General features: G+C 37.4%; 98 protein-coding genes and 1 tRNA gene (2 of these 99 running past the window's edge). 24 read left to right on the forward strand and 75 right to left on the reverse strand.

Annotated features, from left to right (window positions below; all coding sequences use genetic code 11):
• The 10 genes from ACSSV9_RS04295 to ACSSV9_RS04340 form a co-directional block, all read right to left on the reverse strand.
• A protein-coding gene (locus ACSSV9_RS04295; protein WP_437345996.1) for a DUF1573 domain-containing protein crosses the window boundary here: on the reverse strand, positions 1 to 51 show its start. Its footprint begins 678 nt before the window's first position; the window shows 51 of its 729 coding nt (coding positions 1-51); its start codon is at positions 49 to 51; the stop codon falls past the left edge of the window.
• Positions 35 to 697, reverse strand: a complete 663-nt coding sequence (tsaB, locus tag ACSSV9_RS04300) for a tRNA (adenosine(37)-N6)-threonylcarbamoyltransferase complex dimerization subunit type 1 TsaB (RefSeq protein ID WP_437345997.1) — start codon at positions 695 to 697, stop codon at positions 35 to 37. Before tsaB ends, ACSSV9_RS04295 begins: the two co-directional genes overlap by 17 nt.
• Positions 687 to 1,130, reverse strand: a complete 444-nt coding sequence (gene tsaE / locus ACSSV9_RS04305) for a tRNA (adenosine(37)-N6)-threonylcarbamoyltransferase complex ATPase subunit type 1 TsaE (protein ID WP_437345998.1) — start codon at positions 1,128 to 1,130, stop codon at positions 687 to 689. The genes tsaB and tsaE overlap by 11 nt, the downstream gene beginning before the upstream one ends.
• A 2-nt stretch (positions 1,131 to 1,132) precedes the next feature.
• The gene (gene porX, locus ACSSV9_RS04310) at positions 1,133 to 2,692 is read right to left on the reverse strand and encodes a T9SS response regulator signal transducer PorX (protein WP_437345999.1); all 1,560 of its coding nucleotides are present in this window, start codon (positions 2,690 to 2,692) and stop codon (positions 1,133 to 1,135) included.
• A gap of 13 nt (positions 2,693 to 2,705) precedes the next feature.
• Positions 2,706 to 9,419, reverse strand: a complete 6,714-nt coding sequence (sov, locus tag ACSSV9_RS04315; protein ID WP_437346000.1) for a T9SS outer membrane translocon Sov/SprA — start codon at positions 9,417 to 9,419, stop codon at positions 2,706 to 2,708.
• 264 nt (positions 9,420 to 9,683) lie between these two features.
• A complete protein-coding gene (locus tag ACSSV9_RS04320) occupies positions 9,684 to 10,373 on the reverse strand; it encodes a metallophosphoesterase (protein WP_437346001.1) in 690 nt (229 codons plus the stop codon).
• Positions 10,370 to 11,722 (reverse strand): acetyl-CoA hydrolase/transferase family protein, encoded by a 1,353-nt coding sequence (locus ACSSV9_RS04325; protein ID WP_437346002.1) that lies wholly within the window; start codon positions 11,720 to 11,722, stop codon positions 10,370 to 10,372. Before ACSSV9_RS04325 ends, ACSSV9_RS04320 begins: the two co-directional genes overlap by 4 nt.
• A gap of 14 nt (positions 11,723 to 11,736) precedes the next feature.
• Entirely contained in the window at positions 11,737 to 12,858 is a 1,122-nt protein-coding gene (locus ACSSV9_RS04330) for an alanine dehydrogenase (protein WP_437346003.1), read from the reverse strand.
• A 55-nt stretch (positions 12,859 to 12,913) separates the two neighbouring features.
• Entirely contained in the window at positions 12,914 to 13,873 is a 960-nt protein-coding gene (locus ACSSV9_RS04335; protein WP_437346004.1) for a 2-hydroxyacid dehydrogenase, read from the reverse strand.
• Positions 13,874 to 13,876: 3 nt separating this feature from the next.
• On the reverse strand, positions 13,877 to 15,445 hold the full coding sequence (locus ACSSV9_RS04340; protein ID WP_437346005.1) for a spore maturation protein: 1,569 nt from the start codon (positions 15,443 to 15,445) through the stop codon (positions 13,877 to 13,879).
• A gap of 90 nt (positions 15,446 to 15,535) precedes the next feature.
• On the opposite strand from ACSSV9_RS04340, the gene ACSSV9_RS04345 reads away from it, so the two are divergent.
• Positions 15,536 to 16,294 (forward strand): nitrilase-related carbon-nitrogen hydrolase, encoded by a 759-nt coding sequence (locus tag ACSSV9_RS04345; protein ID WP_437346006.1) that lies wholly within the window; start codon positions 15,536 to 15,538, stop codon positions 16,292 to 16,294.
• Here the strand turns inward: ACSSV9_RS04345 and ACSSV9_RS04350 are convergent.
• The 9 genes from ACSSV9_RS04350 to ACSSV9_RS04390 all read right to left on the reverse strand — a co-directional run bounded on the left by ACSSV9_RS04350 (position 16,286) and on the right by ACSSV9_RS04390 (position 26,756).
• Positions 16,286 to 17,527: an NAD(P)/FAD-dependent oxidoreductase gene (locus tag ACSSV9_RS04350; protein WP_437346007.1), complete on the reverse strand. Its 1,242-nt coding sequence runs from the start codon at positions 17,525 to 17,527 to the stop codon at positions 16,286 to 16,288. The two genes, ACSSV9_RS04345 and ACSSV9_RS04350, sit on opposite strands and share 9 nt — an antisense overlap.
• An 81-nt stretch (positions 17,528 to 17,608) precedes the next feature.
• Positions 17,609 to 17,947, reverse strand: coding sequence for a P-II family nitrogen regulator (locus tag ACSSV9_RS04355; protein WP_437346008.1), 339 nt, complete (start codon positions 17,945 to 17,947; stop codon positions 17,609 to 17,611).
• A 15-nt stretch (positions 17,948 to 17,962) separates the two neighbouring features.
• Positions 17,963 to 18,670 (reverse strand): TorF family putative porin, encoded by a 708-nt coding sequence (locus tag ACSSV9_RS04360; protein WP_437346009.1) that lies wholly within the window; start codon positions 18,668 to 18,670, stop codon positions 17,963 to 17,965.
• 29 nt (positions 18,671 to 18,699) lie between these two features.
• Positions 18,700 to 20,025 carry an ammonium transporter gene (locus ACSSV9_RS04365; RefSeq protein WP_437346010.1) on the reverse strand — a complete coding sequence of 442 codons (1,326 nt, stop codon included), beginning with the start codon at positions 20,023 to 20,025 and terminating at the stop codon, positions 18,700 to 18,702.
• 659 nt (positions 20,026 to 20,684) lie between these two features.
• A complete protein-coding gene (locus tag ACSSV9_RS04370) occupies positions 20,685 to 23,183 on the reverse strand; it encodes a putative LPS assembly protein LptD (protein ID WP_437346011.1) in 2,499 nt (832 codons plus the stop codon).
• 19 nt (positions 23,184 to 23,202) lie between these two features.
• Positions 23,203 to 24,210: a Gfo/Idh/MocA family protein gene (locus ACSSV9_RS04375; protein WP_437346012.1), complete on the reverse strand. Its 1,008-nt coding sequence runs from the start codon at positions 24,208 to 24,210 to the stop codon at positions 23,203 to 23,205.
• The gene (locus tag ACSSV9_RS04380; RefSeq protein ID WP_437346013.1) at positions 24,203 to 25,423 is read right to left on the reverse strand and encodes a type IX secretion system plug protein; all 1,221 of its coding nucleotides are present in this window, start codon (positions 25,421 to 25,423) and stop codon (positions 24,203 to 24,205) included. The genes ACSSV9_RS04375 and ACSSV9_RS04380 overlap by 8 nt, the downstream gene beginning before the upstream one ends.
• Positions 25,405 to 25,644 carry a hypothetical protein gene (locus tag ACSSV9_RS04385; RefSeq protein ID WP_437346014.1) on the reverse strand — a complete coding sequence of 80 codons (240 nt, stop codon included), beginning with the start codon at positions 25,642 to 25,644 and terminating at the stop codon, positions 25,405 to 25,407. The genes ACSSV9_RS04380 and ACSSV9_RS04385 overlap by 19 nt, the downstream gene beginning before the upstream one ends.
• A 212-nt stretch (positions 25,645 to 25,856) precedes the next feature.
• On the reverse strand, positions 25,857 to 26,756 hold the full coding sequence (locus ACSSV9_RS04390; protein ID WP_437346015.1) for a DUF4097 family beta strand repeat-containing protein: 900 nt from the start codon (positions 26,754 to 26,756) through the stop codon (positions 25,857 to 25,859).
• A gap of 87 nt (positions 26,757 to 26,843) precedes the next feature.
• Here ACSSV9_RS04390 and crcB point away from each other — a divergent pair, with 87 nt between their 5' ends.
• From crcB to ACSSV9_RS04410, 4 genes are read left to right on the forward strand one after another with little or no spacing between them, the layout of a single operon-like run.
• On the forward strand, positions 26,844 to 27,215 hold the full coding sequence (gene crcB / locus ACSSV9_RS04395) for a fluoride efflux transporter CrcB (RefSeq protein WP_437346016.1): 372 nt from the start codon (positions 26,844 to 26,846) through the stop codon (positions 27,213 to 27,215).
• 3 nt (positions 27,216 to 27,218) lie between these two features.
• Positions 27,219 to 27,566, forward strand: coding sequence for a DUF190 domain-containing protein (locus tag ACSSV9_RS04400; RefSeq protein ID WP_437346017.1), 348 nt, complete (start codon positions 27,219 to 27,221; stop codon positions 27,564 to 27,566).
• Positions 27,563 to 28,354: a phosphatase PAP2 family protein gene (locus tag ACSSV9_RS04405; RefSeq protein WP_437346018.1), complete on the forward strand. Its 792-nt coding sequence runs from the start codon at positions 27,563 to 27,565 to the stop codon at positions 28,352 to 28,354. Before ACSSV9_RS04400 ends, ACSSV9_RS04405 begins: the two co-directional genes overlap by 4 nt.
• Positions 28,355 to 28,373: 19 nt before the next feature.
• Positions 28,374 to 30,299, forward strand: coding sequence for a sialate O-acetylesterase (locus tag ACSSV9_RS04410; protein ID WP_437346019.1), 1,926 nt, complete (start codon positions 28,374 to 28,376; stop codon positions 30,297 to 30,299).
• A gap of 95 nt (positions 30,300 to 30,394) precedes the next feature.
• On the opposite strand, the gene ACSSV9_RS04415 is transcribed toward ACSSV9_RS04410, so the two are convergent.
• The 3 genes from ACSSV9_RS04415 to ACSSV9_RS04425 are packed head-to-tail and all read right to left on the reverse strand — an operon-like array spanning position 30,395 to position 33,248.
• The gene (locus ACSSV9_RS04415; protein WP_437346020.1) at positions 30,395 to 31,789 is read right to left on the reverse strand and encodes an NAD(P)(+) transhydrogenase (Re/Si-specific) subunit beta; all 1,395 of its coding nucleotides are present in this window, start codon (positions 31,787 to 31,789) and stop codon (positions 30,395 to 30,397) included.
• A gap of 8 nt (positions 31,790 to 31,797) precedes the next feature.
• Entirely contained in the window at positions 31,798 to 32,082 is a 285-nt protein-coding gene (locus tag ACSSV9_RS04420) for an NAD(P) transhydrogenase subunit alpha part 2 (RefSeq protein WP_437346021.1), read from the reverse strand.
• A 20-nt stretch (positions 32,083 to 32,102) separates the two neighbouring features.
• Positions 32,103 to 33,248, reverse strand: coding sequence for a Re/Si-specific NAD(P)(+) transhydrogenase subunit alpha (locus tag ACSSV9_RS04425; RefSeq protein WP_437346148.1), 1,146 nt, complete (start codon positions 33,246 to 33,248; stop codon positions 32,103 to 32,105).
• Positions 33,249 to 33,420: 172 nt separating this feature from the next.
• On the opposite strand from ACSSV9_RS04425, the gene ACSSV9_RS04430 reads away from it, so the two are divergent.
• Genes ACSSV9_RS04430 through ACSSV9_RS04480 form a run of 11 tightly spaced genes read left to right on the forward strand, consistent with a single transcriptional unit; the run spans position 33,421 to position 43,699 of the window.
• Positions 33,421 to 33,831 carry an NADH-quinone oxidoreductase subunit A gene (locus ACSSV9_RS04430; RefSeq protein ID WP_437346022.1) on the forward strand — a complete coding sequence of 137 codons (411 nt, stop codon included), beginning with the start codon at positions 33,421 to 33,423 and terminating at the stop codon, positions 33,829 to 33,831.
• Between the two features lie 2 nt (positions 33,832 to 33,833).
• The gene (locus ACSSV9_RS04435; RefSeq protein WP_437346023.1) at positions 33,834 to 34,325 is read left to right on the forward strand and encodes an NADH-quinone oxidoreductase subunit B; all 492 of its coding nucleotides are present in this window, start codon (positions 33,834 to 33,836) and stop codon (positions 34,323 to 34,325) included.
• Entirely contained in the window at positions 34,322 to 34,852 is a 531-nt protein-coding gene (locus tag ACSSV9_RS04440; RefSeq protein ID WP_437346024.1) for an NADH-quinone oxidoreductase subunit C, read from the forward strand. The genes ACSSV9_RS04435 and ACSSV9_RS04440 overlap by 4 nt, the downstream gene beginning before the upstream one ends.
• A gap of 17 nt (positions 34,853 to 34,869) precedes the next feature.
• Positions 34,870 to 35,985 (forward strand): NADH-quinone oxidoreductase subunit D, encoded by a 1,116-nt coding sequence (locus tag ACSSV9_RS04445; RefSeq protein WP_437346025.1) that lies wholly within the window; start codon positions 34,870 to 34,872, stop codon positions 35,983 to 35,985.
• Positions 35,985 to 37,052, forward strand: a complete 1,068-nt coding sequence (gene nuoH, locus ACSSV9_RS04450) for an NADH-quinone oxidoreductase subunit NuoH (RefSeq protein ID WP_437346026.1) — start codon at positions 35,985 to 35,987, stop codon at positions 37,050 to 37,052. Before ACSSV9_RS04445 ends, nuoH begins: the two co-directional genes overlap by 1 nt.
• Positions 37,053 to 37,068: 16 nt before the next feature.
• The gene (locus ACSSV9_RS04455) at positions 37,069 to 37,617 is read left to right on the forward strand and encodes a NuoI/complex I 23 kDa subunit family protein (protein WP_437346027.1); all 549 of its coding nucleotides are present in this window, start codon (positions 37,069 to 37,071) and stop codon (positions 37,615 to 37,617) included.
• Between the two features lies 1 nt (position 37,618).
• Complete coding sequence (locus ACSSV9_RS04460) at positions 37,619 to 38,128, forward strand: NADH-quinone oxidoreductase subunit J family protein (RefSeq protein WP_437346028.1); 510 nt, start codon at positions 37,619 to 37,621, stop codon at positions 38,126 to 38,128.
• A 14-nt stretch (positions 38,129 to 38,142) separates the two neighbouring features.
• The gene (gene nuoK, locus ACSSV9_RS04465; protein ID WP_437346029.1) at positions 38,143 to 38,451 is read left to right on the forward strand and encodes an NADH-quinone oxidoreductase subunit NuoK; all 309 of its coding nucleotides are present in this window, start codon (positions 38,143 to 38,145) and stop codon (positions 38,449 to 38,451) included.
• Positions 38,448 to 40,541 carry an NADH-quinone oxidoreductase subunit L gene (nuoL, locus tag ACSSV9_RS04470; protein WP_437346030.1) on the forward strand — a complete coding sequence of 698 codons (2,094 nt, stop codon included), beginning with the start codon at positions 38,448 to 38,450 and terminating at the stop codon, positions 40,539 to 40,541. The genes nuoK and nuoL overlap by 4 nt, the downstream gene beginning before the upstream one ends.
• Before the next feature lie 41 nt (positions 40,542 to 40,582).
• Positions 40,583 to 42,181, forward strand: coding sequence for a complex I subunit 4 family protein (locus tag ACSSV9_RS04475; RefSeq protein ID WP_437346031.1), 1,599 nt, complete (start codon positions 40,583 to 40,585; stop codon positions 42,179 to 42,181).
• Between the two features lie 12 nt (positions 42,182 to 42,193).
• A complete protein-coding gene (locus ACSSV9_RS04480; RefSeq protein WP_437346032.1) occupies positions 42,194 to 43,699 on the forward strand; it encodes an NADH-quinone oxidoreductase subunit N in 1,506 nt (501 codons plus the stop codon).
• Between the two features lie 519 nt (positions 43,700 to 44,218).
• On the opposite strand, the gene ACSSV9_RS04485 is transcribed toward ACSSV9_RS04480, so the two are convergent.
• Positions 44,219 to 46,408 carry a sodium-translocating pyrophosphatase gene (locus tag ACSSV9_RS04485; RefSeq protein ID WP_437346033.1) on the reverse strand — a complete coding sequence of 730 codons (2,190 nt, stop codon included), beginning with the start codon at positions 46,406 to 46,408 and terminating at the stop codon, positions 44,219 to 44,221.
• A 213-nt stretch (positions 46,409 to 46,621) separates the two neighbouring features.
• Here ACSSV9_RS04485 and ACSSV9_RS04490 point away from each other — a divergent pair, with 213 nt between their 5' ends.
• The 3 genes from ACSSV9_RS04490 (at position 46,622) to ACSSV9_RS04500 (ending at position 48,012) form a co-directional block, all read left to right on the forward strand.
• Complete coding sequence (locus tag ACSSV9_RS04490; RefSeq protein ID WP_437346034.1) at positions 46,622 to 46,909, forward strand: hypothetical protein; 288 nt, start codon at positions 46,622 to 46,624, stop codon at positions 46,907 to 46,909.
• 19 nt (positions 46,910 to 46,928) lie between these two features.
• A complete protein-coding gene (locus ACSSV9_RS04495) occupies positions 46,929 to 47,282 on the forward strand; it encodes a HesB/IscA family protein (RefSeq protein WP_437346035.1) in 354 nt (117 codons plus the stop codon).
• 118 nt (positions 47,283 to 47,400) lie between these two features.
• Positions 47,401 to 48,012, forward strand: coding sequence for a superoxide dismutase (locus ACSSV9_RS04500; protein ID WP_437346036.1), 612 nt, complete (start codon positions 47,401 to 47,403; stop codon positions 48,010 to 48,012).
• 41 nt (positions 48,013 to 48,053) lie between these two features.
• Here the strand turns inward: ACSSV9_RS04500 and ACSSV9_RS04505 are convergent, their stop codons facing one another.
• The 5 genes from ACSSV9_RS04505 to ACSSV9_RS04525 all read right to left on the reverse strand — a co-directional run bounded on the left by ACSSV9_RS04505 (position 48,054) and on the right by ACSSV9_RS04525 (position 51,299).
• Positions 48,054 to 48,455, reverse strand: a complete 402-nt coding sequence (locus tag ACSSV9_RS04505) for a F0F1 ATP synthase subunit epsilon (protein WP_437346037.1) — start codon at positions 48,453 to 48,455, stop codon at positions 48,054 to 48,056.
• Entirely contained in the window at positions 48,452 to 49,864 is a 1,413-nt protein-coding gene (atpD, locus tag ACSSV9_RS04510; RefSeq protein ID WP_437346038.1) for a F0F1 ATP synthase subunit beta, read from the reverse strand. The genes ACSSV9_RS04505 and atpD overlap by 4 nt, the downstream gene beginning before the upstream one ends.
• Before the next feature lie 237 nt (positions 49,865 to 50,101).
• Complete coding sequence (locus tag ACSSV9_RS04515) at positions 50,102 to 50,401, reverse strand: GIY-YIG nuclease family protein (RefSeq protein ID WP_437346039.1); 300 nt, start codon at positions 50,399 to 50,401, stop codon at positions 50,102 to 50,104.
• Positions 50,402 to 50,423: 22 nt separating this feature from the next.
• Positions 50,424 to 50,510 (reverse strand) — tRNA-Leu (locus tag ACSSV9_RS04520).
• Between the two features lie 60 nt (positions 50,511 to 50,570).
• On the reverse strand, positions 50,571 to 51,299 hold the full coding sequence (locus ACSSV9_RS04525) for an esterase family protein (RefSeq protein ID WP_437346040.1): 729 nt from the start codon (positions 51,297 to 51,299) through the stop codon (positions 50,571 to 50,573).
• Between the two features lie 48 nt (positions 51,300 to 51,347).
• Between ACSSV9_RS04525 and ACSSV9_RS04530 the strand changes: the two genes are divergently transcribed.
• Positions 51,348 to 52,136 (forward strand): SPOR domain-containing protein, encoded by a 789-nt coding sequence (locus tag ACSSV9_RS04530; protein ID WP_437346041.1) that lies wholly within the window; start codon positions 51,348 to 51,350, stop codon positions 52,134 to 52,136.
• Here the strand turns inward: ACSSV9_RS04530 and ACSSV9_RS04535 are convergent.
• From ACSSV9_RS04535 to ACSSV9_RS04715, 37 genes are all read right to left on the reverse strand, one after another.
• Positions 52,133 to 53,848: an AMP-dependent synthetase/ligase gene (locus ACSSV9_RS04535; protein ID WP_437346042.1), complete on the reverse strand. Its 1,716-nt coding sequence runs from the start codon at positions 53,846 to 53,848 to the stop codon at positions 52,133 to 52,135. The genes ACSSV9_RS04530 and ACSSV9_RS04535 overlap by 4 nt on opposite strands.
• A complete protein-coding gene (locus ACSSV9_RS04540; protein WP_437346043.1) occupies positions 53,848 to 55,311 on the reverse strand; it encodes an aminoacyl-histidine dipeptidase in 1,464 nt (487 codons plus the stop codon). Before ACSSV9_RS04540 ends, ACSSV9_RS04535 begins: the two co-directional genes overlap by 1 nt.
• Positions 55,312 to 55,320: 9 nt before the next feature.
• The gene (gene ychF, locus ACSSV9_RS04545) at positions 55,321 to 56,400 is read right to left on the reverse strand and encodes a redox-regulated ATPase YchF (protein WP_437346044.1); all 1,080 of its coding nucleotides are present in this window, start codon (positions 56,398 to 56,400) and stop codon (positions 55,321 to 55,323) included.
• Between the two features lie 46 nt (positions 56,401 to 56,446).
• Entirely contained in the window at positions 56,447 to 56,734 is a 288-nt protein-coding gene (locus tag ACSSV9_RS04550) for an ATP-dependent Clp protease adaptor ClpS (protein ID WP_437346045.1), read from the reverse strand.
• An 84-nt stretch (positions 56,735 to 56,818) separates the two neighbouring features.
• On the reverse strand, positions 56,819 to 58,039 hold the full coding sequence (locus ACSSV9_RS04555; RefSeq protein ID WP_437346046.1) for a pectinesterase family protein: 1,221 nt from the start codon (positions 58,037 to 58,039) through the stop codon (positions 56,819 to 56,821).
• 2 nt (positions 58,040 to 58,041) lie between these two features.
• On the reverse strand, positions 58,042 to 59,661 hold the full coding sequence (locus tag ACSSV9_RS04560) for a pectate lyase (RefSeq protein ID WP_437346047.1): 1,620 nt from the start codon (positions 59,659 to 59,661) through the stop codon (positions 58,042 to 58,044).
• Between the two features lie 41 nt (positions 59,662 to 59,702).
• Positions 59,703 to 61,379, reverse strand: a complete 1,677-nt coding sequence (locus ACSSV9_RS04565; RefSeq protein WP_437346048.1) for a glycoside hydrolase family 28 protein — start codon at positions 61,377 to 61,379, stop codon at positions 59,703 to 59,705.
• A gap of 9 nt (positions 61,380 to 61,388) precedes the next feature.
• On the reverse strand, positions 61,389 to 63,332 hold the full coding sequence (locus ACSSV9_RS04570) for a glycoside hydrolase family 88 protein (RefSeq protein WP_437346049.1): 1,944 nt from the start codon (positions 63,330 to 63,332) through the stop codon (positions 61,389 to 61,391).
• Between the two features lie 11 nt (positions 63,333 to 63,343).
• The gene (locus tag ACSSV9_RS04575) at positions 63,344 to 64,357 is read right to left on the reverse strand and encodes a PorV/PorQ family protein (protein WP_437346050.1); all 1,014 of its coding nucleotides are present in this window, start codon (positions 64,355 to 64,357) and stop codon (positions 63,344 to 63,346) included.
• A 14-nt stretch (positions 64,358 to 64,371) separates the two neighbouring features.
• On the reverse strand, positions 64,372 to 66,516 hold the full coding sequence (locus ACSSV9_RS04580) for a hypothetical protein (protein ID WP_437346051.1): 2,145 nt from the start codon (positions 66,514 to 66,516) through the stop codon (positions 64,372 to 64,374).
• Between the two features lie 25 nt (positions 66,517 to 66,541).
• A complete protein-coding gene (locus ACSSV9_RS04585) occupies positions 66,542 to 69,790 on the reverse strand; it encodes a TonB-dependent receptor (protein WP_437346052.1) in 3,249 nt (1,082 codons plus the stop codon).
• A gap of 29 nt (positions 69,791 to 69,819) precedes the next feature.
• Positions 69,820 to 71,424, reverse strand: a complete 1,605-nt coding sequence (locus tag ACSSV9_RS04590; protein ID WP_437346053.1) for a glycoside hydrolase family 43 protein — start codon at positions 71,422 to 71,424, stop codon at positions 69,820 to 69,822.
• A gap of 4 nt (positions 71,425 to 71,428) precedes the next feature.
• Positions 71,429 to 73,948 carry a T9SS type A sorting domain-containing protein gene (locus ACSSV9_RS04595; protein ID WP_437346054.1) on the reverse strand — a complete coding sequence of 840 codons (2,520 nt, stop codon included), beginning with the start codon at positions 73,946 to 73,948 and terminating at the stop codon, positions 71,429 to 71,431.
• Between the two features lie 11 nt (positions 73,949 to 73,959).
• Positions 73,960 to 76,908, reverse strand: a complete 2,949-nt coding sequence (locus ACSSV9_RS04600) for a LamG-like jellyroll fold domain-containing protein (RefSeq protein WP_437346055.1) — start codon at positions 76,906 to 76,908, stop codon at positions 73,960 to 73,962.
• Positions 76,909 to 76,981: 73 nt separating this feature from the next.
• Positions 76,982 to 78,370: a DUF5123 domain-containing protein gene (locus tag ACSSV9_RS04605; RefSeq protein ID WP_437346056.1), complete on the reverse strand. Its 1,389-nt coding sequence runs from the start codon at positions 78,368 to 78,370 to the stop codon at positions 76,982 to 76,984.
• A gap of 103 nt (positions 78,371 to 78,473) precedes the next feature.
• A complete protein-coding gene (locus ACSSV9_RS04610; protein WP_437346057.1) occupies positions 78,474 to 79,187 on the reverse strand; it encodes a ThuA domain-containing protein in 714 nt (237 codons plus the stop codon).
• Positions 79,184 to 80,176 (reverse strand): 3-dehydro-L-gulonate 2-dehydrogenase, encoded by a 993-nt coding sequence (gene yiaK / locus ACSSV9_RS04615; protein WP_437346058.1) that lies wholly within the window; start codon positions 80,174 to 80,176, stop codon positions 79,184 to 79,186. The genes ACSSV9_RS04610 and yiaK overlap by 4 nt, the downstream gene beginning before the upstream one ends.
• Entirely contained in the window at positions 80,173 to 81,174 is a 1,002-nt protein-coding gene (locus ACSSV9_RS04620; protein WP_437346059.1) for an aldo/keto reductase, read from the reverse strand. The genes yiaK and ACSSV9_RS04620 overlap by 4 nt, the downstream gene beginning before the upstream one ends.
• 13 nt (positions 81,175 to 81,187) lie before the next feature.
• Entirely contained in the window at positions 81,188 to 82,204 is a 1,017-nt protein-coding gene (locus ACSSV9_RS04625) for a TonB family protein (protein WP_437346060.1), read from the reverse strand.
• Between the two features lie 27 nt (positions 82,205 to 82,231).
• Positions 82,232 to 82,993, reverse strand: coding sequence for an SDR family oxidoreductase (locus ACSSV9_RS04630; RefSeq protein WP_437346061.1), 762 nt, complete (start codon positions 82,991 to 82,993; stop codon positions 82,232 to 82,234).
• Between the two features lie 17 nt (positions 82,994 to 83,010).
• Positions 83,011 to 83,844 carry a 5-dehydro-4-deoxy-D-glucuronate isomerase gene (kduI, locus tag ACSSV9_RS04635; RefSeq protein ID WP_437346062.1) on the reverse strand — a complete coding sequence of 278 codons (834 nt, stop codon included), beginning with the start codon at positions 83,842 to 83,844 and terminating at the stop codon, positions 83,011 to 83,013.
• A gap of 183 nt (positions 83,845 to 84,027) precedes the next feature.
• Positions 84,028 to 86,025 (reverse strand): transketolase, encoded by a 1,998-nt coding sequence (gene tkt, locus ACSSV9_RS04640; RefSeq protein WP_437346063.1) that lies wholly within the window; start codon positions 86,023 to 86,025, stop codon positions 84,028 to 84,030.
• 47 nt (positions 86,026 to 86,072) lie between these two features.
• Positions 86,073 to 87,524, reverse strand: coding sequence for a decarboxylating NADP(+)-dependent phosphogluconate dehydrogenase (gene gnd / locus ACSSV9_RS04645; RefSeq protein WP_437346064.1), 1,452 nt, complete (start codon positions 87,522 to 87,524; stop codon positions 86,073 to 86,075).
• Position 87,525: 1 nt separating this feature from the next.
• Positions 87,526 to 88,812 carry a nickel-dependent putative hexonate epimerase gene (locus ACSSV9_RS04650; RefSeq protein WP_437346065.1) on the reverse strand — a complete coding sequence of 429 codons (1,287 nt, stop codon included), beginning with the start codon at positions 88,810 to 88,812 and terminating at the stop codon, positions 87,526 to 87,528.
• Between the two features lie 47 nt (positions 88,813 to 88,859).
• Entirely contained in the window at positions 88,860 to 89,942 is a 1,083-nt protein-coding gene (locus ACSSV9_RS04655) for a PfkB family carbohydrate kinase (protein ID WP_437346066.1), read from the reverse strand.
• Between the two features lie 45 nt (positions 89,943 to 89,987).
• Positions 89,988 to 90,836, reverse strand: a complete 849-nt coding sequence (locus ACSSV9_RS04660; protein ID WP_437346067.1) for an SDR family oxidoreductase — start codon at positions 90,834 to 90,836, stop codon at positions 89,988 to 89,990.
• A gap of 8 nt (positions 90,837 to 90,844) precedes the next feature.
• Positions 90,845 to 91,492, reverse strand: a complete 648-nt coding sequence (locus ACSSV9_RS04665; RefSeq protein WP_437346068.1) for a bifunctional 4-hydroxy-2-oxoglutarate aldolase/2-dehydro-3-deoxy-phosphogluconate aldolase — start codon at positions 91,490 to 91,492, stop codon at positions 90,845 to 90,847.
• A 1-nt stretch (position 91,493) separates the two neighbouring features.
• A complete protein-coding gene (locus ACSSV9_RS04670) occupies positions 91,494 to 93,047 on the reverse strand; it encodes a tagaturonate epimerase family protein (protein WP_437346069.1) in 1,554 nt (517 codons plus the stop codon).
• A gap of 20 nt (positions 93,048 to 93,067) precedes the next feature.
• Entirely contained in the window at positions 93,068 to 94,474 is a 1,407-nt protein-coding gene (gene uxaC / locus ACSSV9_RS04675) for a glucuronate isomerase (protein ID WP_437346070.1), read from the reverse strand.
• A 20-nt stretch (positions 94,475 to 94,494) separates the two neighbouring features.
• Positions 94,495 to 95,820, reverse strand: a complete 1,326-nt coding sequence (locus ACSSV9_RS04680; RefSeq protein ID WP_437346071.1) for an MFS transporter — start codon at positions 95,818 to 95,820, stop codon at positions 94,495 to 94,497.
• A 133-nt stretch (positions 95,821 to 95,953) separates the two neighbouring features.
• Entirely contained in the window at positions 95,954 to 96,811 is an 858-nt protein-coding gene (locus ACSSV9_RS04685; RefSeq protein ID WP_437346072.1) for a sensor histidine kinase, read from the reverse strand.
• A gap of 163 nt (positions 96,812 to 96,974) precedes the next feature.
• Complete coding sequence (locus ACSSV9_RS04690) at positions 96,975 to 97,673, reverse strand: response regulator transcription factor (RefSeq protein ID WP_437346073.1); 699 nt, start codon at positions 97,671 to 97,673, stop codon at positions 96,975 to 96,977.
• 1 nt (position 97,674) lies between these two features.
• Positions 97,675 to 98,673, reverse strand: a complete 999-nt coding sequence (locus tag ACSSV9_RS04695; RefSeq protein ID WP_437346074.1) for a Gfo/Idh/MocA family protein — start codon at positions 98,671 to 98,673, stop codon at positions 97,675 to 97,677.
• Positions 98,673 to 100,592 carry a 1-deoxy-D-xylulose-5-phosphate synthase gene (gene dxs, locus ACSSV9_RS04700; RefSeq protein WP_437346075.1) on the reverse strand — a complete coding sequence of 640 codons (1,920 nt, stop codon included), beginning with the start codon at positions 100,590 to 100,592 and terminating at the stop codon, positions 98,673 to 98,675. Before dxs ends, ACSSV9_RS04695 begins: the two co-directional genes overlap by 1 nt.
• Before the next feature lie 9 nt (positions 100,593 to 100,601).
• Positions 100,602 to 100,823, reverse strand: coding sequence for an exodeoxyribonuclease VII small subunit (xseB, locus tag ACSSV9_RS04705; protein ID WP_437346076.1), 222 nt, complete (start codon positions 100,821 to 100,823; stop codon positions 100,602 to 100,604).
• The gene (xseA, locus tag ACSSV9_RS04710) at positions 100,816 to 102,012 is read right to left on the reverse strand and encodes an exodeoxyribonuclease VII large subunit (RefSeq protein WP_437346077.1); all 1,197 of its coding nucleotides are present in this window, start codon (positions 102,010 to 102,012) and stop codon (positions 100,816 to 100,818) included. The genes xseB and xseA overlap by 8 nt, the downstream gene beginning before the upstream one ends.
• Positions 102,013 to 102,020: 8 nt before the next feature.
• Positions 102,021 to 102,863, reverse strand: a complete 843-nt coding sequence (locus tag ACSSV9_RS04715) for a hypothetical protein (RefSeq protein ID WP_437346078.1) — start codon at positions 102,861 to 102,863, stop codon at positions 102,021 to 102,023.
• Positions 102,864 to 102,989: 126 nt separating this feature from the next.
• On the opposite strand from ACSSV9_RS04715, the gene surE reads away from it, so the two are divergent.
• The 3 genes from surE to ACSSV9_RS04730 are packed head-to-tail and all read left to right on the forward strand — an operon-like array spanning position 102,990 to position 106,581.
• The gene (surE, locus tag ACSSV9_RS04720) at positions 102,990 to 103,763 is read left to right on the forward strand and encodes a 5'/3'-nucleotidase SurE (RefSeq protein ID WP_437346079.1); all 774 of its coding nucleotides are present in this window, start codon (positions 102,990 to 102,992) and stop codon (positions 103,761 to 103,763) included.
• A gap of 1 nt (position 103,764) precedes the next feature.
• Positions 103,765 to 105,852 (forward strand): CARDB domain-containing protein, encoded by a 2,088-nt coding sequence (locus ACSSV9_RS04725; RefSeq protein ID WP_437346080.1) that lies wholly within the window; start codon positions 103,765 to 103,767, stop codon positions 105,850 to 105,852.
• Positions 105,853 to 105,885: 33 nt separating this feature from the next.
• Entirely contained in the window at positions 105,886 to 106,581 is a 696-nt protein-coding gene (locus ACSSV9_RS04730; protein WP_437346081.1) for a ComF family protein, read from the forward strand.
• Here the strand turns inward: ACSSV9_RS04730 and argS are convergent.
• The 5 genes from argS to ACSSV9_RS04755 form a co-directional block, all read right to left on the reverse strand.
• Complete coding sequence (gene argS, locus ACSSV9_RS04735) at positions 106,549 to 108,177, reverse strand: arginine--tRNA ligase (RefSeq protein WP_437346082.1); 1,629 nt, start codon at positions 108,175 to 108,177, stop codon at positions 106,549 to 106,551. The two genes, ACSSV9_RS04730 and argS, sit on opposite strands and share 33 nt — an antisense overlap.
• Entirely contained in the window at positions 108,174 to 108,554 is a 381-nt protein-coding gene (rsfS, locus tag ACSSV9_RS04740; protein WP_437346083.1) for a ribosome silencing factor, read from the reverse strand. The genes argS and rsfS overlap by 4 nt, the downstream gene beginning before the upstream one ends.
• A gap of 2 nt (positions 108,555 to 108,556) precedes the next feature.
• A complete protein-coding gene (locus ACSSV9_RS04745; RefSeq protein WP_437346084.1) occupies positions 108,557 to 109,048 on the reverse strand; it encodes a LytR C-terminal domain-containing protein in 492 nt (163 codons plus the stop codon).
• 165 nt (positions 109,049 to 109,213) lie between these two features.
• A complete protein-coding gene (locus tag ACSSV9_RS04750) occupies positions 109,214 to 109,684 on the reverse strand; it encodes a hypothetical protein (RefSeq protein ID WP_437346085.1) in 471 nt (156 codons plus the stop codon).
• A 97-nt stretch (positions 109,685 to 109,781) separates the two neighbouring features.
• Positions 109,782 to 110,243, reverse strand: coding sequence for a RidA family protein (locus tag ACSSV9_RS04755; protein WP_437346086.1), 462 nt, complete (start codon positions 110,241 to 110,243; stop codon positions 109,782 to 109,784).
• A gap of 96 nt (positions 110,244 to 110,339) precedes the next feature.
• Here ACSSV9_RS04755 and mazG point away from each other — a divergent pair, with 96 nt between their 5' ends.
• Positions 110,340 to 111,101, forward strand: coding sequence for a nucleoside triphosphate pyrophosphohydrolase (gene mazG / locus ACSSV9_RS04760; RefSeq protein ID WP_437346087.1), 762 nt, complete (start codon positions 110,340 to 110,342; stop codon positions 111,099 to 111,101).
• A gap of 1 nt (position 111,102) precedes the next feature.
• Here mazG and ACSSV9_RS04765 read toward each other — a convergent pair whose 3' ends face one another.
• The 5 genes from ACSSV9_RS04765 to guaA all read right to left on the reverse strand — a co-directional run.
• Positions 111,103 to 112,080 (reverse strand): PhoH family protein, encoded by a 978-nt coding sequence (locus ACSSV9_RS04765; protein ID WP_437346149.1) that lies wholly within the window; start codon positions 112,078 to 112,080, stop codon positions 111,103 to 111,105.
• A 105-nt stretch (positions 112,081 to 112,185) separates the two neighbouring features.
• On the reverse strand, positions 112,186 to 112,881 hold the full coding sequence (locus tag ACSSV9_RS04770; RefSeq protein ID WP_437346088.1) for a LysM peptidoglycan-binding domain-containing protein: 696 nt from the start codon (positions 112,879 to 112,881) through the stop codon (positions 112,186 to 112,188).
• 45 nt (positions 112,882 to 112,926) lie between these two features.
• Positions 112,927 to 113,202 (reverse strand): hypothetical protein, encoded by a 276-nt coding sequence (locus ACSSV9_RS04775; RefSeq protein ID WP_437346089.1) that lies wholly within the window; start codon positions 113,200 to 113,202, stop codon positions 112,927 to 112,929.
• A 91-nt stretch (positions 113,203 to 113,293) separates the two neighbouring features.
• The gene (gene radC / locus ACSSV9_RS04780; RefSeq protein ID WP_437346090.1) at positions 113,294 to 113,977 is read right to left on the reverse strand and encodes a RadC family protein; all 684 of its coding nucleotides are present in this window, start codon (positions 113,975 to 113,977) and stop codon (positions 113,294 to 113,296) included.
• 20 nt (positions 113,978 to 113,997) lie between these two features.
• A protein-coding gene (guaA, locus tag ACSSV9_RS04785) for a glutamine-hydrolyzing GMP synthase (protein WP_437346091.1) crosses the window boundary here: on the reverse strand, positions 113,998 to 115,343 show its 3' portion. It continues 196 nt past the right edge of the window; 1,346 of the gene's 1,542 nt are visible here — the last part of the coding sequence; its start codon lies off the right edge, out of view; the stop codon is at positions 113,998 to 114,000.

The following is a 115,343-nucleotide window of genomic DNA, read 5'->3' on the forward strand; positions in this document are numbered from 1 at the left end:
TATGCCTGTAAATAAAAGTAATAGCCAAAATAGATTAATCACTCTTTTCATTTTTTTCCCTGGTTATAAATTTTTTTAAATACAAAGGTTCGAGGTAATCAAAATCCGTAACCTTTTTCCCGTACTCATTAGCCCATTTAGCAACGTAATAAGCCGTTGGAGCCACTATTTTTTTTGCAAACAATAAATTATTATTATCGGCGTACACAATATCTGCATCTGAAACTTTTTTTTCAACTTCTTCTTTCAATATTAATTGCAAGTTGTCAACAGCCTGATAAGTATTTCCATCGGATAAATATTTTGCGTAATAAAAATCGTTAATGCTTGCCTTTTTTAGAATACAGAATTTCATTTTCTCGGGTAGAGCCAGAGTTAATTGAAGCGCAGCTGCATCGAAAGTAGGTACTGGAATAATTGGCCTTTTCAATCCCATTGCAATTGATTTTGCAACTGTCATTCCAATTCTCAGCCCTGTAAAAGAACCTGGTCCATAAGATATGGCGATTGAATCGATATCGGAAAGCTGGGTTCCAAAATTTGCACGACAATATTCAATCATATTGAAAATTTTTTCTGAATGAATATTTTTTCTCAGAAAGTTTAATTCAAACGTATCGATGTCATTGTTGTAAAAAGCAACACTGCACACTTCGCCAGAGGTTTCAATGGCCAGTATCGGATTATTATTTCTCATTCTCGTAGATTTTAATTATTCTTTTTCCGTTTTCTTTTTCGTCGACATTATTAATTTCCACAACCAGATAATTTTCAGGGAGAATTTCACTCCACAGGTCAGCCCATTCGATAAAGATAATTGAGTTATCGTCATTCAGATAATCTTCGAAACCGATGTCATAAAGTTCTTCTATTTTTTTAATTCTGTAAAAATCGAAATGATAGATTCGAAATTGACCTTCATAAATATTTACTAACGAGAAACTTGGACTCGAAGTTTGGTCTATTATTCCCAAATTATTACATACGCAATTTACAAAAAATGTTTTGCCTGCGCCCAAGTTGCCTTTCATTGCTACTATTGAAGCGGGTTTAAGTAATTTAACAAACTCCGCAGCAACACTGCACGTGTCGGATTCGGAATTTACTATTTTTTCGTACGGGAGTTTCATTTTTATCTATTCTCGAGTGTTACAAGAGGCAAAATCATTTCTTCCATCGAAATACCTCCGTGTTGAAAACTATCTTTATAGTAGCTCAAATATTTATGATATTCAGTTGGATAAACGAAGTAGTAATCCTCTTTTGCAATTATATAACTGATAGTAACACCTCTTTTAGGCAAGCGGTAGTCAGACGGATCTTTAATGTAGATGGCATGTTTATCGTCCACTTTTAAATTCCTTCCGAATTTAAATCTTAAATTTGTCGAGGCTTCTCGATCACCGAGTACTTTAGCACCACGCATTGTTCTTATACTTCCGTGGTCAGTTGTTATTATTACTTTAACTTTTGGAATATTCGAAATGGCTTTCAAAGCGTTAAAAAGATACGAATATTTGAACCAGCTTTCAGTAAGCGATCTATATGCAGATTCATCGGGGGCAATTTCTTTTAGTATTTGTGAATCTGAGCGACCGTGGGCAATCATGTCGAGAAAATTTACAACCACTGCGGTTAAATGTGTATTTTTATATGAGAGTACATTTTGTTCAAATGTTCTTCCAACTTCGGGATCTATAATTTTAATGTATTGAAGGTCATTTTTTAGTTTTATTTTTTTTCTTTTAAGAAGATTTTCGAGCAACTCCTTTTCATATTTATTCATACTTCTTTCGTCGTCGTTGCCGGTACTCCAGAGTGCCGGGTAAAATTTTTCAATTTCCGATGGAAATAATCCGGCGAACAACGAATTACGAGCATAGGGAGTGGCAGTCGGTAGTATCGACAAATAATACTCTTTTTTAATACTAAAATAATCTTTCAGGTGTTTTTCCATAACAAGCCACTGATCCATTCTTAAGCAGTCGATAACGAAAAGAAAGACAGGATTGCCTTCGGCCTCGATTTGAGGTATGAGCGATTTTTCGAGGATTCGATTTGTTAAAACTGGAGCGTTTTCTTCTTCAAGCCAATGCCTGTAATTTTTTTCGATGTATCTGGAAAAGATTCGATTGCATTCTTTTTTTTGTTCGTTTAGAGTTTGACGTAGATCGACTTCAGGATGAATATCGAGTTCCATATCCCAATAAATTAGTTTATTGTTAATGTCGATCCAATCGTCGTAATTTGGTTCGTTCATCAAAATTCTCGTAATCGAATTGAAATCTTCCAGATAGTCTTTTGCGACAAACTCACCGGATATTTTTTTCTTTTCGAGCATTTTTTTGCAAACCATTAAAACCTGTGAAGGGATCACCGGCTTAATTAAATAATCCGAAATTTTGCTTCCGATGGCTTCGTTCATTAGAGATTCCTCTTCGCTTTTTGTTACCATCACAACTGGAATATCCGGATTGATTTCTTTTATTCTGGCAAGTGTTTCCAGTCCACCCATACCGGGCATCATTTCATCGAGAAAAATCAGATCGTAATTTTTCAATTTCACCTGGTTGATTGCATCATTTCCATTGGTAACTGTATCAACTTCATAACCTTTTTCATTAAGAAATATTATGTGCGATCTCAGAAGCTCAATTTCATCGTCGATCCATAAAATTCTACTGGGTCTCATTTCAAATCCTTTTTTATTGAATAGCAATTCTTACGTCCACACCTGCTTCGTTGGTTGTAGTTGGAGGCACACGTGAAGCACCCTGTGGCTCGATTGTCGACCTTCTGTAAAAGATTGACAATGTAACACGTGAACTCATTACATATTTAATCTTTGGTTCGAGAACTGTGTTTACTTTACCATCTTGAGGTGTCCCTTCTTCTTTGAAATTATCCATATTATAAACCACAGTTGAATTTTGTCCGTTAGTGTAAGTAATCGAAATTTCCAGGTCGTTTTTCAATGATATCCCGAATAATGGTAAATCGAAACCGCTCTTGGAATAACTCAAAGAAACATTAATATCACGAGAAAACGATTCGGTAATATTTCTTGTGGAAGAACCGAGAGAGTATGAATTTCTGGTGGTGTATCTTATCGTACTTTGCAACGAACCGCCCCATAAATTATCAAATTGGAATGTAATTCCCAATAACGGAGTAAATGAATAATCAACTTTCTGTGTTTGTATTTCCTGAATCCCGTCGGGATTGATTAACCACCCTTCGCTGTAATTGGAAGAATACGCATGATTTATCGTTATTCTTTTTGCAAACGACAGGAGTTCGTATTTTTCGAGGCCTGTCCACGAGAAACTCCAGTTCGGTCGCGGTATGTATTTGAATAATTTCGACAAAACTGGAATTTTTCCCAATATTGATGTGGTTTCGAATCCCCGTACAAACGCATCCGATAAACTTTGAGTAGGATTTTCGGAATTTTTATTATAGAGTTCATGAACTTTTGAAATTCCGTTTCCGAAACCGAATGGCATAAATAAAAATGAACGGTTCAAAGTACCAGTTGTATTGTAAACTTCTGCATAAGCAAAGCCATTTTCGTCGGTTTTGAAATTAATCGATTTATTAATTCCCCATCCTACTTTCCAGCTTATATCGAGTTGAGCACCTTCCCAGAGTGGTCTCGAGGTTCGCATATCAATATCATTTTTATGTGTATAATTATCTGTTAAATTGCCGAAAGGCGAGCGTGGACCAATATCATTTGAGAATCCAAGCATAAAGAGCCTCGATGGACCGTTAGTTGGAGATTGTTTGAATCCCCAGAAATTATTGAATCCTGTACCAGTTCCTTTCAAACCACCACCTGTATAGCTGCTTGATTGCGAAAAGTTAAATGAAATCTGGTCATAATCAATTAATAACCATTTAATTCCGAGCTTCAAATACTCGAGTACTACTGTAAAAGTTCCTGGAGTTTCGTTAAGTTCTGTCTCGTTCATTATATTAGAAATAAGAGAATCTTTAACTGTTGACGTATCTTTAAGTGCATTATCCTGCGCAATTTGTCTATCGACGTCAACTCCACGCTGTTCATTTGTTCTTCTTGTTCCTCGTCCCCGAGCTTCTTTCGACGGTTGATTTCGTTGCGCAGCAGCTTGATTGGAGTTGCTTTCCTGGAATAGTGGGGCAAAAATCGATTTAAGCCTTACTGTCATCCCTGCAGAAATTCTATTGGAATAACCTGCCGAACGTCCCAGTTCTTCCTGATTGAAATTATAAATCCAGCTATATGAAACTCCGTATGATGCATTTACATTAATATATCTGTTCAAATCCCAGAAAGTAGGTATTTTAGGATTGGTTCTGATATCAAAATTTTGCTTGTAATTAAAATCTCTTCCAAAAAATTCACCGTTAAAAATATCCCGCCAGATTTCACTTTCGGAACGTTCATACAGACTATCTTTTAGAAGCAAATAAGCCAGCGAAGACTGAACGTCGAAGTTGTATGCCATACTTAAATTTAGTAGACCACCTTCCGTAATTGCCCATGTAAATCCTGCATTACGCGAAGCCGTAAAATCTCGTTGAATATTTGGTTGAGTTGCAAGTGTTCTATTGACGGTATAATTTCGTTTGCGTGTAGTATTTATGCCTGCGCTGATTGTCTGCGGCAAAAAATAAACTTTCATTTCTTTGTAATCGGTCAGTAAATCAAATATACTTCCTATAATCGGGATATCGGCTGGACGGAAGAAAAGTTCACGGCTTAAATTTACGGAATATGATATACTTCCGTTCCATTGCCAGCTGTTATTGGTTAATATTGTTGGAGATGTATTTGTTGTTTTGTTGTAATTAAAACTGAATGTAAGGTTATTAATTAAATCTCGGATATACCAGATATCCGTTGGCACTTTGAATTTTACATTTGATAAAGTCCAAGATTCGGAAAAACTGTATGTCCTTGTCGAATTAATAAATTCGCTGATGGAATCATCGATTGCCTGGCTATCCCAGTTTTGTTCTATTAGTGCTTGCCTTAATTGATTCTGAGCTTCGGAAACTTTAATATCCGTTCCCGGTTTGAAAAGAGGATTCTGTCTTCTTTCGTTGCGGGAATAAACAATTCTAAAGTTACTACCTGCAAGATTTAGAGGAATAAGTTTTAATAAATCAAAATCGACTGAAACTCCCCAAGAAATGGCTTCGTTACGACTGCCAAAGCGATCAGTCAATTTGTGAAAATATGGGTTTGTTTGACTTGCATTGAAACTTACTTTCATAACATCTGCCAGGCCAAAAGTACCTGCAACACTATAAGCCCATCCGGGAGTATCGTCGGCTTCGAGCACTCTCAATTCGTTAATCCAGACACTGCCGGATATTTTCTCGCCCTGCGTCCCTCTATCTGCTGGATTTATAATCCCAATTGTAAAAAAAGAAACTCTTGTTAATGTAGGATTACCTCTGATCCCATAGGTATGTCCCTCTTTCCCCTCGACGGGAACTCTATAAACTTTATTAATATTAGAACTGTCGCGTCTTTGTTTGATAGCAGTAAGTTCCGAGAATAAAATTTTCACTTCATTCCAATTTCTGTTATCGCTGTCACTCTTCAATGGCTGGCGGTACTCGTAGAAGTTTAACGAGTCGGAGCCAAATCTGATATAAACTTCTGAGGAATAGTTTTCGGGACTTTCATAATAAGTCACACTACCCGGCATATCATTTTCATCGGCGTGCACGAATAATTTCATTTGTTTATAATTAAAGACATCGAGAGGTTTATAAAGATATTTTACAACTTCTCTTTTATCGCCGTCTTCCAGATTTTTTATTACGAGTTCCAGCGATTGTTCATTTTTGAAAATCTCATAATCGGGTTGACTTCTGTCTCTTTCACGATGAACACCCGGAGGAGAATGATATTCAGGATTGTCTTCCACATTTACTACTGAAACAGTTAAAACTGTATCGTCGTTTGTTACACGCGGTGGTTCAAGAACTTTCTGCCATTGATTACCAACGAGATTCATTTCAGCAAATCTTAAATGGACAGGACTATCGGTACCTGAGACCCAAAATCTAATGGTTTCGACAACTGAGAAACTTGGATCGCCGTATTTTTCTACGTAATCTTTTAAAGGTATACGAAAGAGATACCAGCCCGCATTATCTCCGCCTCCTTGAATGAACGGATTGGCTCTGTTTGTGTCTAACGGAATTTCATAACGGAAGTAACTGTTTACACGGTCCAAAGTGAAATTATGGTTGAGGTCCTCAGAATCCGGCAATCTTCCAATATCAATTGAAACTGCATTTCCCTGTGTTCCGTTAATTTGTGTGTATTCGGGATTTTGAGTAAGCTGGAAGAAATAGTTGTCACCGCTTGGATCGGGATTTGTCGCAGAGTCGTAATTGGGTTCCTGTGCGTCAATCCAGCCGTCAATTCCTGTGTCTTCTCCTTCATCAATAAGATCATTGAAATTTTTGTCTTCGGTATCTAACTGACCATTTGGAATAATATCTTCGCTTATTTGACCTAAATCGATATTCAACTTTAAGTTGGGCGGAGCGTTCTCAATTTTAACCCAAAATTCGATGAACTCAATATTTTCTTCGATAAGATTATTAGCCGTCGTCGATAAAAGCTTCATCATGCCAGCCCAGTTTTTCTTTTTGTCGCTTAAGTCGGGATTCCAGTTATAAGATCCGGACTTATCGGGAATATAAACAAAATCGAGAGCTGTAATTAGACTTTGATCCGGTGCTGCTTGTTTTCGATTACCATATAAATGATAAATTGTAACATCCGAAGGAGTACGATTGAACCAGTAAGCCTTAGCCTTATGATTCATCCTTTCTCTTTCTGGTAATGCATCGATAAATGGCAGACCATTTGGGACACTTATGTCTTTCCAGGCTCCATATTGCATACCGAGAGGAATTATTCTCTTTGCACCTTCGAAATCATCAATATATGCAATACTTTTGCCTTCGTCGCTTTCTATCGAACTTTTTTTCGTATTTGGGTCGGGACTCATGTAAGCATATTCGGCATTTAATGTAAGTTTGGAGATTGTACTGGTCGGGATAACATAATCAATTGCTTTTGTGAGAAATGGCATATCGAGACTCGTTTTGAAATCGAGTCCAAATATGGAATTGTTCAGCGGTTCTTCGCCTATTCTAACTTTGTCGCTAAGTGTCTGTTGATTTAAATTCAGAAATGAAAATCCCAACGAGGTATTACGGTCGATTTCATACAAGCCGCGCAATCCTACGAGAGTTTTGGAAGCCATCTGGAATAAATCGTTCTGTTCATAAGTTATTTTTAGATCGGCACCGGGCACAAGGGCTTCCGGTTTCCTAATAATAACCTGACCAATGTTATAATCGACAGTATAATCGATGCCTTCAGTCAATGCATTTCCGTTTAAGAGAACTTTTACAGAATTTTCAACAACATTGAATCCGATATTGTATGAAGATGTTACCGAAGCGGTATATTCGCCTGTAACTAAAAATTTATCTTTGGCTCTATCCTGACGAGCAAAGTTAACTGTTGTATCATAAACAGCATCGTAACGTAAATCGGAAGGCAATTCGGAAGGCAAATCGTTACCGAAAGGTTCAAGAACCGGGAAAATAATTTCGCCTGTTGATTTTATTATAGTTTTGCCCGGTATAAAATCGAAAGCGCCGTCGGGACCACCTGTACCGCTTTCGTCCGTTTTATCGAATCCAAATGCCTGTATTAACTTAATTCCGTTGTAATCGCTTTGTGCTTCGCCTCCTTCAAACTGATATTTAATATCGAGTTTAAATCCTTCCTTGTTAATCTCTCTTCCTCCGATTGCATAAATATTCTTTAACTGAAGCTTCCATGCCTTTTTAAATTGCGGCTGAAGATTTGGAGGTTTAACGAGCAAAAGGACAATATTAGCAGAACTGTCGGCAGCGACATCTTTAAGAAATTCACCGTAGTAAATATCATCGTCAGGCGAAGCGGTAGTACCTTCTCTACGAAATGCTACGGCAATTGCTTCTTGTTGTTGAATTTGAGTTTTAAAACTAATAAAACCCGTTTCGGGGTGGATTTCGTAATCAACATTTTCCTGCAATTTAATCCAACGGACACCAATTTCCTGGACACCGCTTATCGTTTGCTCTACTGTATTTCTTAAATCGTCATATTTTTCATTAGCTTTACGTGGTCGTAAATCAATAAACGCATGACCTTTTCTTTCATTCGGATTATATAAACCTGTATAAGTTTTCCAGACCTCAATTTCTTTAATTCTGAGAGAATCGATAACTTCAGGCACAAATTTGCTGAAGTATCGATTAAAAACATTTAGATTCGGATCGGTGTAAATTTCGTGGACGAAGAAATGGTTCGGCGAATAATCGTATGCATGAATTTGAAACTCCTGAGATTTTGAACCTCCACTAACGGAAACCTCCTGAGTTTCGCCCTTTTTCTGTGATGCCAGTGCAGTGAGTTTCAATGGTCCTAACTGGAAATTTGCTTTAATACCAAAGAGAGCTTCGCTGCCCCCAATCAAAGGCGATGTTTGGAGAGACACGTTTCCAGCTTCAATACTCTGAATAATTTCGTCTTCATAACCAGTGTATTTTAATTTCAACTGGTTTTCATATTGAAAAGTACGCTCTGTATTCCAATCGGCTGCGATGTTGAGTTTATCGCCAATTGTCCCACTTAAATTAATTTGTACCTGCTGCCTGAAATCCGGTTCATTCCTTGTATTACCGAGAGCAGAAGTAGTAATACCTTCGGTTGTTTCATTACGCCATGCGCCGTGAATGTCAACTGCACCCGCAATTTTAATGTTTATTTTAGGGGGTCCGAATATGCTGAATAACGATTTGCTCGGTAAAGGAATTTCAATGTTTGTTATATCGGTAATTAACTGGCTTAAATCTTTATTCTGCCCTTTAAGTTCATATTTGTATGCAAGTTTTTCCCATTCGTCTTCAGTTATAGATGCAAGCCGCAGTTTAATATAATCCTCAAGCGACATTTCTAAAAGTATTCTATATTCATCGTCGCCTATTAATTCTTTAATCAAAACTTTAGTTCCTGTAGAATCAAGTTCTACAACCCGTTTTAAAACAGAAGGAGATGGTTCAATAAATAATGGAAATTTCCTCTTGGGTCTAAACGGGACTACATAATAATCGTCCCTTTTTGCGCTGAAATATTTAATGCGTGCTGTCGAGTCGGCCGCCAATGAATCTATTCGTCTTATAGAGTCCTGTTTAGCTTTAAGAATTAAAGAATCCCTTCGTGATAATTTGGCTATTGTTGTGTCTCGCCTTAGTTCCCCTTCATCTTTTTCGGTTGAATCGGGGATGAAAAGAGTTTCGTTATTGGAGTATGACTTTAGAAAAATAGATGTATTGGATGGATTGACCAATTTGCCTTTCGGGGAGGCTAACTTGAGTCCTGCTGTTACAAATCCAATTAAGGTGATTAAGATTATTACCCGAATCAGAATATTTTTATTACTGGAATAGATTTTCAACCTGCAAATTAGTTACGAGAATAGTAGAATAATAATCTATATACCTCCCCTTTTTCCCGCTCAAAATTAGTAATTTTTTTTGACTTAACAATCTTTCTCAAAAATATTTTACCACTCCCCTCTCCCAAATCCCAAATCCCTAATCCCTAATCCCTATCAAATAATATCCTTCAATTCCGTTTTCACATCGATAGTATCGATAATATTACTCATATCGACAATTACCGCACTCAGTTTATTCCCTACGCATGCTCCAGTATCAATATAGACAGCATTAGAATCTTCTACAAAAGTAACTTCTGGTTGTTTTGTATGACCAACAATCTGGAGTTTACCGAGGTTTAGAAGCGGGTCACGAGTCCACATCACTCCTCTGTCGGTACTAATATCGGCTTTTATAAAAGGTACCAGCAATTCGAGATTGTTTCTGAAATCCTGCGGTAAGAATTTTTCGTAGTAACTTGAAATACCAGCATGAGAAATAAAACAATCATCCAGATTGAAATAGAGTGGTGCTTCTTTGATAAAATCGATATGCTCGAACATCTCTTTTTGATGATCTTCATAAGAAAGGAGTGTGGGTTCGTTACCATTGAAAAACCATGAACGAGCAAATATACTCGACGGTTCTTTGAAGAAATGATAAAACATATAGTCATGATTACCGGGGGTAACTTTAATGTTATTTTTAATTACGAATTTAATTACATCGTAACTAAAATTACCTCTGTCAACGAGATCGCCTACGGTGTAGACATCAATACCTGGATACTTTTCGGTAATCTTTTCGTAGAGCGCTTTGAGAGTAAAGAAACAGCCGTGGATATCACCGATTACTGCAATCATATATGATAAGTTTTTTTGGCAAATTCGGTTAATTCATCTCTGAAAGCAGGATGAGCAATTTCAATTAATGCGCGTGCTCTTTCTTGAATTGTCTTACCAAAAAGATTGGCTATACCGTATTCGGTAACAACGTAATGAACATCGCCTCTCGACGTTACAACTCCTGCACCCTCTTTTAAAGTGGGCACGATCTTGGAAAATTTCAAATTTGCAGTTGCAGCAGGAAGAGCTATAATTGGTTTGCCTCCTTCTGAACGAGCTGCACCGCGCACAAAATCAACCTGTCCTCCAATACCACTGTATAATTTTGTACCGATACTATCGGCACATACCTGACCTGTCAGGTCAATTTCAATGGCGGAATTGATTGCTACCATTTTATTATTCTTTGCTATCAAAAAAGGATCGTTAACGTATTCCTGAGGATGGAATTCGAATATTGGATTATTGTCAATAAAACTATACGATTTTTTTGTGCCGAGCACGAAGCCTGCAATTATTTTTCCATGATGAAGCGTTTTCTTTTCGCCGTTTACTACGCCTTCTTCAATTAATTCAATTAATCCATCAGAAAACATTTCAGTGTGAACGCCCAGGTCATTTTTATCATGAAGATATCTCAATACAGCATCTGGGATTGACCCAATTCCCATTTGAATTGTGGAACCGTCTTCAATTAGACTTGCAACATTTCGGCCAATTTTGTCATAAATTTCGAGTTCTTCTGGCGATGCGTTTGGATCTACCTGAGGTAACTCCTGCAGAGGCTCATCGACTTCAACTATATAATCGATCTTATTTATATGAATAAAACTGTTGCCAAGTCCTCGTGGCATTTGCTTGTTAACCTGGGCAATTACGATTTTCGCTTTTTCGGCGGGAGTTTTAATATTGCCGACATCAATACCGTAACTGCAAAAACCGTGTTCGTCAGGCGGTGAAACATGTATCATGGCCACATCGGCTTGTATCACTCCCCTTTTGAAGAGAAGTGTAACTTCGGAAAGAAAGATAGGAATAAATTCAGCTCGGCCTTCATTTACAGCTTTTCTTGTATTATGACCAATGAAAAACGCCTTGTGTTTAAAATGCTTTTCCATACCTGGTTCTGTATAAGGCAGATCTCCGACTACAAGGATATGATAAATTTCGACGTCGAATAATTCGTCTTTTCTTTTGACCATTGCATTAATCAGATTTAATGGTGCAGCACATCCAGGTTGGATAATAATCTTATCCCGGCTTTTTATAACTTTGACTGCATCTTCTGCACTAACTAATTTAGATGTATATTTGCTTATCCATGGAGCACCGGAAGCCCTGTTTTTACTAATTTGTTCTAAAGTCATAAAGCACCCAATTTTTAATTAGTTGGGAAAATGTGTAATCTTCTGTACTCGAGTCCATAGATATCAGCAATGTTTTCGTTCGAGCAAAAACCGTTATATGTGCAAACTCCCTTTGAAAGTCCGGCATCGCTCAACAGAGCTCTCGATAGACCATTATCAGCAATTTCGAGTATATATTCGATAGCAGCGTTAGTAAGACCATATGAAGCCGATCTCGATACAAAGGCTGGCATATTTGGAACGCAATAATGAATAACATCATGCATAACGTAGATGGGATCAGAAATTGAAGTGGGTCTGCTCGTCTCGACGCACCCGCCCTGGTCAATCGATACATCCACAATTACCGAGCCTTTCTTCATCGTTTTAACCATTTCTTCGGTAATTAAATGGGGGGCTTTTTCGGCTTTCATTTGAACTGCTCCAATCAGTAAATCTGCAAATTTCACACCCCTTGCAATTGTATATTCATTTGCAGCTACAGTAGTTATGCTTTTTGAAATCAGATCGTTAATTGCTCGAAGTCTTTTCAAATCTTTGTCCAGAACAATTACATGAGCTCCTCGGGAATAAGCAGTTCTGGCGGCATTAAAACCGACAACACCAGCACCTAAAATTACAACTGCTGCAGGTGCGACGCCGGCGATTCCACCTAAGAGGATACCTCGACCAATGGGATGATCGCTGCCAAGATATCGTTCGCCTGCTTGCACTGCCAATTGACCTGCGATTTCGCTCATCGATTGAAGTACGGGCAAATGGTCGTCCTTTTCGATTAATTCATACGCAATAGCCACAATTTTCTTTTTCAATAATTTTTCGATAATACTCTTTTTATTGACAGCCAGGTATAAGAATGAAAAAATTATCTGTTCATCTTTTAACAAATCGGCTTCTTCGTCCGTTAATGGTGCTATTTTAACAATCATATCAGCTCGTTGATAAACTTCTTCAACAGAATAAACAATATTTGCTCCTACCTGCCTGTATTCTTCATCGGTAAAATGACTTTCTAAACCGGCACCTGTTTCGATAAATACCGTATGACCGGATTTAACCAGAGTATTAACGCCCGCAGGTGCAAGAGCTACCCTCTTTTCTTCGTAATGTTTTTCTTTCGGTATTCCGATTCTCATAGGCTCTCTTTATTTATTGTAAGTAAAAATAGTTATTTACGATTCATTCCACAAATCAATTGACTGGCGTAATCGGACTTTTGCCGTTTAAAACAGCTTCAACGTTACGCGCTGCGAGCAATGCCATTTCTTCTCTTGTTTCTTTAGTTGCACTTCCAATGTGAGGTAGTAAGACTACGTTTTGCAATTTTAACAATTCAGGATTAATATTTGGCTCGTTTTCATATACATCGAAACCAGCAGCTCTAATTTTATTTTTCTTTAATAATTCTATCAAATAATTTTCTTCAATAACTTCACCCCGTGCTACATTCACAATTATTGCACTCTTTTTCATCAGTCTCAATTTATCTCGATTTATTAGATGATAAGTTTCTTCCGTCAGAGGAAGGTGAATGGAAATTATATCCGCATTTTTCATTAGATAGTCGAGGCTTACCTTTCTGCCTTTAATTTCGTTTTCAATGATTGTATTTTTCGATCTGTTGAAATAGATGATTTTAGTTTTGAAAGCTTTTATCCGTCGGGCCACTTCGGTTCCAATTTCACCTGCTCCAATTATACCGACAGTTTTACCTTTCAACTCAGTTCCCAAAAACAGATCCGGCATCCATCCTTTAAATTTTCCATCACGCATAAATTTTTCAGCTTCAATCAGGCGTCGGGAGCACGCTAAAATTAAACTTATTGTAAGCTCGGCAGTTGCATCGCTTAAAACACCTGGTGTATTTGTTACAAAAATACCTTTCATTTTAGCATATTGAACGTCGATATTATTGTATCCGACTGCATAATTTGCAATCACCTTACATTTAACCAGAGCGTCCAAGACTTCATGATCTATTTTATTAGAAAGGAGTGTTATAATACCATCGGCATTTGATGCTTTTTTTATAAGCTCGTTTTTTGTAATCGGTTCGCTGCCATTGTGAACGGATACCGAATAACCTTTCGACCTTAAATACTTATCGATTTTACCGGGGAGTACAGATGTAATGAATATTTTTTTATGCATAAGCTATCCGAACAAAAGTTTAACAATAAAGAGTGCTCCAAGAATTCCTGCAATATCGGCGATAACGCCTGCTAGGACGGCATGTCTGGCTCTTTTAATATTGACCGAGCCGAAGTAGAGCGCCAGAACGTAAAATGTAGTTTCGGTACTTCCCATAATTGTAGAGACCAATATTCCGATGAACGAATCCGGACCGTGAACAGTAATAATTTCAGACATAATACCGAGCGAGCCACTACCTGAAAGTGGACGCATTAGCGCCATAGGCAAAGCTTCAGCTGGAAAGCCAATTAAATCGGTCAAAGGCGAAAGCAACTTCACGAATAAATCGAGAGCTCCGCCTGCGCGAAAAATTCCGATTGCTACAAGCATAGCAACGAGATAAGGAATAATCTTTATTGCAATATTAAACCCTTCTTTCGCACCCTCTACGAATACTTCGTAAATTTTTACTTTCTTTATTATGCCGTAACCGATAAACACTAAAATTATTATCGGGATTGCAATAGTTGATATAATTTTTATTATATCTTTTATCATCTCCGCCGAAAGTCCATTTATTATCAGGATAAAAACGATTCCAATTAATAATAGAAACAAGGACAGAGGTTTGATAAACGACCCTGCTTCAACTTTTCCTTTCGATAAATACTCGAATATTTTTGCAGTAGTAATGCCAGCTATGGTAGCGCATAAAGCACCGAAAAATGAAGTGCCAATTATTATTGCTGGTTCACTACTTCCAGCAGCAGCCCTTACTGCAATTGCAGTTGCAGGTATCAAAGTCAGTCCGGCAGTATTGATTGCCAGAAACATGCACATGGCATTTGTAGCTGTTCCTTTATTTTTATTGAGAGTATCGAGTTCTTCCATTGCTTTCAGACCGAAAGGCGTTGCTGCATTGCCCAATCCGAGCATATTTGCCGATATGTTCATTATTATCGAACCGATTGCGGGATGCTCGGGTGGCACTTCGGGAAAAAGAAACTTTGTAAGTGGTTTTATTAATAGTGATATTTTACGAATTAATCCCGCTTCGTAAGCAATTTTCATCAAGCCAAGCCACAAAGCCATAATTCCAATCAAGCCCAGAGAGATATTCACAGCTGTCGATGCATAATCGATCGCAGCATTTGTAACGTTCTTCATTTTAAGAAAACTTACTTCCTCTAATCGAACAGATACCTCGGCTGTATCTGCAGCCTGCTTATTTTTGAATGTAAGTTTTCCTGTAATATCATTTTCATCGCCATCTGCGGCAGCAATATCTTTCCATAATTCTGGATCGCCCTCATTAACGGTAATTCTTATGTTGTATGAATTTTTCCTATCTGTCTGTTTATAAGTAATTCTATTTTTAATTTCATCCTTTATTTTTATTCTATAAAATTTTTCGTAATTCTCTTTCGGAATTATCAGTTCACCTGTTCCGTCGTTGTTTTGATTGGTGATGAAATAAGCAGGTAAATCTTTTCCGTTCATGTATTTATTGTTATGAAAATCAGACAAATCGTAAATCAGTGCAGAAGCAATTCCGATTGAAAGAAGACCAAGCCAGATATAATTGAGCATACGGTTTTATTTTATTATTTGATTTCTTTTTTGACAAAATTATAAATTAATAAACAAAAAAGGGATTTTTTTTACCCTGAGGGGAAATAAATGAAAATAGCTTTAGTTCAATATTCACCGGAATGGGAAGACGTCGAAAAAAATATTGAAAAAATCGAAGCACTTATTTCAAGTATAAATACGAATCTTGATCTGATCGTTTTTCCAGAAATGACGTTAACGGGTTTTACAATGAAACAAAAAGATTTTGGAGAGGATATAGACGGACGATCTTTTAAATACTTTATTGATTTATCGAACAGACTGAAGTCGGATATAGTTTGCGGAATTATCGAAAAGGAAAACACAAATTATTACAATTCATCGATTCATTTTAGCAATGGTTTGATTGCCGCCGTATACAGGAAAATTCATCTATTCAGTCACGCTAAAGAAAACAATTTTTATAACAGCGGCAAAGAAATAGTAGTGACAAAAGTCGGCGGAATAAGTACAGGCCTGAGTATTTGTTACGATTTAAGATTTCCCGAGTTATACAGATTACTGCGAAAGAAAGGCTCAGAAATCTGCATTGATATAGCTAATTGGCCCGTCGATAGAATAGAACACTGGCGAATTCTCTTGAGAGCCAGAGCCATTGAAAATCAATGCTATATGATTGGAGTAAATCGAACAGGAAACGACCCTTATAATAAATATAATGGTTATTCCAGCGTTTATGACCCGATGGGCAATTTAATAACCGAATTAAAAGACGAAGAGAAAATCATCGTTACAAAAATTGATACTGATTTTATAAAAAAAGTAAGAGATGAATTTAAGTTTGGAGATGATATCTGTTTAATCTGATGATTCGTTAATAATAAGTCTTACTCCGTGACGATTTGTAATATAAAGCCATATCCATTCTGTAATTACTCTAAATTTATTTCTAAAATGGATAAGATAAGCGATGTGTACAGCTCCCCATACAACCCAGGCAAGGAAGCCATCAATTTTCAATTTACCTATTCTGGCAACGGCTTTAGCCTTTCCAATTGTAGCCATAATCCCTTTATCTTTATAAACAAAAGGTCTTCTTTTATCTGGGTGAATTTCCTTTTTTATAATTTCAGAGACATATTTAGCCTGTTGAATTGCAACCGGAGCAATTGCTGGTAAGACAGTTCCCCTGTCGTTAAAATGAGCAGCGTCTCCAATAATAAAAACATTGGAATAATTTTTTAGTGTACAATCAGCTTTTACAAATACCCTACCATAGTTATCTTTTTCTGCTTCAATCTTGTTAATAAGATTATTAACCTTGTTTCCAGCAGACCAAATAATATTTTCAGATTCGATAAGTCTATCATCAATGAGGACGCCTTCTTGTGAAATATTTTTTACTTTTGTATTTAACAGAACTTCAACGCCCAATTTTTTTAATGCCAGAAGAGCTTTATGACTTAAATTAGATTCGAATGAAGGCAATAGACGGTCAGCTGCTTCAATTAAATAAATTTTTGAAATTCTTGGGTCGAAATTTCGAAAATTTTTTGATAATGTTTTAAATGCGATTTCAGCAATTGCACCAGCAAGTTCTACTCCAGTTGGACCTCCGCCAATTATGACAAAAGTGGTTAATCTCTTTCTCAAGCGTTGATCGTTAATGGTTTCTGCTTTTTCAAAAGAGCGAAGAATTCCTTCCCTTATTTTAATTGCGTCTTTGATTGTTTTTAAACCTGGTGCCAGATGCTCCCATTCTTTATGTCCATAATAATTATTAACTGAGCCAGGCGAAAGAATTAAATAATCATATTGATAGGAATCATTTTTCGTAATAACCATCTGTTTATCAAAATTAATATCAACGACTTCAGAAAGTAAAACTCTTGTATTTTTATAATCCCGGACAATTTCTCTTATGGGCACTGCAATATCTGCTGCAGATAGAGCAGATGTTGCTACTTGATATAAAAGAGGTTGAAATAGATGGTGATTATTCTTATCGATTATTAAAATTTCATGATCCGAATTCTTGAGTGATTTTGCAGCAGTAATTCCGGCAAAGCCTGCGCCCACAATAATAATTTTTTTATCCATATCCCACATGATGTTTACAACAATTAACATCATGGTTCAACAAAAAATTCAAAAGCTGCCACGGAGGGCAGCTTTTGTGGATTAGAGTGAGCTTTCGCCCGATTCTCCTGTTCTTATCCTAATACCGTCTTTCACGTCGTAGATAAATATTTTTCCATCGCCTACCTGACCGGTCCTGGCAATTTTAATAATAATATCGATCGCTGTTTCGAGACGGTCATCAGCACAAATCAATTCAATTTTTACTTTCGGAACGAAGTTAAGATTATATTCGGTGCCGCGATAAACTTCTTTATGCCCCTTTTGTCTGCCGTAACCTCTGACTTCAGAGACAGTTAAACCTGCAAAACCGGCTTCACTCAAGGCTTCTTGAACCTCGTCTAATTTATGCGGACGTATTATTGCTTCAATTTTTTTCATATTCACCTCTCTCTCTTATAAACTAATTCCAATTACGTAATACAGATTTTCGGTAGCAGGATTGAGAATTAAGGATCCAAATACCGGCAGTTCAAAGCTATCGGTTATTTTAATCGATTTACCTGCAGTTATGCCAAGATTTATAACATTAAAACTGTCGGTTCCATAATACATTGCATCGTCTCCAGGCGTAGCTCCTAAAAACAAATCGAGACTTACATCTTTAATCGAAGTGGAGTAACCAAGTTCAATATAAATTGGATTATTTTTCACATTATGCAAAAAGTAGTTGAAACTGATTGCAAGCGGAAAACTCTCTGAACCTCCGTAAGCGATATTTAATTCGATAAAATGAACTCCAGGGCCTTCAGGATCATCGTAGTTGTTGAAATTACCGATTTTTGTACCACTATTGGGATTCATATAATCGGTAAAACCGATGCTAAAATCGCCCGCATTTCCCAGAGAAACAGAATAAGAAATATAGAAATCAATTTCGTTAAGTGCAGCTGGATCGGATAACGGATAAGCTCCCCAAAATCCCGCTCCAAATCCACCGGCTGACAATTCTATTGTCGGTTGAATACTCGGATTGTTATTGCCCAAATCGCTTCCTCTCCAGATATAACGACTTACTATATCGGTGCCGACAGATAATTCCTGTGGTGTAATAAGACTGTAAGATAAAATCAGAATTGCAATAATTTTATATATCGATTTCATTTTATACCTCCGTAAAATTAATATTAGTTTTATTTAGAAACTTTTTCAAATTCAGGATAGCATTCCAGACCGTGTTCACCGACGTCGAGACCTTCGATTTCTTCTTCTGGTGATACACGCAAACCAACTGTTTTCTGGATGATCTTAAAGAGAATAAATGCAACAGTAAATGTCCATACGAAAGCAGATACAATACCCAAAAGTTGAACGCCCACTACAGAGAATGAAAATCCATTTATATCAAAAACACCTGCCATTAAAGTTCCCCATGCACCACAAACACCATGAACCGAAATTGCACCGACCGGATCATCAATTTTCAAAGTTCTTTCGATAAAAATTACACTTAAGACTACAATTACACCTGCAGTCAAACCAATTATTACAGAACTGAGGGCACTAACATTTGCACAGCCTGCAGTTATAGCAACCAATCCTGCTAGTGCGCCATTAAATGTCATCGTGGCCTCTGGCTTTTTAAAGATTAACCACGCAGTGATCATGGCAGCTAATGCACCTGCGGCACCAGATAGATTTGTATTTACTGCAATTGAAGCGATATTTGTAGTGGCTGCGGTCGTACTTCCTGGATTAAATCCGAACCATCCAAACCATAATATAAATGTACCTAAAGCTGCTAGTGTGATATTATGACCAGGAATAGCCTTTGCCCTTCCATTTCTATCGTATTTGCCAATTCTTGGTCCCAGTATTATTGCTCCAGCCAGCGCTGCCCAACCTCCAATGGAATGGACTACAGTAGAACCTGCAAAATCAATAAAGCCCAATCTTTCCAGCCAGCCGCCTCCATGGTATAGACCTCCCCATGCCCAGGAGCCGAAGACAGGATAGATTATTAATGAAACTATAGCAGAATAGATTAAGTATGCAATAAATTTTGTTCTTTCTGCCATAGCACCCGAAACTATTGTAGCTGCTGTAGCTGCAAAAACAACTTGAAACATCCAGAATGCAAAAACCCAGTTATCAGAGTCTTTCGCAAAATCTGAAAAGAAAAATCCAGATGTTCCAAACCATCCTGTTGGATTATCACCAAACATAATACCGAAACCAATTGCCCAGTAAATTAAAGAACCAATACAGAAATCCAATAAATTTTTCATTAAAATGTTCACTGTATTTTTTGTTCGGGTCAAACCGGCTTCGACCATCGCAAATCCAGCCTGCATAAAAAAGACAAGAAAAGCCGCCATCAACGTCCAGACATAATCTGCATGAGTTTGAACTTCAGCTATCTTTTTTGCAGTGCTTTCCACCGTTGGCTCTGAACTTTGCGCCATCAACAATACGGGCAAGAAAAAGAGAAACAAGATTATTTTCTTGGAGTTTTTCATAACCCCTCCTTGTTTTGTTTTGAGTAAAATGAGTTTAGTGAATTTATTTATTTAGTTAAATAGATTAATTCTTATTATTAATTAATGTTATTTATGCAATTTACCTAACTTTCTAATTTCTGCTTGCAAATATAATCATACCTTAATAAAAGTCAAGCACAATTTCTTATTTTTTAATACAATTTATATTTATTGCCTTATTTATTAAGGTTTGCTATAAATCTATACGTAATTGTTAACATATAATAATTCATTCTTAGCTTCTTCTGTTTAAGCCGTAAAATTTGTCAGTACATTTTTTTGCTTAGAAATTCATCCCTATTTTTCCAAATAAATTTTAAATGATATCGTTCGCTGCAAACTCTATCACTTAATCAAACTGGAATGTTAAAATTGTGTATGTAGCTGCAATTCATACAAACATTTCATTAACGTATCCAACCAGGAAACTACTTGATACGTTATTAATTCAACTCGGTAGGAATCTGTTGGAGAGGTCAAAAACTTAACAGTTTCATGGTACGTACAAAAATAAAATTTCAGTTACTCTTCACCTGGTCAAATTTTGTGGAAGTTTAATAGATATTGAAATGACTAATCAGATTAATCAGGCGTTATACTAAAAAATATGACGGGATAATAGGTAACGAATCTATCGTCTAATAACCTCTACCTGAAAATACACCATGAGCACGTGTAACCTTGATATCCCTGAATTCCGGGGCTTTCATTCTCAGCTCGAAGCGAAATCCACGGTAGGTTCCTAACGGATTCCAGATTAGATTAAATTCCCAGCAATGCAAATCTCTATAAATTGAAATTTGAGGTGCGGTGAACTGTTTGCGGTCAAAATCATAACTGCCTCTGACGATAAATCGCCACTTTTCTGTCAAACTGAAAGATAAGTTGACACTTAAATTAGAATATTTATTTACGACCGAAGGTGTCGTCTTACTAAGATTATAATTATAACCTAAACTGAGTTCCCAGGGTATTGTGTAAACTGATTTTTTTAGTTGTGCCTCACTAAGGCTATCGCTATCTGTCCCTTCATTTTTTTTATCATAAAATTTATCTGAGCTTAAATTTGTTGTTATAGAAAATGAAAAATTCGTCAAACGGAAAAGCCCCTTTCCAGCAGAAAGGAGAAATCTGTTAACTTTTGTGTTGCCTTCATAGTCATAAAAAGTATAAGCCGACGAGCCGTTGAAACTAAGATATTGTCCAATTTGCGTTCGATATGAAAGTCGTAAATCCGATAATTTATATTCTTCAGAGGCGAAATTATAGCCAACAGAAGCATCGATATTCAACAACTGAATTTTATTGTCAGTTGATTCTGAAGTATCCGATGGATCTTTTTGCATCTTCATTTCGAAGACATTGCCAATCGAAAGATTAATCGATTGCCTTTTACCCGAACCCGAACCGCCGTAAACTTCATTACTGAATTTATCGTATTTAATTATGTTTCCATTTGAATCTGTATAATAATCGTAATAGCCCCATGTATCGTCCGAAAAGTCGGGCTGATAAGTGTAGGATATCGATGGTCGAAGCGTATGTCTAAAAGCTTCGATTCCGAGTATATTCGGTTGAATTATACCATATAATTTTGTTGATGCCGTTAGACTCATATCGAACGTTCTCACAAAATTGTATTCGTTAATATCTTTCGTAATAAGCGTATCTATTTCATATTCTGTGTTTGTAGCAGGGTCGTATTTCTTGATTTTTACATTTTCAATCTTGATTCTTTTGTTATACCATTTTTCATTGTAATTGATTGATGGTGATATATTGAAATATCCAATTTTGGGAGAAGCATTAATTTGAAGTCTATGTTGAACCCCTGCTCTTTTATCTGTTTTGTCGTTCACTTTGCTCCTTTTATTCAGTAGGCTAGCATTATACGACACTCCGACTTGTTCGTACCACTTTTGGGTTCTCGGGTCTGAACTTTCACCTTTGAATGGATAGAATAAATTTTTTGAAAATGTTATAGAAGGAAGCGACTCGTAGATATCGCCGGACTGTAATTTTTGTGTACGGTTATAATTTATCGAGAGACTTGCGCCCGATTCATCCCAGCGTTTTGTAAATGTTGCATTTGAAATTAAGTTCTGTGATAATATGTCGTTATAGTTTATGCTGTTATTTTGTAAATAAGATGAAGAAGAAAATTGTAAATTGGCGTTCAGTTGAGTAGTTGGATTAATATTCTGGCTGTGAGTCCACGATAATCTCCAGTCGTCAACTTCGCTTCTCTTCGAAAGAGGGTCGGTCGATTCACCAATACTTATTTTCGAATAATCGGCATTAAATGAACCGTCAAAGGAATATCTTTTTGAATATCGAAAACGGCTATGAAGTCCATACCCGCCTTTCGTATAATAATCGCCTGTTAAAGATAAATCCATATAATCGCTCATTGCCCAGAAGTAACCGAAATTATTAAAATATTGACCGCGTCTAACGTCCTGTCCGTAGGTCGGTACAATCAATCCCGATTTTCTTCCCGCTTCAGAAGGGAAAATACCAAAAGGCAGAGGCAATGGGAAAGGCACTCCTGCAATATTCATAAAAATCCAGCGCGCAATAATCCTCTCTTTTTGTATTACTTTCATTTGACTGGCTGTGAAGTAGGTATGCGGAGTGTCGAGTTCACACGTGGTAAACATACCATGCTCAATAAAATAGATATTCTTCTCGACCTTCTTGACTTTTTCGCCTTCGTATCGAGAGTCACTTTCTCTGTTTTTTGCCATTGAAATAAAACCGCGCTGAGTTTTAAAGTTATACTTCAAAGAAGACCCTTCGTATACTTCGAGTCCTTCTTTGAGGATGGGTGTATCTTTCCAGCTTTGAATTGTAGTATCTGATGTATCTTTAATACCGAAAGCTTCGAGGTCATTAGTATTGTAATCGAGATTTATCAAAGCGCTTTGTAGTTCGATATCTTTATATCTAAGGTCGGCTTTTCCGTAAAGAAACATTTTTTTCGAAGAAATATTGAAAATAAGTGAATCCGTTGCTGAAGCATAAACCACGTCGTCAATTTCATTACCTGCATTTTGGGGAATAGTATCTCTGGGTGTTTCCGTTTGAGCATGCAGTGTTGAAAGAAATAATAGTATAGTTAGAAGAAAATATTTCATTTCGTTCTTCAAGTAAGTATCACAGATTATTAAATCTTGCTCTTTTAATCGATTCTTCAATTTTATTAATAATTTGTTCAGCCACACGCAATGCTTTTAGTCCATCGTAACCTGTAACAGGTGGAACGGTATCGTTCAGTACAGATTCTGCAAACAATTGAAGTTCATACTGCAATGGATTAATATTCACACTTTCAGGGCGTTCAATAATAACAGTTCTTTTTTTATCTTCAATTCCAATTTGACCTATTGGAATAGCTCCCGGTTCAGGAATAATTCCCTGAGGCATTAATCGTATAATTTCCGTTGAGCCTTCTATGAAATCTACCGAAAAATAAGTATCCTGCTGAAACATGCGCATCTTACGCATTCTTTTTTGAGAAATTCGGCTTGCTGTAACATTTGCAACAGCGAAGTTCTCAAATTCAATTCTGGCATTGGCAATATCGATATTATTCGATACGACAGAAATACCGCTAGCACGTATTTCTTTAATTTCGCTTTTGATTAAACTCAGTATTATGTCGATATCATGAATCATCAGATCGAGGATAACTGCAACGTCGGTACCTCGAGGATTGAATTGAGCCAAACGATCAGACTGAATGAACATCGGATTTAATTCGTATTTTTCGAGTGATACAAGTGCGGGATTAAAACGTTCGATATGCCCGACCTGAAACTTGAGTTTCTTTTCGTCGGCAATTGCCACTAATTCTTCTGCTTCCGAAATACGCGCCGTTATTGGTTTTTCCACGAAAACGTGTTTGCCATAGCCGAAAGCTTTCTTTACCAGTTCATAATGTGCACTTGTTGTTGCTACAATTACGACCGCTTCCGATTCGTTTATTAATTCATCCATATCCTGGTATTGTTTTACACCGAACTCTTCCGATACATTTTTCGATTTTTCGAAGTCTTTGTCGTAGACACCACACAATTCAACGTTATCGAGTTCTTTCAGTAATTTAACGTGAATTCTTCCGAGATGTCCCGTACCAATTACACCTATTTTTAGTTTATTCATAATTCACCGAGATTATTTTATTATAACCAATTATTTTGTGATATGCCCCGTAATCCGGGCTTTTATAATAAATGAAAATATGATATTCATTTACCGTTTCCCAAAAATTTCCTTCGAGAGAATACCAGTCGGGTTGTGTAATATCGTAGGCAGTTACATATTGATAATCGTAAATCCCGCGTTTAAGTTCTACTGTTAAAAAGAGTAACCCGTTATCGTCGTACATTTCGTACTCAGGTAGAATACGCCAGTTGTTAAAAGCACCCGTAAGATAAACAGGAGCTTTTATCTCTTCGTGTGGTCGAATTCTAAAGGTAACATCAAGATATTCTGCGTAATCGCTTTTGTAATTTGTAAGAATCGATCCCCCATTTAAATCTTCTTTTCTTTTATGAAAGAAATCGGAAGTCTCAATTCCTTCGTACTGTGCATAGACTTCTTTCCTGTTATAAATATCATAATTCCTCAAATCCGTTTGACGGTACTCATTACCGGGACGAATATTCCTTGCTACATATTTAAATTCGTTATTGCCATTCCATTCAAAAAAACACTCGTCATTTACATGTGACGGATCGATTATAATGGGATAGTCGATTTTCCTATTCTCAATTATTTCGACTCCCAGTATTTCCGATGCATAAAGTGTGTCAGGAATTGTGAATTCAGTATTAATCGATATAGTTCTGGCAAGTGATGGAATATCAGGTTCATCACCTTGAAAGCGTTCTTTGTGTAAAATTGTTTTCGGTTTTATCTCTGAATAGACCACATAAAAATTTCCTTCTGCATAAATAAACGATGGATCGTGTGAATCCGTAATATAGAACTTCCATTTACCGGAAAAAGGGAATGTGACATTTTTATTCGGGAAAATTCCGTAGTAATGATATTGTGCTCCTTCAATGTGAAGCGGAAGTCTTTGAAAATTTAGATAATATTCCGTGTTATATCTTTGATTTAATAAGAAGACATTTTCATAAGGTTTCCAATCTTTGTCGCAGAAGCGGAAAACAATATTCAAACTGGGAACTTCCTTGGCATTAATGTCGAATTCGATTGTAATAGTCTGAATCGGTCTGGCGTATGCATCGATTAAAGGAAAAGAAGTTTCGTCCCCGGTAGAATAAACTTTCAAGCTTTTAATCTCGAAATCGGCAGCGTCAATTACTCTATAAAACAGGAGTAAAAATATCAGAAAATTTCTACGCATTTTATCGAGCTAAATGGTACGAATATATTGAATGTTTTATCTTCTCTTTTGGCCTCGAGTAAAAGTCCATCGTCAAAGGCACCGACTAATTTTCCGGTCTTAAATACTATTTCGTAAAATGCCGGATGTTCAGAATCTTCCTTGCCGTAGACTACACCGTAGTTTTCATTCATTGTAATGTTGAGAATTTTGCCTGTAAAGTCAGACCAGTTGAGTTTCATATTAATTATTCCCAAATATTTTTTACACGAAGTTAAAACTATATAAAAAAGCAAACTTTTACAATTAAATGGCAACTAACTGGATTCAATAAATCTTTAGAATTGAGAAATGCGTTATGAGATAATAACATGTTTTTGGTCTTTGAATAAAAAATCCCGCCGATGGCGGGATCCTTAATAAAGGGTGAATATTCCTCCCGTTAAAATCAAGATTACCTCTCTTTTACGATGATATCTCCTCCCGAAGTTGTAGCATACAATTTATTGCCTCCTTTATTAAAACGTGCTTCATATTTATCTCTTTTAACTGAAATTACTTTAGCATTCGGATAGTCACAGTCAATATTACCGCCCCAACTTTCCAGGAGGACATCGGCATCGATGTTTAAAGGTAAATTAATAATTATATCGCCACCAGATGTGGAAGCATTAATACCTTTGAATTCTCCGGTAAGGTCGACCATAATATCTCCGCCTGAAGTTTCTGCATTGAGGTAACCATCATGCGAGTTAATTCTAATATCGCCTCCTGAAGTTGAAACTTCCAAATTACCATCAACCGATTTAACTGTTATATCGCCGCCGGAAGTTGAAGCGGAAACATTGCCATGATTTTTATCGATAACTATATCGCCACCGGAGGTTTCTGCCAGAAGCTTCCCTTTCGTATTAACAATTTTAATATCTCCGCCGGAAGTTTCGAGTCTTTTATCTCCATTTACCGAATAGATTTCAATATCACCACCCGAAGTTTCAATTTCTACTTTGAAATCTGAAGGGGTCTTTACATCGACAAGCGTGCCTCCCATACTATTGAACCAATCGAAAAATCCATTCCGTTTTTTCTTAACTATCACTTTTATTCCATCTTCAGTCTTTTCAAAATCCACTTTTACCTTTGAAGCAGCTTTTTTACTCCCTTTTACCGTTACTTCAACTCGACTTTGGTCCCACGAGGAGACTTTTACATCGCTGCCGGAAGCTTCAACGTAAAGAAGTTCGCCGGCTGAAACATCGAAAGTTTTCTCGGCTATTATATTTTGCGCCTTCAAGTAACTGAACGATAAGAACAACAGACTTAAAATTGCTAATGTTTTTGTCATCTGTCTCATTTTGTCATCTCCAGCTTATTTTATATTTTTTGAAAGTATTTTTAATTCACACTGTTTTAGACTTGTTAAGGATGTAAAAGTTATACTATGGCGGTAAAATTTTTTATTGTGTTTATTGGAGCCGGTTTTGGAGGAAGTCTTCGTTATTACGTATCGGCGATTTTTTACAAAATATTTCCAGTTTTATTTCCGGTTGGAACGCTGGCAGTTAATTTTCTGGGGAGCTTTATTCTTGGATTATTAATTTATGGATTAGACGAACGCGAATTGTTGTCGTCAAATATGAAGTTATTACTCGGCGTGGGATTTTGCGGAGGATTTACAACTTTTTCTACCTTCTCGCTTGAAACTTTGAATCTATTGAAAGAATCGCAATTTCTTTTAGCCGGATTAAATATATTCCTGAATGTATCGATATCACTCATCGGAGTATATACAGCATACATTATAACGAGGTAAAAGATGCGAATTTCAGGCGAAGCAAAACTTCTCAGAATTTTCGTTGGTGAATCCGACAAAAGCGGTACAATTACAGTTTATGAAAAGATAGTTCTCGAAGCACGTAAGTCGAATTTAGCTGGTGCCACTGTTTATAAAGGAATAATGGGATTCGGAGGTTCCAGTAGAATTCACACGGCTAAGTTTCTACGCCTCTCTGAAGACCTTCCACTTGTTATCGAAATAGTGGACGAAGCCGAAAAAATCGAAAATTTTATTCCAATAGTCGAAAAAATTTTCGAGGAATCAAATTCAGGTGGTTTGATTACATTAGAACGAGCTGAAATAATCAAGTACACAGCAAACAAATGAAAATTATTCGGAATTCATTCTTCTTTTTGTTCCTATCTGTCCATATACTTTTTTCTCAAAATGCTAATCCGTATAATCTCGACCAGTTCGCAAAAGAAACCACCGACTTTATTAAGGTTCCTTTTAATGCCAACAAGAACGACTTTCTTATTCTCGGAATTATAAGTGCGGGCACTTACCTATCAATGCAAATTGACCAACCGGTAAGAGATGTCGTGTTAAAAAATCAAAAATACCATTCTTCTCTACCAATGAAATTCGGGAAAATGTGGGGTGAACTTTATATGGCTCCAGCTATTGCACTTTTGACCGGTTTGTACGGCAATTTATCGGGCAATAAAACGTATTCGAAAATCGGTTTTGAAATCGCTCAAACAATTCTCTATTCAGGAATGATTACAGGATTTATTAAAATTGCAGCCGGGCGCGCAAGACCTTTTACTGACAAAGGTTCATCATTCTATAAACCATTTACTTTTTTTAATGACGATTACCATTCACTGCCTTCGGGGCATGCTACTCTTGCATTTGGACTTTCTACCGTCCTTTCAAATAATACAGAATCGGACTACTTAAAAATTCTTTTTTATCTCCCTGCAATATTAACCACAATATCGCGAGTTTATCACGACAATCACTGGACTTCTGACGTTCTGCTCGGTGCTGCTGTTGGATATTTCACCGCCCGCTGGATTTATAATAAACACCACAATTACAATTCGAACACAAAAATTGGTTTAATGCAAGACGAGCAATTCAACTGGATTTATATAAAAATTAATTTTTAATTCTTGGGGGAGAAAAATAATGAAGAAGCTTCAGTTAATAATAATTTTATTATTAATTACCTTCACTTCGAATGCACAGGTTCGACTTCCCAAATTGATTGGCGACGGTATGGTTTTGCAGCGCAATACGCCGCTTAAAATATGGGGCTGGGCTTCGAAAGGCGAAAAAGTCAAAATAAAATTTGTCGATACGGTATTTACAACTACTACCTCAAATAAAGGTGAATGGCAGATTATCATTCCACCGAAGAGTGCAGGCGGACCCTATAAAATGGAAATCACAGCTTCAAATAAAATCATTATTGATAACATCTTAATCGGTGATGTATGGGTCTGTTCTGGACAGTCGAATATGGAATTGCCGATGAGCAGAGTTGAACCGCTTTATAAAGATGTAATTGCAAATTCAAACAACAAATTTATTCGTCAATTTTATGTGCCGCGCAATTATTGCTTTACAGAAAGAAAGGAAGATTTCTCAGATGGTAAATGGATCTCTACAAATCCCCGTACCGTTTTGAATTTTACCGCTGTCGGTTATTTCTTTGCAAGGTACTTGTATGAAAAATACAATGTACCAATTGGACTGATAAATGCGAGTCTGGGAGGATCGCCTGCCGAAGCATGGATGAGCGAAGAGGCTTTGAAAGAATTTCCCCAACATTATGAAGAACTACAAAAATTCAAAGATTCCAGCCTAATTGAAAAAATCAGAATAAACGATAGCATTAGAATTAATAATTGGTATACGACGCTAAGAAGGAATGATGCAGGGTATAGTAACCCCAATATGCCCTGGTATTCGGTTGATATGAATATATCTGACTGGGATTCGATTTTGATCCCAGGCTACTGGACAGGCACTCCCCTTGAAGGGAAAAACGGAGTTGTTTGGTTTAGAAAAGAAATCGAATTACCGGATACGTTTGATAAAAGTTCAGCTCTTCTTTTATTAGGCAGAATAGTCGATGCTGATTCAGTTTTTATTAACGGTAAATTTGTTGGCACAGTCAGTTATCAATATCCTCCGAGACGCTACCAGATTCCCGAAGGAATTCTTAAAACAGGGAAAAATCTAATTACTGTTAGAGTAATCAGCAATATCGGTTCAGGAGGGTTTGTTCCCGATAAGCCATACGAGCTTGTATTAAGCGATACAACAATTGACTTGAAAGGTTATTGGAAATACAAAGTTGGGGCAGTAATGCCACCTCTTGAAAGTCAGACTTTCATTATGTGGAAGCCAGGTGGTCTTTTCAATGCAATGTTAGCTCCTCTACTAAATTATAGAATTAAAGGAGTTATATGGTATCAGGGAGAATCGAATGCTGAGAGACCATTCGAATACAGGCGGCTTTTCCCCGCTCTAATACGGGACTGGCGAAACAACTGGAACATCGGGAGTTTTCCTTTTTTATTTGTTCAACTTGCAAATTTTATGGAACACGATTCAGTGCCATCAAACAGTAATTGGGCTTTACTGCGCGAAGCTCAAGCAAAAGCTCTCGAACTTCCAAATACTGGAATGGCTGTAACTATTGACATCGGTGAATGGAACGATATTCATCCACTCAATAAAAAAGATGTTGGCAAAAGATTGGCATTAGCAGCAATGAAAATTGCATACGGCGAGGACATAACATATTCCGGCCCGATCTATAAATCGATGGAAATCGACAGCAATAAAATAATCATTAGCTTTTCGCATACGGGCAGTGGACTCGTTTGTAAGGGAGATGAATTAAAACATTTTGCTATTGCTGGCACCGATAAAAAATTCGTATGGGCAAAAGCGGCAATCAAAGGTGATAAGGTAATTGTATGGAGTGATGAGATAAAAAATCCTGTTGCAGTTCGTTATGCCTGGGCTGATAATCCCGAAGGAGCAAACCTTTACAATAGTGAAGGTCTTCCTGCCTGCCCCTTTAGAACAGATGAATGGTAGTTAAACTTTGAAATTCTATTCGAAAGATTAATTGTGGGTAGTCAAAAGAATCAGTAAAAAAGAAAGGCTGCCACGAAATGGCAGCCTTTTAATCATCAATAATTTTTTAACTCATGCGATAGTTTTGTGATTGCTTCTTTTGCGTCGCCGAAATACATCAATGTATTAGGATAGAAAAAGAGTTCATTTTCGATTCCAGCATAACCTACATTCAGCGAGCGTTTATTAATTACAACTGTTTTGGCATAATCGACATTGAGAATTGGCATACCGTAAATTGGACTGTTTTTATCGTGGCGTGCAGCTGGATTTACGACGTCATTGGCTCCAATTATAAGTGCAATATCGGTATTTGGGAAATCGTCGTTAATTTCTTCCATTGCAAGCATTTTGTCGTATGGAATATTTGCTTCTGCAAGCAGTACATTCATGTGTCCGGGCATTCTACCTGCAACTGGATGAATTGCAAATCTTACTTTTTTACCTTTCGATTCAAGTAAATTATACAGGTCTCTTACAGCATGTTGAGCTTGTGCCACTGCCATTCCATAGCCTGGTACAATTATGATCGATTCGGCAGCGTCGAAAATCATAGCAAGTTCTTCAGCATCGACTGATTTAACCTGACCTTTAGGCGATACGCTTGTAGTAGCTGTTCCAGTGGCACCAGCAGATTCCCAACCGCCAAGTACAACATTCATCAAAGATCGGTTCATCCCCTTGCACATTATGTTTGTTAGAATAATTCCTGAAGCTCCTACCAGAGCGCCTGCAATAATCAGTTCGTTGTTTTGCAATACGAAACCAGTGGCAGAGGCTGCTAATCCTGAATATGAATTCAACAATGAAATTGCAACTGGCATATCAGCGCCTCCAATTGGTAGCACAAGCAGTACACCGAGCAATAGTGACACAAAACCAATTCCAAGTACAAGCCATTCCAGTTCAGGTACCATTACAAAATAAACTCCACCTAAAATAACCAGCAACAAAAGGAGGGCATTTAAAGGATGCTGCAGCGGGTATCTAACTACTTTTCCTGTTACTATGCCCTGAAGTTTGCCAAAAGCAATTAACGATCCAGTAAACGTAACGCCACCAATTAAGATACTGAGTACAAGTGTAATATTTGTTTGAATATTGTGAGTATACATTTCAAAATTGACCACCTTATAGTATTCCGAAAATGCAACAAGCATAGAAGCACCGCCTCCGAAACCATTCAACAATCCAACCATTTGTGGCATTCCTGTCATTGGCACTTTGATTGCCATAACAGAACCGATAAATGCGCCGATTACAAATCCGATGATTATCCACTCATATGTCAGAACGTGCTGATCGAGTAGAGTAACTACTATTGCAATAAACATACCCAGCGCCGAAAGAAAGTTCCCTTTCCTTGCAGTCTTGGGTGAACTCAGATATTTAATTCCCCAAATGAATAGTACTGACGATATTAAATAAGCAATCTCTATAATGATTCTCATTTTTCAGCTCACTTTTTTTTGAACATTTTTAACATTCTGTCGGTTACCAGAAAGCCCCCAACAACATTGATGGTTGCAAATATCATTGCCACCAAACCCAGTATTGTGCTGACTGTAAATTCTTCAAGTCCAGCACTTAAAATTGCGCCGACTATCGTAATTCCTGAAATTGCATTTGAACCGGACATCAACGGCGTATGAAGCGTAGGTGGCACTTTTGTTATCAACTCGAAACCGACAAATATTGCTAATACAAAAACATATATCAGCATTATTAATCCTAAACTTTCCATTATATTAACCTCTTATTTAATTATTGAATTAATGCTTTGGTTCTTTCGTGCACAATCTGTCCATCTTTAACTATAGTTGCTCCCCCAATTATTTCATCCTCCAGATTATGATTAAACTGACCATCTTTGCTTGTATATTCGATTAGATTAAGCAGATTCTTGGCATACATTTCACTGGCATGATATGGCACCAGACTTGGTAAATTCGATTCTCCTATAATTGTGACGTCATACTTAACAACTGTTTTCCCCTTTTCGCTTATTTCGCAATTGCCTCCGAATTCAACTGCCATATCGAGGACTACGGAACCCGGTCGCATCTTTTTTATCATTTCTTCTGTGACTAAGATTGGCGCTTTTTTACCAGGGATAAGTGCAGTTGTAATTACGATATCCGCTTCAGTTATATGTTTGAATATCAGTTCCTTTTGCTTTCTGAGAAATTCTTCCGATTGTTCTTTTGCGTATCCACCTGAATCCTGCATCGACTCGTCGGTAGGTACTTCAATAAATTTGCCGCCAAGGCTCTGAACTTCTTCCTTAACCTGAGGTCTGACGTCGGAAACTTCGACAACAGCGCCGAGACGTTTTGCAGTACCGAGAGCCGAAAGTCCCGCAACACCCGCTCCCATTATCACAACTTTTGCAGGTGATATAGTACCTGCGGCGGTCATCATCATTGGAAATATTTTATGCAAGTAATTAGCCGCAAGTATAACACTTTTATAACCCGCAATATTTGCCTGCGAACTGAGTGCATCCATTCGCTGCGCAAGTGTCGTTCTTGGAATTGCATCCATTGAGATTACGTTAATTCCAAGTTCTGCAGCTTTTTTTGCGACTTCGGGAAAATGAAGCGAATAAAAGAACGAAATTAAAAGAGTCCCCTTCTTCATTAATTCAAGCTCGTGTTTTCCCTTTTCGGGATGTTCAATCGGACGTTGGACTTTCAATACTATTTCTGCCTGAGAATAGAGTGAATCAATGTTGTTGACTATCTCGGCGCCGGATTCTTTGTACTTTTCGTCCGGAAAGCCAGCTTTCATCCCTGCGCCTGTCTCGACTATTACTTTGTATCCTTTTTTAATGAGTCGGGAGGCTACATCGGGAACTATCGCCACTCTGTTCTCGCCCGCCATTATCTCTTTTGGAACAGCAATAACCACTTTATATCTCCTGTTTATTTTTATTAGCATTTCTAATTTAATAATTACTCAATAGAAGACAAACCAAAATCAAAGCTTGAGCAAAATTTAATAAGATAGAAGAATTTGATATCCTCTTTCTTGACAATCATACATTCAAGTATTATTTTGCTCACAAACTTTTTGAAGACTAATGCTTACTGAATTCGGAAAAATTCTAATATTCATAATATTTGCTGCAATCTTTGTAATAGTTACACTGTTTGTAGCAAAAATTGTTAGGCCAAATCGACCAACTTTTGAAAAACTAAAAATCTACGAATGCGGTGAAAACCCGGAAGGCTCGCCTTGGGTCAAATTTAACATCCGCTTTTACGTTGTTGCTCTTATCTTTCTAATTTTTGACGTCGAAGTGGTTTTGCTTTTTCCATGGGCGCTGGCTTATAAGGAAATGGGATTTTACGGTTATTTAATTGGAATAATATTTTTATTATTACTTGTTTTAGGAATGGCTTACGAATGGCAAAAAGGCGACCTCGAATGGGCTCGTCCCAAACCCAAACCGCCTAAACTCAACGAAATCCTGAAAAACAAGACTAATTAATCATGGGAATATTAGATAAAGAATTTTCTGACGGCAATATTGTTATTACAAAAGTAGAAGATTTATTCAATTGGGCACGTCTCTCTTCCATATGGCAATTAGGATTTGGTCTGGCGTGTTGTGCAATTGAAATGATGGCAACTTCGGCATCACACTACGATTTTGATAGATTCGGTGTAATTCCCAGAAATACTCCTCGCCAGGCTGACGCAATTATTATATCAGGTACAGTAACACTCAAAATGGCTACACGAATCAAGCGCCTTTATGAACAAATGCCCGAACCAAAATATATCATTTCAATGGGAAGCTGCGCAAATTGTGGCGGACCATACTGGGACCATGGTTATCACGTTTTGAAAGGAGTCGACCGCGTTATTCCAGTAGACGTATATGTGCCAGGTTGTCCTCCACGGCCGGAAGCTTTGTTGGAAGGACTTCTCAAACTACAAGAAAAAATCAGACACGAATCATTAACTAAAAAGAAAGCATGAAAACCCCCGAAGAAATATTTTACATACTAAAGAATAATTTCAATGACGATATCATCGGTATCGAAAAAGATAAACCAACAGAACCGATTATTTCAGTTAATCCTTCTTCGATAAATAAAGTTTGTCTTTTTCTTAGAGACAATGAGGAATTGAAATTCGATAGTTTGATGAATCTCTCCGGAGTAGACGACGCCAACGGTGAAAAGGTTAAAGATAACGACGGCAGCGAAATTATTAAAGGTGGAACTCTAAGTGTTTATTACCATCTTTATTCAATTGAATACAAACATAAAGTCACTCTTAAAATTTCAACACCACGGGAGGATCCCCGGGTCGAATCAGTTGAATCCGTCTGGAAAAGTGCAAATTGGCATGAACGGGAAGCTTACGATATGTTTGGGATAATCTTCAATAATCATCCTGATCTACGAAGAATTCTTATGCCGTATGACTGGGATGCAGGTTATCCTCTCAGAAAAGACTATAAAAATCCTGAATTTTATCAAGGAATGAAAGTTCCTTATTAACAATAAACTTACTTATTATGGCACTGAAAACTGAAACTATGATATTAAATATGGGTCCACAGCACCCTTCTACACATGGTGTGCTTCGACTCGAACTTGAACTCGAAGGCGAATTAATCGTTGACGTTAAACCACACATTGGTTACCTGCATCGATGTTTCGAAAAACACGCCGAAGCAATGACATATCCCCAGGTTATTCCTTATACCGACCGTATGGATTATCTCGCATCGATGTACAATAATTTCGGATATGTTCTCGCAGTCGAAAAATTACTCGGAATCGAAGTTCCTGAACGTGTCGAATATATTCGTGTTATAATGGGCGAGCTCCAGAGAATTGCTTCGCACCTGGTTGCAATTGGAACTTATGGACTCGACATTGGCGCATTTACACCGTTCCTTTATTGCTTCCGTGACCGTGAAAAAATTCTCAACCTTTTTGAAATTACATGCGGCGCACGTCTCCTCTATAATTATATGTGGGTCGGAGGACTTTCCCACGATATTCATCCCGATTTCGTACGACTTACAAAAGACTTTATAAAAGAATTCAGACCTACAATCAAAGAACTCAACGATTTACTCTCTTACAATAAAATTTTCATCGAAAGGACAGCAAACATTGGCGTTTTACCTCTCGACACGGCAATTAATTACGGCGTAACGGGTCCAAGTTTAAGAGGAAGTGGACTTGCCTTCGATTTACGAAAAGAAGAACCATATTCAATTTACGACCGCTTCGATTTCGAGATTCCTGTCGGTAAGGGTCTTATGGGAACAGTTGGTGACTGCTGGGATAGATACTATGTTCGCGTACTTGAAATGGAACAGAGTCTCCGGATAATCGAACAGGCAATCGACAAAATTCCAGATGGTGATGTTCATTCTGCGATTCCACGTAGAATTAAACCTCCAGTTGGCACTGTTTATCAAAGAGTTGAAAATCCGAGAGGCGAACTCGGTTACTTTATAATTAGCGACGGTTCCACAAATCCGTTCAGAGTTAAAGTTAGGGCACCTTCATTCGTCAATCTTGAAGTGCTCGGCGAACTTTGCAAAGGTCATCTGGTAGCAGATGTAGTTGCAATTTTAGGTAGTATCGATATAGTATTAGGCGAGGTGGACAGATAATGTACCAGGCACTTTACAATTTAACAGGCAATACGATTATCTCGACATTAATTGTTGCATTAGTACCCTTAACGATCATTTTACTCTATGCGTTATTTGCCATCTGGCTTGAACGAAAAGTATCGGCTCATATGCAGGACAGGCTTGGACCAATGCGCACAGGCTGGCATGGCTGGCTTCAAACTATTGCCGATATGATTAAGATGATTCAAAAAGAAGATACAATTGCAGCAGATGCCGACAAAAAATTATTTAACATAGCACCCGTACTTGTATTTTCCGGTTCGTTCGCCGCTTTTGCAGCTATCCCATTTTCGAGCGCTATTATTGGAAGTGAAATTGAAGTTGGACTTTTTTACATAATTGCAATTTCTTCGTTAGTGGTTGCCGGAATCTTAATGGCAGGCTGGTCTTCAAACAATAAATATTCACTGCTGGGTGCTATGCGTTCAGCAGCTCAGATTGTTAGTTATGAAATCCCAACGGCTTTAGTTGTTCTGACTATGGTAATGTATACTGGCACACTAAGCCTCGATAAAATAAGTCAACAACAGACGGCATATTTCTGGAATTGGAATCTTTTCGGCGGGCCAGAATTCGAAATCTCAAAATTCATATTAATTCCCTTCATGTTTGCAGGTTTTATAATAATATTCATCAGTACACTTGCCGAAGTGAATCGTACCCCATTTGACATTCCAGAAGCAGAGTCAGAGCTCGTTGCAGGTTATTTTACTGAATATTCGGGTATGAAGTGGGGTATGTTTATGTTAGCAGAATACGCAAATATGTTTGCCGTATCAGCTGTAGTATCAATTTTATTTCTGGGAGGATATCAATCGCCGTTCGGATATCTTGGCAATACGATCGGAATTGAATGGCTTGTTCCGATCGAACAATTGTTCTGGTTCATTTCGAAGACTTTATTCTTCGTTTTTGTACAGATGTGGTTAAGATGGACGCTGCCACGTTTACGAGTTGATCAACTAATGACTGTATGCTGGAAATATCTTATACCGTATGCAGTAGCTAACTTAATCATTGTTGGAATAATCACATTACTATAAACAAAGCGATCAAGTAATGAAAGAATATTTGAAAAATACATGGCAGGCTCTTTATACCGTGATAGTGGGTATGAAAATTACATTAAAACATCTTTTCACGCCTGCTGTTACAATACAGTATCCCGATGTAAAAGTTGCACTCCCCGAACGTGTTAGGAACAGACTCTATGTAAATATCGACGATTGTATCGGCTGCGACCAGTGTTCAAGAGCTTGTCCTGTAAGTTGTATTACAATTGAAACTGTAAAAGCCCTGCCTGGTGAAGATTTAGGAACTACATCCAACGGTAAGAAAAAAGCATTATGGGTTACAAAGTTTGATATCGACTTTGCAAAATGCTGCTATTGTCAACTGTGTGTATTCCCCTGTCCCACAGAATGTATTTACATGACCGACGTTTATGAATTTTCCGAATACGATAGACGCAATCTTGTTTATCATTTTTCAAATTTAACTGAAGAAGAAGCCGCCGAGAAAAAGGCAAATTTTGAAAAATTTCAGGCAGAAAAAGAAGCAGAAAAAGCTGCCACTGTTAAACAAAAAGAAGATAAAAATCTGAATTGATATGAATTATTTTGACATTATTTTTTATCTATTTGCAATTATTACCGTTGTTTCGGCTTTTATCGTCGTCACAACGCGGAATATTGTCTACTCGGCTTACAGCCTTTTGTTGACTTTATTCGGTATTTCGGGAATTTATGTATTGCTCGGAGCTGACTTCCTGGCTGTAGTACAAATTATGGTTTACGTTGGTGGAATTTTAATTTTGTTGCTTTTCGGCGTCATGCTTACCAATAAAATTACAAGTGTTGATATTCGAACCGGTACTATTCACCTTCTCCCTGCTGCCATTGGTAGCGGTATTCTGCTCGGGATATTATGGGCTGTTATGACGTGGACAGACTGGAAAACATACGACACTCAAATTCCGTCAACAACAATTTTCGGACTTGGCAAAATACTGATTACAAATTACGTTCTTATTTTCGAGCTGCTGGCTTTGCTTCTTCTTATTGCGCTTATTGGTGCAGCTTCAATTGCACGTAGAGAAGAAACCGAAGAGAATAACTAATTCTGGATAATTATATGCATGTAGGTTTAACACATTTTCTAATAGTTAGCGCAATCTTATTCACACTCGGAATTTACGGTATCGTTACGCGTAAAAACGCAGTAATGGTTCTCATGGGTATTGAACTGATTCTTAATGCTGCAAACATTAATTTCGTGGCATTTTCTCGGTACGGAAATTTTGGATTGAGTGGACAGGTAATTGCTCTTTTTATCATAATATTGGCTGCTGCCGAAGCAGCTATTGCCCTGGCAATTGTGCTTAATATTTATAAAACATTTTCTAATGTAAACGTAGACGAAATCGACAAATTAAAAGAATGATTATGACAGAATCTTTATTAGTAAACCTATCGGTGGTCGTACTCTTTTTACCGTTACTCGGTTTTGCAACTCTTATCTTTTTCGGTAAAAAGATTCCAAAACTATATCTTTTCGAAGTTGGAATTCTTTTCGTAGCCCTGATTCTATCGATCTTTATAATGTATGGTAAGTTAGCTTACTTTATAGATTCGGACATTATTTCTAAATTTAGATGGATCTCCTTCAGCGCCGCTCCCCTTTCGGGTTACGTAAATATTGAACTTGGAATCAAGCTGGACAATATTGCTGTAATAATGCTCGTCGTGGTAAACATTATCAGCTCGCTTGTTCATCTCTATTCAATTGAGTACATGCATGGTGATAAAAGATACACTCGATATTTTGCATACCTTGGCATCTTTACCTTCTCGATGCTCGGCATTGTATTGACAGACAATATTTTGATGATGTATATCTTCTGGGAACTGGTTGGTCTTTCGTCTTATTTGTTAATCGGATTCTGGTTCGAAAAGAAATCGGCTGCAGATGCTTCTAAAAAAGCATTCATTGTCAATCGCGTCGGCGATATTGGAATGTTCGTCGGAATATTGATACTCTTCTATAATTACAATACTTTCTCATTTGATTCGATATTTGAAAAAATTTCCGCCGGTATACTACCCTTTGGCAGCGAAGCCTGGCTAACTGCCGCAGGAATACTCGTATTTATGGGTGCTGTGGGGAAATCGGCACAATTCCCGCTGCATGTGTGGCTTCCTGATGCAATGGAGGGTCCAACGCCTGTCAGTGCTTTAATTCATGCGGCAACTATGGTTGCGGCAGGTGTTTATCTCGTCGCACGAATTTTTGTAATGTTAACTGCAGATGCGATGCTTGTCATTGCTGTTATCGGAGCAATTACCTCTTTTATTGCAGCAACTATTGCAATTACTCAAAATGACATTAAAAAAGTTCTGGCTTATTCCACTATTTCACAACTCGGTTATATGATAATGTCTCTCGGCGTCGGAGCATATGCATTTGCATTTTTCCATCTTGTTACACATGCGTTTTTCAAAGCCTGTTTGTTCCTTGGTTCAGGTTCTGTAATTCATGCAATGCACCACGAGCAGGATATTCGTTATATGGGCGGACTCAGAAAGAAAATGCCCATAACTTATATAACATTTCTCATTTCAACATTGGCTATTTCCGGCATACCGTTGACTTCTGGATTCTTAAGCAAAGATGGAATTCTTGCAGGTACACTTGTATTCGGCAAATTGACCGGTCACTGGTTAATACCATTATTTGGATTTACGGTTGCAGCACTAACTGCATTCTATATGTTCCGACTGGTAATTCTCACATTTCACGGTGAACCGAGAGACCAGCATAAATACGACCATGCACACGAATCACCTTTCGTAATGGCTGCACCACTGGCTATACTGGCAACACTATCGATCTTTATTTTTTATACTCCAAATCCAATAGCACCCGACGCCGGATGGTTCTTAGGAAATTGGGTAAAGACCCCTGAGCAAGTAACACCGCATACTACACGTTTTGATTTTATGATTCCTTCGGAAAACAATACTCACACACATTCTGAAATTATAAACTCCGAATTATATACTGAAACAATGCACTGGGCACATTACCCGGCAATGTTTATGTCCCTGTTACTTGGCGGATTGGGAATACTTATCGCATTTGTTTTCTATCAATGGCGCAAAGTGGATGTAGATAAATTAACAGAAAAGATAAAACCACTCTATCAATTTTCGCTCAACAAGTGGTATATTGACGAACTCTATAAAGCTACTTTTATCGGTCAAACTTTGAATTTTAGTAAAGCACTCGCATGGTTTGACAACAATGTTATTGATGGAATCGTTAACGGATCTGCATATATTACTCGTTTCGTTTCAAAATTAAGCGGCCTTTTCGACACTTATGTTATTGATGGTCTGGTCAATTTTTCCGCTTTCTTCAGCGGTTTCCTCGGTTTGACATTTAAGAAATTGCAAACAGGTAAAGTCCAGACTTACGTTGTTCTGGTTGTATTTTCAGTTATAATACTAATGTTTTTCTTTAAACCGTTTTAGATTACTGATTTATTAAAAATTAAAAAAACAGGTTATTAGATATGGTGGGATTTCCGATACTTTCATTTATTACTTTTCTCCCGATTGTCGGGATGATTATAATACTCTTTTTGCCGAAGGAAAAACAAAATTCGATACGGTATACAACTTTGGCAATAACCGCTCTGCAGGTAGTGCTGGCAATCATTCTTTTGAGCAATTATAATTATTCGGCAGCGGGAGTATTCGAAGAGAAATCTTTCCAATTCATAGAAAAATTCAGGTGGATTGAAATTACAGGTATTTCCTGGCTCGGAACTGTTAAGGTCGATTACTTCCTCGGTATTGACGGCATAAGTATGCCAATGGTACTTTTGACAGCAATAATTACTTTCATCGCAACAATTTCTTCCTGGAACATCGAAAAATCAGTCAAAGGATATTTTGCACTTTTCTTATTGCTCGACACTGGCATGATGGGCGTTTTTGTAGCTCTCGATTTCTTCCTGTTCTATATTTTCTGGGAATTAATGTTATTGCCGATGTATTTCTTGATTGGTATCTGGGGTGGTCCAAGAAAAGAATACGCAGCCATCAAGTTCTTTATCTACACTTTGTTTGGAAGCGTCTTTATGCTTCTGGTGATGATTGGACTCTACTTTAGTGCTACGGAAACACTGGTAGACGGTTCGAAAGTATTTACATTTAATTTACTGGCATTAATGAATCAGAGCAACTTTACTCCAGACGGTATCCTTTCACCTTTCAATCCTCATAATTTGAGATTCATAGCTTACCTGGCATTGTTTGTCGGTTTTGCAATCAAAATACCGATGTTCCCTTTCCACACGTGGTTACCCGATGCTCACGTAGAAGCTCCAACACCGATCTCAGTGATTCTTGCAGGTGTGCTATTAAAAATGGGAACATACGGAATTTTAAGAATAAGCTATCCCATATTCCCCGAAATTACAAGAAATTTAATCTGGTATATTGCACTTTTCGGAATGATAAATATAATTTATGGAGCGCTCGTTGCTCTGGCTCAAAAAGATTTCAAAAAATTAATTGCTTATTCTTCCATTTCACACATGGGTTATGTATTGCTTGGAATGGCTTCACTAAATTCAACTGGCATCAACGGAGCAATATTGCAAATGTTCAATCACGGAACAATTACAGCTATGCTCTTCTTGATAGTTGGAGTTGTATACGATAGAGCGCACACTCGCGGTATTTACGATTTTGGCGGTCTGGCAACACAAATGCCAGTTTACTCGGGATTTGTTACTGTAGCATTTTTTGCAGCTATTGGCTTGCCTGGTTTAAGCGGATTTATTTCTGAAGCCCTTGTATTCGTAGGTGCTTTCAGTGTCAATTTCATACGAGTACTTACAATTATTTCAACACTCGGAATTTTGCTCGGCGCAGGCTATATGCTCTGGACTTTACAGCGTATTTTCCTGGGACCTTTGAATGAAAAATGGTCATCATTGCCTGACCTGGATAAACGTGAGTATTTTATGTTCGTGCCTTTATCAATGATTATAATTTTCCTTGGCGTTTATCCTTCTGCCATGCTCGATATTATGAACGCCTCAGTAAATACTCTGGTTAATTTTATTCATTCTAACGTTTCGACCACATTAAGCGGGTTTTAAACATTGATGGAAATGACAAATTTATATCAATCGTTAAATTTAATTTTACCTGAACTGGTTCTCTCAGTTGTTTTAGTAATCCTTGTTACAGCTGACTTGATTTATCACAATAACAAAGCTCCTGTTAAATTCATTGCCATATCAGGAATTGTAGTTTCATTTTTCTTTTTATTATTCAATTTCGATACTTCAGGATTTGCTTTCACATTCAGCAATACTATACGCAATTTTGGTTTAGTTACAATCGATAGTTTTGGCCATTTTTTCAAACTGATCGTACTCACTTCATCTTTCTTAGTTGTTATATTTTCATTTTCGTCAATTGAATTGAAAGAAGCCGAAAATAGAATCGGAGAATATTATGCATTGATTTACGGAATGATTATCGGAATGTTCTTTATGATTTCTGCTTCCGATTTAATATTGATTTATTTATCGATGGAAATGTTGTCATTATCGTCTTATGTTCTCGCAGGATTTTTAAAAATTAGAGAAAGAAACAGCGAGGCTTCGCTTAAATATTTGATATACGGCGCAGTATCTTCAGGTTTAATGCTTTTTGGTATATCCATCCTCTATGGAATGACAGGAAGTACCAATCTTTACGTTATTAATTCTCTTATTCAGGGACCAAATATAAATCTCTTAACACTTTCATTTGCAATAATCCTGATTTTTGCAGGCATCGGATATAAAATATCTTCGGCTCCTTTCCACTTCTGGACACCCGACGTTTACGAAGGAGCGCCTGTTACAATAACTGCATTTCTCTCCGTAGCAAGTAAAGCAGCAGGATTTGCTTTATTGATACGGTTTATCAAAACTACATTCGTTTCTTTTACCGATGCCAGCGGCTCCTGGAATTTGATTAATGTTTTTGAATGGCAATCCGTGCTTATCGTTATTTCGATTTTAACAATGACACTGGGCAATTTTTCAGCTCTCTGGCAGGATAATATGAAAAGAATGCTGGCTTATTCAAGTATTGCGCATGCCGGTTATATGATGTTAGGCATACTCGTACTTTCAAATCAAGGTTTGCTTGCTGTGTTAATTTACTTTGCATTCTACCTGCTAATGAACCTCGGTGCATTTCTCGTAGTTATGCTAATTGCTAATAAAATTGGTACAGAAGATATTAATTCGTATAACGGATTGGGTTATACTTCTCCGTTTTTGAGTGTTTCGCTTGCAATCTTCTTAGTATCGTTAACTGGTATTCCCCCGACGGCTGGATTTATCGGTAAACTATATCTCTTTATTGCACTGGTCGATTCAAAGATGATTGCCGTTGCTGTTATAGCATTGCTAAACACTGTAGTTTCGCTTTATTATTATATCCGTGTATTAAAGCATATGTACCTGGTAAAACCCCCAATTGATACACCAGTTATTAAACCAAATATAATCGAAACCATTGTAGTGCTTGCACTTGCTGCACCCGTAATATTATTCGGAATTTACTTCCAGCCCGTAGTCGATTTTGCAAAAAACTGTCTTGTAATTCTTGGAATGTGACACACAACGATATGTTTATTCTTTAGCTGATATTATTCTGCTTATAAATAATCGATAATTTTATAAAACAATTATCAGTCTATTTTTTATAGGAAGCCCTACATTTAGTTCTAGTAAAGTTTAATACTGCTTTTCTCTTTTTTTATCTTCAATATTACCTGTAACATAAACTGTTATTATTTTACTAATACCAATCGATGGGTAAAAGTGTCTTTTTATTGTATTAATCTAAGCCTGTTAAGTTTTTCGACGACATCAGGGAAGCTATCATATCAATAAATTGCTTGTATTACGATCCATTATATGTTTTATATATTTTTGGTGGGTCAATCTAAATTCTTTCAAAATAATCATAAAATTTGTATGCTATTACTATTTTTCTTTGAATTCATTTTGCTTTTCTGCTATTCATCTATTCATCGAAAAAAATAAAGCTGATTTTTATATTATAACAAAACAAAAAAGGCAGCATCTCATCAAGAGAAGCTGCCTTTGTATTTTTACTGTCTGTCAAAGATTTTAGAGGATATGGAAGACAACTGTAAGTCCCGACATAACAATGGCGACCATACTCATTAATTTAATAAGAATGTTAAGGCTGGGACCGGAAGTATCTTTAAATGGATCGCCGACGGTATCGCCGATAACGGCTGCTTTATGAGCACTTGACCCTTTCCCACCAAGATGACCTTCTTCAATATATTTCTTTGCATTGTCCCATGCACCGCCTGAATTTGCCATAAAGATTGCTAATACGAATCCAGCACCTAAACCACCGACCAGTAATCCCATTACACCAGGCACTCCAAATATAATTCCAGTTACAATTGGTGCAAGGATGGCGAGCATAGAAGGTAATACCATTTCGTGTTGAGCACCCTTTGTTGAAATAGCCACGCAACTTGCATAATCGGGTTCAGCTTTTCCTTCGAGAATTCCTTTAATTTCTCTGAATTGACGACGTACTTCGTCGACCATTTTACCAGCTGCTCTTCCAACGGCGTTCATCGTAAGACCGCAGAACATGAAAGCCATCATTGAACCGATGAAAACACCAATAAGAACATTTGGATTCATCAGGTTGATATTATAGTAATTCATGAAATCCATAATAGAAGCTTTTTGCGTTTCAATTGTCGTACCGCCTATTTGTATTAAAGTTTGGCCAGCTCTAATTAAACCAATTTTCACTTCTTCAACGTAAGAAGCCAATAAAGCAAGAGCTGTTAGAGCTGCCGAACCAATAGCAAACCCTTTGCCGGTAGCAGCAGTTGTATTTCCAAGAGCATCAAGAGCGTCGGTTCTTTTACGTACTTCTGGACCAAGTCCACTCATTTCTGCATTACCGCCAGCATTATCGGCAATCGGTCCATAAGCGTCGGTTGCCAGTGTAATACCAAGGGTTGAAAGCATACCTACCGCAGCAATACCGATACCATAAAGTCCCATGTTTATATTTGTGACATCGAATCCCGTTGCAAATAAAAATGCAAGAATAATTCCAATAGCCACTGCCAGCACAGGAATTGCAGTCGACAACATACCTACACCTAACCCAGAAATTATAACTGTAGCAGGGCCTGTTTGGGAAGAGTGTGCAATCTTTTGTGTTGGCTTATATGAATGCGAAGTATAGTACTCAGTTGCCTTACCAATAACAATACCTGTAACAAGTCCTGTTACAATTGCCCCCCAAATCCCCAGAGCATTGTCCAGACCAAGCAAATTAACAATTACAAGAGAAAATACAACAATGAGTACAGAACTGAAATTTATACCACGTGATAATGACTTCAATAGATCTTTTTGTGTTGCATCTTCTTTTGTTCTAACGACAAAGATACCTACGATGGATAAAATAATACCGACAGCAGCTACGAGCATTGGTGCTAAAACAGCTTTCATCTGGAGTTCAGGAGCATCAACGAATGCAGCTGCTCCAAGAGCCGCGGTTGCAAGTATAGAACCGCAATACGATTCATAAAGGTCGGCACCCATTCCAGCTACATCTCCTACATTGTCGCCGACATTATCTGCTATCGTAGCAGGATTACGCGGATCGTCTTCAGGGATACCGGCTTCAACTTTTCCTACGAGATCTGCTCCAACGTCAGCAGCTTTTGTAAAAATACCACCTCCTACTCTCGCAAAGAGAGCTTGAGTTGAAGCGCCCATTCCGAATGTTAACATAGTAGTTGTTACTACTACTAAATTGTGAGCATCGGTAGCAGCAGGGTAAGCTGTATTAAGAATCAGGAACCAGATGGATATGTCAAGCAATCCAAGACCAACAACAACAAGTCCCATTACAGCACCACTGCGAAAAGCTACACGGAGACCTTTATTTAAAGATTCCTTCGCTGCATTTGCCGTACGTGCGGATGCATATGTCGCAGTTTTCATTCCGAAAAATCCAGATAATCCGGAGAAGAAACCGCCCGTGATAAATGCAAATGGAACCCATGGATTCTGAACATTGAAACCATAGGCAAGAATTAAAAAGATAACCATGATTACAATGAAAAAGAGACCGACAACTTTATATTGTTGTCTTAGATAAGCCATAGCTCCCTTACGTACGTATGAAGCTATGCTTTTCATTTTGTCAGTGCCTTCGCTTTCTTTCATCATTTGTGAAAAGAAAAACCAGGCAAATCCGAGAGCTAGAATTGAGGATACAGGAACAAGCCAAAATATACTACTTACCATAATAACTCCAACGATTGTTTTTAGATAAAGTTAATTCTTGATTCTCCCCCATCTTTCTATGAACCTAATTATATATTTTGGTGTTTATCATATTTTGAAAAAAATATATTACACAAAATTATAAAAAAATTAGGATAAATTTAACTTCTTTTTTAATTCATATCATTTTTTTAGTTTGCGACTCAATATTAATTAAATTATTTAGGAGATAAAATGAATTATCTGGATGAATTGAAAAACTCAAAAATTATTTTTCTCAACTTTATGAAAGGTAAATACCCTATTGAAGAAAAATCGAATCTATTCTTACGCGACCTACAATATGCAATAAAAGCATATTTTGAATCGAAGGATATAAAATTATCATACACAGAACTGGAAAAATTAGCTTACGAATTTTCTGATTATTTAGTTACTGAAAATATTTTAAAGAAAATTTCTCACAATACGTGGTTTTTGAATTTTTTACCTTCAGATAACGTTTCAAATAATGCAGCATAAAATTAGAAAGGAACAAAAAATGACTACTGATATAAATATTAAATCAGAGATAGATATAACAGAAAAAGCAATCAATGAAGTAAACAGAATTAAAAAAGAAAATAATATCCCGGAAAATTTTGGATTACGTGTTGGAGTTAAAGGCGGTGGATGTTCGGGATTAACTTACCAACTTGGATTCGATGCCGAACCCAAAGAAGGAGATACAGTAATTGAAAAAGGAGGCTTGAAATTATATGTAGATGGAAAGAGTCTCTTTTATCTAAGCGGTACAGTACTGGACTTCAGCGATGGACTCAATGGGAGAGGTTTTGTATTTAATAATCCGAATGCAAAAAAAACATGCGGTTGCGGAGAATCATTTGGAGTTTAAGATGGAACGTCGAAATTTTTTGAAGAAAGCAGGACTTTTTTCGCTTTCTCCTATCATAATTCAATCAGAAGCTTTTATAAATAAATTTAACTCAATAAATAAGAGGAGTAAAACAAAAATGAGCAAATTCGAATTACCTGAATTACCCTATGCATTTAACGCTCTTGAACCATACATAGATGCACTCACAATGGAGATTCATCATGGTAAACACCATGGGGCTTATGTGAATAATCTAAACAAAGCCGTTGAAGGAACCGAATACGAAGGGAAAACTCTTGAAGAATTATTTAAGAATGCATCTCAAATCCCTGCTGCTATCCGTAATAACGGAGGTGGACATTATAATCATACACTCTTCTGGCAAATAATGGGTCCAAATAAAGGCGGCGAACCAACTGGAGCTCTGGCCGATGCTATCAACGGAACTTTCGGCTCGTTCGATAAATTCAAAGAGATCTTTAATAATGCAGCAGCAACCCGTTTCGGTTCTGGTTGGGCATGGCTTGTTCTGAGCAACGGAAAATTAGTTGTAACATCGACTCCAAACCAGGATAACCCACTTATGGATGTTTCCGATGTTCAGGGCTTTCCTATTATGGGACTGGATGTATGGGAACATGCATATTATTTAAAATATCAGAACCGCAGACCCGAATATATTACAAATTGGTGGAATGTAGTTAATTGGGAAGAAATTGCCAAACGATTTGATTCAGCTAATAAATAAAGTTATTCTAAAAGGTCATCTCTTTATTGAGATGACCTTTTTTATAAACTTCCTGTAAATTTGAGTCTATTAATGGCACGAGCCAGAGCAGCTTCAGCTCGTTTTATATCAATATCATTTGAATGACTTCTTAATCTTTCTTTTGCCCTTTGATATGCTCCTTTAGCTCTTTCAATATCAATTTCATCTTTCGATTCAAAACTATCGGCAAGAATTAAAACACGATTTTCGAGAACTTCGACTGTGCCGCCGCCTGTTGTAAATTCAGAAGTTAATTCACCTTGTTTAATTTTTATGCGTCCAACTTCGAATGTACTGAGAAGCGGAGCATGGTTAAAAAGAATTTGAAAGCTGCCTAATGTACCGGGTACTGTTACTGCATTGACCATCCCTTTGAAGGCTACTTTCGAAGGTGTTATTATTTCGAGCTCAAAGTTTTTCATTTCTGTAATCTTTTAGCTTTTTCAACGGCTTCTTCAATTGTTCCTACATAAAGGAATGCCTGTTCTGGTAGATCGTCGTATTTACCTTCCAGTATTTCCTTGAAGCTTCGAATAGTATCCTCCAGTTTAACATATTTGCCTGGAGTACCGGTAAATTGTTCTGCCACATGGAAAGGCTGACTGAGAAATCTTTGAATTCTCCTTGCGCGTCTTACAATTGTTTTATCTTCTTCGGATAATTCATCCATTCCAAGGATATTAATAATATCCTGCAAATCTTTGTATGACTGTAATATTTCTTTTACCTGTTGAGCAACACTGTAGTGCTCCCAGCCAACAATATCAGGTTGAAGTATTCTCGAAGTTGAATCGAGTGGGTCTACAGCAGGATAGATACCGAGTTCAGCAATTTGACGACTTAGTACAGTAGTTGCATCGAGGTGAGAGAATGCTGTGGCTGGTGCAGGGTCTGTCAGGTCGTCTGCAGGGACATAGATTGCCTGGACAGAAGTAATTGATCCTTTTGACGTAGAAGTAATGCGCTCTTGCAGTTCACCCATTTCCGTTGCAAGATTGGGTTGATATCCTACAGCAGAAGGCATACGCCCTAACAGAGCAGAAACCTCGGAACCAGCTTGAGTAAATCGGAAAATATTGTCGATAAAGAGAAGAACGTCTCTGCCTTCCTCATCACGGAAATATTCTGCGATTGTCAGCCCCGTTAATCCAACTCTTAATCGAGCTCCTGGTGGCTCGTTCATCTGACCAAATATAAGGGCAGTTTTAGATAAAACGCCTGATTCTTTCATTTCAAGCCACAAATCGTTGCCTTCACGTGTTCTTTCTCCAACACCTGCAAAAACAGAATAACCGCCATGTTGCTTTGCAATATTATGTATTAATTCTTGAATAATAACTGTTTTTCCTACTCCCGCTCCGCCGAATAATCCTGTCTTGCCACCTTTAGTATAAGGTTCTAATAAGTCAATGACCTTGATGCCTGTTTCAAACATTTCCTGCTTTGTAGATAGATTTTCAAATTTTGGTGCGTGGCGGTGAATCGGGTATCTTTTATCAGATTTAATTTCACCAAGTCCATCAATTCCTTCGCCAATAACGTTGATTAATCTACCCAGAGTCTCTGGTCCAACGGGGACAGAAATCGGGTTGCCGGTATCGTAAGCTTTCATTCCCCTTACAAGACCGTCAGTTGTATCCATTGCAACTGTTCTAACGCGACTTTCTCCTAAATGCTGCTGAACTTCAACAATAAGTTCTTCTTCCTGACCTTCCAGATTGGTACGGGGTATTTTAATTGCGTTATAAATTTCTGGTAAATGTCCGTCCTCAAAATCGATGTCGACGACAGGACCGATAACCTGAACGATAATTCCTTCTTTCAAAGCCATTTTATTTTCTACCTATTTTGAAAAATTTTGATGTTAAAATTAGTAAGAATCCATCTAAATTCCAAAAAAGAATGATATTGAAGAGAGTATTACTAATTTAATTTCTGTAAAGAAAAACTATGATTATTACTCTTATTAACAAAAACAAAGTAAGTATTACTCTTAAATTTATTGAATTAATCTCTTTAATGAGTTGAATTGAATTTGTAAGTCGTTATGTTGAAAAGAAGTTTTTCATTATAAATTTGTACCGAAGGCCGGAGTCGAACCTGCCTGCCGGCAGGCAGGCCGGCACGGGGTTTGAACAATTTTTTTCAAATATTCTTTCCCACTTCCTCCTTTAAGATACTTTTCCCTTTTCCTTGCTTCCGGTCTGCTTTTACATTCTTCTAAGTAAATAATCTCAAAAGGTCGGTATGGCGATGTGGTTTTGTTTTTTCCTCTGTTATGTTCTGAGAGTCTTCTTTGTGGATTATCTGTTATTCCAACATAAATATAATTTCTCTTTAAACTCGATATGGCATAGACATAATACATTTGGTGGACTTTTTTTATTTTGTACCGAAGGCCGGAGTCGAACCGGCACGGGGTTTTGAGCCCCACTGGATTTTGAGTCCAGCGCGTCTACCAATTCCGCCACTTCGGCACTTTTATTTGAAATGGCTCTGCAAAATTAATCGTTACACCAATCAGTATCAAGTCAATTTTACTTTTTATCAAATAATCGCCCCAAATACTCACTCATCAGCCTGTTCCATCCTTCCCAGCCATTTGGTACATCTTTCCTAATATCAAGGAGATGTTCGATGTTTTTCATCCTGAATATTGAGGAGATCTCCAAGTTTTCGCGCAGCGATAAATCACTTTCGATTACTCCGAAGATAAAATTTATCTTTTCTATGGGATCCAGATATTTTCTATCGGATAAATTCGGCAGGTAATCAAACGGATTATTAAAATAACAATCTTCGTCGTAGTAGCCTATAATAAACTGCTTGATATCATAAAAACCGTTTATAGATATCATTACCGAGATCAGTTCGGGATGCTTGAGCGAAAGGTTGAGTGCATGATAGCCTCCGAAATCAATTCCTCCTACTATCACTCTCATTTTTCCCGTATCATATTTTGAAAATTCGATTACGTCTTTGATTAAAGTATTTTCATACAAAATCTGTCTCTTAACCCTTTCTGAAGGATGAACAGAAAAATTATACCAACTTTCTTCGTCAATTGTATCGGGACAGTAGACTTTAATAAATCTTCTTTCGATTAAACTTTCTAAGGCAGTAATCATACCATTGTCTTTGCAATCGTAAAAATGCCCTTTCTTGTGTGGAAACAATATTACTGGTTCTCCAAATTCTCCAAAAACCAACATTTCCAGGTCCCTTTTAAGGAATTGCGAATACCATTTATGATATGTTTCTTCCATCAGAAATCCTTAAATTACCATACAAATATAATCGATAATGTTATTTTAATGAAAATACAGTTAATCATTATCTTTCTACTTGCATTAAGTTTGTCATACAGTCAGGTGCTGGAAAGCAATTGGGTTAACATTGCTGACACGGATACACATAAAATTTTCGTTGATACTACATCATTAAAAAATGTATCGGACAATATTACAGTTATTTATATGGAGTATTTCCCGGTTTCACACAAAATAAACGGAGTTGACGTAATTTATCTAAAAACTCAAACACTTTTTGACGTCGCTGCCGGTAGAGGCACTATAATTGGAAGGCTCTATTACGATAAACAGATGAAGTTGATTACAGACAATAATTTAAGAAGTCTTTTACCTTCTGACATAATTTCTATTGTAATTGATTCCAACGAAGTAATGAAAAAAGTATATGAATATTGTCTCGATCGACTTGGAATTACGCCGGCTAAAGTAAAAAAGAAAGCAGCACGCCTTTTTACTGACGAAAATGTATTACCTCCTATTGCACCATTTGAGTCAGACAGTCAGGAAGTAATTGAAGAGAAACCGAAGGAAGTGAGCAGTTCAATAAAGGAAAATAAAATTTCTAAATATATTTTCGAAGCCGATGGTAAATACGTAATACAGGTTTCAGCATGGCGTAGCAAAACGAAAGCAGAAAATGTTGCCAGTGATCTCAAAAGAGATGGACACAATGCCTTTGTGCTAAAAGTTGATATCCCTGGAAAAGGTACCTGGTATCGTGTAAGAATTGGAAACTTTGAATCTGTTCAAGAAGCGGAAGATTACATCAGAAAAAATCCTAATATTTTTTAGTTGTTATTTTTTAGCACAAGAAACCTTTTGATTTTTTGTGTAGTTGTTTTTTCGAATTCCTGTTCCCTGATATTAAATCTGACAATTCTTTTAAAAGCGGGCAAGTTTTTATTAGCTTTATCGACTTCTTCGGCAATTATCTTTTGAATTAATTCGTCAGTTATTTCTATGCCTTTCTTTTCGGAAAGTTCAATAAATGCTTCGGCATCCACAACAATCTGTGCTGCAATAACCTCGTCTTGTTTTGTATCTTTATCGCCATAGACAATCGATTCAAGAATAAACGGACTACGATTGAGAACGTCTTCAATTTCTTCTGGATAAACATTTTTACCATTTTTCGATATAATAACGTTTTTCTTTCTACCGTTGATATGTAGAAATCCGTCTTCGTCCAGGTAACCGATATCGCCAGTTTTGAACCAACCGTCAGAAAAAGCTTCTGAAGTAGCTTTTTCGTTTTTATAGTACCCGATCATTACGTTAGGACCTTTTGCCCAAATTTCTCCGCATCCATTTTCATCGGGTTCATTGATCATCAATTCGACGTGTGGTAAAGGCAAGCCAGCTGCGTCGTCTTTGAAATTATCTAATTGGTTCAGAGCTAATATTGGAGATGTTTCGGTGAGTCCGTACCCTTGTATAAAATTAAATCCAAACTCACGCAACCCTTTTGCAACCATCGGATCGGGTGCTGCACCGCCTGCAATAAATATTCTAATTGCTCCACCGAATTTATTATGGAGTTCCGAAAAGATCATCTTTTTAAATTTGCGCAGTCCGACATACGAAAAGAGATTTGATAATTTCAAAAGAGGTGGCACTATTAAAGATTTTACTTTGTCCTCCTTAATTCCTTTAATAATTCTTTTGAACATTTTATCATATAAAAGCGGAACACCTAATAAAATAGTAGCCTTAACTTTTTGCAAATCGTCCACAACAGTTTTGAGTGACCTTGCATAATGGACTGATGCTCCTGCGTATAATGGGCACAACATTCCACAGGTACATTCATAAGTATGGTGCATTGGTAATACGGATAAGAATCTATCCTGCTCATTAATCAAAATCATACTAACCATATCCATTAGATTAGAAGCAATATTTTTCTGTGAAAGCATAACTCCTTTTGCTCTGCCAAGTGAACCGGATGTAAAAATAATTTCTGCCATTGCATTTGGGTCAATTTTGGGCAAGTGGTTTTCGTTTTCAGGTTCAGCATTAAATATCAAATCTGCCATTGATAAAAAATCTTTATCTTCTTTAGTTTCATCCATACAAATAAAATATTTTAGTTTTTTTAGTACATTTTTCCCTTCTGCAATTACACTTGAATAATTACCCGAAAAGATTACCGCTTCTGAATCCGATTCATGAAGGATATTGAATATTTCATTATTGGTCAAATTTCTGTCGATTGGCACTACAACGTAATTAAACGTCATACAAGTAAGATAGCTGAGCGCCCATTGAACTCTGTTTTCACCTATTATGGCAATATGTGTTTTTTCTTTGATACCGAGATTTTTAAGGGCTGCTCCAAACTTTAAAATAGTCTGCTTCAACTCCTGAAATGTCAATTTCGAAATCGGGGTGTTATTAAGGTCTTCTAATGCAAGTTTATTTGCATAAAGATTTCCCGATCGGATTATCATGTCCTGAATCGATTCGATTCTGGGTACCTCGTATAGTTTGAGCTCTTTTTTCATTACTGCTCCCTCTTTGCAATTTCGGTAATAATTAGTTTTACCAAATTATAAAATTTAGGAACGTCACTTATTTTAAGTTTTTCGTCGGGAGAATGAGCGCCGGTAATAGTAGGCCCAACTGAGATCATATCGAGCTCTGGATACTTCTCGCCGAGTATGCCACATTCGAGTCCTGCATGCACCACTTTAATTTTTGGTTTTTCGTAGAAATTTTTTTCATAAACATCAGAAGCTATTTTGAGCAATTCCGAATTAAAATTCGGTTGCCATGCGGGATAACTGTCTCTTACTTCCACTCTTGCTCCCGCCAGTTCAAAAGTTGACTTGACTGTTCTTCCAATTTTCTTTTTAGCCGATTCTATTGAACTTCTTTGACTGGTTTCAATTCTTAATTCATTTCCATCGGGAACTACTGTTGCCAGATTGGTAGATGTTTCAACCAGATTGTCAATTTTTTCACTCATCTCAATTACACCGTGAGGCATTGCTATGATTGTATTAATTAATTTTCTTGCAAATGCTGAAGTAAATGCAGATGTATATTTTCCATTTAATTTTTCTAATTTTATGACGAGGTCCTTAGAATTTTCTCCAATCTCATTTTTTACTTCCACTAAGTATTTGTAAATAATTTTATTTATGTCAGTTAATACGTTTTTGCTTATTAAAAGAATTGCTTCTGCTTCTCTCGGAATCGCATTCCGTTTTGATCCTCCGCTTAACGACACAATTTTTGTATCGTATTCGATCAATGAATCGAGTAAATAACCGATAATTTTAATAGCGTTGCCACGTCGTTCTCCTATTTCCATTCCTGAGTGCCCACCTCGTAAACCACCGACATAAAGATTATAAGCTTCATATTCAGAATTAACCGTTTCATATTCAATCGAAAAAACTCCGACAGTATCCATACCACCCGCACAGCCTATGTAGAAGATACCGTCTTCTTCGGTGTCAAGATTAATCATAAATTTGCCACGGAGCATATTTTTGTCAATATTGCTTGCTCCAGTCAAACCAGTTTCTTCGTCAACTGTAAAGAGTAACTCGATAGGACCGTGTTCGAAGTCATCATCTACAATAGCAAGGGCAACTGCCATACCGATACCATTATCGGCACCCAGTGTTGTCCCTTTCGCTTTAATCCAATCACCTTCAATTTCTAATTTTAGAGGGTCATTTAAAAAATCATGCTCTGTACCTTTATTTTTCTCACATACCATATCCACGTGGCTTTGCAATACAATTCCAGGCACATTTTCCATTCCTTCTGTTGCCGGTATTTTTATAACAATATTATTTACTTTGTCTTCCGCGTATTCAAGCTTTTTTGATTTAGCAAAATTTTTCAGATAAGCTATAATTTTTTCTTCGTGTTTGGAAGGTCTTGGGATTTGTGTTATTTGATAAAAATAATGCCACACATTTTTCGGTTCGAGGTTAGATAGATTTGTAATCATTTAATTTCCTTAGTTATGTCTGATTGAAATAATATCGCCGTCTTTTACGATGTATTCTTTACCCTCGAGACGCCATGCCCCTGACTCTTTACACTTATTCAAAGAGCCATACTTGATAAAGTCGTCATAGTGGACGACTTCAGCGCGAATAAATCTATTATAAAAATCTGTATGTATTACACCGGCTGCCTGTTGGGCTGTATAATTCTTTTTAATTGTCCATGCACGGCATTCGTCCTCGCCGACTGTAAAAAACGATTGGAGACCGAGCATTTCGTACGAAGTTCGAAGAATTTTTGTTAAAGCGGATTCTTTAATGCCGTAGTCTGCCATAAAAACTTTTTGATCTTCTGGCTCTAATCTGGAAAGTTCAAGTTCGATCTTTGCAAAAAATGGGATTACTGGATTATTCTTTTCATTTAATGCAGAAACGATTTTTCGAGTTTCTTCTTCGACAGATGGAATTGCACTCTCGTCGAAATTAAGTGCAATAGCCAGCGGTTTAAGCGTCAAGAGCTGATATCCGGAAAGAAGTTTTAATTCTGCTTCATCGAGTCCCAGAGTTCGTAAAGGTTTTTCGGCTTCACAATGACTGAAGCATTTTTCGATGACGGGTAATTCCTTTTTTAATTTCTCATCTTTCGATTTTTGAACATCTTTTTTCAATTTCTCAAGTCTATTTTCTAAAAACGCGAGGTCTGATAACAAAAACTCGGTATCAAGAAATTCGATGTCCCTAACAGGGTTCACGTTTCCCATTGGATGAGGCACAGCATCGTCTTTAAATGCCCTGATAACATAAAAAAGTGCGTCGTTATTTCGGACGTTATTCAAGAATGATGAGGTAATTCTCACTTTATTGTCGTCCGACATTTTAAGTCCCGGAATGTCAAAGACTTCGATCGTAGCATTAACTTTCTTTTTCGGCTGAAATATTTCAGTCAATTTATCGAGTCGTTCATCGGGAATTTTTACTACTTCGATTGCAGCTTCTTCTTTTTGTATTGACGGGTCGGATTCTTTATTTGATAAGGTGTTAAATAATGTGGTTTTGCCAGAATACTGTAAACCTACTAAACCAATCTGCATTATTTCATCTCATTTAATTAAAATTAGTCAGCAAATATATGATATTTCATGCAATAATTTGTGTGTGAAGTTCTATTTCTTCAAGAATTGAAGTTACACGCAGACATTCACTTAATTCTCCTTCAAATATTTTTGCCTTGCCTTTAATGTGCACTTCAAATGCATACGATTTAGCCTCTTCAAAACTGCATTTGAGTGCTTTGATCAATTGGTGTATAACTTCGTCGAAGGTATGAACGTCGTCGTTATAGAGGATCACTCGATATGGTAAATCAACTGTGGTTTCTTCTTCAATTTCCGGTTGAATTACATTTTGTGTCAATTCGTATGGCATCTTACTCCCCTTCTTTCAACTTCCATTGATTTACGGAAATTAAATTAAGTATTCGTTTTATTTTAATCAAACCTGGAAGCGACTTTAATCCAACCGAACATTTCTTTGCCAGATGGAGGCAATACTGCTAAAGATTTTGCCGTCATTGATTATTATCAAGCCCTTAACATCTTCATCTTTTAATGGCTTAGTGGATCGCAACCTTACAGTCGAGTTTTCATTTCCGGAGACGTAAATAAATTTTGTACCGTTTGAACTTATCAGTTCTGGGGTACCATTTACAGTAACTGGTTCGTCAAAACTAATTAACAAAAAATTCCCTTCAATTTTCTTTTCAATAATCGATGGTCCCTCGGTTGATTCTGGATCCCATTTAAAGTCGAAAGTCCAGGCTGGCGTAATTTCTTCTTTGTAATATCCTGTCTGAGTAAGATTATCCTTCATCCATTCGAAATTCCCCCCTTCTTTCATACAGCCATCGAAATAGTATCTTTTTCCCCAATTGAGCGTGCGATTGCGCGTTGTATCCTTGTAAGTAACGCGATAAATAGGCGTATCGGAAAGATTTTTCGAAAACACGCAATCAAGGAAAAAAAATTGCGCTTCGTAGTGATGTCGTGCCAGCTGAAATCCTTCAACACCGTCGAAATACGAATTTTTAATCACGAATTTTTGATTTTTGTTGTAAGCGCCTGCGTGCCATAGAGCTGCAGTGTTTTTAACTTCATAAAATTTTGAATCTCTAATAAAACACCAGCCACGAGGACAAACAAAGTCGACTGCACCCTGAAAATTACATCTGGCATGATAATACATACCGTTTTTGTAGTTCCACAAAGAAACGGTGTCGGCTCCTTTACTGATAAGATTGCAATTGTAAATTATAGTCCTTGTACCAAAACCGTAAACAGCAAATGCATGTGGACCAATTTCAGGTTGAGTGTTTTCGATAGTTAAGTTTTTTAATACAATATCGTCTGCATAAATATTAATTACACCTGGCCCAATATTATCGGGGCTTTTATTCCATTCTTCTCTTGGTATGTTATATACAATTTTTGTTTCGTCCCTGTCTTCACCAATAAGTGTAATATAATCTCTTTCAATTCTTATTCTTTCGTTATATATACCTTTCTTGATAAAAATTGTAACGCGTCTGTAAGTGAACATTGGCAATTTGTTAATTGCTTCTGTTAATGTTTTGCAATCGCCAGTACCATCTGCTGCAACGACTATATCGTATTTTTCCTGGCCGTATATAAATTGAATTAACAGGAATATTAAAGGGAATAAATATTTCTTCATAATCAATTTCCCATTTTTTTAATATAATCCAAAAGTGTTCTGATATTTCGAATAAAATGTGCAGTAGAAATAAATTTCTCATCACTAATATTTGGGAATGGCGACGTATCGTATTTATCACCGACATATGATACCGCATAAGCATTATTAGTATTCTCAATCTCAGATGGAATATCAATAAATTCGTTCGATATATAAGCATTTTTAGTGTACCAGTAATAATTTGTATCGACACTTGATATTATACCATCAATTATGTTCGTGTTAATTTTATCTTCATTCTCCCCTCTTTTTCTATTAGTTCTGTCATGACCGATTTTTAAGTAGTCTGAGAGCAGATAATAAATTTCAATACCTGTTTTATTCATAACTTGAAATGGGAATAACAATTTCATGTACTCGTATTGATTACATTTAGCATTATGAAATAAGTCTTTTATTCTTTTTAAATTAATTTTGGAAATACAGGGATAATGAATCACTGTTAAATTACTGTCGTAATCGACATAATATTTCCCGCTTCTTGAATTGCTTCCTGACCGATGAATGAAGAGTGGTTTATTCGTGTTAAGCTCAACAAATTTTGGCACACGGCAGTTAATTTCATTATCGTTAAATTTAACTGTCTCAATCCATGCTAAGGCATCTGGGATTATTTTTAAATATTTTTCGTCGCAGGTCATTTCATAAAACTTAATTAACATTTCTATATGATGAGCTGTATACTGAGGATCAAGCGCTGCAAGTTCGTAGGTACGTGCGGGTGCTGGCTCCAGATTGAAGTTATATTGTTGTGCCCATCCAGCTTGAGGTTTTTTGTATTGAGATAAAATATAAAAATTCATAGCCTTTTCAATTGCTTTGAAAAGGGATTCATATTTCAACGAAGCGTAACATAAAATCAAGAACTTGAGGTTGTTCCAGATAACATAATCGTTGTATGTATAAAATGCCGAGTAGTGTGTAGAATCTATTATTGGATAACGCTGTGGCCATGCACCGTTATCATACTGACTCTTTAAAATAAAGTCGATTGCTTTGTTGAGACTTTTTTCTATTGAAGTATCGCCACTTATCAAATAGTACCGCAATAAATATTCTGCAGCGCCTGCAGTGGAATTATCATCAAAGGTAGCATTACCAAAATAGTGATTAAATTCTTCTAATCGCCAGGCGTTTTTACCGATTGTTTCATACCATTTTATCAACGATTCATCGCCGTTTAAGTCAGATAGATAATTCCACCCTCCACAGTCAAGCTGCGCTTTCATTAGAGCTAAAGCCGTTTTCTTAGACAAATTAAGATAAAAACTATCCTTCAGTGTCTCGTAAAGATCGAGAAATAGATGTCCCATTGCAACTGTTCCATTGCCCTGAATCCAGATCATCGAAGGATATGCTTCAAGTTCTCCCCATCTTCTGGAGAAGTCCTTTTTATAATACCAGACATATCCACCTTCGGTCGACACCTTTTCGTCCATATATTCACACGATTTGCGGATAATTTTTTTGATATAAGAAATTTCATCAACACGGGATTGTGGCTGAGATTCTTCGTTCAGGCAGATAATTATAATGGAAGCAATTAATAGACGGATTAAAAGTAGTGATCGTTTATTCATATAAAAGAGTGAATGCGGGGCAATTCCCTGCCCCGCATGATTTATTTTACGTCGATTATATTTTTCGAAGTACCTTCGCACACCGATTTTTTCAACAATAAGTCAGCATTTTTTCCTTTAAGTAATATACTTCCGGTTTCATTACCTTCCAGTCTGATGATATTATCAAGATCAAAATTGGTATCGAAATTATCAATCGATATATTTTTGCTCTGGAATATTTTAATTACAGGTTCGCCTGAAATTATCTTTGTATTTTTCAGTTGGACACCATCGGCGTCGAATATCGAAACACCTCTATCTGCTTTCATAAAAACATTATTCAGTACAATATTTTTAATTTTCATTTCGGGTAATCCTTGAATAATAACTGCATCTTCTGCCCCGATGCAATAGATATCGTTCAGAAAAATATTTCTAAACTGCGGTGTAGTTTCGTCTACTTTCAATGTTTTTCTATTTTTCAATTTTTCCGATAGAGGGATATCTTCGGTTGGTGCCTGTCCACCGTAATACATATTGAAACTGAGGGCTTCAGTGGGAATATCTTTCATATAGATATGATCGATATAAATATTTTCAACAATACCACCTCTTCCACGTGTGCTTTTGAATCTAAGACCGATATCTGTACCGATAAAATTACAATTGGTAACTTTAATATTTTTTACACCACCCGACATTTCACTGCCAATAGTAAAACCACCATGGCCGTGATAGACAATGCAGTCTGCAACAATTACATTCTCAGTCGGGATGCCCCGCTTTCTTCCGAATTCATCTTTTCCTGATTTCATACATATAGCGTCGTCTCCAACGTCGAATTTAGAATCGTAAATGATAACATTCTTTGATGACTCTACGTCGATACCGTCGCCGTTTTGAGAATACCATGGATTCCGAACTGTAACATTTTTCAGTATTATATTTTCACTCATCAGAGGATGAATGTTCCATGCGGGCGAATTTTGAAAAGTAACTCCCTCGAGTAAGATATTTTTACATTTAACAAAGTTAACCATAACCGGTCGCAGATAGTCGCGTACTTTTTGATAATCTTCTTTTGTTAATTTTCCATTTGCCTTCATTAGACTGTCTAATACGCGCTGACCGTTCATCGCTTGAACAGAAGGCCACCATTGATTTTTATTATCAACTACACCACCAGAAGCTACAAGCTCTTTCCACTGCTCCGAAGTCAACTTCGACTTTTTTACATATCGCCATGCATCACCACCACCATCAATAACACCGAAACCTGTAATTGCGATATTTTCAAGGTCTATTCCGCTTATTGGCGACTGACATCTATATTGTTCTGCCCCCTCGTAGGTTGTTTGCACCAGAGGATAGTCGTCGAAATTTTTAGTGAATTGAATTAATGCGCCTTTTTCTAAATACAAATTTACATTGCTTTTCATTTCGATTGGACCTGTTAGCCAAATTCCGGCAGGGACGATAACTGTACCGCCACCTTTTTCCGAACACGTAGAGATTGCTTTATTGATAGCCTGTGTATTTTTCGTCAAACCATCGCCAATAGCCCCGAAGTCAACTATGTTAAGCTTGTTATCCGGAAATGCCGGAGGTGCAATCAACGGCATTTCGAAAGGTAGGTCAACGTAATATTTTTTTATCTCCTCAACGATATCGTTCTGGGCAAACAATTGAGTTAAAAAAATATTCAAAATGAAGAAATAGATAGTTTTCTTAATCATGCTGCTCACTTAGTTTTTTGATACATACTTTAGTTGAAGAATCCACTTTACCCAGTTTTCTGCTGCTTGATAATTCTTAAAATCTTCAGGCAATCTTCGATTGTCGATATATTCATTATAAATCCAGGGGTCACCTACCGCAAAAAGGTAACCATTGCCAACTTTTTTAAAAATAATTACAGCCTGTTCTTCTTTTTTCAATAATGATTCGCATGGATCCTGGTTTGTAATTGTGGAAATTTCTTTCATATATATTTTATCTACTCCAGCAAAGATTGGATTAAACGGCAAATTTACAAATGCACCCATGTCATACTTTTTGCCTTCTACTCTGTTAAGGCTCACTTCATTAAAAGAAAAGCCGAATTTATTTGCGAGCATATTGAGATGTTCGAAATCGCAATTGCCCTTATCATTTGCCAGCAGTAAAAGGATACCGCCATCTTCGACCCACTTATAAATATTTTCTGCTTGATTCAATGTGATGAAGTTCGGTTTTTCAGTTTCCTTTTCAGTATCCGGATCCACAATTATATATACATCCGTATTTTCTAAGTTTTCTTTAGTGGGCGCTTCTTTCAATTCAGTGATATTAGAACCATATTTTTTGAACAACTGTCCAAATTCATAATAACCAGAATCTGTTGTATCTTCCCAGAGATAATGAAAAGGTTCCAATTGACCTGTTAGTTTATTCTTTCTGAACTCGTTATTGAAATAATTATCGAGTGTAATTCTGGCTTTATTTTTTTTCAAAGCTTCGGCTTTTTCGAGTTCCATTGCAGCCATAATTAATGGACCGTATCCTTTGAAGTCATTGGTTCTGGTCGGTTCGCTAATATAGTATTCATAGCTACCATCTCGATAGGGATTTCCACCAAGGCCAGCGCCACGACATGTTCCATAAAGATTATAATAATCGTCGTCATCGAGTTTAACAAATTGTTTAAGGATACCATCGAATGACTCTTGTGCATCTTTCAAATATTTTTCAGGTAGATATCCATTATTTACACCTTTTGCTATTGCATAGACAAACATACACGAAGCAGAAGCTTCAAGGTAATTGCCTTTCCTTCCTGGCATGTCGAGTACCTGATACCATACGTATGTCGAATCATCGCGCACTTTCAGGAGTGCATCGGTTTCATGATTTAGTATATCGATGATAGATTGTCTATCTGGATGATTCACTGGAAGAAAGTCGAGGACATCCACAAGTGCCATCATATACCAGCCAATTGCGCGTCCCCAGAAATGTGGTGATTGTCCCGTTTCTGGATTAGCCCACTTTTGTTTACGGCTTTCATCCCATGCATGGTAGAGCAATCCAGTTTTCTTATCAAGTGTCTTTTCGTAAATAAGTTTAATCTGATGCGCAATATCGTCAAAGTTTTTAGGAATATTAAAGACTTTTGAATATTCCGCATAAAACGGTTGTCCCATATAAATACCATCGAGCCACATCTGATAAGGATAGATTTTCTTATGCCAGAATCCTCCGCTATTAGTACGGGGCATATTAATTAGTTGCTTGTAGAGAGAATCAAGAGCGATTTTATATTTTTTTTCGCCGGTAACCTGATAAAGAAAAAGGACTGCCCCTGCAGGTTTAATATTATCAATATTATAGGCCGAGAGTTTATAAGTTCTTATACTTCCCTCGTCGTTTATATATTGATCGAGATTGTCTTTAATAAACTGATAATATTTTTTATCGCCTGTGTAAAAGTACATTTTCCGCAAGGCTTCCAGCATTAATCCCTGTTCATAATTCCAGTCGTTCTTCGTCATATACTCGTCGTATGTAACAGCGCCGGGGTGTCTTGCCAGAAATGATTCGGCAAATTTAACCGACCATAAATTATGAGTAAATTTTTCATTGCTCTGGCAGTTAATTAAACCGGTAATAAATAATATTCCAAAGATCACTTGAATCATTTTCTTAAACATATTGTCTCCTCTTATAATGCAAAATTCACAGATAATCGATTAACATTATCGAAAATCTTTATATAAGAATAAGAATAATTGACTTCAATTTTATTGCCGGCAAATTCAGTTTGAAGTCCCACACCAGCAGACCACGAAGAAATATCGCGATTTGATTGATAACCGGCTCGCAATGATATCATATTCATAAATGTATAATCGATGCCCACATTAACTCGTTCGGAATAGTTATTATAATGCATAAAATCTGCAGCAAGGGTCAATTGCTGATTATCGTTAGATTCATCGATAAATTTCCAGAGATCAATTGCAGTTCCCAATGCAAATAAAATGGGCATCTGTTCATCAATTTCTTCCCTTTTAATTTGAGACGAAAAATTCCTTATTGTCATTCCGAACCTGAAATCTTTAAATCCAGTATTATAGAGCACTCCTGCGTCGAAGACCAGTTTGGTTGCATTATTTTTTCTGCTGGTTCCATCAAAGAATTGATTCTCGCCCAAATTTTGACCGGCAATACGGATATTTCCACCGATTGAAAACTGAGGACTTATTTTCTTTGCATAAGTAAGACCAAATGAGTATGCGCCTACATTTGAAAGTGGACCTGTCTCGATATACCCATCTGGATATTGACTTTGCTGTGAAGGGTCAATTAAAGTTGTGCCGATAATTTCACCATAATCAACCGTCATAACATGGAAACCGAGCGTGCCGTAGTTATCCAAATTATAGATAGCAGCACCTGCGAGATAATTAATATCAGCTATCCACTGAGTAAAATTCAAACTAACGTCGAGATTATTACTCGTATTAGCAATTCCGGCTGGATTATAAAAGATTGCTTCTGCAGAGTTGCCAACAGCATAAAAGGCTTCGCCCATCGCACTGGCTTTTGGAGAAACACTTACAAGCATAAAATTCATAGTACTCTGTGCAAGTTTATTCAAACCGACCTGAGCAAATGAATTTATGCCGAATAGAAGAGAAAAAAGTAGAGTCGATATAATTTTATTTGATTTCATTATTCATGCTCTCCTTATCTTACTACAACAAATTTGTGGTAGGCCAGTTCTCCATTCGGTTTTTCAATAACGGCAATATACACACCGCTGCTAATTACCTGTTGACTTGAAGTCAGCATATCCCATGTAACCGAACCTGAACGTGCCGGGTCGTCGTGAACTATTGTTTGAACCAGATCTCCGTGTTCTGTGAATATTTTAATGGTGCATGTTCCTGGCAAATTAAAGAATATAATTCCACGCTGGTCTGTAAATCCATAAGTTTTCAAGAGAGGATCGTTAATATTATATGGATTTGGTACTATTCTAACTTTCGATAAATCATCTGAAGATGGGCGAGGCGGATTTACCCAAAAGATATTCGGCACAAGAACTCGTGAACTGTAGAGCATTTTACCGCGTGTAGTCGGATCGGCATTTGGATCATTTTTATCTATTCTGGCTTTCGATTGAACGTAGTAATAATATTGGGCACCGTAGAGGACGCTTTGATCTTTGTAAACGTGTTCCAGTGCACGGTCGTTTGCGTCGGAATCATATATGGTTTCATAGAATACAGTATCCTGATTCGAAACTCTACGCATAATTCGATAGCCTGCAAAATTCGGCATAGCCTCAGCATCAGGGCACGACCATTTAATTTCAACGCCATCACCGTAACCTGTTACAGTTAATTCGGATGGTGGTGGCGGTGCTTGAGGTATTTTATAATTATGTTCGAAATTCCATTTTGCCCGGTATGCTGTTAACATGACTGAATCGATGCCACTACTTATCCAGCGGTCTTTAATTTTATCCATTTCAGTAGCATCTAACGGGAAGGCAAATTCTTTCGGCAGCCAGCCTTTTTCTGGATCGGGCATGTTAGGTGGGTTCTCGAGTGTTTTGTTCAACCACTTTTTGCCAACTTCAATTGCTTTTTGGTATGAAAGTCCTGCAATACCTGATGCATAAACAATTCTAATTTTTTGACCAGGTTCGAATTTTACATAAGGTCCAAAAACGCTCACCATCATTGGATTGGCACCTTGTTTGGTTCCTCCTGGATAGTCGGAATAATCATAAGTATTTAGTTCGTCGGAGTTGCCGCCATGATGTGTTTCAGGCCATACATTTCCAGTCATTGGAAAATAATCCGAAAATCCTCCCGCTAAAGCCCAAAAGTTCTTACTGCCATAAATATCGTTTTCGACATTATAAGGAATTCTTGTAGCAGTAGCTGCATAAGTAATCCTTGGTTGCAAAAAATCATCTACGTCATCGGCAGGATTTGTGAATGGTTGCTTTGAAGCATGTAAGATTGAATAGAAATAAATATCGCTGAAAAGTAATCTTCCATCCTGAGTAACTATAGGAGCTCCCATATCATCGCCGGGCTTGTCGGGGTCGTCTGCACTGTATTGATAAAAAACTCGGGCGGTGTCACCAATCCTTCCTCCGTAATAATGATTCCACACCCTCGTTAGGTTTGGTCTCTCGTTAGAAGGAACTGTAGGTGTGATTCCTTTTGAATAATAGCTATTTGCTCCATTTCCTTCCATTTTGATATAAAGTGAATCGAATGTAAAATTCGATTTATTTTCAAAAGTAACTTCGAATATTATATAGTTATCGTTATAATTCTGACTCCATGCCAGAATTTTTCTGTGCATTTCTATTCCATAGACATACTCATTCGAAACTTCGACTATCTGGTCGTACGTGCCGTCTGTAAATTTCGAGGGATCATACACACCGAAATTCTCAAGGTCGACCGTCTGGAAATTTACCTCCTGCACAGGATATTTATAACGGATATAATTAGTCATTGGCCTGGTTACTTTGCCAATCGGCAGTTCGTTTGTAGTAGGACCGTATATTGGCAATGTATCGATTAAACCTGTATATGGATTGGGCCATTCTGAAGTTGTACCAATTTGAAAACCTGAACCTGTATTAAGTTCGTTGTATTGGCCTCTAAATCCGATAACGTTATAATCATTCGGGAAGAAGCCAGCACGGTAATCAAAATTACCTTTATCTGCATTTGCTGTAATTCCGATCCAGACCCTTCCCATTTTCATCAATGCCACTTCTTTTTCCGGCGGCAATTGAGCATATAGTGTTTGCATAGCCAGCAGGAGAAAAGTAAATACCGTTAATAATTTTTTCCCGTTCATATATAAAATCTCCGTTTTGTTCTCATTAAAAATCGATTCTTACGCCAACCCAGATATCCCTGGGTTCTCCAAATAGCCAGAAAGAATAATTTGGATCGTTAATGTATGGCTTTTCATCGGAGCGTAAGTCGCCTACTTTATCGTTGCCGGGGATATAATATCCCGGTTGATTTTCTCTCAACTGATCGAACTCAGGCGAGTCGTACATTGGTAAATGAAGCGAAGCCAGATATTTATTCAAGTCATTGTCGTCTTGAAATGCATATTCATAACGCATTAAACTGACCTTGAAATTAAACAAGTTACTTATATCAACGTAGAAATTTAATTTAAGATGACCCAGATCGACAGCTTTATTAAGTTTCAAATCGACCATGTAATAATCCGGCCATTGCATATTATTGCTTACGTGAAGTTTTCCAAGTGGATTATATGTGAAGTAAGAACCAGCATACCATTCACCGAAAATAGTCATACTCCATCCCCCGAAAATTTTTGCACCGAGAATTTCTGGTCCCCAATCCATCGGCGAACGAAATGTCACATTCGCATTTATTTTGGGACGTGGCAGAGCTCTCGATTCGTTTCCCTGATAAAGTCCTTCCTGGTCGTTGTTTATCGTAACGTCAGAAATTATTTGTTTGCCAGTTAATCCCGACTTACTCAACATGTAGTTAAAATTGATCCAGAAATTCAGCCAGGATTGATCATTTTTACTCAATGTAACTTCGAATCCTTGAATATCTTCGTATTCATTGTTAGCAAGTCCTTCGTAATTTAACGTACCCGTTGAAGTTTGATATTGTACCTCGCCAGCCTGTCCAGTTATGTCTTTATAATACCCGGATAGTTGCATCAGGTAACCTTCCATGAAATTATAGGCAAGTCCCAATTCATAAGAAATAGTTCTGGGCGGCTCCAGGTTTGGATTCGACATATCATACAATCCATTTTTGTCGTATCGGTAACGGTACAAATACATCGTGTAATACGGTGGATTCGAACGGAAGTGTCCATAGTTAAAATAGAATTTGGAATTAGTAGTAACAGGGAAAGACACACCGATGCGTGGACTTATTGTAAAGAAATTTTTAATCGGCTGTAAAAATCCGGGATGTTCTTTGTCATATTGTTCCCATATTTCCCAGATATAAGATCTACCTTCTTCGAGTAAAGCAAACAAACTAGTATCAACTTTTTGAGGTCTGAATACTTCTTCGGCAAATGGATCGCCCGAAGGCCATTTTCCACCGCCTCCGTAATAATAGTCGAATCGTACACCTAAATTGGCTACTAAACCTTCGTACGAAATTTGATCCTGTATATAGGCAGCGGTTTGACTTGGCCAGCGATGATAATTAAACTCGTAAGTGTTGTATGCGTTTTGATTCCACTTTTCCCAGAAGTTATGTTTAATGTCGATATAATTATATTCCAATCCTGCTTTTAAAAAGTTATGTTCATTTATTTGAGATGCAATGTCAAACTTCAATTGCAACTGTCGTACTTTAGTCCTATCATACAAATCTCCCTCTTTACGGGCAAAACGGCGGGGAATTCCGGGAGGTCCGTCATAACTCGGAAAAGTAAAACTACCTACTTTGTGCTGGCTTGCAAATTGCCACTTGCCATATGGTGACTCGTCCACATATATTGGTCCGAAATTGGTAACAATCGAAGTATCTCGGTTATCACCTGTCGGTGAATAATTTTTTATATAAAGATATCCGGCTGTAAATTCCCAGTAGGTGCTATTGCTAACAACTTTATTTATAGTAATGCCATTCATTAAAATTGTTTGATTCAATATTGGATATAAAGATTGGTCATACCAGTATTCTGGATTATTAGCAACGTATCTGATGTTATTAATTGGCATAAATCCGCCTGCGTTGCCTGCATTTGGAGCGTCTCCCCACGGTGGTCTGACAGGACTAAGTCCGATCTGACGTTTCCACAATCCATTATAAGAGAGAGTCACTCCTTTTGAAGGAGTAGATTTTATTGTTGCAAGTGTTGTATACGATTTCTGACTTCTCAAAGTCAATGGCATAACATAAAACCGTTCGCTCGAGTTATTTGATATATAAAAAGTTGCGTCACCCAAAAATTTGCCAATGAGAGGTAAAGGTCCGCCGAATCCACCATCAAAATTCCAGTCTCTTCCTTCTTCTTTCATTCTATGCGAAGCGAAAAGTCTTTTTTGTTCTTCGGGTAATTCATAATAACCAATTTGTTGTTTTAATTCATCAGGTAAATTACGCAAACCTTCATAGTCAGGCTCAGACATATGCATCCATGTAGCAAAAAGATATAGTTGATATGGGGTTACCTGTTTATCGGGATCCTTTCCCTTATTGTAGTTTTCTGCTTGTGAAATCCAGCCAGTAAATTTAGGATTTTGTTCTCGCATATAAGGATCGTCTGCCCATGCAGCATCTGTACCGATAAATGCTACAGATGGGTCAAGGTATGCTCTCAATGCATCGTTATGTGGATCGTAGAATGAAGGACCAAATCTTTTCAGGTGCGGTTGATTTGCTGTAAAAGAAAATGTTCCATGATAGCTATCTTTAGAACCACTTTTTGTTGTAATATTAATCAAACCAGAACGGAAATTACCATACTCGGCGTTATATCCACCCGAGAGCAACGAAACCTGTTCGACGGCGCTCATTGGAATTGAAGTTTCGGCATTTCCCACTGCAGAATTGACGTAGGACAGACCATTAACCATAGCACCCGTTTGATCGGCACTGCCTCCTCTTATTGTTAGAAATCCGTTTTCCGTCGATACGCCCGGCAATTTTGAAAGGAATGCATTAATTTCACGGACACCTGAAGCTTCCTGCAATTGACCAGAAGAAACTACTAACTGTGTATTCGATACTTCTTTATGGAGCTCGTCTCTTTTAGCAGTTATGATAATTTCCTGACCTTCGATTACAGAAGGCTTTAATGCAATTTCGAGATTCGTTACGCGATCGGCTGAGACAACAACATTTTCAACAATCTGAGTACCATAACCTATCATTGAAATCTGGATATCATAAGTTCCAACCGGAACGTTAACAATAAAGAACTTGCCATCGATATCCGTCGCCGCTCCAAGATAAGTATTCCTTATTACCACATTTGCACCGAACAACGGTTCTCCTGTTTGCTCGTCGATTACTCTACCGACAATACGACTCTTCGTCTGTGCACTTGTAAACGTCGATAGAGCAATTAAAGTCAGTAACATTACAATAAATATTTTGAGTTTGTCTCTCATAAATAACTCCCACCTTTTATTGTAAAAAATTACGGTTCTAATCTGAACCAATCAAAATCTGTATAACCGTTATTAATATTTTTCTTCCAGCTTAAAGAAAAAATACCAACTTTGGCACCGACCCATTTCCCTTCACGCGCTTTAAATTTATTGCCAATATTTTTAAAATTAATTCCATCAACACTGTAATTGAAACTGCACCAACCTACTTCGTCAACTATTACTCTAAAATATACCAGATTTTCAAGAACCTTTTCTTTGTGGATGATTATTTCAGCGTTTCCACTATCTGCGTTTTTATTAATTGCCTGATATATTAAATACCCTTCATTATTCTTTTTGATGCCGATATATGAATAATCGAGTCCAAAGACAATCAAACCAGCGAATTCATTTTCTGATTGCGGATAGAACTCGAGTTTTGTAGTTGCTTTGAATTTACTCGAAGGAAACTTTTGCATTAGCAATTGAGGCACATTCCATAGATTCTTAATTGAATCGATGACATTTTGGGAGTAAAACCGGAGCCAGCCGTTCCTTACTTTTCTACTCGTCCATGAGGAATCGAAATTAGCCTGCCATTGCCATTGCAGACCGGGATAATCAGAATTAAATTCGTCGTCTGTTTGAGGCACTTTTATTTCAGTCTTAAAAGCGACTTTCGGTTTTCTGTAATTCAATACCGGCTCGCCGATACCATTGCCGTCGTAATCAATACCCATCAAAGGCCAATCGTTCTCCCACTTTACCGGCTGTAAATGGACAATTCTGCCGTAAGCATCTTTATCCTGAAAATGGATGAACCACGATTCACCTTCTGGGGTTTCTACCCACCCACCCTGATGTGGACCATTAATATTTGTCGAACCCTGTTCGAGCACAATTTTATCCTCATACGGACCATAAATATTTTTCGAACGTAAGACTACCTGCCAGCCGTCGTGAACACCTCCTGCTGGTGCAAATATATAATAATAACCGTTACGTTTGTATAATTTTGGACCTTCCATCGTTGGATGTTTGACAGAATCACAAAAGACCAATACTCCTTCATCAAGTAAAGATTCACCGTCGGGACTCATTTTATGAAGAGTCAATTTGTGTTTAATGCCCGAACGACTACGAGCCCACGCATGAACGAGGTATGCATTTCCATCGTCGTCCCATAGTGGCGAGGGATCAATCCATCCTTTTGCTTTTCGAATTAATTTAAGCGGTTGCCATGGTCCTTTGGGATTTTTCGATTTCGTCATAAAAATGCCATAATCAGGATCACCATAATAGATATAAAATTCATTGTTGTGATACCTAATGCACGGCGCCCAGATACCGTTCCCATGTTGTGGTCTATTAAATTCTTCAATTGGATAGTTTATCACTGCATGTGCAATAATTTCCCAGTTAATTAAATCTTTCGAATGTAATATTGGTAATCCAGGGAAGTGAGAAAAACTCGACGATGTCATATAATAATCCTCGCCCACGCGAATAACATCGGGGTCAGAATAATCGGCATGTATGATTGGATTTTTATAAGTGCCATCTCCATTATCTGGAATCCATACAGCTCCGTTTTGCTGTGAATGTACTGATGTCACAAAAATTATAATTAATGAAAATATTTTTTTTATCATAGCACTATCTTGAAATTAACATTTTTTTTGTGATTGATTTACCATCAAAATCGAGTCGATAAAAATATACCCCGCTGGCTATGCCGGTTGCATCAAAATTAATTGAATGCATGCCGGCATTTAATATTCCTTTATATAGATTTGCCACTTCTCTGCCGAGCAAATCGTAAACAGATAATTTAACATATCCCGCTTTTTTAATGCTAAAGTCAATACGAGTTGATGGATTAAATGGATTGGGATAATTCTGGTTCAAATTAAAATTTGCTGGTAATTCAGGATCATCGCTTTTTATGTCTGATATTGTGGCAAGTTCATTAAGATAAATTTCGAGGAATGTATAACCATCTTCACGCACGTTATTTCTGTCTTCAGGATTGTTTGGATCCAGACCATTTGCAATTTCCCAGTCGTTTGGCATTCCATCGTGATCGGAATCAACCGGTACGTTGTAAGTTTTTAATTCAGGCCAACCACCAACATCTTCTTGAGAATCAATAATTCCTTTACCACCGCCTCCATATAATTTGCCATAAGTAGCCGTGCCAGTTCGGGTTTCTTCTACAATACGGGCATCGATTGGATCGCGTTTTGGCAGTGTGGCACCCGCATTTTGAAGGACTAACTCAAATGCTTCTTCTGCCGATTGAACTGTAACTTCGGCTATCGGAAATGGAGTGGCGGCTTTGATTTGCGATTTTAATTCGGAAGTAATTCCCTGAACACCCTTAGTCCAGTTATCGACAGTTACATCAGGGTATCCGAATACAAAGTTATCGGCAACATAAAACTTTCCGTATCCTGTATTTGTACCTCCGTCTGTAGTGGGATTTACTATTCTGTAAACCTTGTCTGAATTTGTAGCCGGGCCAGCTTTATAATAATTAATTCGTACATTCTGATTTCCTTCTTCGCCGCCGTAAGCGCTGTTTTCGCCCCAATTATAAATCACGTTATTCACAAAATCGACAATTTCTTTTTCGGGCTGACGGTGGTATCGGCTTCCATTAAAACGAGGATTTCTGCTTTTGTGGTGAGCCAATAAATTATGGTGGAATGTGGCACCCATACCACCCCAGATTCCCCCATATCCATGCGGACCTTTTGCATGCTTCGATTGATTTAAAGACTCGCTAATGATACACCATTGCATTGTAAAATTTTCATTATCGTAAAAACTTGCAGCTTCATCAATGCTCCATGACATTGAACAATGGTCAATAATTATATTACTCTTTTCTCTACCGTTGAAAGCATCATCCTCGATACCATAGATATCGCCAAGTCGGAATCGGATATATCTTACTATCACATTGTTGGCACTTATGGTAACGGGATAATCTGCTATGCAAATGCCATCTCCTGGAGCCGTCTGGCCGGCAATTGTTATGTTATCATTTTTAATTGTTAACTTTGATTTGAGTCTAATTGTGCCAGAGACTCGGAAGACAACCGTACGAGGACCCGATTGATTGACTGCGTATCTTAGACTACCTGGTTCATTGTTGTCCTCAAGAGTTGTCACCTCGTAGACGGCACCACCGCGACCTCCGGAAGTAAATCTGCCGTACCCTTCGGCTCCAGGAAATGCGACTATATTAGAAGGCACACTTTTTGTCACAAAATTCATTTCAATTCCGTAATAAATTCCACCAGAAGTTCTGGCGAAAGCCCTGTAGTAATATTTAGTGCCTGGCTTCAAACTATCGAGCAAAGTTGTAAAACTTCCCGCACCATTACCAACAACTATTTTAGTATCTTCAATTGTGGGATTACCGTTCAGATTCAAACAAAAACCTCTTTCCAGTATAGCATCGTTATTATCGTAGATAACACTTCCGTTTAATACTGCTGTAAATGAAGTTATATTTGTGGCTTCATTGGTTACAACTGTCATCGGCAATTGCTCGTTAGATTCAGATGCGATTCCTGAAATTATAAATTCTTGCAAGAAGAGGTATTTGTACGGATTTGTCGAACCGTCTGGAAGCCAGGGATAGATTCTAACATAAATTTTTTGATGGTCGCTTAAAGTTTCCGTAAGATCAAAGGAATATTTATCAGGCGTGTCCCTGCCAACTTCAATAAAATCACCTCCATTTAATTTAATTGGATTTGCAAAATTAGATTCGATGGAGTAATAAACGTTTGCTTTCATTTTGCCGGTGCCTCCGGCATTCATGTAAAAAGACACATTGGTTACAGTCAACTTATAACCCGATAGAGGAAATACCGTAAATTCGATATATCTTTCGGGATTTTCAGAAGACTCGTTAGGCCAGTTATTTCCGGTCCACCATCTTTGATATTTTCCCAATGGACCAGTCGAGCTATCCGATAGAACGCCAGTATAATCTTTCACTTCAATATTATGACCTGTGGCGGGTAAACCCAATACGTTACCCTCAGTTAATGTTACTTCTTGATTTTCAGTTAAATTCCATTTTACGAGTGCATTATTCTGTCCGTATGCCACTCCAATAAAAATTGCAAAAAAGAAAAAGTATGAGAATATTTTTTTCACGTGAGCTCCTGTTATTTGAGTACCAGCATTTTTTTTGTTATAGATTTATTGTCGAATGTAAGTTGATAATAATAAATTCCATTTGATAAACTTTTATTCGGCAATGAGTTCAAAACAACGTGACATGTATATTCGCCCTTCTTTTTATATTCATCTACCAGAGTTTCAATTTCTCTTCCAAGAACGTCGAATATTTTTAGCCTTACGTGTCCATCATACGGCAACGAATATCTTATTATTGTTTCGGGATTAAATGGGTTGGGATAATTCTGACTCAAATAAAGAAGATGAGGAATTTTTTCGGTCTGCTCAACAGAAGTAATAAACTCTCGATAAATTTGTTCAGCTTCCTCTTTTTCGATCGCATAATTAAATATTTTTAACTCGTCGAGCGCCCCTGAAAAAGAAGAATTTTTATCAGAACAGTTGCCAAAAAACATATTTTCTCTTTCGGATATATCTCCAGTTAAATCATCAACTTCATCAGCAATATTACCGTTTAAGAATATTCTAACTTTCCGGTTTTGTGCGTCTCTAACTCCAATAATATTATTCCATCCCTCTGAAAGAAAATTTGAAAGATTAGTCAGCTTTGCAGTTGTTTTATTTGTATCATCATCAATTGAAAATCGTAATTCGTTATTCTTGATTTCAAGGCCGTACCATTTACCTGATTTTTTAGTTAATGGATCTTTTACAAATGAACCCTTATGAACCAAATACATCGATGTTTCTTTCATGTCAGTTATTTTAAACCAGCAGGAAATAGAAAAACTTTCATTTGAAAAATCGATCGAGCCGTGATGAGGAATTTCTACATAATCATCGACTCCGTCGAATAGAAGCGCCTTATTGTTAATACCTTCGGTCCACGAATTTTCATTAATTAAATAAGCTGTACCGTTAATATGAAATTGCATAAAATCGTTCACCGTAAAATTCTTACCCTCGTCGAATTTCCAGTAAGCGATTACTTGAGGAGATAAATTTTTTTTTGTGATAAAGTACCATGTATCGCCCACTGTTTTTCCGTTGGAATTAACTTCGTCAATCCGCCAGTAGTATTTAGTATTGTAACTTAGATTACCTGGATTATAAAAACTCTCCGTAACTGTCTTTACAAACGGTGGCGGATTTTGAGTACCAAAATAGACTTCATGGTAGTCTGTGTTTAATCCCGTTTCCCATTCCAGCTTCGTAGTTAATGAAACAAAACTTTCATTATTAGTTGGAATTGGATTTTCTGCTTTTAAGGGAGGTGATGTATTGCTTAGAGTTGTAATCACCAGTGTATCAGAGTAATCTGAAATTAATGAATCGTTGAAAGCATAAATACGATAATAATAAGTGGTCTGTTCTACAGTAGTGGTGTCGATAAAATTATTACTGTTTTTTTCTAATTCAATTAATAACTCGAAAACAATAGTAGAATCTCCAGATTTAACGCCGCGTTCAATTTTATAGCCGTTTTCATTTTCGGCATTGTCCTGCCAGCTCAATTTAACTTTAGAAAAGTCGATTAATTCCCCTTTCAGGTTAGAAGGAGCTGGGATAAAATCTGGAAAAGCTGTAATTGAATTTAGATAGTTTTCGAGATTGGTATAACCGTTAAGTGCAAATTGACTTCCATCAGAAGCATCCGTTGGGTTAAGACCATTGTTAATTTCCCAGTAGTCGGGCATCCCGTCATGGTCGGAATCAGGCTTTACAGGTCCCTGTTTCAATTCAATCCATCCACCTACTTCATCCTGAGAATCGATAATTCCAGTGACAGGATGATCGTCAGTAAATTTTTGATTATACCGGTATGTTTTGCCTTCATAATTTGCATAACCGTTCCGTACTTCGTCGATAATTCTTTTGTCGATAGCATCTCGACGCGGTAAAATTGCTCCGGCACTATCCAGAACCCTTAAATAAGCCTCTACGGCAGTCTGCTGATTGATCGGGATATATTCAAAAGGAGTATTTGATTTAATTGAATCTTTATATTGAGAATTAATTTCTTGAACTCCATATTGCCAGTTGTCCTGTGTGGTTTCGGGACTTCCTTCAACAAAATTTTCAGCGATATACCATTTACCGTAATCGAGTAGGCCGTTGCGGCTGCTTGGTGCTACTATTCGTTTTTTTACGCCGTCTTTTGTTGCTGGTCCAGGTTTAAAGTAATTAGCAACTAAATTAATTTGGGTAGCTGGACTTTCCTTATAGTCAGGATCATGAAGTTCGCCGCCATAAATACTGTTGAATCCCCAATTATAAATCACATTATTTCTGAAGTCTGTATTTCCGCTACCGGATGCAAAGCGGGGATTTCTGCTTGAATGGTGCGCAAAGAGATTGTGATGATATGTTGAATTTTTTCCTCCCCAGATAGCTCCATATCCGTGCTCATCTTTTTCATGTGTTGAAGAATACAAACTTTCGCTGATAACACACCACTGTACAGTCAAATTTTCACACCAGTAGAGCGACATAGTTTCGTCGATACTCCAGCTAAGCGAGCAGTGATCAATAATTATATTTTTTTGAAAGCGACAGCTCATTGCATCGCCGTTGGAACCTAAGTTTGTCTTGTTGCCCAAGCGAAAACGTAAATATCGAATTATAACTTCGTCTGCTTCAATTATAAACGGGTAACCAGCCACGCAAATTCCGTCGCCTGGAGCTGTTTGGCCTGCAATTGTTATATAAGGATTTTTTATTACGAGCTGGGACTTGAGATGAATTGTCCCAGAAACTCTAAAAACTACGGTTCTTGGTCCCGCAGCTTCAACGGCATATCTCAAACTGCCAGGTCCACTGTCGTTAAGATTAGTAACTTCGTAGACACGCCCGCTTCTGCCGCCAACAGTATATTTACCCCATCCTTCAGCGCCGGGGAAAGCAACTTGTTGTGAAAAAATTATTGTTGCATTAATACTAAGCAACAAGAAAGTGTAACTAATTAAATTTTTCATCGATTATCCGAACTTTCAGAATAAAGGCATCCTGAAAACTATATCATGAAACAGGATGCCTTTTTAAACTCTGTTATTTAATTAGCATCATTTTTCGTACGAGGGATGTTTCTTTTGAAGTAAGTTTGTATAGATAAATTCCTGTAGATAAATTTTGTGCATTGAATTCGATATTATGACTACCAGCATTCAACTCTCCGTCGATAAGTACGGCTACTTCTCTACCCAGCAAATCATAGACGACAAGCTTCGTATAACCAGCTTCTGGAATTGTGAATGAAATTTTTGTAGTAGGGTTAAATGGATTTGGATAATTTTGTTTGAGACTGAATTTTGTAGGAATGCTTTCATTTTCTTCGACAGAAACAGCATTGCCAGCCCATCTTAAGTCACCAATTGGTCCACCGTCTGTACCAAAAGTCAGGAGGGGTGAACCTGCAGGTAACGTAAAATCGCCATTGGCCGGGTCAAGGTATTCAGGATTCATATAAATGGTATCATTTTCTGATGGTATGGTGACCCATCTCAAATCGCGAGACGGTCCCAGTTCCCAGAAACAAAGTCGTTTCCACGTAGCAATTGGTGGCATATCAGAAGAAGCTCTTTTGAAATAGAGTACTTTTTCTCCTTTGTCTTGCGCATTGGAAAAAATTGAATTGGTAATTGTCCATTCATTATCAGAATGTTCAACCAGAATCATATTTTTACCGCCGCCAATATCATCAAATGTACAATGATCTATTAGACCAGTCGGTGGAAATGTATTTGGATAACTCGAACCACCTTCAAAACGGATTCCGTATGCATTAATATGATAGAAAGTGGAATTTTTTGCTTCAAAATATTTACAGTTAGCGTATTTAAATTGCACTACAGAACCTGTTGTACCACTACCTGGTTCATCACCAATATTATAAACGATAGTGTTGTGAATCATTATTGTATCCTGCACAACATTATAAAGTGTTTCGCTATATGCACCATCAATCATATTTCCCTGGAAATCGTGAATTAGACAATTTTTAATATAAAGTTTGCCGACCTGGATTTCATTTAAAGGGACAGGATAAGAAATTAATCTAGTCTGGACTGGTGTACCAGGAGACATGGGACTATCCCCTCTAATTTCGAGTCCTTCGAGAGTTAAAGCACTTCCTTCGTCCATAACAAAGTATTCGCTTGGAGTAGTTTCTCCAGGGGTAAAGTTGCTATAAAGTATTGGCTTGACATCAGCAGTTGGTTCTTCAGCTTTAATAGTAATTTTTTTGTTTTTTAGCACGGCAAAATTTGCAGTAGAAGTTGTATATTCAGCGCCGTTTGTTAAAACCAGTATATCACCTGAACTGGCATTCTCGATAGCCGTAGTTAGCGTGCCGTCACCAGGCTCAACTGTAATGATATTTTGCGGAAAGATTATGCTCGACAATGCAAAAATCCATAAAAATAGTAACTTTTTCGGCATTTTGACCTCCTAGACTTATTTTTGTGTTATTAAGCTATATGCTTTACTTAATCGCTTACTTAAAATGCGAAAACTTTTTATAAAAGTCAATGAATTTTTCGATTCATTTCTCCTTTTTTAACCAAGCGAGTGAGTTGAAAAGGAGCTCTTGAAACTTTTGATTCTCATAGACTAATCTATCGTGTCCAAGTAAAATCGTAACAACTTTCGAATTCCTGTACTCTCGAGTCCATCCCAGATACCTTGCAGACTCACAATTCTCAGTAGTCAATAAATAATGATTCCCTTTGTCGTACTCAATGTTGAGGTAGGTTTCGTCGTGCACATAAAAATTATTAATCCCTTTTGTAATTGGATGTGTGTGATCGAGTATTATTACTTCGAAATCCTGGTCGTGTTTGTATGTAGATGGCCCGTATTTTAATCCATTAAATAAATACGGCTTATAATGATACTTAGCACCAGTGATTTTTATATATTCATCCCAATCCTGATGAGCCACAATTGCGTGATGTAAAAAAAGCACTCCAATCCCTTTATCAAATATCGAAAGAAATGCCTCAGATTCCCGGGGACTGATATCCTGATAAGTATCGTAAAAGAGAATCACATCGTAATTTGAGATAGACTCTGAATCAAATAAATTAAATGCCTCTGGTTTTGGAACAACAGAATAGTTTAGACCTGATTTATGATTGAAGATTTTATAAAATGAAGAATCAACGGCTTTTCCACCAGTAACAATTAATAAATTCAATTTGTCTTGGGCAAAAATACCAGTCATCGCAATTAGTAAATAAATTAATATGATTTTCATAACGATTTAATTTTTTCCAGTAATTGCTCTTCTATCGGAATCCCTTCTTCATCGCATTTTTTCTTGAACTGAGTAGACCTTTCGCCTGGATAATAAATTGCCTCGTCAAATGAAACCGGTTCGGCACTTTTATAATATTTTATAATTTTTTCGACATACGATTCAATTTTATCGTTAAATAGAGGCTTTATTGCAATAAATACCTGCGACATTCCGGTATCGTATTCTGATCTCGACAGATCGGCAGTTGAATTGCCTTCCGCAAGAATTGAAGCAATCAGGTCGAGCAACAAGGATAACCCTGCGCCCTTCCATAATCCGATCGGTAGAGCACGTTGTGTTTTATTAATTTCAACGGGATCTTTTGTTAAATTACCCTTCGAATCGTAACCTCCATAATAAGGAAGTTGAAGATTCATGTTTATGTATTCTGCAAGTTTACCGTATGAAAATTGAGAAAGCGCCATATCGAGAACAACAGGATTATCATTTTTCGGTACTGCAAAGACAATCGGATTATTTCCCGATGTTGCCTTTTTTCCATTCCATGGTGGAAGATTAGGTATTGTATTCGTCCAGCAAATAAAAATGTATCCTTTTTTTGCAGCTGCCCACCCGTAATAGCCCGCTCTCATCCAATGATTGGTATTTCTTAATGCCACGCACCCAATACCATATTTATCGGCTATCTCCATTGCCCTATTCGTCATTGCATAAGCATTCAATGGACCTGGACCGAAATTACCATCCCATTGTTCCACAGCAGCAAATGATTTTATTAATAAAGGTTTTGCTCCAGGTTTAATTAGACCCTTATCAACATAATCGATAAAGAGAGGAAATCTATTAATGCCGTGAGAATAAACTCCGCTAACTGTATTATCAGTAAAAATTTCGGCGCAAAGATCTGCTTCCTCATCGGAAAATCCTCGCGCCTTTAATTTACTTTTGAATAACTCTTTTAAGTCATCTTTCTTAATATTTGTCACTGCTCAAAATATTTCGTGTAGATTGTATTAATTTCATTAATTTCTTCATTGGTCAAGTTAACCGAGCCGGCTTTTGCGTTTTCAATTGCCTGATGTCTGTTTCTGGCTCCACATAGAAGATGAGTAATCCCCTTTTGATTGAAAGTCCAAGCGCAAACCAGTTGAGCAATCGACACTTTATGCATTTCGGCAATCGGTTCAAATTCTTTTAGCATGGAATTGACTTTATTAATATTTTCTGGAGTGAATAAAGGATTGTTTCGTCGTAAGTCACCTTCATTATATTTTCTATCGGGAGAAATTTTTCCTGTCAGCAATCCTTGAGAAAGTGGTGAATATGCCAGGATAGCAATATTATTTTCATGGCAATAACTAACGTTGCCTTCCTTTTCAATTTTTCTGTGGAGCATATTATACTTTTCTTGATCGGAATCGATGGCTCCATATTTTTTCATCTGTTCAACGGTGGCATTTGAAACACCGATAGCTCTTATTTTCCCTTCGTCTTTCAATTTAATTAATTCAGCCATAGTATCTTCAATTGGTGTAGTTGAATCCTGCCAGTGAGTTTGATATAAATCAATATAATCTGTTTGCAGTCTGCGAAGGCTTTGTTCAATTTCGTATCGAATTGAATCAGGATGCAGGTATTTATAAATTTTCATTGCGCCCGGTGTCGATTCATCTGCAACTCCTTTTTCTGTAGTATAGAAAAAGAATTCACCTTTTTCCAGATCCCATCTCAAGCCGCATTTTGTAGCAATTAAAACCTTATCCCTTCTGTCTTTAACGGCTTTCCCTACAACTTCTTCAGAATAACCAAATCCATAAGCTGGAGCCGTATCAATTAAATTAATGCCTTTATCGATAGCAGCGTGAATTGCATCGATACTTTCTTTTTCGTTGCTACCGCCCCACATCCAACCACCGATTGCCCACGCACCAAATGCAATTACAGAAGCATTCAGCCCGGATTTACCAATTTCTCTATAAATCATGAAATAAGTCTCCCTATTTATTTGATGCCCAGAAAATTCCGCCTACAATATGTTTAATGAAATTCTGATCTGTATAATGTTCTGGTAAATGACCCATTGCAGTATACCAGACCCTGAAATTGTTTATTTCTTTGCACCACGATATAGGGTGAAAATCTCCGTGTTTACCTCCTTTATAAGTATTTTCGTCAACTGTTACAAGGAGCTCCACATTTTCTGGCAAATCTTTCCAGTTATACCATTCGTCTTTCCAGACCAGCGAATCGGGCAAATGTTTTGTGGAGAGATGATTTTTATTTGCAACTCTAATTACTGCATTTTGAATTTCGGGGTGGTCATCAAAACAGGCTCCAATAAAATTGCAGTACCAGTCCCAGTCTTCCAGTGTTGCCGTAGCGGAATGAATACCAACAAATCCTTTATCTGTTTTTGTAAATTCGACCAGCGCTTTTTTGCCGTCCTCATCAAGTACATTACCAGATGTGTTTAGAAAAACCAGTAGGTCGTAGTTTTTAAGATAATCAAGATTAATATTGGTTGAGTCGTCCGTAAAATCAATGCTGAATTTGTAGTTCTCAGATAATTTTCGAAACATATCGATTGCAGTTTTAGTTGATTCGTGAACATAATCAGAAGCTTTGTAGAAAACTAAAATCCTGATCACTTCTGGCTCCAGCGGTGTTTCATCGATTTTGTAATTAACATTCCATTTAATCCATCGGGCAACTTTTTTGCCATCTTCTCTGATGGGAAGAAATTTCAATTGACTCGAATAATTAATTGCAGCCGTATCGAGTATAGTAAAACCGGATGATTTAATTAATTTAACGTCGCTGACGCTCCCTGTTGTATCGACAAGAATCATTAAATCTACTTTACCCTGAATATTATTATCCAAAGCTTCCTTTGGATAATTTAATTCGACTGTTTTCAAAAGGACGGGTTTCTCGAGTGCCCTTTCCTTCTCCACACTGCTAAAAAAAGAACAAGAATAAATAAGGAAAGGAATAACAAAAAGTATTCCTTTCATTTTACTTCTCCATTTATTATTTATTGCCTATCGAGCCATCCAACCACCATCCACTACAAGTACCGTACCGTTGACATAACTTGAAGCATCAGAGCAAAGGAAGACCATTGCGCCCATTAAATCTTCTGGGACACCCCACCTTCCGGCAGGAATTCTATCCTGTATAGCTTTATTTCTTACAGGATCCTCTCTGAGAGGACGTGTATTTTCAGTAGCAATATAACCAGGGGCAATTGCATTTACCGTGACGCCTTTTGACGCCCACTCGTTAGCAAATGCCATTGTCAATTGCTTAACACCTCCTTTTGAAGCAGCATATCCAGGAACTAATATACCACCCTGAAACGACAAAAGCGAGGCAATAAATACAATCTTGCCATAACCTCTTGCGACCATCTCTTTGCCGATTTCACGAGTTAAAATAAATTGAGCTGAGAGATTAACTTCAATGACTTTATCCCAGTATTCGTCCGGATGCTCGGCTATTGGTTTACGCAAAATTGTTCCTGCATTGTTAACGAGGATATCGATGCGTGGAAAATCCTTTTTTACCTGTTCAATAAAATTGTAGAGCGATTTTCTGTCGGAGAAATCGCTTACATACGATTTGAAATTTCGTCCTGCTGCTTTTACAAGTTTTTCAGTTTCAGCAAAATCATCGACATAAGAAACTCCGATTATGTCTGCGCCTGCTTCAGCCAGAGCCTGAGCATATTTTTGACCGATTCCTTGATTGGAGCCCGTTACCAGAGCGATTTTTCCATCGAGTTTGAATTTATCAAGAATCATAAATCTACCTCCGTAATTTATTTTAAATCTTTCATGGGAATGTGATCCATGTCGTCGAAGACCTGATTTTCTCCCCCCATAGCCCAGATAAACGAATAATTTTTAGTACCGCATCCAGAATGAAGCGACCAGCTGGTCGACAATACAGCCTGACGGTCGCGTACAATCAAATGCCGTGTTTCAACTGGATCACCAATCAGATGGACAACAAAATCGTCTTCGCTTAAGTTGAAATACATATAAACTTCCGAGCGTCTTTGATGCGTATGCGCAGGCATTGTATTCCATACGCATCCCACTTCGAGCTCTGTCAGTCCCATTGCCAGCTGGCATGTAGGTAGTATTTCCGGCAATATGTATTGATGGATTGTTCTTTTATTCGACGATTCCAGTGAACCCAGATTTCTGTGAATAGCATCTTCGTATTTAATATGTTTCGAGGGGTATTCTTTATGAGCTGGATAACTTACAAAATAAAATTCTGCTGGCTTATCTGGGTCTTCGCTCAAAAATTTCACTTCTTTTGTACCTCTACCAATATAAAGGGCATCTCTGAAATTCATTGGAAATTCGGTGCCATCGAGTATTATTTTTCCTTTGTTGCCAATGTTGAGAACTCCAACTTCTCTTCTTTCACAAAAGAATTCCGCGGCCATCTCCTTTTTTGATGCTGTAAGAGTAAGTTCTTTTCCAGCCGGCACTGCAGAACCGGTAATTGACCTGTCGATATCTGAATAGACCATTGGAATTTCATTTTTAACAAAAAGGCTTTCGATCAAAAATGACTGACGAAGTTCGTCGGTGGTCATTTTTTTAAAGCCATTTTTATCAGGTGAGTAACGTACTTCCATCTTTACCTCACTATTAAATTCAAATTAATCGTTTACTTTCTTTCATCTAAAATACTGTATAAATTTTTTCAAATGTAAAAATAATTATTGCATATTTTTCTAATACACTTGTGTAAGAAGGGCAATTATTAAAAAATATATGAGAGCGGAGAATTTTGCTCCGCTCTACAATTTATTATTAATTTATCGAAGCCAGTCTTTAATCTTAGCTGCTACCTGCGGACCAGTAAAGCCGAATTTTTCAGCAAGTGTTTTATACGGTCCTGATGCTCCAAATCTTTCCATTCCGATTGTAAGAAGTTTTTGTCTGAATAAATCGCCCCATCCCATCATTGACGCTGCTTCAATGATTACGAGCGGAACATCCTCCGGAATAATAGATTTTTTTAAATCGTCGTTTTGTTTTATAAAAAGTTCTTTAGAAGGAATAGAAACTACACGAACAGAATAATTTTCTGAAAGTAACTTAGCTGCTTCGACAGCCACTGGAACTTCGGAGCCACTGGCAGCGATAACCAGTTCGGGTTTGTTACCGTTTTCTTTCATGACAATATAAGCGCCATTGAGAACATCTTCTGGTTTAAAATCAGCGATTCTCTCAAATGCTTCGATTTTCTGACGTGTAAGAATAAGAGCAACGGGACCTTCTTTATGTTTAAGAGCAAATGACCATGCCATAGCGGTTTCAATTCCGTCGGCTGGTCTAATTACAGTAACATTTGGAATAGCCCGTAAAACAGAGAGATGCTCAACAGGTTGATGAGTTGGTCCGTCTTCACCCACAAAAATCGAATCGTGTGTAAATACATAAATAACTGGTATCTCCATTATAGCAGCCAGCCTTATTGTTGGGCGCATATAATCTGAGAATACAAAGAAAGTTGCACCAAAAGGTCTAAATCCGCCGTAGAGCGCCATACCGTTTAGAATTGCGCCCATACCATGTTCACGAATTCCAAAGTGGAAATTTTTTCCTTCGAACTTTCCGGGGGCAATGTCGCTGTAATTTTTCATGTATGTATTTGTCGATGGAGCCAGATCTGCAGAACCCCCAACAAAATTAGGAACTAATTGAGCAATCTTTTGAATTACCTTGCCCGATAGAGATCTCGTTGCCGACGGTTCTTTCGGAACGGCATTAAGTAATTCTTCGTCGATGTTTTCGGGCAACCAATTTGTAATGTATTTATTAAACTCTTCAGCTTTTTCAGGATTTTTCTCTTTCCAATCAATGAAATTTTTTTGCCAGCTGTCGTATTCTTTTTTGAGTTCAGATTTCCTTTCTTCGAACAATTTTTTTACTTCATCTGGTACAAAGAAATCTTTATCGGTAGGCCAGCCCAAGTTTTTCTTTGTTTCGATTAATTCTTCAGTACCAAGTGGTGAACCATGTACCTCGGCAGTGTCAACTTTATTAGGACTTCCAAAACCGATATGCGATTTAGTAATAATGATCGTCGGTTTTTCAGTTTCTTGTTGAGCGGTTTTAATTGCATTTCGTATTTCATTGTGATTATATGCATCTGCTTTTAATACCTGCCAGCCGTAGGATTCGAATCGTTTCTGGATATCTTCCGAAAAAGTAATCGAAGTATTACCTTCAATTGTGATATGATTATCATCGTAGAAATAGATGATATTTCCTAATTTAAGGTGTCCTGCAATCGAAGCGGCTTCGTGGGAAATTCCTTCCATCAAATCGCCGTCGCTTACAATTGCATAGATAAAATGATTGCCAAATAGTTGATATTTTTCGTCGTTGAAACGAGCAGCAATCATTTTGGCTGCTATTGCCATACCGATTCCATTTCCGAATCCCTGTCCAAGCGGCCCTGTTGTAGTTTCGATACCAGGAAGAAGTCCATATTCAGGGTGACCAGCTGTACGGCTACCCCATTGTCTGAAAGACTTCAAATCGTCGAGCGAAACATCGTAACCACTCAAATGAAGTAAGGTATAGATCAACATTGACCCGTGACCGGCAGACAATACAAATCGATCGCGATTGTACCATTTAGGATCGTCGGGATTATGTTTCAAAAATTCAGTCCAAAGAACCATGGCAACATCTGCCATTCCCATTGGCATTCCTGGATGACCCGAATTTGCTTTCTGGACACCTTCGGCTGCCAGTATTCGAATAGTATTCGCTGCTAACTTCTTGACATCATTATTTTGCATATAACTCCCCCAAATTGATTAAAAAGTAATCCGCAAATTTAATAAATTCAGATATTATATGTAGTCGAAGATGTCGTTCCGCCATGTCCTGTCCAGTTTGTGTGGAAAAATTCTCCTCTTGGTTTGTCAACTCGTTCATAGGTATGAGCTCCGAAATAATCTCTTTGCGCCTGCAAAAGATTTGCTGGTAATCTTTCCTGGCGATATCCATCGAAGAAATTCAAGGCAGTAGAAAGTGCAGGAACCCAGATTCCGTTACTTATCGCGGCAGTTACTACTCTACGCCACGATTCCTGCGAAGATTCCACCTTTTCTTTGAAGAATGGGTCGAGTATCAAATTTGAGAGCGAGGGATTTTTATCAAAAGCTTCTTTGATCTTTCCGAGGAATGCAGAGCGAATAATACATCCACCACGCCACATAAGTGCAATTCCACCGTAATTGAGGTTCCAGCCATAATCTTTTGCAGCTTCGCGCATAAGCATAAAGCCCTGTGCATACGAAATTATTTTTGAAGCATATAATGCACGTTTCAAATCTTCGATGAATTGTTTCTTGTCGCCTTCGAATTTAGGTTTGGGACCGGAAATAATTTTGGAAGCTTCAACACGTTCTTCTTTTAAAGCCGAGAGAGAACGTGCATAAACTGCTTCACCAATTAATGTAAGAGGTACACCGGCTTCCATTGAGGCTATCACTGTCCATTTACCGGTACCTTTTTGTCCTGCGGCATCAAGAATTTTTTCCACAAGTGGCTGACCATCGGTATCTTTATATGCGAGAATATCTCCTGTAATTTCGATCAAATAACTTTCGAGTTCGCCTTTGTTCCATTCTTTGAAAATTTGATGCATCTCCTCGTAAGATAGTCCCAACAAATCTTTCATTATCTGGTAAGTTTCGCAAATCAATTGCATATCGCCATATTCAATTCCATTATGAACCATTTTAACGAAATGACCGGCACCGTTTTCCCCTACCCAATCGCAGCAAGGAGAACCATCTTCAACCTTAGCAGCAATTGACTGAAAAATCGGCTTCACGTGTTCCCAGGCCTGCGGCGAGCCGCCAGGCATAATTGAAGGTCCTTTCAATGCACCTTCTTCTCCACCTGATACACCTGTTCCAATAAAAAGTAAACCTTTTTCTTCAACATATTTTGTTCGACGGATTGTATCTTGAAAATTCGAATTTCCTCCGTCGATGATAATATCACCCTTTTCCATAAGAGGAATAAGTGCCTCGATAAAATCATCAACCGCTTTTCCAGCCTTAACCATTAACATAACTTTACGCGGCTTTTTCAGACTTGCGACCAATTCATCGAGTGAATGAGTACCGATTATATTTTTACCTTTAGCTCTTCCATTAATAAAATCGTCCACTTTCGAGGTTGTCCTGTTGTAAACTGCAACAGTAAACCCGTGGCTTTCCATATTCAGGACGAGATTTTCGCCCATTACAGCAAGACCAATTAAACCAATATCTGCTTTACTCATTTTATTTTATCTCCTGATTTTGAAATTTTCCTTTGTAAGCCCACAATCCGAGAGCAGGATTTGAGATAAAGAATATTTTCTCTCCGTCGGGCATTATATTAAATCCGTCGTTTAATTTTTGTGGATTATATTTTTTTAGCATCTCATTTAGATCGCCATACTTAAAATTGACGCTTTCAATTTCGTCTTTGGACAAATTGCCCGGGCAGTATCTGATTGTAAAACGGTTTTCGGACGAACCGTGAATCAAATGAGCTGCCGCGCTTAAATTTTCCTGAAGTTCTTTATTCTCATCTACAAATTTAAGAATTTCTGGTGTTGTTCTATATCCATATTTTCTTATTAATCGGTCGATTTCTTTATCTTCACCAAATTCTTTCAGACCGGGAGCAAGCACAATCAATTCTCCACCGTCGGCAATTGCCATCCTTGTTCTATAAATACTTTTATTGCCCAGCCAGGTGCTCTTAAATTCTTGCGGGTCAAGAAATACCACTACTTTATCGAGAGGTGTATCGAGCATTTCAAAGTTAACCTGGAGCGATAAATCAGCCGCCTGTTTGAAACACTCATAATCATCACCAATAAACAAACCTTTTAAAACAAGTTCGTTTTTTTCATTTTTACCGATAACCGTCAAAACATATACGATTGGTAAATTTTTTGCGAAATTTTCAGAAGCGTAATTAAGAACTTTTCGTACAGGATTGTCGGCTCTTCCCATAATCCTTTCCATTCCATAAGCTGCTCCGAGGAAGTGGCTTTTGTTTATTCCTTCCTTGCCACCTGTACCGACGAAAATATTTTTATTATAATTCGCCATGCCGATAACTTCATGAGGAACAACCTGACCAACAGAGAGAATTAAATCATAGTTACCCTCAACCAGCAACTTGTTCACCTGTGCCGGCCATGAGTATTTTACTATTCCATCAGATACTTGTGATATAAAATCTTCAGGTACAATGCCGAGCGTCTTTAAATCATCGCGCCAGCGATGTACACGGAAAAGCTCCAATGGTATGTTGCCAAACATGGTATTAATTTCGCTTTCAGACATTGGAGTATGAGTGCCAAGCGCTGGTAATATATCTTTTAGATTATCTCTATAATATTCATAAATAAAATAAGTTAATTCTCCAGCCTTAGAATGATATCTAGTAAAATCTGGTGGTATTGCGAGTATTTTTTTCCGCGAGCCGATTTTAGATAGAGCTTCGTACAAATATTCTTTTGCTCGCTCTAAACTAATTTCCATATTTTTAGAACCGACAGCACAATATATCATAACAACCTCAAAAAAAACGGGCAATTAGCTGCCCGCATTATAAAAATTTAACGTTGAATTCGTGCTGAGCCACCTCTGGCAAATGCCAGTACTTCATCAAGAGTTGCCATAGTGGTATCACCAGGATAAGTAGTAAGTAGTGCTCCATGAGCCCAGCCAAGTTTAACTGCCTGCTCCGGATCCTCACCTTTCAGTAGTCCATAGATAAAACCAGCTGCAAATCCGTCGCCGCCTCCGACTCTATCGTAAACATCGAGCTCAGCTGTAGGGGCTTGAAACGATTTCCCATTAATCCAGGCAACGGCACTCCAGCTATGACGATTTGTAGAATGGACTTCTCTCAATGTAGTAGCGACTACTTTTACATTCGGAAATTTTTTAGTGACATCTTCTATCATTGCAAGAAATACTGAAGGATCGAGTTTCGACTTAGCAGTAACTTCTGGACCAGGTATACCAAGACCTTTTTGGAGGTCTTCTTCGTTGCCGACCAATACATCTACATGTTCAACAATTCGAGATATCACTTCCGAGGCTTTTTTTTCGCCACCCCAGATATTCCATAACTTGGCTCTGTAATTGAGATCGAAACTCGTTACAGCTCCGAATTTTTTGGCTGCTTTCATTGCTTCGATAATCAATTCGCCAGTGGTTTCGGACAAAGCTGCAAAAATTCCTCCGCTGTGAAACCACTTTACACCTTTTGTGAATATTTCGTCCCAATTGATATCGCCCGGCTTCAATAAAGCAGCAGCTTCGTTGGAACGATTATAAAAAACTACAGGTGCACGAGATCCAAAACCCCTGTCGCTGTATACAGCAGCCATATTTGGACCATTAACGCCGTTATGTTCAAATTCCTTGTATAATCCTTCAACACCCATAGCACGAACTCGTTCACGAATCAATTCACCAATTGGATATTTGACCAATGCAGTTACTATGGCTGTCTTCAACCTGAAACAATCCGCCAAGTTTGCAGCTACATTATATTCGCCGCCACTTACGTGTATCTTGCATTCTGTTGCTTTTCTGAATGGGATTATCCCTGGATCGAGGCGATGTACAAGTGCCCCAAGAGAAACGAAATCGTAATATCCTTCTTTTTTAATATTAAGTCCTGTATTCATAATTAGTCCCTGTATTTAATAGTTCAATAATTTTTATAGAATTTATTAAACTCCGCTGTAGGCATTAAATCCTCCGTCAACAGGAATAACTACACCTGTAACAAATTTTGAAACATCGGAGACAAGATAGAGTAACGTTCCAACCAATTCTTCCGGTTCGCCGAAACGTCCCATAGGAGTACCGTTAATAATTTTTTTACCGCGTTCAGTAAGTTGACCCGTCTCTTTATCGACCAATAAAAATCGATTCTGTTCTGTAAGGAAAAATCCGGGAGCTATTGCATTTACACGAATATTGACTTTAGCAAAATGGACTGCGAGCCATTCTGTTAAATTATTGATTGCAGCTTTGGCAGCTGAATAAGCAGGAATTTTTGTAAGAGGTTTGTATGAGTTCATCGACGATATATTAACAATAACTCCACCTCTGCCGAGCATATCCTCAGCGAGAATCATTGTCGGTAAAACGGTTCCCATAAAATTCAAATCGAACACATTCCTAAAACCCTCGAGTTCCAAACCAAAAAAGCTTTTGCCAATATCCTGAAGATCTTTATCGGTCATAAATTCAAGCTGTGTGGTTGCTTTGGGATGATTGCCACCGGCACAATTAACCAATACATCTATCTTGCCAAAATTTTCATTTATTGTCTTTTTGGCATTTAGAAGAGATTCTTTGTCGAGTACATTTGCCTTAACACTGATTGCATGTCCGGGATTTTCTGAATTGATCTTTTCAACAAGTGTGTCGGCTTTTTGTTTATTTGAATTATAAAAGACTGCAACTTTAGCACCAGCCTCTGCCAATCCTTCGCAAAAAACAGAACCGATAACGCCTCCACCTCCTGTTACAGCACAAACTTTACCCCTGATGTCTTCCATCGAATATTTCATGACATCTCCTATTTATTTAATGCTTCGTTTATACTTTTGATCACCTGACGGGCATTTGAAGTGAGCACGGAATAATTTTCGTTTTTGATTGCTTCTTTATCGAGGAGTGCCGAACCAATTCCAACAGCGCATGCACCTGCCTTCAACCATTCGCCAGCATTAGTAAGGTCGACACCTCCGGTTGGCATTAACTTTAAATGAGGCATAGGAGCGAGAATTCCTTTAAAGAATTTCATGCCGAGCACATCTGCCGGGAAGACTTTAATAACATCAGCTCCAGCTTCATAAGCAGTTTGTATTTCAGTAGGAGTAAAACATCCTGGCATGGCAGGTACGTCCAATTGATGAGCTTGTTCAATTATTTCTTTTTTGAAAATTGGACTAACCACATATTTAGCTCCTGCTTTTATTGCTGAGCGGGCTGTTTCTGCATCCAGCACCGAGCCAACGCCAACAATAATATTTTTATCGAGTTCTTCACTCATCCTTTTAATTAATTCAATAGCATTGGGAACAGTCATTGTAATCTCGGCAACCGTTATTCCACCTTCGGCTATGGCCTCGATAACTCTTTTAAGTTTTTCTGGCTCTTTAATTCTCAGTACAGCAACCGCCTTTCTCTCTAATATCGATTCTAAAATTTTTTCTCTTTCCATATTATTTAAAACACTCCAGATGTTTTAGAAAATGTTTTTCCAGGAATTGATAATGAATTTCTTCATTTTCAATCAAGCATTTCATTATTTTGTCTTTGAACAGGAATTGACCTGAAGAATCCCGCTCGGTCAATACCTTCCCGAAAGTAACGTGCAATACCTGTCGGGCATCGTTAAGATTGAAGAGTTCGAGAAGTTCTTCGTCGGTATATTGACTTGCAGGTTTGACTTTATTTATGTCAGCAGAGACATGATAGCTTCTCTTTTCCGTTTCATAAAGGTCACGGCAGAAATCGAGAATTTCTCTGAATAATTTCGGCTCCCTGTCAGCTACAACGCGTAATGCTTCCAGATAACTTGTGCCTGCTGTTTTAACGTGAGTATAAGCGCCTTTAATTGAACCGATGACACGATAAGCCGAGAATTTGTCGCTGCCTGAGTGGAGACTTATCTTATAGCTGCCAAAATACTTTGTTATATCGAGGTGTTTTTCGTATTCGGATTTGAACAAATTCAGATCGCCTTTATAGTCGATGCCTTTTTCAAAATCGCCGATAAAACGAGGTGCGAGGCTTACATATTTAACCCCGAGTCGGTTTAATTCATTTGCAAAAAAGAAATGTTCGAACGGCGAGGTAACTGATTCGGTTTCGTCGACTGAAACTTCGATTTCAAAACTGCCTTTGCTGGCTTTCGAAGCGAGATAGTCATACATCTTTTTAATATGAGCAATAGCGTTTCCGTATTTAGCATAGGCTCGCATGAAATCCGTTTCTGTGATAGTTAACGAAAGTCGTTCGGAAATTGTGAAAGTCATATCGACATAACGTTTCGCTGCTTCGGCTTTGTTATCCTTAAGTCCTTCCCAATCAATTTCAGCTAACTTTTGCTTTAGTTGCTCTTCAGTATAATTGTCGGCTTCGTTGTCAACGTGTTCACTTGGATCGAATGTAAACATTGTAAAGCCAGCATTGAGCATTAAATCGATATCTTCGAATGTTTTAAGGTGATCAGCATCCGATCCGAAACCATCTTTATAACCTTCTTGAAGGACTGCCCACACGGCGGCGTCCATAACATCATCTGGCGTTCTGTTAGTTCTTGTCAATTCCCTTATCGACTGCTGTGCAAGAATTGGACGGAAGCTACTCTGTTTAATTGCTCTGATGTGACCTGCATTTGCCATTCCGAGTCTGTCACCGCAACCGAATGAGTTGCACAAACCGAGCACAATCGGTACCGTGTGTGGAAAAAGTTTCTGAACTTTTTTTCTATTTACTGTAGATAAATAACACTTTTTGATGTATACATCTTTACCGGCATCGATCACTTCGCCTTCGAATTCATTCATCAATCCGTCTCCTTTACCGATAGAGACGACAAATAGAAATTTCTCGAAATTTTCTTTCCCAATAAAAAAGAAAATATCGTCCTTCTTCAATACCGAGAGAGGATAAACTTTTATTTTTAATGACTCACCAATAGTTAGGTCAACCAGATCGTTTTTTACAATATTTTTATTTTCCACTTCGTCATAAAGCTTCAGCATTTCCATGGATAACTCCTTTATTATTGTCAGAAATCAAAATAGTTTTTTGCATTGTTATAAGAAATATCTTCGACCATTTTACCAACTAAATCCAGGTCGTTTGGAATAAGTCCTGCTTCGATTTCTCTTCCCAGAATATCACAGAGAAGTCTTCTGAAATAATCGTGTCTGGAATAAGAGAGAAAACTGCGGGAATCGGTCAGCATACCTACGAATCGGCTCAAAAGACCCATATTTGAAAGCGCATCAATTTGACGTTCCATTCCGCTCTTTTGGTCGAGGAACCACCAGGCACTGCCGTATTGCATTTTACCAGGCACTGTTCCATCCTGGAAATTTCCAATCATTGTGGCAAAGAGTTCATTATCAGCAGGATTAAGATTATACAAAATAGTTTTTGCCAACTTGTTTTCTGAATCGAGTTTATTCAGGTATTTAGCAAGCGGGCGTGCCATTTCGAAGTCGCCAATTGAGTCCCACCCAGTATCTGGACCTAACTGTCTAAACATACGACTATTATTATTTCTCAGAGCGCCGAGGTGCAATTGTTGTACCCAGCCTTTTTCCCAATCCATAATGCCAAATTCATACATCATCGCAGATTTAAATTTGAGAATTTCGTTCAGCTCAAGATTTTTTTTATTGAGAAGTTTTATGAAGATCGACTTAATTTCGGATTCGGTATAGTCTTCGGCGTAAGCTGTCTCTAAACCGTGGTCAGAAAGTCGGCAACCATTTTCGTGGAAATAGTCGTGGCGCTTTTTAATGGCTTCGAGAAACGAGTCAAAATTGTTGATCGAAATTCCTGAAGCTTCTTCGAGTTTCTTCAGATATTTCAAGAAATCGTTTGTGTTTTCTACCGCCATCGCCTTATCCGGACGGAATGCCGGCAATACTTTCGTGCCAAAAGGATTTTCTTTTATCTTTTTATGATACTCCAGCGAATCGATTGGATCGTCTGTAGTGCAAATTATTTCGACATTCCATTGACTAATTAATCCTTGTGTAGAAAAGTCGTCTGTAGATAGAAGCTCGCTCGTTCGGTTCCAGATTTCTTCGGCAGTATCCGGATTAAGCAATTTGTCAGAAATTCCAAATGGCTTTTTTAGTTCCATATGCGTCCAGTGATAAAGAGGATTTTTAATTGTATATGGAACTGTTTCAGCCCATTTCATAAATTTTTCTTTATCAGTCGAATCGCCGGTGATATATTTTTCATCAACGCCATTAGTACGCATTGCTCGCCATTTGTAATGGTCACCGTTTAACCATACCTGTGTGATATTCTCAAATTTTCTGTTCGAGGCTATTTCGTCAATTGGAAGATGGCAATGATAATCAATTATAGGCTGCTTAACAGCGTGTTCATGATATAAGATTTCCGCCGTTTTATTGCTCAGAAGAAAATTTTCTTTGATAAAAATGTCGCTCATTTTATTAATTCCGTTTTATTTTAAATTTCTACTCTTTCCATTTTTGGTGCGAGGAGATTAAAGATGAACAATGCGATCAAATAAGCCGACCCGCAAACCAGGAACATAACATAATATCCTGTTTCGATTGTCCCGAGCGCTTTGAAATGATCGAGTACCCAACCGGCTAAAGTTGCTATCAAAATTCCACCAACGGCTCCCGCCATTCCACCAATACCAGTTACTGAAGCAACAGCTTTTTTAGGGAACATGTCGGAAGTAGTAGTAAAAATATTTGCAGACCAGGCTTGATGCGCAGATGCTGCTATACCAACGATCAGTATTGCAATCCATGGCGAATAGACTCCCAATGCCTGAGCAGATACAACTGGCAGTGCCAGCAATGCAAAAATAAGCATGGCAGTCTTACGAGCTTTATTAACTGTCCATCCTTTCCCGATAAAATAACCCGAGAGCCATCCACCAAAGATACTTCCAAAAGTAGTCATTGTATAGACAAGGGCAATAGGAAGAGCCAGATCAGTTTTAGTCATACCGTATTGTTTATTTAGAAATGAAGGTAACCAGAAAAGATAAAACCACCATACGGGGTCGGTCAAAAATTTTCCAATTAGAAAAGCCCACGTTTGTTTATAGGTCAATAAACTGAGCCAACCAACTTTTTCATTTTCTTTTTCTTTCGATAATTGTTCGTCTTTGTCGCTATGAATATATTCATATTCATCTTTTGATAATTTTTTATGTTTAGAAGGAATTTCATAGATTAAAAACCAGAAGATCAACCAGATCAATCCGATACCACCTGTTATGATAAACGCCCATTGCCAGCCCCAGTAAACGGCAATCAAAGGCACAGTCAATGGAGCTAAAATAGCACCAACATTTGAACCTGAGTTAAACAAACCGGTGGCAAGAGCTCTCTCCTTTTTGGGAAACCATTCGGCAACAGTTTTAATTGCAGCAGGAAAGTTGCCAGCTTCACTCAGTCCAAGAAATCCTCTTGCGAAAACAAAACCTAAAGTACTTTTTGCAAAAGCATGCGCAATAGCAGCCAGACTCCACACTGTTAACGAAAGCGCATAACCAATTTTTGTGCCCAATTTATCGATAAGCCATCCCATAAATAACATACCGATGCCGTACATGACCTGAAAAGCAACTACAACATTAGCATAATCAGTTTCAGTCCAATTGAATGTGGGTTCAAGATAATCATCTTTAAGAAGACTAATTACCTGTCTATCGAGATAGTTGATTGTTGTAGCAAAGAAAACCAGAGCAAGTATTGTCCAACGGTATTTCCCAACTTTTGCTACAGGGTTATTTTGATTAAGTTCTGCATCCATTACAGCTCCAATTTATTTATTAAAAAACAGCGGTTACTTAATCGGTTACTAATTTAGAAATTTTTATTATCATTTGCTACAAAAAAGTAAATTATAAAATTAATTTCTTCCTTTGAGTTTATTAAAGTCATTTTTATACAAATTTCTTTAATCTAAATGCAAACTCACTCCCTTCTCCAGGCTGGCTAATTAATTCCATACGCGAATTATGAGCTTCAATTATATGCTTTACTATTGCCAGACCAAGTCCTGTGCCCCCCAATTCTCTCGAACGATTTTTGTCGACTCGATAAAACCGTTCAAATATTCTACGCTGATCTTCAGGATCAATTCCGATACCTGTATCTCTTACATAAATTCGTACCTCTTTTTCGTAATCCTGTATACCCACCTCAATTCTTCCCTTTTCTGTGTACTTAATCGCATTGACCAATAGATTCGATAACACCTGACGAATTTTTTCCTTGTCGCCGTAGACTTCGGGAACAGGTTTGCTTAACTTTACATCCAATTCCAAATTTTTATTCTCGGCATAGGGTTTAAATTCATTAACTAAATTGCGTACTATCGGCTCCGGATCGAAATAGCGGAGATTCATTTTCATTTGCCCTGATTCAATCATTGAGATATCGATCAAATCATTCAACAAATTATTCAAATTATTTAAGTGCTGATTTGCTTTTTGAAGGAAAGATAAATTCACCTGAGGGTCGTTTATTGCTCCATCGAGGAGTGTCTCAATAAATCCTTGAATTGCAAATATCGGAGTTCTCAATTCATGAGATACGTTCCCCAAAAATTCAGTTCTTACCTTTTCTAACTTTTTCAAATTTTCGATTACTTCTTTATTACGTCGAAACATTTCACGAATTTCATCTTCAAGATAACGTAGATCAGCGCTTAAATGGATGTCGTAATGATCAATCAGTTGATTGTTTCTAATCTTACGGATTATTTCTGCAATCGAATTGACTTCTTTTTTCCTTTTCAAGCCGAGATAATTTAACAAACTGAAATAGGAAATAAGAATAAAAAATAAAATGAGAATAAGAATTATAGGGGAATGACCTGCAAGGAAAGACAAAAGTAGAAAGAAAACAAAATTGTATATTAATAAAGGAAGAGTATAATTTCTTCCGAAGGATAGATTTTCTTTAATATTTTTCAACGTCTCTGAAACGATAACCCACCCCCTTAATTGTTTCGATCAGATACGAATACTCACCCAGCTTTTCTCTAATTTTACGTATATGAACGTCAATGGTTCTTTCGACCACGTAAACATCGCCGCCCCAGATATCGCGCAATATCTTCTCTCTTTCGAAAACTTTACCCGGTCTAGCTGCAAGGTATGCCAGTATTTCAAATTCTTTCTTCGGAAAGACTAATTCCTTTTTATCGACAATAACTGTATACTTTGTTCTGTTAATCAAGAGCGGTCCGGCGCTGATTTCTATTGTTTCCTCTTCGTTTTGTTTTAACTGCTCTAATTTACGCAGGTTCGATTTAACCCGCGCAATAAGTTTTTTTGGCGATATCGGTTTTTGAATAAAATCGTCAGCTCCCAGATTCAGTCCATAAACCTCATCAATTTCGGAGGATTTTGCAGTCAAAAATATGACTGGCGTATTCTTAAATTCCTCTCTCTTTCTGATCTGTTTGCATGTTTCGTAACCATCCATTTTGGGCATCATTACGTCGAGAATTATTAAGTCCGGATTTAGTGATAGCTTATCGATTGCTTCCTGACCGTTATAAGCGGCAATAACTTCAAATCCCTCGTTTTCAAGGTTATATTTGAGAAATTCGATAATATCTTTTTCGTCGTCGACAAGTAATATTTTTTCACTCATATTAAAATTTCACTTCCTTTTTTTGTTCTGCTGATTTATAGATAATATCGAGCAATTTCATTCTAACGAGTGCTTCTTCAGAAGTTGATACAGGAGGAACTTCACCTCTGAGCGAAGCAATGAAATGTTTCATCTCGTTTTCATACGATTTATGGTACAAATTAGATACACTTGATTTAGAAAGGCTATAATCAAAAAATGCAGATTCAATTTTTCTAAATACTTTCAAAGGATTTAACTGAGCTGCGCCTTTCGTGCCGTGAATAATAAAATTAAAACTGTCCGTCTCCGAATAGAGCTCCCAGCTTACTTCAAAATTGATGGCATTTTTCGAATTGAGTCTCACAATTCCAACCGCCGAATCTTCAACGTCCTGATTTTTTGTGTTGAATTTATGAACGGATGCACTTTCGATTTTATTGTTTCCAAACATCCAGATGGCAAGATCGAGCAATAAAATCCCAAGGTCGATTATTACTCCCCCGCCCGATTTCTTTTTGTCGATAAACCATTTTTGTGCGCTGCTTTTGTTTCGTAGCCAGCCACATTTTATATAAAATATTTCCCCCAGTTCTCCGCTATTAATAATACTTTTCATCAACATCGAATCGGGTCGAAACCGCAAATTCATACCAACCATAGCCAGTTTTTTATTTCTCTTTGCAGCTTTATCGACTTCAAGTGCTTCTTTATAATTTAATGCAATCGGTTTTTCAATCAACACGTCGAGTTTTGCATTCAGGCAATCGATAGCTATCTCTTTATGAGTGTTTGTTGGAGATGTAACAATAACTGCATCGAGCTCTTCTTGAGAAATCATTTCACGATAATCCGTGTAACGTCTTGCAGCTGGAATTTTTTCACCAATTGTTTTAAGGCGATTATTGTTAATTTCACTCACAGCAACAAGCTCGATGTTACCCATTTTTGTTAATACCGGTATGTGAACCAGTTGAGCAATCGAGCCCAATCCAACAATTGCTACCTTAGTTTTTTTCATCAAGCTACTACGCCGTTTTTATAATTTTTATTTTTTAAAAAGTCGATAACTTTTTGTACTATTCCTTCTGGATCGATTCCAAGCATACGATGAAGTTCTGCCTGTGTTCCATGTTCAATAAATTGATCCGGCAGACCGATGCGCAAGAGATCCGCTTTTATATGATTATCGTTATAGAATTCGACAACACCGGCACCAAATCCACCAATTAAGCTGTTTTCTTCGAGTGTTACTATTTTATCGAACTTTTGTGCAGTTTCGATCAGGATATTTTCGTCGAGTGGTTTTATAAAACGCATATTGATTACTTCTGCTTCAATTCCATGTTGTGCCAGCAAAGTGGCGGCTTTCGAAGCGTAGTCAACCATTAAACCGACTGCAAGTAATGCAACATCATTGCCAGAATTAATTCTTTCAGCTTTGCCGATTTCAATTTCTCTGAAACCTTCTTTTAATTCAACTCCGAGCGCATTTCCTCTTGGATATCGCAGTACAATAGGTCCCTTTTTATAATTAACTGCTGTATAGAGCATATCTCTCAGTTCGGCTTCATCTTTTGGCGCCATTATTACAATATTTGGTATCATCCTCAAATAAGATAAATCGAACGTGCCGTGATGTGTGGGACCATCGGCGCCAACCAGTCCGGCTCTGTCAAGAGCAAAAACAACGTGTAAGTTTTGCAATGCAACGTCGTGAATAATTTGATCAAAAGCCCTTTGCAAAAATGTAGAATAAATTGCAACCACAGGAATGATTCCCTGCGTTGCCATTCCTGCTGCAAATGTAACTGCATGTTCCTCTGCAATTCCTACGTCAAAATATCTTTCAGGTAATTCAGCCTGAAGTTTATCGAGCCCTGTTCCGTCTGGCATTGCAGCAGTTATACCAACGACTTTGTCATTGCTTTTAGCAATTTCTACAAGAGCATCACCAAATACTGAAGTATACGACGGTAGTGGGGTTCCTTTTTTTAAGGATACTCCAGTTAATTTATCGAATGGCGTTGCTGCATGAAGACGTTGCGAATGATTTTCAGCCGGCTTGTAACCCTTTCCTTTTTCAGTCAGAACATGGACAAGTATTGGACCGTTTAATTCTTTTACGTGCTCGAACAATCTGATCAATTGATTAATATTGTGACCATTAATCGGTCCGAAATATCGGAATCCGAGAGCCTCGAACAACATTCCGGGAGTAAGAACTGCCTTGATGCCTTGCTCAATACGTGCAGCAACTTTTCTTAACCTGTCTCCGAAATGATCAAGCTTACCAGTCAAGTCCCAGATAGCACCTTTGAATTTGTTATATTCAGGGTGCGAAATCATTTCATTGAAATACTTTGAAATTTGCCAGACATTCGGTGCAATCGACATCTGATTATCGTTTAAAACAACTATCAGATTCTTTTTTAGGAGTCCCGAATTATTCATAGCTTCATAAGCCATGCCTCCGGTCATAGCACCATCCCCTATAACAGCTACTACTTTTCGATTCTCTTTTAAAATGTCGCTGGCAACTGCAATTCCGAGAGCTGCAGAAATTGATGTAGAGGCATGTCCGGCTCCAAATGCATCGTAAGGACTTTCGCTTCGTTTAAGAAAACCGCTGATTCCTTTGAACTGGCGAATGGTTTTCAATGCATCCCTTCTTCCAGTTACAATTTTGTGAGGATAAGCCTGATGACCAGTATCCCAGACAATTTGATCATAAGGTGTATTGAATACTTTATGAAGAGCAACAGTCAACTCAACAGCTCCGAGTCCTCCCCCGAAATGACCTCCGATCTTTGATATGACGTCAACCATGTATTGACGAATTTCCGTACAAAGCAGTTTAAGGTCCTGACCTTCCAGTTTTTTTATATCTTCAGGAGAATTGATATCGAACAGCAGTTTGTAATCGTTCTTATTTGGCATTTCGTACCTTTATGAGTCCTTATTAATTTCTTCTTCAAATTTCTTTTTTATTTCGGTTATTTTTAGTTCTGCAGATTTCAAAATTTGATAGCATGACTTTGCCAATTCCATCCCCTCTTCATAGAGGCGAATCGATTCGTCGAGTTGAAGGTTCCCTTCCTCGAGCTTGCCCGAAATTTCCTCGAGTCGCTTCAACATTTCCTCAAAGCTTTTCTCTTTCTTCTTATTCATTTATTAAAGTTTCTCCATCATAAAAAATGATACTAAATTTTTCTTCCTTATTTAAATACTTCAGTCGGGTAACCACTGCATCGTTTTGTTTGACAATCGTAAATCCTCTTTCAAGGATGCGGCTTGTATCATATTTTTCAAGTTTTGCTTTTAAGAGTTCCAGACGAACCCTCGAATTTTGAACTATGTTATCGAAATTATTCTCTAATCTGAAATACAAATTGTCGAGATACTGTTCCTTAGTTCTGATATTATCGATTGGAAGTTTGAAACCGTACGACGATAAAAATGATTCGACTGTTTCTTTGTAATCAGAAATAAGAGAAAATATATTATCAGTAAAATTATAGGAAAATTCGTCTATAAAGGCAAAGATTTCGTTTATATCTGGAGTTGCGAGTTCCATTGCTGCTGATGGAGTTGGCGCACGCAAGTCGGCTACAAAATCTGAAATTGTAAAATCGATTTCGTGCCCCACAGCGCTTATTATTGGAATACGGGATTCGAAAATTGCACGCGCAACGATTTCTTCATTGAATGCCCATAAATCTTCTAACGAACCACCCCCACGACCAACTATGATAACATCGATATCGTCTCTGGTGTTGAGCAGTTTAATGCTCTCAACGATTTCCTCTGCAGCCCCTGCACCCTGAACCCTGCATGGTGCTATGACTAACTCAACTAATGGAAATCTCCTTCTTGCCACACTTTGCATGTCTTTAAATGCAGCGCCATCAATTGCAGTTACAATTCCGATCTTTTCGGGAAATTGAGGAATCGGTCGTTTGTATTTCTCATCAAAAAGTCCTTCCGCAGCTAATTTTTGTTTTAACTTTTCGAATGCTGCCTGAAGCTCGCCAACTCCGGCTGGTTTCATCGAACGGACGTCAATTTGATAATTCCCACGTGGCGGATAAACCGTAAGTCTTCCTTTTACGATTACCTTCATACCATCTTCAGGCGTAAAAAAAACATAGTTGTTCAAACCCCGCCACATTGTACAGCTTATCTGAGCATTAGCGTCTTTGAGTGTAAAATACCAATGACCCGAAATATGCGCCTTGAAATTGGAAATTTCACCAACTACTGAAATTTCAGCGAAGTTCTCTTCCAGCAGGTTTTTAATTTGGCCGGTAATCTCACTGACAGTTAGTATATTATCAATAATTAATTCGCCATCTTGCATTATTCATCTTAAAAATTGATTGAAAAAAAGTTTGAGTAAATTCCCAAAGAATATTCGTTTAAACAATATTTCCTGCCGGAAATTCCACTTGTATATCGATATCTTCCATAAAAAGTAAAAACGTTTTCAATTCTGAATAGTCCCAGAGATAATTCAGGACTAAAACCGTATGCACCTTTAAAGTCATTAAAGTAAGATACTCCTATTGAAAGATATTCAATTACTGGCAATTGAATAATTTGTTTATAACCAAGCCTGAGGAAATCCTGACTTAAATCTACTTTGTCTTTGTTAAAAACGTACGTGTATTCCACCCCAACATAACCGAACGGATAGTTGTAGCCTCCTGAATAAAAAGAAAATAGAGGAATTTCTTTCGAAAGTCCGAAATAATCATTTCCTTCGTAGCGCAAATAAACCGGCGACGGCACACCAAATATTACTCCACCGAAACAGCAAACTTGTAAAAGATTAAGATTCCGGTCTTTCATAACAATATTATTTGGGAATTCAACTTCATATTGCTCACTCAAAATTTTACCCTCGTCTCTATCGGTTAATTCAATTTTGTAGCTGATGTAATTATCAGAAATTTTCAATTTCGAAATATCCATTTCAAATTTATGCTCTATCTCTGGCTTGTCAGAGATAATAAAAGTATCGTTATTTTCAAAGATAATTCTCGACTTTACACTGTCGGAAGTAAAAAATGTCAGGTTAAAGATGTATGGAGGGTCCGGAGTGATGTACGAGTCGATTATATATATCTCGATATTTTCTTCATCCTGCGAGAATAAAAGACCTGTTGATGTTAATAAAACTAAAAATATAGTTATCAAAAACTTTTTCATATCTTTTTAAAATTGTCTATTTAAAATACACTTTTTTGAAATAACTTTTTTGTCATAGCGCTCGGAAAACTACTACAAAAAAAATTAACTATATTTCGTTCTGTTAATAAAAATTTCGGGATAAAAATGAAAATCTTAGTATCGAACGACGACGGTATTGACTCGGCAGGAATTGCTGCACTGGTGAATGAGCTAAAGAAAATTGGAGAGGTTACAGTTGTTGCGCCGAGAACTGAACAGAGCGCGGTTGGTCATGCTATTACGATGAAAATTCCTTTAAGAGTAACAGAATATTATAAGAATGGTAATTTTTTCGGTTATGCCGTTGAAGGCACGCCCGCGGATTGCATAAAAATGGGCATTAGAAATATTATGAAGACCAGGCCGGACATAGTGATATCGGGCATCAATCACGGCTCGAATACAGCTATTAATATAATTTATTCTGGAACTGTCTCTGCAGCAAGAGAAGCAGCAATAATGGACGTACCTTCAATTGCAATCTCACTTACAAGTCACGAGCCAACCGATTTTTCGTATGCTGCCAAAGTAGCAACTCTACTTGCACAAACAGTCGTAAAAAACGGCTTGCCAGCAGGAACACTCTTAAACGTAAACGTCCCCGATTTACCCGAAGAAAAAATAAAAGGATTGAGACTTACGCGTCAGGGAAAATCAAAATGGGATGATATTTATGAAGAAAGAATTGACCCGTACGGTAAAAAATATTTCTGGCTTACAGGCAAATTAATTGAAGCAGATTCGGACCTGGGAACAGACCAATTTGCGATACGAAATAATTATGTTTCCGTTACCCCGATTCATTTTGACCTTACAGATTATGACTTATTCGAGGAGATGAAAAACTGGAATATCGAGAATCTATCGATTGATAACTGATATGGACATAAAAAGCATTGATATCACTTTCGACTTCGAACCTCTTATTGTTTTGATTGTTCTTTTCCTTCTGATAATATTTGCATTTTATGCATACAAGTACACGCTACCACCAACGAGTAAATTTATCAGATTTTTTCTGGCATCAATCAGGAGTATTATTTTCATTTTTCTCGTTATTCTTTTAATCGATCCGATAATTAAAGTTACTTATCGAAAAATTGACACGCCGCCAATTAAAGTATTTGTTGATAATTCCAATTCGATGGTGATGCCAGATAGCGTTGCAAACGTTAAAAAAGTACGGGAAATAGTAGAAGAGATTGCGGACAAATTTGGACATTCTGTAAAACTCTACACATTTGGAGAAAGTGTTAAACCATTGAATCCAGATTCACTCGAGTCGATCAACTTTTCTGAATATTCAACTAATTTCACTCCTATCAATTCAAACCTCGACTTTGATTCGACCTCCGCGTCCGTAATTATAAGCGATGGAATAATAACCACGGGCAACGACAACATCAATTCCGAAGCCGTGCCATTATTTACCGTGGGCGTTGGAGATTCTATATTACATCCTGATATTTATATCGAAAATATTTACTATAACAAAATCATTTATGCTGGAACTGAAACTGAAGCAGAAGTTGTTGTCCGTAATAACCTTACCGCCGGCACATCGAAAACTATTGATTTTTACCTCGATAATATTCTGATTTCTCGTAAACAAATTGAACTGGATCATTCAGGAATAAATAGAATTAAATTCAATTTCACTCCTGCCACTCCTGGCAAACACAAAATTACGGTTAATGTATATCCAGAAAAGAACGAGTTCAATAAAAACAATAATACTAAAACTGTTTTCATCGACGTTCTTAAAAACAAGACAAAGATTTTTTTGATAGCTGGCAAACCTTCATCTGACTTTACTGCTATAAATCTGATCTTAAGTAGCAATCAGAATTTTAATACAAAAAAAATTGTATTTATTTCTCCTCAAAAAATTTACGGTTCGGAGAACATCTCCAGAATAGACAGTAGTGAACTTTTCATTTTGATTGACTTCCCGCTAAAATCAACTCCTGAAAAGTTCGTTGAACGGATCTATGAAACAATAAATAAAAAGAATGTCCCATTTTTGCAATTTATTACTACAAATACAGAACTTTCATTTTTAGATAAGTACAAGGAGATAATGCCGTTAACAGTAGATAAAATTAACTCTGACATACTTGAGATAAACACATTAATCAACAATTCATTTTTCTTTAACGAAAAAGAACTTCATTCTTTACCGCCGTTGATTTCAAACGGTAACAGATATCGTTTTTCACAAAATACGGAAACGCATCTTGCATATTCGCTCAATAATAAATCTGTTCCTTTTTTTATAACCAGTTCTACTGGAAACAGGAAGTGTGCCTTTTTTCTTGCTGAAGGTATATGGAGATGGCATCTCACAATAGCAGAAAGATCAAATCTTTTACTTCCTGAATTTTTTAATAAACTCGTCAAATGGCTTACAGCTGACAATAAGAAAAAACTTTTCAAAATATTTCCACAAAAAGAATTGTTCGCCGCAGTTGAAGAAATTGAATTCACTGCCGAAGTATACGATCCAACATTTACTCCTGTGAATAACGCAAGTATCAGAATGGAAATTAAATTGGGCGAACTCAAATCGGAACTACAGTTCATCCCCGTTAAAAATGGTATTTATACAGCAAGGATTTCAGGACTCAGTGCCGGTGATTATAAATTTACTGCAGATGCAGAATATGATAATATTACATTATCTGATTCCGGACAATTCTCAGTAATCAATGCCAACCCGGAAAAAATTACAACTTTAATGAATACAGAATTGCTCAAAAGAATTGCATATAATTCTAATGGTAAGTATTATTCCCCCGAAAACGTTGCGAACTTGATTGACGAACTCGAAAAGTCGATCGAGAGTCGCAAAAGTGAAAAAATTCTTACAAACAATATCGAATTAAAGTCGAATTACACAATCATTTTTTTACTGATATTTTTATTTACAATCGAATGGTTTTTGCGTAAAAGAATCGGAATGCTATAAGATTTATTTGCAAAGTTACACGAGGGCAAATTGATGTTAATCGATTTTATCGATTTTTTGCTTCCGAGATTTTGCTTGCATTGTAAAATAAAACTGAACGACAACGAAAAGTATCTATGCAAAGAATGCAATAATTCACTTCATAGAATAAGCATTCCTTTATCATCTCTTAATAAAATTGAATCTTTGAGCGATTACAGAACTCTATATCTCTTTGAAAAGGAAATGCCGGTTCAGTCCTTAATTCATAACCTGAAATACAACGGAATTTTTCGAATCGGAATTTATCTTGGTAAAACTATGGGCGAAGAATACAAAAATATTTTTATGAATGAATGGCATATCGATAGCATTGTACCGGTCCCATTATATCATTCAAAGCAAGCAGAACGTGGATACAACCAGTCATATTATATTGCAAAAGGAATTAAAAGTGCGACGGGTATAAATGTTTCCAAAGTACTAAAACGAATTCGATATACACAATCGCAGACTGAGTTAACGCTATCAGAGCGAATGTTGAACGTAAAAGGCGCATTCAAGATAAAACGATTCAAAAAAGTAACTGGAAAAAGTTTACTCCTTGTAGATGATGTCATAACAACGGGCTCTACAGTAAATGAATGTGCATCTGTTCTACTCGAAGCAGGAGCCAATAAAGTATATGCTACATCAATAGCTGTTGCAGGGTCAGATTTACATTTTATCGGGAGCCGATACTCCCAGTAATGACAAACCGTTTTTAATAACCGTTTTAGTCGCAACAATTAGAGCGATACGCGCTTCGGCCAAATCTTTAGAACTTCCGATAACTCTACATACAGTATAAAATTTATGAAAAAGTGCTGCAAGTTCCTCCAGATAAACACAGATCCTGTGGGGCTCATAATTTTCGGCGCTCAGCATCACTTCTTCGGGATATTGATATAATTTTTTGATAAGTCGTTGTTCTTCATCTGTTTCAAGCAAATGCAGATTTTCTATCGACATAACGAGTCCTTCTTCCTGCGCCATTCTCAATATAGATGCAATACGCGCGTGGGCGTATTGCAGATAAAAGACAGGATTTTCGTCCGATTGTTTTTTAGCAAGATCGATATCGAAATTCAGATGGCTCGTTATACTTCTCATATTAAAAAAATATCTTACAACATCAGCACCTACTTCATCAATAAGTTCGTCGAGAGTAATATAATTGGCTTTGCGCGTGGACATTTTAACAATCTCACCACCCTGCATAATTGTAACGAACTGATGAATCAAAACTTTAATTTTGTCTGTGTCGTATCCCAGAGCTTTTAATGCCGCCATTACATCCGGATAGGTAGCATTATGGTCCGAACCGAATAAGTCTACAATCAGATCATACCCGCGTTCATATTTTGTAATGTGGTAAGCAATATCCGGTAGCCTGTATGTAGGTTCGCCGCTTGATTTGACAATCACTTTATCCTGTTCATTTCCAAGTTCAGAAAATCTTAGCCAGATTGCACCGTCTTTTTCATAAGAAAGATTCCTTTTGCTGAATTGCTCCAGTAAATCTTTAATTCTTCCTTCTTCATAAAGACTGTGTTCATTAAAATAATTGTCGAAAGTGATATTAAGACGCTTTAGTGTTTCTTTGATTTCGACAAAAATTTCTTTTTCTGCTCTTTCTTTAAATTTTCCATCTGCGCTTTCATCTTTTAATTTGTCGCCGTATTCATCGAGTAATTTTTTAGCAATTTCTTTGATGTACTCTCCTTGGTAATAGTCTTCAGGAAATTCAATTTTTTCGCTTAAGAGTTCCAGATATCGCAGACGCACAGAGTCGCCCAGTACACGCATTTGTCTGCCCGCATTATTGAAATAATATTCGCGGTCTACCTTGTAACCGATTGCAGTCAACAGATTTGCAATTGTATCACCTGTAACTGCATTTCTTCCGTGACCGACAGTAAGAGGTCCCGTTGGATTTGCAGAAACAAATTCGACCTGCGCTCGTTTCCCTTTGTATTTATTCGTCCTGCCGAATGATTCGCCCGATTCAATTATTATTTTGGTAAGATTGCTTACATAACTTTTAGTAAAAAAGAAATTAATAAAGCCTGCGCCGGCAATTTCTGTTTTTTCAATTATTCTATCGTCAATTTCCAGTGCAGATAGAATTTCGGTAGCGATTTCTCTGGGATTTCTTTTTAGTTTCCTGGAAAGGAGCATCGCAATGTTAGTTGAAAAGTCGCCGTGATTTTCCTGCTGCGGCACTGTAAAAATAATATTAACATCTTTCAGGTAATCGAGCTTTTGAGCTGCTTTACTGAATAATGAATAAAGGTAATTTCTCAATTTTTCTTCTCCTTAACTTTGGTAGCAGATACCTTAGACGCAGGAATAATTATCGGTGCGTCACCCCACAATTTTTCGAGTCCATAGTAATCGCGCACGTCGTATTTGAATACGTGCACAATTACGTCAAAATAGTCAAGTATAACCCATCTCAACGTTTCGTATCCTTCGCGGTGTAAGCATTTAATTCCTTCTTCGGAAAGTTTCCTGTCTACTTCGTCTGCAATGGCTTTAACCTGTTTGTCTGCGTCAGCTGAACAGATAACAAAGTAATCGGCTATTCCAGATAATTTTCTCAGGTCGAGAATTTTAATATCGTAACCTTTTTTCGATTCAATAATGGATGCAACTTTTTTCGAAAATGTAAGTGAATTCACTTTTACCTCTTTGTTTCTGTTGGTTTTAATAAATAATAATCACGTCCAATAATTATCGACACATCTAAAAAATAATCTTCATTTAGCTGCTGAATAATATTACCTCGCTTGACGCCGAGAGCATTAGCCACTTTCAAAGCATTTGCTTTATTACCGATTCGATCTATAACTATTGTCTCGTCAATATCAAAACGAATATAATTTTCCACATTAACAACGTCGAAGCCATTGTTTCTTAAATAATCGGTAAATCTTTCGCCTACTCCAGATATGCCACAACCATTCAGCACTTCTACCTGTATTATTTCTGAAGGTTCGCCTGACAAAATGTTTGAGTTATATTCGTTATCACTGTTCTGAATTTTCACATAAATCGAATAGACCATCAATACAATAACCGCAATTAGCAAAAAGTTGGCTATATTCAAAAATAAATTTTTTACTGTAGATACTTTATTTTCGTTTTTATCGGGCAATTTTTTATTCGTTTCCAATTTTTAACTACTTTAAGAATATTTACTTGGAACGAAAAATAACAAAAATCATCAACTATTTCTTTGAGCAAGTTGATAATTCATATCTCACCGTTTAAAACAGTTCTACTTTTACCCCAATGGAAGGGAATTTTTTTGAAAAGTTTCTATGCTGGAAGTTGTCTATCAGTATCCGTAATAGTAAAATGGCGAATAATAATTCCCAAAAGGTGAATAATACGGATATGGCACATTCCTGTATTGAAGGATGACTGACATATTTTCGGTAGGTTTGTATGTCAATTGAGCTCTGCTCAAATAAATGCCGTTAATACTTTGGGTAAAGCCGGAACCGAACGTATTATAAGGAGAATTGACTATACTTATATCAGCCGAAACATTTAACTTATCGTTAAATTGGTAAAACATACTATTTGTGTAAGTTGTAAGCGCCAGATTGCCGGCAGAGCCAAAGGAGCTGAAAGAAACATCGATAGTATGATTCATCTTAAAATTATTCGGGTTGATAAAGCCAAAAATATTCGACTGAGAATTGTTTAGAATACCGCTTTTTATGTTGGGTGCGGGCTGATCTTTAAACTGTCCGAATATAGTCGAAGTAGCAAGAATCAATAAAATTGCTATCGATTTTTTCATTTTCGCTCCAATTTTTGGACGTTAGACATCACGGCATTCAGTTTGGTTTCAATTTACGACTTAATATTAAAATTTGTTACCTCAATTGTCAAGTCAATTATTCGGTTATCTCGACAATCATTTCGATTTCCACTGGCGCATTAATTGGCAATTCGTTGACGCCAACCGCACTACGTGCATGTTTGCCTTTTTCTCCGAACAAATTAATTAATAACTCAGAGGCGCCATTTGCAACTTTAGGCTGCTCGATGAAATTTTCAGAAGAATTCACAAAAACCGTGAGTTTGACTATTTTTTTTATTTTTTCCAGACTTCCTATCTCACTCTTAATTACACCAAGACAATTTAGCGCTGCAACACGAGCACATTCAACAGCCTTTTCGACTGTAACGTCTTTACCAACTTTACCCTCTGCAATCAATTTCCCATTAATTACTGGAATCTGTCCTGCCGTAAAAATTAAATTACCCGTAACTTGAGCGGGTACATAAGCGGCGAGTGGTTTTACGGCGGATGGTAATTCGTACCCGGTTAATTCTTTAATTTTTTCTTCAATCATTTCTTTCCTTTTTTATCAAATATACGAAAAGTCGATATTTTTTGGTAACGTCGACATTTCAATTTATTTTTGCGTAACCAAATTAAAGGAAGTAGAATGACAAATTCAAAATTCGAAAAGCTCTACGAGATTATGAAACGCCTGCGAAAAGAATGTCCCTGGGATAGAGAACAAACACACGATTCGATTAAAGGCGCAACCATCGAAGAAACATACGAATTAATCGAAGCAATCGATGAAAAAAATTTTGACGAAATGAAGTCCGAATTGGGCGATTTGCTTCTACACATTGTATTTCATTCGGCAATTGCAGAAGAAAGTGGCAAATTCAACATAAATGACGTTATCGATACAATAACTGAAAAATTGATTCGACGGCATCCGCATATTTTCGGAGAAGTAAAAGTTAACGGGGCTGAGGAAGTGGTAAAAAATTGGGAGGAAATAAAACTTTCTGAAGGAAGAGATTCGGTATTGCAAGGTGTACCCAAAAATCTACCCGGTCTTGCACGTGCATACCGTTTGCAGGAAAAAGCATCTAAAGTTGGATTCGACTGGGATAATAAAGAAGACGTCTGGAAAAAAATACTCGAAGAAATCGAGGAATTAAAGGAATCCGAAAAATCCGGCGACATCAAAAAAACAGAAGAAGAACTCGGCGATTTGCTCTTTGCAATCACTAACTACGCACGATTTTTAGGTATAAATCCTGAAAATGCCATCCGTATTACTAACGAAAAATTCATCAAAAGATTCAATTACGTCGAACAAAAAATCAAACAGTCCGGTAAATCGATTACCGATTCAAATTTAACTGAAATGGACAAGTTCTGGGAAGAGAGCAAGAACAAAGAATAAATCATGCTTCATTTTTTTTGCTTTTACCGTTATTCTCGCTGTAATGTTTTTCATAAGCATCGATAATATCTTTGACGAGCTTATGTCGCACAACGTCTGCTTTGTCGAAGTATACAAATGCAACTCCTTCGACATTTTTTAATATTTCTTTTACCTGTACCAATCCACTCTGAGAATAGGACGGCAAATCGATCTGAGTAATATCACCAGTAATAATCGCTTTTGAATTAGGACCTAATCGTGTTAGAAACATTTTCATTTGCATTGTCGTGGCATTTTGGGCTTCGTCAAGAATAACGTATGCGTTATTTAATGTTCTACCTCTCATATATGCCAGAGGGACAATTTCGATTACTCCTCTTTCGATATAATTACGAATTTGTTCGGCTGACAACATCTCTTCGAGTGCGTCATAAAGTGGACGTAAATACGGATCGATTTTCTCACGAAAGTCACCAGGAAGGAATCCGAGACTCTCGCCCGCTTCGACTGCAGGGCGCGATAAAATAATTTTTTTCACGCTTCCTTTTTTTAAAGAAGCTACAGCCGATGCAACGGCAAGATATGTTTTACCTGTGCCCGCAGGTCCAATTGCAAAACAGATATCATTCTCCCTGACGGCTTTTATATAACTTATCTGATTCGGTGTTTTTGCTTTTATAGCTTCCTTTTTAGAATACAGAACGATATTATCGTATTCGCTCTCGTTAATAATTTCTTTGCCTTGAAGAGTAAGGTCGATAATCGTTTCTACATCCTCGCTTGTCAGCTTGCCAGTTGTGTTCAAAACAAAAACCATCTCTTTAAAAATTCTTTCGATTGTATCGACCTCTTCGTCATTTCCTTTGAGAATAATGTTATCGCCTCTGACAATTATGTCTGATGAAAAGCGCGCTTCGATTGGTTTGATATTCTTATCGTTAAATCCGAAGAGAGAAATCAGATCAACATTTTCCAGTTTTAATGTTTTTTCTTTCAGAGTATTCACCTCCCTTTTTAACAAAATAAAAAAGCCCTCCTCATTAAAGAATGAAAAGGGCTTTATGAAAATCAAATTAATTTCACTTATACTTATCGACTCCGATTATTGAGCAGATTGTGCCGGAGGAGCCGGTTTGTAATTTCTTCTGATCTTATCGTATTTAGCTTTTTCTTCTTCAGTCAAATTTGGAATCTTGAAAACTTGTTTTGGATAAATCAAGTCGGGATCTTTAATCTGGTCCCTATTGGCTTTATAAATCATTGGCCATGCAAAAGGATTGTCGTAATGTTCTTTCTTCTTTGCAATGTTCCACAGGCAATCGCCTTTAACAACAGTGTAATTAATTTCACTTGGCGCTTCTACCCATGCATCGAGTTTACGTTGAAGTTGATTGTGAACTTTATCGAAAAATTGGGGTAAAGCCGAAATTTTATTCTTTTTCAAAGCGTCCAATTCTGCCTGACGGTCTGCTTTGGGCGACTCTTTTGCATCAATTTTGGATTCTAATGCTGCAACTTGTTTTCCAAAATTGTCGACATCAGACTTTGTAACACCGAGCATTTCATACAATTCTTTCATACAATCGTCGTAGCTCTGTAATTTTTCGCTTGTAGCTTTTAAATCGGCCACTTCTTTTTTAAGATTGTTCAATTCAGTAGTAAGGGCAGCTTTCTTTTCGGTCAGACGATTAATTTCGTTCTGCCACTCCTCTTTTGTCATCTCTTTTTCCTGCGCAAAAACGGTGGCAGAGAGGAGTAATACGGATAATACTACCATTAAAGTTTTGTAAATTTTCATCTATTCCTCCGATTTTATTTTTAAACTTTTGGATTAATAAAGAAATTACATTCCGAGCTTTTCAAGGTTTTTCTTAGTTTCGGCTTTTGTTTTTGCGCATTCATCTAATTTTGCATTTTTTTCAGCAATTTCTTTTTCGAGCGCAGCTTTTTCACTCTTCAATGAATTTACTTCTTTTTCAAGGGCTTTAACTTCTGAACGTAGAGCTTCAAGTTCTGCCATCTGTTCTTCGGAAACGCCGCTGCAGGCTGTAATTCCAATTAAAGATGCAAACAGAACTATCATTAAACCTACATTTAGTGCTTTCTTGATTTTAACCATAGTACTAACTCCTCATTTTGTTGGTTATATGAAACTTAATTTTCTAAGTTAAATATAAGGAAAATTTTCAGTAAAATTTCAAAAATATTGTTTACACGAGTCGTTTTTCAACTAAACTTGTATAATTGTTCCCCGCAATTATCAAATGGTCGAGAACTTTGATATCAAGCAACTTTCCAGCCTCTATCATTCTTCTGGTCAGTTGAATATCCTCACTGCTCGGCTCTAAATTCCCGCTGGGATGATTATGAACAAGTATTATACTGGCAGAATTGCTTTCAATCGCCACCTTAAACACCTCTCTCGGATTTACGTAGCTCGAATTAAGACCCCCTTCCGAAATTAATTGAGATTCTTTAATAATTTTATTCGAACTGCTTAAACAGACCACATAAAATTTTTCTTTTACTTCATCTCTTAAAAATGGGATCATATATTCGGCTATATCAGCAGGAGATACGATTTTTTTGTCGGAACGCCATCTACGACTTGCATCAATTCTTCTGCCGAGTTCAAAAGCTGCCAGCAGTGTTGCGGCTTTGTCCTTACCAATACCATGTTGATTTTTCAGAGAATCGAATGTCTGAATTGATAGTACACTCAAATCCTTAAAATTCTTCAGAAGATTTCTTCCAATGTCAACAACATTAATTCCTTTTGTGCCTGTGCGAAGCAGGATCGCAAGTAGTTCTGCATCGGAAAGACTGTGTACTCCTTTTTTGATGAGTTTCTCTCTTGGGCGGTCGTCGGGTGGCAAATCTTTTAAATTAGCCATCCTTCAATCTCCTATTTTACTTATTCCCACTCAATAGTGGATGGAGGTTTTGAACTAATGTCATAGACAACGCGATTGATTCCTTTAACCGACCTGATAATTCTATTGGATACTTTTTCCAGGAATTGATGGTCGAAGCGGTACCAATCTGCAGTCATACCGTCAGTCGATGTAACGGCTCTTAAAGCTAGCACATTTTCGTACGTACGGGCATCTCCCATAACACCTACACTTTGTACAGGTAAGAGCACTGCAAAAGCCTGCCAGATGTTGTCGTAAATGCCGTCCTCATGCAGAGCTTTAATGAATATGTCGTCGGCTTCTCGAAGAATTTCAAGGCGTTCTTTTGTAATTTCGCCCAGAACACGTACCGCAAGTCCTGGTCCAGGGAACGGGTGTCGTTTGATAAAAATTTCAGGAATGCCGAGTTGTAAACCAATCTGTCGCACTTCGTCTTTGAAAAGCTCACGGAATGGCTCGATCAATTTTAGGTTCATCCTTTCGGGCAACCCACCAACGTTATGATGCGTTTTGATGGTTACTGATTTTCCTTTTACGGATACCGACTCGATAACATCGGGGTAAAGTGTACCCTGCACCAGAAATTCAACATCTTCAAATTTTTTTGCCTCTTTTTCGAAGACTTCTATGAAAGTATTTCCAATAATTTTTCTTTTCTTTTCAGGGTCAGTAACCCCTTTGAGTCTTTCAAGAAACAATTCCGATGCATTGACATGAACTAATTCAATATCGAAATTATCTTTAAACATTTTCACTACATCATTCGACTCGTTTTTACGCATAAGGCCGGTATCGACGTGGATGTTAATCAAATTTTTTCCTAAAGCTTTGTGTAGAAGAACGGCAGCTACCGACGAATCGACGCCTCCACTCAATGCGCAAATTGCCTTCTTCGTACCTACAAGCTTTTTTACTTCTTCGATTGTATTGTCGATAAAATTTCCGGGCGTCCATTCGGGTTTGCATTCGCAGAGATCAAACAAGAAATTGTTAATTATTTTTTTACCTTCTTTTGTATGAACTACTTCTGGATGGAACTGCAATCCGTATATTTTTTTATGCCGGTTACTTATGGCGCAAATTGGCGAGTTCTCAGTACGAGCAATAATTTTGTAACCTTTCGGCAATTCCGTAATGTAATCGCCGTGGCTCATCCATACAACAGAATTATTTTCAACATCCTTCAAAATTAGATCGTCGGAAATAATGTTAATCTCGGCTTTACCGTACTCCCTGTTTGAAGCAGGCTCAACTTTTCCTCCATTATACCTTGCTATCAGCTGCATACCATAGCAAATTCCCAGAATTGGGATACCGAGTTCGAAAATCTCTTCTGAAACAACAG

Origin of the sequence: Melioribacter sulfuriphilus (genome assembly GCF_051488685.1) — a bacterium.
Lineage (GTDB): Bacteria > Bacteroidota > Ignavibacteria > Ignavibacteriales > Melioribacteraceae > Melioribacter.

Coding starts and splice junctions, on each gene's coding strand:
- ACSSV9_RS04630 (WP_437346061.1), bottom strand. CDS start 82,993: ATGATTCTTGATAAATTCAAACTCGATGGAAAAATCGCTCTGGTAACG.
- dxs (WP_437346075.1), bottom strand. CDS start 100,592: ATGCCAAATAAGAACGATTACAAACTGCTGTTCGATATCAATTCTCCT.
- ACSSV9_RS04605 (WP_437346056.1), bottom strand. CDS start 78,370: ATGCCGAAAAAGTTACTATTTTTATGGATTTTTGCATTGTCGAGCATA.
- ACSSV9_RS04555 (WP_437346046.1), bottom strand. CDS start 58,039: ATGAAGAAATATTTATTCCCTTTAATATTCCTGTTAATTCAATTTATA.
- porX (WP_437345999.1), bottom strand. CDS start 2,692: ATGAGACCCAGTAGAATTTTATGGATCGACGATGAAATTGAGCTTCTG.
- ACSSV9_RS04485 (WP_437346033.1), bottom strand. CDS start 46,408: ATGGTAAGTAGTATATTTTGGCTTGTTCCTGTATCCTCAATTCTAGCT.
- surE (WP_437346079.1), top strand. CDS start 102,990: ATGAAAATCTTAGTATCGAACGACGACGGTATTGACTCGGCAGGAATT.
- ACSSV9_RS04600 (WP_437346055.1), bottom strand. CDS start 76,908: ATGAAAAATTTAATTAGTTACACTTTCTTGTTGCTTAGTATTAATGCA.
- ACSSV9_RS04370 (WP_437346011.1), bottom strand. CDS start 23,183: ATGAAATATTTTCTTCTAACTATACTATTATTTCTTTCAACACTGCAT.
- ACSSV9_RS04680 (WP_437346071.1), bottom strand. CDS start 95,820: ATGGATGCAGAACTTAATCAAAATAACCCTGTAGCAAAAGTTGGGAAA.
- ACSSV9_RS04660 (WP_437346067.1), bottom strand. CDS start 90,836: ATGAAATATTCGATGGAAGACATCAGGGGTAAAGTTTGTGCTGTAACA.
- ACSSV9_RS04480 (WP_437346032.1), top strand. CDS start 42,194: ATGACAAATTTATATCAATCGTTAAATTTAATTTTACCTGAACTGGTT.
- nuoH (WP_437346026.1), top strand. CDS start 35,985: ATGTACCAGGCACTTTACAATTTAACAGGCAATACGATTATCTCGACA.
- ACSSV9_RS04670 (WP_437346069.1), bottom strand. CDS start 93,047: ATGGAAATGCTGAAGCTTTATGACGAAGTGGAAAATAAAAATATTGTA.
- ACSSV9_RS04350 (WP_437346007.1), bottom strand. CDS start 17,527: ATGGATAAAAAAATTATTATTGTGGGCGCAGGCTTTGCCGGAATTACT.
- tsaB (WP_437345997.1), bottom strand. CDS start 697: ATGAGAAATAATAATCCGATACTGGCCATTGAAACCTCTGGCGAAGTG.
- ACSSV9_RS04490 (WP_437346034.1), top strand. CDS start 46,622: ATGAATTATCTGGATGAATTGAAAAACTCAAAAATTATTTTTCTCAAC.
- ACSSV9_RS04655 (WP_437346066.1), bottom strand. CDS start 89,942: ATGAATACAGGACTTAATATTAAAAAAGAAGGATATTACGATTTCGTT.
- ACSSV9_RS04360 (WP_437346009.1), bottom strand. CDS start 18,670: ATGAAATCGATATATAAAATTATTGCAATTCTGATTTTATCTTACAGT.
- tsaE (WP_437345998.1), bottom strand. CDS start 1,130: ATGAAACTCCCGTACGAAAAAATAGTAAATTCCGAATCCGACACGTGC.
- ACSSV9_RS04365 (WP_437346010.1), bottom strand. CDS start 20,025: ATGAAAAACTCCAAGAAAATAATCTTGTTTCTCTTTTTCTTGCCCGTA.
- ACSSV9_RS04610 (WP_437346057.1), bottom strand. CDS start 79,187: ATGAAAATCATATTAATTTATTTACTAATTGCGATGACTGGTATTTTT.
- ACSSV9_RS04550 (WP_437346045.1), bottom strand. CDS start 56,734: ATGCCATACGAATTGACACAAAATGTAATTCAACCGGAAATTGAAGAA.
- nuoK (WP_437346029.1), top strand. CDS start 38,143: ATGCATGTAGGTTTAACACATTTTCTAATAGTTAGCGCAATCTTATTC.
- ACSSV9_RS04725 (WP_437346080.1), top strand. CDS start 103,765: ATGGACATAAAAAGCATTGATATCACTTTCGACTTCGAACCTCTTATT.
- ACSSV9_RS04560 (WP_437346047.1), bottom strand. CDS start 59,661: ATGAATAAACGATCACTACTTTTAATCCGTCTATTAATTGCTTCCATT.
- ACSSV9_RS04320 (WP_437346001.1), bottom strand. CDS start 10,373: ATGATTGCAGTAATCGGTGATATCCACGGCTGTTTCTTTACTCTCAAA.
- ACSSV9_RS04345 (WP_437346006.1), top strand. CDS start 15,536: ATGAAAATAGCTTTAGTTCAATATTCACCGGAATGGGAAGACGTCGAA.
- ACSSV9_RS04380 (WP_437346013.1), bottom strand. CDS start 25,423: ATGCGTAGAAATTTTCTGATATTTTTACTCCTGTTTTATAGAGTAATT.
- uxaC (WP_437346070.1), bottom strand. CDS start 94,474: ATGAGCGACATTTTTATCAAAGAAAATTTTCTTCTGAGCAATAAAACG.
- ACSSV9_RS04430 (WP_437346022.1), top strand. CDS start 33,421: ATGCTTACTGAATTCGGAAAAATTCTAATATTCATAATATTTGCTGCA.
- tkt (WP_437346063.1), bottom strand. CDS start 86,025: ATGCAAAATAATGATGTCAAGAAGTTAGCAGCGAATACTATTCGAATA.
- ACSSV9_RS04665 (WP_437346068.1), bottom strand. CDS start 91,492: ATGGAAAGAGAAAAAATTTTAGAATCGATATTAGAGAGAAAGGCGGTT.
- ACSSV9_RS04575 (WP_437346050.1), bottom strand. CDS start 64,357: ATGAAATCAAATAAAATTATATCGACTCTACTTTTTTCTCTTCTATTC.
- ACSSV9_RS04455 (WP_437346027.1), top strand. CDS start 37,069: ATGAAAGAATATTTGAAAAATACATGGCAGGCTCTTTATACCGTGATA.
- ACSSV9_RS04525 (WP_437346040.1), bottom strand. CDS start 51,299: ATGGAAGAAACATATCATAAATGGTATTCGCAATTCCTTAAAAGGGAC.
- ACSSV9_RS04495 (WP_437346035.1), top strand. CDS start 46,929: ATGACTACTGATATAAATATTAAATCAGAGATAGATATAACAGAAAAA.
- ACSSV9_RS04355 (WP_437346008.1), bottom strand. CDS start 17,947: ATGAAAAAAATTGAAGCAATAATACGTCCGCATAAATTAGACGAGGTT.
- ACSSV9_RS04385 (WP_437346014.1), bottom strand. CDS start 25,644: ATGAAACTCAACTGGTCTGACTTTACAGGCAAAATTCTCAACATTACA.
- ACSSV9_RS04755 (WP_437346086.1), bottom strand. CDS start 110,243: ATGATTGAAGAAAAAATTAAAGAATTAACCGGGTACGAATTACCATCC.
- gnd (WP_437346064.1), bottom strand. CDS start 87,524: ATGAGTAAAGCAGATATTGGTTTAATTGGTCTTGCTGTAATGGGCGAA.
- ACSSV9_RS04715 (WP_437346078.1), bottom strand. CDS start 102,863: ATGAAAAAGTTTTTGATAACTATATTTTTAGTTTTATTAACATCAACA.
- ACSSV9_RS04440 (WP_437346024.1), top strand. CDS start 34,322: ATGAAAACCCCCGAAGAAATATTTTACATACTAAAGAATAATTTCAAT.
- ACSSV9_RS04535 (WP_437346042.1), bottom strand. CDS start 53,848: ATGAAAAAAGAGCTCAAACTATACGAGGTACCCAGAATCGAATCGATT.
- ACSSV9_RS04580 (WP_437346051.1), bottom strand. CDS start 66,516: ATGAACGGGAAAAAATTATTAACGGTATTTACTTTTCTCCTGCTGGCT.
- xseA (WP_437346077.1), bottom strand. CDS start 102,012: ATGCAAGATGGCGAATTAATTATTGATAATATACTAACTGTCAGTGAG.
- ACSSV9_RS04335 (WP_437346004.1), bottom strand. CDS start 13,873: ATGCATAAAAAAATATTCATTACATCTGTACTCCCCGGTAAAATCGAT.
- ychF (WP_437346044.1), bottom strand. CDS start 56,400: ATGCAGATTGGTTTAGTAGGTTTACAGTATTCTGGCAAAACCACATTA.
- ACSSV9_RS04435 (WP_437346023.1), top strand. CDS start 33,834: ATGGGAATATTAGATAAAGAATTTTCTGACGGCAATATTGTTATTACA.
- ACSSV9_RS04475 (WP_437346031.1), top strand. CDS start 40,583: ATGGTGGGATTTCCGATACTTTCATTTATTACTTTTCTCCCGATTGTC.
- ACSSV9_RS04400 (WP_437346017.1), top strand. CDS start 27,219: ATGCGAATTTCAGGCGAAGCAAAACTTCTCAGAATTTTCGTTGGTGAA.
- ACSSV9_RS04620 (WP_437346059.1), bottom strand. CDS start 81,174: ATGATTTATAGAGAAATTGGTAAATCCGGGCTGAATGCTTCTGTAATT.
- ACSSV9_RS04750 (WP_437346085.1), bottom strand. CDS start 109,684: ATGAAAAAATCGATAGCAATTTTATTGATTCTTGCTACTTCGACTATA.
- ACSSV9_RS04340 (WP_437346005.1), bottom strand. CDS start 15,445: ATGCTCAATTATATCTGGCTTGGTCTTCTTTCAATCGGAATTGCTTCT.
- ACSSV9_RS04515 (WP_437346039.1), bottom strand. CDS start 50,401: ATGTATTATGTCTATGCCATATCGAGTTTAAAGAGAAATTATATTTAT.
- ACSSV9_RS04445 (WP_437346025.1), top strand. CDS start 34,870: ATGGCACTGAAAACTGAAACTATGATATTAAATATGGGTCCACAGCAC.
- ACSSV9_RS04375 (WP_437346012.1), bottom strand. CDS start 24,210: ATGAATAAACTAAAAATAGGTGTAATTGGTACGGGACATCTCGGAAGA.
- ACSSV9_RS04570 (WP_437346049.1), bottom strand. CDS start 63,332: ATGTTTAAGAAAATGATTCAAGTGATCTTTGGAATATTATTTATTACC.
- radC (WP_437346090.1), bottom strand. CDS start 113,977: ATGGCTAATTTAAAAGATTTGCCACCCGACGACCGCCCAAGAGAGAAA.
- crcB (WP_437346016.1), top strand. CDS start 26,844: ATGGCGGTAAAATTTTTTATTGTGTTTATTGGAGCCGGTTTTGGAGGA.
- ACSSV9_RS04540 (WP_437346043.1), bottom strand. CDS start 55,311: ATGATTACAAATCTATCTAACCTCGAACCGAAAAATGTGTGGCATTAT.
- ACSSV9_RS04695 (WP_437346074.1), bottom strand. CDS start 98,673: ATGAAAAAAACTAAGGTAGCAATTGTTGGATTGGGCTCGATTGCTCAA.
- nuoL (WP_437346030.1), top strand. CDS start 38,448: ATGATTATGACAGAATCTTTATTAGTAAACCTATCGGTGGTCGTACTC.
- ACSSV9_RS04690 (WP_437346073.1), bottom strand. CDS start 97,673: ATGAGTGAAAAAATATTACTTGTCGACGACGAAAAAGATATTATCGAA.
- ACSSV9_RS04775 (WP_437346089.1), bottom strand. CDS start 113,202: ATGGTTAAAATCAAGAAAGCACTAAATGTAGGTTTAATGATAGTTCTG.
- ACSSV9_RS04530 (WP_437346041.1), top strand. CDS start 51,348: ATGAAAATACAGTTAATCATTATCTTTCTACTTGCATTAAGTTTGTCA.
- ACSSV9_RS04460 (WP_437346028.1), top strand. CDS start 37,619: ATGAATTATTTTGACATTATTTTTTATCTATTTGCAATTATTACCGTT.
- ACSSV9_RS04585 (WP_437346052.1), bottom strand. CDS start 69,790: ATGAGAGACAAACTCAAAATATTTATTGTAATGTTACTGACTTTAATT.
- ACSSV9_RS04650 (WP_437346065.1), bottom strand. CDS start 88,812: ATGATATATTGTGCTGTCGGTTCTAAAAATATGGAAATTAGTTTAGAG.
- ACSSV9_RS04405 (WP_437346018.1), top strand. CDS start 27,563: ATGAAAATTATTCGGAATTCATTCTTCTTTTTGTTCCTATCTGTCCAT.
- ACSSV9_RS04420 (WP_437346021.1), bottom strand. CDS start 32,082: ATGGAAAGTTTAGGATTAATAATGCTGATATATGTTTTTGTATTAGCA.
- ACSSV9_RS04770 (WP_437346088.1), bottom strand. CDS start 112,881: ATGAAAATTTACAAAACTTTAATGGTAGTATTATCCGTATTACTCCTC.
- mazG (WP_437346087.1), top strand. CDS start 110,340: ATGACAAATTCAAAATTCGAAAAGCTCTACGAGATTATGAAACGCCTG.
- ACSSV9_RS04505 (WP_437346037.1), bottom strand. CDS start 48,455: ATGAAAAACTTTGAGCTCGAAATAATAACACCTTCGAAAGTAGCCTTC.
- ACSSV9_RS04590 (WP_437346053.1), bottom strand. CDS start 71,424: ATGATAAAAAAAATATTTTCATTAATTATAATTTTTGTGACATCAGTA.
- ACSSV9_RS04625 (WP_437346060.1), bottom strand. CDS start 82,204: ATGAAAGGAATACTTTTTGTTATTCCTTTCCTTATTTATTCTTGTTCT.
- kduI (WP_437346062.1), bottom strand. CDS start 83,844: ATGGAAGTACGTTACTCACCTGATAAAAATGGCTTTAAAAAAATGACC.
- ACSSV9_RS04565 (WP_437346048.1), bottom strand. CDS start 61,379: ATGATTAAGAAAACTATCTATTTCTTCATTTTGAATATTTTTTTAACT.
- ACSSV9_RS04500 (WP_437346036.1), top strand. CDS start 47,401: ATGAGCAAATTCGAATTACCTGAATTACCCTATGCATTTAACGCTCTT.
- ACSSV9_RS04390 (WP_437346015.1), bottom strand. CDS start 26,756: ATGAGACAGATGACAAAAACATTAGCAATTTTAAGTCTGTTGTTCTTA.
- atpD (WP_437346038.1), bottom strand. CDS start 49,864: ATGGCTTTGAAAGAAGGAATTATCGTTCAGGTTATCGGTCCTGTCGTC.
- ACSSV9_RS04415 (WP_437346020.1), bottom strand. CDS start 31,789: ATGAGAATCATTATAGAGATTGCTTATTTAATATCGTCAGTACTATTC.
- ACSSV9_RS04730 (WP_437346081.1), top strand. CDS start 105,886: ATGTTAATCGATTTTATCGATTTTTTGCTTCCGAGATTTTGCTTGCAT.
- ACSSV9_RS04410 (WP_437346019.1), top strand. CDS start 28,374: ATGAAGAAGCTTCAGTTAATAATAATTTTATTATTAATTACCTTCACT.
- ACSSV9_RS04325 (WP_437346002.1), bottom strand. CDS start 11,722: ATGACTTTAGAACAAATTAGTAAAAACAGGGCTTCCGGTGCTCCATGG.
- xseB (WP_437346076.1), bottom strand. CDS start 100,823: ATGAATAAGAAGAAAGAGAAAAGCTTTGAGGAAATGTTGAAGCGACTC.
- ACSSV9_RS04330 (WP_437346003.1), bottom strand. CDS start 12,858: ATGAGAATCGGAATACCGAAAGAAAAACATTACGAAGAAAAGAGGGTA.